The organism is Methanobrevibacter sp. UBA412 (assembly GCA_002495685.1).
GTDB classification, from domain to species: domain Archaea; phylum Methanobacteriota; class Methanobacteria; order Methanobacteriales; family Methanobacteriaceae; genus Methanobrevibacter_A; species Methanobrevibacter_A acididurans.
In genome coordinates, this window is sequence record DAGJ01000008.1 from 1 (window position 1) to 87106 (window position 87106).

Consider the following 87106-nt stretch of genomic DNA (forward strand, 5'->3'; position numbering starts at 1 on the left):
ATAAAGGGTTTCTACAAAACCAATATTATTAAAAAATAGTAATTAGAATCATAAATTCAAATGAGAAAAATCAGTTTAAAAAAAGTTTAAACGGACCCGCCGGGATTTGAACCCGGGACCTTCGGATTAGAAGTCCGACGCCCTATCCAACTAGGCTACGAGCCCTCATTAACAAGATGTATTAACATCTGTTTTTTATACTATATATATGTATCTATTAAATTAATTCTAAAAAAAAAATTGCAGAAAAATAAATTTTATTGACTAATCAATAGATTAATCAATAATATAAATATTAAATTTAACCTTCTCCTATAACATTACCATTACCATCAATGATAATACAATCTACAGTATTTCCATCTTTATCATGTACATAACAGTACCAATCATTATCTTTCCATACTGCAGCAGAAACAGAACATCCTTCTTCTTCTACATGTTCATTAGCTATTTCTATTGCTTTAGTAGAATTTATATGGCTTGTAGTACCTGATCCAGAATCTGATCCAGAACCAGAACCTGAACCTGAACTTCCACTTCCGGAATTAGTTCCTGATCCGGAGTTTCCATTAGTGGAAGTACTATGTCCACCATTGCTTGATCCACTAGAACTTCCTCCGTTGCTAGATCCACTAGAACTTGTTCCTGAGCTTCCACCATTGGAACCAGATCCAGAATTTGCAACATTAGAACCAGAATTGGAACTAGGTTGGCCATTTGAAGAACTACCAGCACTATTTGAATCAGTAGCTTGGGTGGTATTGTTTCCTAATCCATTACCTGCACTGGCAAGGGAATCTGCTGAAGGTGTAAATCCTGCAAGATCTGAAAATGCATTATCAGGGTTTGTTAATCCGTATGCTGTAACTCCTGCAGCAATACATAAGACAACAATTACGGATATAATTATATTTGCATGATCCATTCGATTCACCTCGGTTTACTATTATAAATAACTTAATCTTTTTAGATTTAAGACTTTTTTTAATTAATAAAATTTTTTTTAAAAAATGTAACCTTTAAAAGAATTTTTTAAAGGATTTTTTATTACATTAAATTTAAAAAATGATAAAATTTAGTGGCTAAAAATTTTATTAATATATTATTATAAGTATCTTTACTATTATAAAGATGTTGGTTAATTAAATAAATATATAACAATTGAATATTATTAATTTTTTAATTTTTATTACTTAGTTTTTTATTTTTCATTTCAAACATTAATTATATGAATTCTATTCCAATAAACAAAAGATCAAATTTATTAAAAATTTTTTTTAAAAATTATTAACCTTTAATTTTAGTTTTAATTTATAAATTTCTAATATTTTTCTTATTAATTTTATTCTAAGTTTCTTATAATTGGAATTTAATCAAATAATTTTGATTATCATATATAAACCTTTCTTTTTAGTTCAAAGCATAAGTTTATTAATACTATTTATTTTAAAATAATAATTGTTAGTTTCTAAAATTTTTTAAAAAATAAGAGGTGACACATTTGAGCGAAAAAATAGTTATATCTCCTACATCACGTCAGGAAGGACATGCCGAACTTGTCATGGAAGTCGATGATGAAGGGATAGTTACCAAAGGTAGATACTTAAGTATCACTCCTGTTAGAGGCTTAGAAAAGATGGTTGCTGGAAAACCACCAGAATCTGCGATAGTATTATGTCAAAGAATCTGTGGTGTTTGTCCAATTCCTCATACTCTAGCTTCAGCAGAAGCAATGGATGATTCATTAGATATACAAATTCCAAAGGCTGCAGCACAATTAAGAGAATTAACAATTTCTTCTTCTAATATAAACAGTCATGCAATACACCATTTCTTAGTTGCACCGGATATAGTTCCTGAAAATCTTTTTAAAGATGCAGTAAATTCTGTAGGTACAATCCGTAAAAATGTACAATATGTAGTAGATATGGTAGCTGGTGAAGGAATTCACCCTTCCGATGTAAGAGTCGGTGGTATGGCAAGAAATATTACAGAATTAGCACGTAAAAAATTATATGCTAGATTAAAAGCATTAGTCCCTGTTGTGGATGATCATGTTGATTTAATCGTAGGATTAGTTGAAGATGCTGATTTCCCAGAAGGTTTAGGTGCAATTGACCAACCTATATTTGCAAGTAGTAATGGTTACGGAGACAGAGACTTCTTTGATCTTGAAAGATACAGAGAACTTACTCCAGAAGCATGGTATGATGACCCTGAATTAGGTAAAAAAGCATGTACATCCGTACCTTTATACGATGGTGTAAATGTAGAAACAGGTCCAAGAGCAAGAGCTGCTAAATTTGGCGGATATACCGGTAAAGGTGTCAAAGCTCAACATATAACCAGAGCTTACGAAATGAAAAACTATTTATCTAAAGCACTTAATCTTTTAGATGAATTAGATACTTCTGCAAACACCATGGCTGATTTTGACCCTAGAGGAACAGGAAAACTAGGTGTAGGTGTAATTGAAGCACCTAGAGGTACTGATATCCATATGGGTGTAGTTAAAGATGGCAGAATCCAATATTATAATGCTTTAGTTCCAACAACTTGGAATATTCCAACAATGGGGCCAGCAACTGAAGGATTCCACTATCAATACGGAGCTCATGTTATTAGAGCATACGATCCTTGTTTATCATGTGCTACCCACGTAATGGTAGTTGATGATGAAGATAAGAGCGTTATCAAAAATGACATGGTGAAAATTTAAACAACTAATTGAGGGAAATTATGCCTTATGAAGCAGAAAATCTGGTAGTTGGTTGCGGAAACGTATTATTTAAAGATGATGGTTTCGGACCTTATGTTATAAAAGCCTTAGAAGAACGTTTTAAGGATAAAGATATGCCAGAAGAAACTATGTTTATTGATGCTGGAACTAGTGCAACACATTATATATTTTCATTACCTGATGAAAGATGGAAGAAAATTATAGTAATTGATGTTGTAGAGTTTGGGGCTGAACCAGGAACACTTAAATATTTTAGTCCTTTTGATATGCCTAAAGGAAAATATGAAAGTGCTCACAGTTGGCCAGTAGAAGAACCCCTTCAAGACTTAGCCGAAAAAATGGATGTTATAATTGTGGGCTGTCAACCAGGTGAAATTACTGCACCTGATGTTGTGATGGGCTTATCTGACCCTGTTGAAAAGGCTATTCCTGAAGCAGTTGAGATGATTTTAAAGAAATTATAAGAGGTATGAGGGTTTAGCAATGTCTTTTATAGAAAGAATTAAAAGGTTTTTAGGCATTGGCTCTAAACCGGATGAATCTAAAGATGAAGAAGCTAAAAAAGAAGCTATTAAAGAAGAATCTAAAGAAGAAGCTAAAAAAGAAGCTGTAGTAACAGCTAAAAAAGAGGCTATAAAATCTGAGGAAGCTTCTAATAAAGCTAAATCATCTGAGCCAAAGAAAGAGAAATCTTCAAAACAGGAGGATGGAAAAGTGGCTGATAAACCAAAAATAGGATATATTCACTTAAGTGGGTGTACTGGAGATGGAATGTCATTAACTGAAAATTATGATATTCTTGCAGACTTACTCACTGACATGGTGGACATCGTTTACGGACAAACTTTAGTTGATGTATGGGATATGCCAGAAATGGATTTAGCATTAGTTGAAGGTTCAGTCTGTTTACAAGATGAACACAGTTTAAAAGAAATTAAAGAAATAAGAGAAAAAGCAAACTTAGTATGTGCTTTTGGATCTTGTGCATTAACCGGATGTTTCACACGATACTCTCGTGGTGGACAACAAGGTAATCCAAAACATGAATCATTTGTACCAGTTGGAGATGTAGTAAAAGTAGATGTTGCATTACCAGGATGTCCTGCATCACCAGAAATTATAGCTAAAACTGTAGTAGCTTTAATTAATGGAGATATGGATTATTTACAACCTATGTTAGACATGGCAGCATGTAACCTTGCATGTGGTTGTGATTTACAAACTAATGTTGTAAATAAAGCTTTATGTACTGGTTGTGGAACTTGTGTAATGGCTTGTCCTACAAGAGCTCTCACAATGGTTGAAGGAAGACCAGCTCATGATAAAGATAGATGTGTAAAATGTGGTTCATGTTATACACACTGTCCAAGATCTTGGTTCCCTGAAGAGCAAATTAAAAAGGATTTAGGACTATAGGAGGATTTAAATATGGTATTAGGTACTTACAAAGATATAGTCACTGCTAGAGCTACAGATAAACAAATCCAAAATGTCTCACAAGATGGTGGAATAGTTACAGCATTATTTACCTATGCATTAAATGAAGGTATTATTGAAGGTGCAGTTGTTGCAGGTAATACAGATACTCCATGGCAACCTGAACCAACAATAGCTATGAGTGCAGATGAAATTATTGCTGCTGCTGGAACTAAATACACATTTTCTCCAAATAATGCTGTTTTAAAAGAAGCAGTAAGACAATGTGGTATTGAAAAATTAGGAACAGTTGCTACACCATGTGAAATAATGGGTCTTAGAAAAATGCAATCTTACCCATTTTCCACAAGATTCTTAGCAGATAAAATTAAACTTTTAATAGGTATTTTCTGTATGGAAAACTTTTCCTATGCATCTCTTCAAACTTTCGTTGAATCCAAATTAAATGGATCCATGGAATTAACAGATAAGATGGATATTGGTAAAGGTAAACTATGGATTGAAGATCCAAAAGGTAATACTGGATTAAAATTAAAAGAAACACACGGATATGAACAAGCTGGATGTAACATCTGTAAAGATTATGTTGCAGAATTAGCTGATGTATCTACTGGTTCTGTAGGATCTCCTGATGGATGGTCTACAGTATTAACTAGAACTGATGCAGGTAAAACTATATTTGATGCTGCTGTCGAAGCTGGAGTTATTGAAACTAAAGCTGTTGATGAAGGTAAATTTGGTAAACAAATGCTTGAAAAATTAGCAGGTCAAAAGAAAGATAAAGCTGCAAAAGAATCAAAAAGTAGAATGGAATTAGGATTACCTGTACCTTGGTAATTTGACTTCTTAAAGGTAATTCATTTTTAATTAAATGAATTTACCTATTTTATTTTTTTTATACTTATTTTAAAATCTTTTTTTATAATTTATATTTTTAGAAAATTTTAATATTCCTAATTTTTAGTTTCATAAAAAAATTATTGTAATCATAATTTTTTGGTGATAAAAAATTTGGTGGATATTTTTATAAAAATTAAAAATAGTAATTATTATTTAATTATCATTTTTTTTATAATGTAGTTACTTTACAACCATCTGGTTCTACTATAACAGTATGTTCTTTTTGAGAAACCCATGCACCTGATCTTTCTTTAAGTGCAGCATAAGGATAGATAGACATTGTTTGTGATAATTTTCTAAGTGATGCATGTGCTCTGTTTGGATTAAATTTTTCTGTTATCCATCTACCTGAAAATGGTAAGTCATGGTAATTATTTTCTATATAATCTATTACTTTTTGATCGTGTTTTATTCTATAAGGTTTATTTTTTAGGAATGAATAGATATAAGAATTTGGAGTATCATTTACTAAACCAATTCCATCTGTAGCAAAAGGTTCTATTGCGATAGCTTGTCCTTCTTTTAATTTGGTTGTGTCGTGGTTATTTATATTTGGTATTGATAATCCTGCATGTAAATTCCATTTTTCTAAGCTATGTCCAGTTAAATTACTTACAGGGTTTAATTTATATTCATGTATTGCATCTTCAATAGCTTGACCTATTTTACCTATTTCCACTCCTTCTCTAACTGTACTTATTGCTGCTTCTAATCCTGCGGCTGATGCTTCGATTATGTTTTGATTTTTATTTAATGTTTCTTCGTCAAATAAATCTTCTAAATTATCCCCAGGAACCATTATTGTTACAGCAGAATCTGCTACATATCCATTTATTTCGGTACCCATATCTAATTTAACTAAGTCTCCTGTAACCATTTTGTTTGTATCATTTATTGGGGATGTGTAATGTGCGGTGATTTCATTTATTGATACATTACATGGGAATGATATTCCTGCACCTGCTTTTAATGTTTCATTTTCTACATAGCTTACTAAGTCTAATATAGGTAAATCATTTTTAATGAGTTTTACAGCATTGTTTCTTATTTTTGATAATATTTTTCCTGCTTTTTCGTAGGATTCTATTTCATCAGATTCCATTTTTTCTCCTTCATATTTTTTATTAATTTTTTTTTATTAGTATATCTACTTTTTTTGGTTTTACCTTTTTCAAAATTTTTATATACTATTTATTTTATATTTATAATTAGTATTTATTAATTAATAATTATTTTACTTAATTAATAATTTGGAGGAAAAAATTTTATGATGGCTTCAAATTTTGCAATTCCTAATCAACTATTTATTTTGATTTTAGCGGTTATTTTAGTAATTGTTATTGTGTTAGTTGTTGTTCAGTGGAGAAAAGTTGCTGAATCTAAAAATACAATTAATTTAATGGAAAAAGAGATTGAACTTAAAAAAATTGCTATGGTTGAAAAAGATTTGGAAAACAAACGATTAATGGAAAATCCTGTTCAGTTACCTAAAGATCAACAAGAACATCTTACTCAAATAAGAACTTCTACTGATGATGTTCGAGGTAATGTTGGTTATTTACATAGTGAAATCAATGAAAGATTAGCTAGATTAGAGGCTCAAACTGAGCAAAAGAAATTAGAAGGAATGCTTAAAGATATTGAACAAAAAGAAAAGAAGCTTTATAAAAAGTAAAACTTTATTAGGAGAGTATGTGGATGGATATTGTGGAAATTGTAGCTATTATTATTCTTATTCTTGCTATTGTAATTTTGCTTTATTATATTATTAGTGCTAAATCTAATGTTTTAGATAAAGTTAAGGATTATGTTCCTGCTTCTATGGATACTGGTGAACCTGAAACTATGCCTTCAGGTGCTTATGGAAATGAAGAGGATAAGGTTTCTATGGGAGATAAGATTAAATATACTTTTAAAGATGTTCCTAGTTCTTTAAATAATTCTACTGATCTTTTTTCTAAAAAGTTAGATTCTTTTTTAGATGAAAAAAGTGAGGAGTTAATTGAAGATTGGTCTTTAGTTACTAAAGATGATTTAAGTGATCTTGAAGAAAGATGTGATACTGCTTGTGAAAGTATTGATGATTTAGAAAAAAGATTCAATGATTATCAAACCAACACTGATGATAATATTGCTGATTTAGATACTAGATTAAAGGCTTTAGAAGATTTAGATAAAGAATAATTTTTTTTATCTTTTTTTTTTAATTTATTATGCAAAACCTTTATATAGTATGTTAACATAATTATATATATCCAATTCTTATGGATTATAATATTTTTTTATAAGAATTTTTAATTTGTATAGCAGGGTGGGGTAGTCTGGTGATCCCGCGGGGCTCATAACCCCGAGAGCCCTAGTTCAAATCTAGGCCCTGCTACTTTTTTTATAAACAATTTTTTTTATACAATACTATTTTTTAATTAGATTATTTTTCGAAAAGTTTTTTATATTAAAATCTGTTTATATTATATTATATGGTGCAAGCTGAAGACAGCTGCTGGTTTATATTTTTTTATAAACTAAGGAAACTCCGCCCATCATTACAGAACTACAATGTTGAAAAACATATGCTGAGAAGTATGACTCTGGAGCAGAAACGAAACGTCTTTTAATGAATGACTATGATGTTTAACTGATTGACATTAAAAGGAACGGTGAAACGGCCAATCTGTAGGATGCAAGGGCAAAAAATGCTGATGACAACTGTATGAGGCAAGGTAGTCCGCTAAGATGAATGCTGATAAAACAGAAGGTGGGTTATTCTCGGCAGGCACCATATTATTTTTATTCTATTTTTATTTAATTCTTTGTAATGAATTATTTATTTTTAATGATAATTTATGATCAGTTTTTTAAAATTATTTTAATGTTTGTTATATCTAATAAAGGATATTTTATTTTATTACTTAGTATAATTTAAACAATTTAATTTTACTTTAAATTAATTAAACTAGCTATATGAATGGAATTTTGAGTTTATATTAATCACCATATATATTTAATGTTTAATTTACTAATTTTTAAATTTTTTAGGGGATTTTTATTGAAATTTAAAAAATATTCTTTTTAAAATTTAATTATTAATAAAAATTATTTAAAAAGTATTATTCATGTTTTAAAAAAATAAGAAAGTTGTAAAAAATGTTATTTATTAATAGCATCTTTTACTTTATCAAAAATTCCTTTTTTATAAGTTTTGATTTCTTCTCCACTTATATCAGCGAATTCTTTAAGTAAGTCTTTTTGAGCTTCATTAAGTTTTTGAGGAACAACAACTATTGCTGTAACATAAAGGTTTCCTTTCATATCACGGTTCATTATTGGCATACCTTGTTCGTGGACTCTGAATACAGTTCCACTTTGTGTTCCTTCAGGTATTTTTAAATCTATTGCTCCTTTAATTGTTGGAACTTCTACTGTTGCACCTAAACTTGCTTCAACAAAACTTATTTCTTTTTCGTAGTAAAGATTAGATCCATCTCTTTCAAATTTTTTGTTTGGTTTTACTCGGATTTGAACATATAAATCTCCAGATCCTCCACCAACTTCCCCTGCATTACCTTCACCAGATACTCTTAATCTGTTTCCAGTTTCAACTCCTGCAGGTACTTTGATATTAATGGTTTTACTTTCTTTAACAGTTCCTTTTCCATGACATTTGTGGCAAGGTTCTTCTATTATTTTACCAGTTCCATTACAATCTCTACATGGTCTTATATTTACCATTTGTCCTAAGATTGTTCTGTTGACTTGTTTTACTTGTCCAGTTCCGCCACAAGTTTGACAAGTTTTTGTATTAGTGCCTGGTTCAGCTTTTTCTCCTTTACAACTTGGACAGGTAACATCATGTCTTATTGTTATATCTTTACTTAAACCACTTGCAGCTTCTTCTAGACTAATAGTTATATCAGTATAAATATCAGATCCTCTTTGAGGGCCTTGTCTATTTGATCTTGGTCTTCCTCCACCGAAACCGAACATGTCGAAGATATCTTCTACGTTAAATCCGCCTGATCCTCCGAAACCTTGGAATATATCATCAAAGTTTGCATTTCTGAATATATCTTCTTGTGAAAATCCATCCATTCCTGCATGACCGAACTTATCATATCTTTGTCGTTTATCTTCGTCTGATAAAACAGCATAAGCTTCACTTATCTCTTTGAATTTTTCTGTTGCATCTGGATCGTCACTGACATCTGGATGGTATTTCATTGCTAATTTTCGATAAGCTTTTTTAATTTCTTTGTCGGTAGAACCTTTGTCTACTCCAAGAATTTCATAGTAATCTCGCTTTTCTGCCATTTGTTCACCTTTTTCATGTATAAATACTGAACTATGATCTTAATTTTTAAAAAATGGAATAATAGTTCAAAATTAGAATTAATATTTTATTAAAATAAATTTTTGTTATTATAATATTATTGTTTATTATATAAATATTTAAAATTATTTTTTTGTGGTGGTTTATTTTTTCTAATTTTGTTTAAAAAAAAATAATTTAAGTTAAAAATTAATTTAACTTAATTTTTTTTTATTCTTTTTTATCATCATCTTTTACTTCATAGTCTGCATCGATAGTATCATCATTAGCGTTGTTTTGGTCAGCTCCTGCATCTGCACCTTGTGCTCCTTCTGCACCTTGTGCTTCTTGTTGTGCTTGTTGAGCTGCTGCAGCTTCTTGATAAATTTTTGCACCTACATCTTGAACTTTTTTAGTTAATTCTTCAGTTTTATCTTTGATTGCTGCTATGTCGTCACCGCTAATTAATTCTCTTAATTCGGATGTTAATTTTTCGATGTCAGATTTTTCTTCATCAGAGATTTTATCTTTTAAATCTTCTACTGTTTTTTCTGAAGTGTAAATCATGGAATCTGCATTGTTTCTGACTTCAATTTCTTCTTGTTTCTTTTTATCTTCGTCAGCATGCATTTCTGCTTCTTTAACCTTTTTATCAATATCATCTTTAGATAATTTGTTTGGTGCAGATATTGTGATTGCTTGTTCTTTTCCAGTTCCCATATCTTTTGCAGTTACATTTAATATTCCATTTGCATCAATATCGAAGGTAACTTCAATTTGTGGCATTCCTCTTGGTGCTGCTGGTATTCCTATTAATTGGAATCTACCGAGAGTTGTGTTATCTGCAGCCATTGGTCTTTCACCTTGTAATACATGGATGTCTACACTTGTTTGGTTATCTGCTGCAGTTGAGAATATTTGACTCTTTTTGGTTGGGATGGTTGTGTTTCTGTCAATAAGTTTTGTACTTACGGATCCTAATGTTTCAATACCTAAGGATAATGGGGTTACATCTAAAAGAACGAGGTCTTTTATTTCTCCAGCTAATACTCCTCCTTGGATTGCTGCTCCCATTGCTACACATTCCATTGGGTCAATTCCTCTTTCTACTGGTTGACCTATGAATTTTTCTACATATTTTTGAACTACAGGCATTCTAGTTGGTCCTCCTACGAGGATGATCTTGTTGATGTCTTTTTTGTTCATTTTTGCATCATCTAATGCTTGTTTCATAGGGTTTCCACATTTGTTAACGATTCCGTTTACTAATTCTTCGAGTTTTGCTCTGGATAATGTGTTGATTAAGTTTTGTGGTTTTCCACTACCATCTACGCAGATGAATGGTAAGTTTATATCAGTTGTTAATGTTGTGGATAATTCGATTTTTGCTTTTTCAGCTGCTTCTCTTAATCTTTGTACTGCTTGGTCATCGTCCATTAAGTCGATTCCGCTTGATTTTTTGAATTCATCAGCTAAGTATTTCATAATTGCATTATCCATATCGGTACCACCGAGTTGGGTGTCTCCGCTTGTGGATTTTACTTCAAATACTCCTCCACCAAATTCCATAATGGTTACATCGAGGGTTCCTCCTCCTAAATCGAATACCATAATGTTTATATCATCATCGGATTGTTTATCGATTCCGTATGCTAAACTTGCTGCTGTTGGTTCGTTTACGAGTCTTACTACATCTAATCCTGCAATTGTACCTGCATCTTTTGTTGCGGTTCTTTGGTTATCATCAAAGTATGCTGGAACTGTGATTACTGCTTTTTCGATTGGTTCTCCTAAGAAACTTTCTGCATCTTTTTTGATTTTTTGTAAGATCATTGCGGAAATTTCTTGTGGGGTGTATTCTTTTCCGTTTGCTTTTACTTTTTTATTAGTACCCATACTTCTTTTAATTGCACTTATTGTGTTTTCAGGGTTTGTAATTGCTTGTCTTCTAGCTGGTTCTCCAACTAATGTTTGTCCGTCTTCGGTGAATGCAACGTAGCTTGGGAAAGCTTTTCCGTATTGTGTTGCTCCTTCTGCTGATGGGATGATTGTTGGTTTTCCACCTACAAGTACGGATGCTGCTGAGTTACTGGTACCTAAATCAATACCGATTATTTTTTCTTTTTTGTTTTCTTCAGACATAGTTTGTCACCTTATTTTTTGTTATTTTTATGAGTTTTTTTATAATAATATTATAAATATTAATTTTTTATTTTTGCTAAAATTTTTCAGATCTATTTTTTACATACATTAACTTTGGAATATTTGATTACTTTATCTTTTAAGGTGTATCCTTTCATTAGTTCATCAATTATTTCATTGTTTTCGTATTCGTCACTATCTGTTACTAGTAGTGCTTCATGTTTGTATGGATCAAATTTTTCTCCTTTTGCAAGGATTACTTTTAATCCTTCTTTTTCTAAAACTTTAGTCATTTTTTTATAAATTAATTTTGTTGCTTCAATTGCATCTTCTTCTGTTTGTGAGTTTTCTGTTACTCGTTCTAAGTCTTCATAGCAATCTAGAAGGTTTGTTATTAATTCTTCGTTAGCATATTTTATTAATTCGGACTTTTGTTTTTCTGAAAATTTTTTGTAATTTTCGAAATCAGCTTGTTGTCTTAATGTTAATGATTTGCAATCAGCTAATTCCTCTTCTTTCTTTTCAAGGTCTTCTTTAATTTTAGCTAATTCGTCTTTTTTAGATTTTTTGTTAAGTTTTTTAGATTTTTTTTCATCTTTTTCTAGATTCTTTTTTTCTGATTTTTCAGTTGTTTTTTTAGAATCTTTTTCTTCTTTTTCATTAGCCATTTGTTCACCTTTATGAATAATTAAAGAGGGAGAAAGTGGATTTGTACTCTGTCTTTTTTTTCTCTTTGTTGTTTGATAATAAGTTCCATTTTTTTTGAGATATTAAAATATTTTTTTGGGATAATATATTTTTTTTTAGGAGGTTGACTTATTTAATAATATTTTTTGAGAAAAATATTAAAGTAACAAAAAGTTATCTTTCTCTATTACTATTATAATAACAAAAAGTTATATAAAGGTTTCGGTTTTTTTCATCTTTTAATAACAAAAAGTTATATAAAGGATAATTTACTTAATATATAATTACTATGACAAACAATCCACAAAATTCACAAAACCAAAATAGCCATATAGACCTTGAAGATGTGAGTATGGAAGACATCTTAGATGTAATAGGATGTAAAACTAGAAGAGACATAATCAATTTACTAAGAGATGAACCAAAATTTGTTAGTGAAATTTCACAAGAACTAAATATCGGACAAAAAGCTATAATAGAACACTTACGCGCAATGGAAGATATTGGGATCTTAAACTCTTCATTTAAAAAAGTAGTCAGAGGAAGACCACGAAAATACTATGACATGCCAAATGATGTCACCGTAAACATACAAATCACACCAATAACAATACATGTCAACAACCCTGATGATATGTTAAATAAAAAACAATTACCATCAGGAGACGAATGGTCAAAACTCTTAGAATTAGAGAAAAAAATCGATCAAGGTCAATGGGAAGCTGTTGAAGAACTTAAAAGTTTAATAAGATTATATGATAATCTAAAAAGTCGAGCAGAATACATCCTAGAAAGAACTGCAGACGAACAAGATAATAGAAAAGATATCATAAAACCACACAAAACATATTTCTTCACAGAACAATATTAAAAAAAAATTTAATTTTTTATTTTTTTTACTTTTTTTTATAAGCTGCAACAATAGCTTGACCTAAAGAAACAGAACCATCACCAGCACAAGAATTTTTGTGTTGAATAAATTCAAAACCATTGTTTTCAATATAATTTTTAGTAGTTAAACTAATTAACTCATTATAAAATGTACCACCAGTAGCACCAATACATTTAACATCTTTTTTTCTTGCAGCATCAACAGCAATCTTACTTAAACCTTCACTAACAGCAACTTGTCCAGCATAAGCAATTTCACTTTTTTCCACACCATCATTAATTAAATCTATAACACTTTTTAAAATATTACCAGTATCCAGAACAGTGCGATTCTTTACTTTTTTAAAACTAAGAGGAATACTATATTCACCTTTAGCAGGTATTGCCACAGATTCTAATTTCATAGCAGCTTCACCCTCAAAATTCCGTTCACCACAAATATTTAATGCAGTTGAAATAGAATCCAATACTCTACCAGTACTACTAGTAATCCCAACATTCAAATTAGAATCTAATTGTTTAAAAAGATTTTCAATCTCCATATCTCCATGAGGGAAATAATCAACATAATCTTCTTTTAATAATTTAATTACTTCATCTCTAGTGAAACTTTCACAAGAATCCAATATACTAGCTAACATACGAGCAGGATATTTAGCACATAAATCTCCACCAGGCATCTTTTGAGGCATTAAAGATCCTAATCTTTCAAAACTTTCAATATCAGTATAAAGTATTTCCCCACCCCATGCAGTTCCATCACTACCATAACCTACACCATCAGATGCAATAACAATCATTTCATCAATATCATTATCATTTGCTAAAGCAACTCCATGAGCATGATGATGTTGAACTTGCACTAATTCTGCATTATATTTTTCACTTAATTCTTTAGCTAATTTAGTTGTGAAAAATTGAGGATGCATATCACAAGCAATTATATCAAAATCATTAGTCTTTGTAATATTCATCATATTTTTTATAGCATCTTGTAAAAACAAGTAAGTTTTATATTTATTAGTATTACCAATATGTTGGGAAACATATGCTAAATTATTTTTAACTATTGTGAAAGTCACATCTAATTCAGGACCAAGAGCTAAAACATTTTTATTTAAAACTTTACCTTTCAAATCATAAGGTTCAGGTGTGTAACCTCTAGAACGTCTAATAAAAGATAACATATCATTACGATATCGTACAACAGAGTCATCACAACGATTAACAATTCTTCTGTTATGAATTAAACTATAATCACTAATACCTTTTAAGTTTCCAAGAATCTCCTCATTACTTATCATCATAGGTTCACCTGGAACATTAGCTGATGTCATAATATATGCAGGCTCCTCACTAAAATCAAACAAAAGATTATGTAAAGGAGAATAAGGTAACATCACCCCAATTGTATGTAAATTTGGAGCTACTGAATCTGCAAAATAATAATCCTTACTTTTTTTAACCACTACAATAGGTCTTTCCTTAGATTTTAAAGTTATTTTCTCTTTTTGACTTATCTCAGTAAAAGTTAAGCATTTTTCGATATCAGGACTCATAACTGCAAAAGGTTGACTTTTTCTCCCAAGACGTTTTCTTAAACGATTAACAACATCTTCATCTGTAACTTTACAAACTAAATGTGTTCCTCCAATACCTTTAATACTTAATATATTACCTTCATCTAATAATTTCACAGTATCATGTAAAGGATGTTTTGAATTTAAATCATTATCCTCTTTATCAAATAAACTTAATTTCGGACCACAATCAGGACAACACATTGCTTCTGCATGATATCTTCGATTTAAAGGATCTGTATATTCCTTTTCACATTTATCACATAATGGAAAATCATCCATAGTTGTTTTATCTCTATCATAAGGAACATTTTCTATAACTGTAAAACGTGGACCACAATCAGTACAAGCATTAAAAGGATGATGATATCTTCTATTATTTGGATCTCTTATTTCTTTCAAACAATTATCACAAATAGCTAAATCCGGAGGTATAACAGAAGTTCCAGAAAAATTATCCAAACTTTCATAAATTTTAAATTCATCATACTCTTCATTGTTTTCAAAGTTTTTGGTTTTAATAGAATTTATTTTTGAAATAGGGGGTTTTTTATTTTTTAAATCATATAAAAATTGTTCAATATTCTTATTTTCTCCTTGAAGTACTATTTCAACTACATTTCCTAAATTTCTAACATAACCTTTTAATTTTAATTCAGTTGCAACTCTGTAAACAAAAGGTCTAAATCCTACTCCTTGAACAATGCCCTGAACTAAAATCTTTGTACTTTTCATAATAATTGTTTCCTATTAAAAAATTAGTAAAAATAATTTTTTTTATAAATATTAATAATAACTAATATATTATAAATAGTTAATAAAAATATAAGTCTTTATAAAATTAAAAAAACATTGGTGGATGAATTGAAAGAAACACTAAAGAATCTTTTAGATGGTAAAATAACCATTGAAGAATGTGAAAACATTTTAAAAGCTGATAATATAATTGATATGGAAGGATTAATTAAATTCGATAGGGATAGGGAGGATCGTACAGGTTTTCCTGAAGCTGTTTATTCTAGTGGTAAAGATTATGAAGATTTAATTATTATAGCAAATAATTATTTTAAATCAGTTAAACCTAATGAAAAATCTTCATTACTTTTCACTCGTTTATCTAAATCCAGATTTGAATCTTTAAATAAAGATTTAAGTGATTTAAAACAAAAAGGTTTTAATTTAGATTATAATTCTAAAGCTAAAATTTTAAGGATTAATAATTATCCACTAAAAAATAAGATTAATCCAGATTATGGGAAAATAGGTATACTTACTGCAGGAACTTCTGATATTCCAGTTGCAGAAGAAGCAAAAATTGTAATTCAAGAAGGTGGTTGTGAAGTAATAAGTTCCTATGATGTTGGTGTTGCAGGTATTCATAGACTTTTACCTCAAATTAGTAAAATGATAAAAGATAAAGTTAATTGCATTATAGCATGTGCAGGAATGGAAGGTGCATTACCTTCAGTTGTTGCTGGTTTAGTGGATGTGCCTGTTATTGCGGTTCCTACTAGTATAGGTTATGGTGTAAGTGATAATGGTAAAACAGCCTTATTTGCTATGCTTCAATCTTGTGCTCCTGGAATAGCTGTTGTAAATATTGATAATGGTTTTGGTGCAGGAGTTTTAGCTTTAACAATTGTTAAAAATCGTTAAATTTAATAATTTTTTTTGTTGTGTTAAAAAATGATTTTTGAAAAATTCAATCCTGAAATTCATGATTATCATAAACTAGCTAGTTTAACCTATGATGTGGATTTTAGAACATATGAAAAAGTCTTTAAAAATAAAGATATTGCTCTTTTTGCATTAGAAGATGAAATGTTATTAAACTTTAAAAAAGCTAGTAATGAAAATTATTCTTTTTATGTTATTTTAGATGATTATCGTAAGATAATGGGTATGGTTAAAATTAGTAAAGGTGAAACTCATAATCTTATTCAAGATAGCTTATTTTTATTTAAAAATTTAAGATTTTCTGAAGCTTCTAAATTATCTTATATCTCATTTTTAGATAGATTAGTTCTATCAAAAGTTAATAATAATGATTTATACATTGGTGAAATTGCTATTAACCCTGAAAATAGAGGTCAAGGTTTAGGAAAATTAGTTATTAATAAAATAATTAAATATGCGAAAAATGAGGGTTATAAAAGAGTAGTGCTTGATGCAGATTTTAGAAATTTAGGTGCTTTAAAACTTTATGAATCCTTAGGGTTTTCAGTATTTAATCAAAAGTCATCAAAAATTTTAGATCCAGAAAGAGGAATGTATAATTTAGAATATATTTTATGAAAAAAAGAGTAATGAAGAATAAATTTTTTTTTTAATTGAAATTTAATGATTTATTTTCTTCTTCTTTCAAATTCATCAAATACTTCATTTAAGTTTACTCCTTTATATGCTAGGAGTAATAAATTATGGAATATTAAATCAACAGATTCATAAACAAGGTTTTCATCATTTTTTGCAGCTAAAATAACTTCTGCTGCTTCTTCACCTACTTTTTCACAAATCTTATCAACAGCTTTTTTATCACTATCTTTCATAATATTAGATGTGTAAGAATCAATAGGATTGTCTCTTCTATCTTCTAGTACTTTATATACTTCATTGATGATTGTTTCATCTGCCATATTAAATCCTCCAAAATTTTTTATTTAATCTCTTTTTGTTTTTATTGTTTCAGTTAATGCAATTAATGGGTGTTGAGCATCATCAATTATGTTTATATCATCAAATTTATAAATTCCTTGTGAATCTGCTGTTTTTTCCATTCCTAATCTTAAATCTTGACCTAAGTCAATAACATATGAATCTATTTTATCGAATCCTAATTTTATTGATGCCACTGCTCTATGATGTCCATCTACAAGAATCCAACGATTACCAGTTTTTACAACTATTGCAGGTTCTGCTAATCCTCTTTCTAATTCATATATTCTTCCTTGTAATTCATCAGCATAGATTCTATCTTGGGTTGGTCTTAAATCATTAACTGGAACTTCTTTTCGTTTTAGTTTTGTTTTTATTCCATATAATTGTTCTAATGTTTCTTTAAAGTATTCTACTTTAGTTGGTGTGGAACGTTCTATATGTGATCTTACCATATCTGTATTGGTTATGATTCCTTTAACTTGTTTTTCATCGTTAACAACAGGTAATCTGGAAATACCATGTCTAAACATTACTCTAGAAGCATCATTAATAGACATATCATCTAATGCAACTACAACTTCATTAGACATTACTCCTTTAACTAATTCAGCCCAATCTTTAAGAAGTAAGTCGTAAGCAGTAACTATACCTTGTATTGCCCCATTATCATCAACAACTGGGAATCCATCGTGTCCAGTTTTTTTCATTATTTTAATTACATCAGCACTTGGAGTGTTAGGAGTTACAGTAATTACATTTTTAGTCATATAATCTTTAACTGTTGATTTTATTTTAGTTTCATTACTTGTCATAAAATTTCATCCTCCTATTAAATTCTATTTTCTTATTTTAATAAGTCGTTTAATATTTTAACAGTTTCTCCAGGATCTGCTTTACCTCGAGTTAATCTCATTACTTGACCCATTAAGAAATTAATTGAATTTTTTTGTCCATTGTTATAATCTTCAACTGCTTTTGGATTTTCATCGATTGCTTGTTTAGCAGCTTTAACTATTCCATCTTCTTCAACTACACCTATTAATCCTAATTCTTCAGCTAAAACTTTTGGAGTTTTTTCTTCATTTGGCATTTTTTCAATAATTCTTTGCCCTGCTTTAGTTGTGATTTTTTTATTTTCAAGTAAGTTGAATAATTCGATTAAGTCTTGGGAGGTGATTTCACTTTCAACTAAATCAATTTTATTATAAGTTAATACTCTTTTAAGTTCATCTTTCATCCATAATGCAGCAAATTCTGGATTTATTTCTTTTACAACATTTTCATAAGTATCTGCTAAATCTATTTCAGAGGTTAATACTTTTGCAGATTCTTTATCTATACCATATTGTTTTTCAAATCTTTTTGCCTTGTTATATGGTGTTTCAGGCATTATTTCAATTATGTCGTTTATTTGTTTGTCTGATATTTGCATTGGAGGTAAATCTGGGTCAGGAATAAATCTGTAATCATCTGCATTTTCTTTGTCTCTCATTGATACAGTAATCATTTGAGTTTCTAAGTATGCTCTGGTTTCTTGTTTTATTTCTATTCCTCTTTTTGTAAGGTTTTTTTGTCTTACAACTTCAAATTTTAGTGCTTTGAAAGCTCCTTTAATGGAGTTGATGTTTTTCATTTCTACTCTGTTTCCTCCGTTTATGGAAACATTTACATCAGCTCTCATAGTACCTTCTCCACGTGCTCCTTTACTGTATTGTAATACTCGTATTAATTCTTTTAAGAAGTTTCTTGCTTCTTCTGGAGATTTGATATCAGGTTCTGTTACAATTTCTATTAATGGAATTCCGGATCTGTTGAAGTCAACTGTTCCTCTGTCAGGTTTATATTGTCCTGGATCTTCTTCCATATGTATTTCTCTTATTCTAATACCATTTAATTCTCCTTCATATCCTATTGGGATACTTGTTCTTTGGTATCCACTGGATAAATCAGGATAATCATAATGTTTTCTCATAAAATAAGCTTGATTTTGTTCTATTTTACAGTTAAGCATTAAAGATATCATTAAAGCATTTTTTATAGCTTTTTCATTTGTTGGGTAAGGTTTTGCTCCTGGTTGGTTTAAACATATTGGGCAAATATTTGAATTAGCCGGAGCTTCTTTATAATTAGTTTTACATTCACAAAAAAGTTTGGATTCAGTTTCTAATTGTACGTGAATTTCTAATCCACACATCATGTTTACATCAGATATAGTAATTCCTCCCATTGAATAATTTTTTTTATATTAATGGAAAATTTTTTTTATAAAAAATAGTAGTAAAAAATATTTTTATAATAATTCTTTATTTTTTTTACTCTATAATATATATTGGTTAAGATTCTGTTTGAAATTATTAATAAATATTATCTATATTTTAAGGTTTTTTTTATTAATAGAAAAATAGAATTTTATTTTTTTTATTTGTATTTGTTTTTTAATGAATCTTTAATGTATCTTTTTATGTAAGGATTGAAATCTTGATTGTATTGGCTTTTTTCTGATCCTAATTTTTCTTCATTGGTGAAAGTTCCTTTTAATTTTCTCCCAGTCCATTGTACTTCTTCTTCTACTCTTTTACCATATTTTGTTCCGAACATTTTAAATAAGGGGAATTTAGTTATTCCGTTTGCTCCGCTTAATATTAATATTCCAATATTTGCTAAGTTATCTACCCAAGTTCCACATATTATTTCTATCTTTGGGAAGTTTAGTCTAATTGTTGAGACTACTTTAGCATAATATAAGGATGCTGGTTGTGAACTGTTAACATATATTGTTTCAGGGTGTGGATTTAGTGAATAAAATATAACTCTGTCTATGTCATGTTCTTTTAAGTATTGGATTAAATAGTTAATGTCTTCAAATGTTTCCCCTAATCCTAAAATTATAGTTATGGCTTTTTTAAATCCTAAATCTCCAGCTTTATCTAACATTTTACTTATATCGTTTAATGGTTTGCTTGGACAGATTTCTTTTTGGAGTATGGGGTTTGCAGTTTCTACTGCTCCAGTTATCCCTTTAACTTCTTTCCCATATTCTTCTAATTGGTCTGTTATTCCAGTGTTTAACCATACACCTTCTCCAGTTATATTGTATATATTTGAAGCTATTGATTTAATTTCAGATGTTGTGAATGATTTGTATCCTCCTGATAAAAATTCAATATTCCATCCTAATCGTTTACACATTTCTGCTTCTGCTAAAATGTTATTAACTCTTCTTCGAGCTTTTTTAGGATCACTTATTTTATTTTTTTGTGTACTCATATAACAGAATTTACAATCTCCTTTGTCACACCACCATGATAGGAATATTGCTCGTTCTAAGCTAATTGTGTTTGAAAAATTTTTTAGTGTTAGTTTATTAGCTTTATTTATTGTTTCTAATATTTCTGTACTGTTTATTGTATTTTGTTCCATTTTATCCTTTGTTTATTTTTTTATTTTGAATTTTTTGTGTTTGTTTTTATTATGGGTTTTGTCTTTTAAATATCTAATTTTTCCATAAAGTTTATATATCATTAAAACATAGTTGTAGTATTGATATTTATTTGGTCATAGTATTTTTTTGTTTTAAAATAGTTAAAACAAAACCTTTATATACAATAATTGTCCAAGTTAAATTGTATGTTCAAAATCTAATTTTTTTTATTTTGAGCAGAAAATTTTTATTGCATTCTGATTAAAGCATGGGTGTCATATGCCATCGTAGCTCAGTAGGTAGAGCGTTCGGCTGTTAACCGATTGGTCACAGGTTCGAGCCCTGTCGATGGCGCTTTTTGGGCCCATAGCTTAGCCAGGTAGAGCGCCCGGCTCATAACCGGGCGGCCATGGGTTCGAACCCCATTGGGCCCATACCTAATCAAATGCATTTATATCTGCTTCGGTAGTGTAGTCCGGCCAATCATTTTGCCCTTTCGAGGCGAAGACTCGGGTTCGAATCCCGGCCGAAGCATTTAATTTAATATGATTTTATCAAGGGGAATGCCCTCTCCTTTCCGAAGCGGGGGTGCCCGAGCGGCCAAAGGGGACAGGCTTAGGACCTGTTGACGCAGGTCTACCAGGGTTCGAATCCCTGCTCCCGCATTAATCTATTAATTTACAATGAATAATTACTTTTACATATTTTATAATATGTTCAAATGCCGGGGTAGGGTAGGCGGTTATCCTACGGGACTGTGGATCCTGCGACTCGGGTTCGAATCTCGGCCCCGGCCCCATTTTTATAACTAATTTTACTAATCTTTTCCTCATTCCTGTATATTTAATCTAATTTTTTATTCAATAATAATTATTTTTATTATTAATTTTCAAATGCTTGGAAAAGTTCTTTTAATAGTCCAAATAAATTTATTATATATATTATTTTTAAAATAATTTCTAATTTATAGGATGTTGATTTTTAATGGTTAAAAAAGGTTCTGCAGAAGAAAGAGATTTAGTTCATCGATTATGGAGTTTAGATTTTGCAGCAATGAGAGCACCAGCATCTGGAGGTGCTACAAAAAAACCATTACCTGATGTATTAGCAGGTAATTCAAAAATATATTTAGCTATTGAAGTTAAAACAACAACTAAAGATAAAATTTACATAGATTATCCTCAAATAGATGCTTTATGTGAATTTTCTAAAATTTTTGGAGCAACTCCATATATTGGGGTTAAATTTAAGTATACTAAATGGTTATTTTTAGATCCAAAAACAACTGAAAGAACTAAAAGTAATAATTATAAAATTGAGAAAGATTTTGCTTTAGAAAAAGGTTTAGAACTTGATGAAATTACAGGTAAAGATAAGCAAATTAAATTTTAAACTTTTTATAAATTATGTTTAAACATAAAGTTTAAATAATATTAATAACTAATTTTTATATACTGTAAGAATGTTATTTCTTATGAATTTATATTTGGGGTTATAGTGTAACCTGGCATCATCTGGGACTCCAGTTGTCTTTGAAGAAAACGCGCAGTCTGATCAGTATGTGATTGATATGATGATCAATTGGAGTACTGAGACAAGAGAAATCCTAGGATCGGGGTTCAAATCCCTGTGACCCCACTTTTATATAATATATTAATGCTTTTTTTTAAAATTTTTAATTAATTAAATTTATAAACACTACTTTTAGGAGACTATTTTTTATGGAAAAAATTGGAAACATTATTTGTATTCCTGGAAAGGATTTAGATTCTAATATTTATATTGTAGATGATATTATATTTGATACTGGTACTGGAGAACATAAAGATTATTTATTTTCCCAATTAAAAGAAGCAGGTGTTAATCCTGATGATATTAAATTAATAGTTAATACTCATTGTCATTTTGATCATGTTGGAGGGAATAATTTTTTCCCTAATGCTAAAGTCGCAATACATGAAGATGATGCAGATTCACTTGAAAATTATAATAAAGAATTAACAGTTTGTAATCTTTTTGGTAGAACTATAACTAGACATGATGTAGATATAAGATTAAAACAAGGAGATCATGTTGGAGATTTTGAAGTAATTCATACACCTGGTCATAGTCATGGTGGAATATGTTTATGGGATGGTGAAAATCTTATTTGTGGAGATACAGTCTTTGCAAATGGTGGTTATGGAAGACCGGATATTGGTGGAAATATTGATGAATTAAGAGACTCATTACGAAAATTAAATAAATTAAATGTTAAATATTTATTCCCTGGTCATGGTCCATGGGTTAATAATGGTAAAAAACATATAGAATTATCTAATCAAGGAATTTGATTAGATTTTATATATTATTTACTATTTTTTTATAAACTTAAAGCACTCTTTTTATTATCCATGAATTTTTTTTCAGCTTTTTTGAAGCAACCTCTTTTAACTAATATGGAAATTTTTTCTCCTCTAGCTAATACTCTTTCAGGTTGAGGTATTTCTAATCCATCTTTAGTATAAATAGCAATTATTATACAATCTTTAGTTGGGGAGACTTCTTCTACTTTTTTACCAACTACTTTATCATTTAAAATGTTCATGTCTAAGATTTCTGCACTACCTTCTCCAAATGATACTAAATCTGCTACATTAGGTCTAGTGATTAGTTTTTCTACAAATCCTGCTGCTGTTCTTTCTGGACTTATTACTTCATCTATTCCTACTTTTTTAAATGCTTCTTCGTGGTCAGGGTTACTTACACGTGCTATGATTTTCTTTTCATCATATTCTTTTGCTAATATACAGGATAATAAGTTAGCTTCATCGTTTCCTGTGGTTGCAACAAATATATCTGCTTCATCTATGTTTGCTTCTTCTAATGTTTTTGTATCAGTACCGCTTCCACAAATTATCATAGCATCTAGTTCCATTGCAGCATTGTTACATAATTTTTCATTGTTTTCAATAATTGTTATATCATAACCATCATTGATTAAAAGATTTGCAAGTGAAAGTCCTACACGTCCTCCACCTAAAATTATCACATACATATTTTGTCATCCCATTAATTTTTTTTTAGAATAAGTTTAATTAATTTATTAAATTTTTATCATCCATTTTATTTTTTTAGATTCATACTTTAATTTAATTAATGTCTCAATTTTAATTTTTTTTATTAAAATATAACTTATAGTTTATTATAATTTATTAATCTTACTTCCTATTATATAAACTTATTTAAAATTATATTTAATTTATTTATTTGAGCTTTTTTTAGATAAGGACGTGTTTTTATTATCCTTTTTTTAAAAATAGATTTTATAAGGTGTTTAAATTTTCTGTTTTAACCCTTTGTGTATTTGTTTATTTGCTCTTTTAAAAGATTCATAAATAGCTTTTAGAAGAACTAATACAGGTATTATTTCTAATCTACCAATCCACATATTTCCAACTAGTAAATATTTTAATTCGCTTGGTATTAAGTAACATGGGGATCCTAACCATACTCCATTGTTACCTTGTGCAGATACAACATTAAACAATGATTGTAATGGTGGATATCCATAAGCTAATAAGATTAACCAACTAATTGCAACAAATAACATGAACAATGTGATATATGAACTGGATTCTTTAATTTCTTTATCTCCAATTGTTTTCCCACCAATTTTAGCATTAATAACTCTACCTTTTGGGGATAATAAATTCAATGTTGTTAAATTTATTCCTTTTAAAAAAGTTATAACACGTATTACCTTAATTGAACCAACAGTTGATCCAGATGATCCCCCTACAAGCATTAATATTATAATTACTAATAATGTGAATCCTGGCCATAAAGTCATTACAGATGAACTAGGTACATTTGCACCTGTTGTACTTATTGCGGATACTACCTGGAATACAATAATCATTGGATCCATATGGCTTGTTAAATAAATTCCTATTGAAGAAATTATTATTAATACCATTATTGCTTGGAATTGCACATCTTGAATTATTGATTTTCCTTTACTTTTTATTGCTTTATAATGGACTGAGAAGTTAATTGATCCTATTATCATTATAATTATTGTTACTAAATATATGGCATTGCTATTATATGCTCCAATATTTGCATTTTTAATAGACATTCCTCCAGTAGAGATTGTTGTGAATGTTGCATTTATTGAATCAAAAAGGGGCATACCTACTAATACATACATTATTATTCCAGCAATTGTGTAAATAGAATACATTTCTAATGTTTTATATAAGGTGTTCACTACACTTGGTTTGATTCGATCGTCTCTTGCTTCGGATTCATAAAGTCTAGATGCAGCAGTACCATTTCGTATTAAAATTCCAATAAATATGATTACTACTCCTAATCCACCTAACCATTGTTCATAACTTCTTAAAAAAAGGATTGATTTAGGTAAAATTTCTACATCAGGAAAAATAGTTAATCCACTACCTGTCCAAGCAGACATATTCTCAAAAAAAGCATTTGTAAATGAAATGTCTAAACACATCATCATTATCAAGGCACCGATAATTCCGGCCCATATCCAAGCTAAGGAAGATATTATCATTCCTTGTCGTAATCTAATTTTATCATAACAGGTAAACTTTCTATGTAAAATACTACCTATTAAAATAGAGATTAATGGAGGTATAATTAAATTTATATAAATATTTTCATGATAAATAAGAGCTATTATGACTGGTGCTAATAAAACAAGACCTAATCCTTGCATTATTATTCCAAGATAATGTGCACTTATTAAAATATCAGTTTTATTTATATATTTCATTAATACTTTTTTATTTCTTCAATTATTTAAATTTTTATTGAATAATGTATTTTTATTGAAATATTTGTAAAAAAAAGTCGAATTTTTTATATGTTTATAATATTGTTTTGTTTAAAAAATAAGTATTTAATTTGATTCAGTTTTGTATTTAAAAAAATTTGTAAAAAAAAATAAAAAAAGTGTTTTTTCATAAAAAAACTTTTTCATAATTAAAACTTTAAAAAAAGTTAAAATCATAAATAGTTCATGTTTTATGAAAAAAGGAGGTAGTTAAAAATTTATTCAACTACTTCTCCGAAAGCGAATTTTCGGCGGGTTGCATTAACTTTTATTTTTACTTCTTGACCAACTTCGGTTTCAGGAACAAATATGACAAATCCGTCAACTCTAGCAATTCCGTCTCCACTTTTACCTTGGTCTTCTATTTTAACATCGTACTCTGTTCCTACTTCAACAGGACAGGAGTATTCTTCTTGTTTATTGTAACTATCTTCAAACATTTATATTCACATCCGTTAATAAGTCAACATTAAAATGTTGCTTTTTAACATATATAATGCAATAATGAGTAAAATAACATAAAAATTAATCTAATTTGCAACCAATCAAAATTTATTCACTAATATAAAATAATCTTAAAAAAATAATTCCTTCAAAAATTAAAATATAATTCATTAATAATTAAAATTAATTAATTTAGAAAAAGCTTATGATATATCCTCTACTTATGCATTAGTTATATTGTATTTTTTAAAGTATATAAACATTTGTTTTTTCAGGGTCATGAACTTAATTTTTATAAAATATTAAATATATTAAAAGTTAATAATTTATTAATAATTTTTTTATTTAATATTTATTTAATAAATTTTAGGTTAGACAATGAAGTATAAATCTTATATATTCTTAGGTATTGGCTTATTAATCATGGTTGTGATGTTGTGGTTTATAGGTATTGATCAAGTTTTAAATGCTTTAAAAATTGCTAATATATATTATGTTATACTTGCAATTCTTATACAGTTTTTCACTTACTTCCTTTATACTTTTAGATGGGAAATAATTAATAAAGTAGCTGATAAGGATTTAGGTTTTAAAAAATTACTTCCTATGGTTTTAGTTAGTTTATCTGTTAATAATATTACTCCTAGTGGTAGAGGTGGAGGAGAACCTGTAAGAGCTTATCTTCTTACTAAAGAAGGTGGAGGACCATTTTCTGAAACTTTCGCTACAGTTATTGCAGATAGGGCTTTAGATACTTTTCCTTTTATTATACTAGCTATTATTACAATTATTGCTTTAATTACTCATCTTACTTTAAATCCTATAATTGTTGTAGTTATGATAGCAGCTGTTATTGCGATTATTATCGTTGTTTTTTTAATAGTTTATATGTCTATTAATGAAAATTTTGGAAATAAAGTTATTAAATGGATTTCTAAATTAGCAATTAAAATTTTTAAGAAAAAAGATCCAGATCATATTAAAAAACAAGTTTCTGTTGCTATAAATGGTTTTCAGGATACAATGCGTGGCATGGTTAAGAATAAAAACATTTTATATTATGCTCTTCCTCTTTCATTTTTCATATGGTGTGTAGAAATTTTAAGAGTGTATATTGTATTTTTAGCATTTGGTTGTACAGTAACACCAGTTCTTATAGGTGAAGTCTTCATTGTTGCTTCTTTAATTGGAATGATTCCTGCATTACCTGGAGGTTTAGGTGCAGTTGATGGGGTTATGATTTTATTATATTCTAGTTCAGGTATTTCTCCATCTATTAGTGCGGCAGCTACTGTTGTTGAAAGATTAATTTCATTTTGGATGACAACAATTATTGGATTTTTAGTTTTACCATTTTATGGTGAGGAAGCTTTAGATAAAATTTCTTCGGTAATGTCAAGTGATGAGGAAGAAATAACTGAAGAATTTGATGAAGAAAATAGTTTAGATGAAAAATATGAATCTAATTCTAATAATTCTAAAAATTCCGATAATACTGAATCATCTAGTCCTAATTTGAAGGATGAAAATTAATTCATCATATATTCCAACTTTTTTTTAACACTTTTTTCATATTTTTATTTTTTCTATTAAAATTAAATAGAAAGCTTTATTTTATTTATAAATTATAAACTTTAATGATTGAATTATATCTTTACTAAAATTCATTAAAGAAGTTTAAATTTTTAAACTTTAATTACATTATTTTTTTTTAGTAAATTATAATTTAAAATCTATCAATTTTAAAAAATCAATGGTGAAAAAATGGAAATAAATGGTGTAGATATTAAAGATACTTATGCAGAAGGTTTCGGAATTAAAGTTACAAGAATGTTAGTAACTGCAGCTACTAAAAAATTAGCTAAAATTGCTGTAACTGAAGCAACTGGATATGGAACTTCTGTTATTGGATGTCCTGCAGAAGCAGGAATTGATGGTTATGTACCTCCTGAAGAAACTCCTGATGGAAGACCTGGTTACACAATAATGATTTGTCAAGGTGGAAAGAAAGCTTTAGATCATGAATTAATGGAAAGAATCGGTATGGGAATTTTAACAGCACCTACTACTGCAGTATTTAATTGTCTTGAATCTGAAGATGTTTTAAAAACTGGTAATAAATTAAAATTCTTCGGTGATGGATTTGAAGAAGTAATAGATATTGATGGAAGAAAAATCCACTCTATTCCTATCATGTCTGGAGATTTCTTAGTTGAATCTGCTTTTGGATATAAAGAAGGTGTTGCTGGAGGAAACTTTTTCGTTTTAGCAAATAGTAAAATGAGTGCACTTGTAGCAACTGAAGCTGCTATTGATGCTATCCATAATGTTGAAGGAGTAATAACTCCATTCCCTGGTGGTATGGTTGCATCTGGTTCTAAAGTTGGATGTAATAATTATGAATTTTTAAATGCATCTACCAATGAAAAAATGTGTGTTACCTTAAAAGATAAAGTTGATAGTGATATTCCTGATGATGTTTATGGTGTAATGGAAGTCGTTATTGATGGTGTTGATGAAGATTCTGTTAGAGAAGCAATGAAACAAGGTATTAAAGCTGCTTGTAATGTTGATGGAGTTCTTCAAATCAGTGCAGGTAACTTTGGTGGAAATTTAGGTGCTTATAAAATAAATTTACAAGATTTATTCTAAATAAATCTTATAAATTCTCTTTTTTAAATTTTTTTTATATAATTATAATTTACAATTTTCTTCTTGTTCTTTGAATATTCCTTGAGCTTGATTTTTAGTTAATTTAAGGATTTCTTCATCACTTAAATCAATTCCTATAATAATATTCTCATCAGATAATTTTTTCATTGCATTATCTATATCTTTAAATGTTTTCCCAGTCATATGGTGAGAGTGAATTCCACCTACAGATTTGTAAAGATTTTTAATAGATTTTTTAGCAATTTCATTCTTTTCTAATATATTGTTGAATCTATCATACTCTCCATTTTTAATTGAACCAATTTTCCGGATTAAAGGTTCTTTTATTCCTGGAAAATGATATTCGATATCTTCAAGATTACAATTATTGCTCATAACTATTTTCATTTCTTTTGAAATTGTTTCTACTGAATGTTTACATGTGATTTTAATTGATTTTGGAGACATAGCTGCATAGTAAATATCGCTTCCTCCACTAGATTCAGGGGATACTACTTTGTTTGATCCTGCATTTTTTAGTCTTTTAATATTTTCAGAGTAACTTGCTCTAGAAACTATCCATAATTCTGGGGCTATTTCTCGGGTAGTTAAAACTATGAATAAATTATTCACATCACTTCCAGTACATACTAACATTCCATTTGATTTATTTAAACCAATTCTTTTCAATAAATTTGTGTCAGTTGCATCATCACACATGGTGATTATGTTATCATCTTCATTTTCTTCGTTTAATCTATCAATTATTTCCTTATTTTTTTCAATAATTAATACTTGTTGATTTCTTTTTTTAAGCTCATCTAATACTACTTTACCTACTCTTCCGTATCCACATAAAATATAATGATCTTTAAGATGACTTATCATTTTTTTCATTTTCACACCGCTTCTAGCTTTTCCCATACCCTCAGTAATGACAGAGAATATTACACCAAATATATAAGCAATAATTGCAATTCCTGCAAAAGCTAAGGTTATTGCAAATATTCTTTGTAAAATTGTAGTAGGAATAATATCTCCATAACCTACGGTTGTTAAGGTTATACCTGTGAAGTAAAGTGCTTCAAATGGATTTAATTTCATTATGTATATTGAACCAATTTCTCCATATACTAAAATTGCAATGAATATACCTATACCGTACTTAATTTTATTGGTGTCTATAAATTTTAATAGAGTTTTTATTAAACCATACTTTTCCATAAAATTTTCCCATTAACTTTTTTATAACTTTAATTATTATTATATAAAAGATTAAATTAAATACTTTTCTTAATAAATATTATAATTAATTTATAAGAAAATAATTTCAGGTGGAATAAAATTTATGGATCCAATAGATATGCAGGTAACTGATCATAACTGTGAATATTTAGGTCTTTCTAGACTTTGTTTAATGGAGAATGCAGGTAAATCTTTATCTGATGAGGTTGCAACTTTATCTACTTTCACATTTTCCAAACCAGTTAAAATAGTTATTTTTACTGGTTCAGGGGGAAATGGTGGTGATGGTTTTGTTGCGGCTCGTCATTTACTAAATCGTGGTTTTAGTGTTGATTTATGTCTTTTAAAAAATGATGATGAAATTAAATCTCAGGATGCTCTTACTAATTTGAAAGTATTACGTAATTTGAATCCTAGGGTTTCTCGTTTGAATATTAATTATTTGAAAGATTCTAGTGAAATAGATAAATTAGATATTGCTTTTAATAATAATTTTTCTGAATCTATTATTATAGATGGAATTTTAGGCACTGGAATAAAAGGTAAGATACGTCCTAAAGAAAGACGAGCTATTGAAGTTATTAATAAATCTAATGCTTTAAAAGTTGCAATTGATGTTCCTTCTGGAATGAATCCATTAACTGGGGAAGTTTTGGATATTTGTGTTAAAGCAGATTATACTGTAGGTTTTCATAAAGTTAAAACTGGTCTAAGGATTGCTTCTGAAGATATTGTAGGTGGATTAATCACTTGTGATATTGGAATACCTCTTGAAGCAGAACTATTTGTTGGTGATGGGGATTTATTAAAACTTAAAAATAGGTCTAATAATTCTCATAAAGGAAATAATGGTAGTTTACTTATTATTGGGGGGAGTAAAGAATATTCTGGTGCTCCTGGATTAGCTGGAATTAGTGCTATAAGTAGTGGTGTTGATTTAGTTCATGTTGCAACTCCTGAATCTGCTGCTATTCCTATTAAATCTTATTCTCCTGATTTAATTGTTCATAGTTTAAAAGGGGATTATTTAAATTTAAATAATCAAGAGGAAATTTTAAATTTAGTTGAAGATGTTGATGCAGTTTTAATTGGACCTGGGGCTAGTCAAAATGATGAAACTAAAAAATTATTTAATATTTTAGTTCATAAAATTAAAAAACCAATAGTTTTAGATGCAGATGCATTAAAATTAGTTAATAGGAAACTAATCTCAAAAAGAAAGGATATTATATTAACACCTCATAATAATGAGTTTAAACAATTTTATCAAGATATTATTTATGAGGAAGGATTAACTTTTGATGATGTTAGTATGAAATTTGATAATTTAAATTATAAAATTGTTAATGATAAATTAACTTTTTTCCAATCTGTTACAAATTCAATTGAGGGAGTTACTGTAGTTAAAGGTGAATCTGATTTTATTTTCCAAGGATCTAAAATTAAAATTAACACTTCAGGTAATCCTGGAATGACTGTTGGGGGTACTGGTGACTGTTTAGCTGGTTTAACTAGTGGTTTATTAGCTCAAGGTTTAAATGTTTTTGATTCAGCATCTCTTGCAACATTTTTAAATGGTAAAGCAGGGGATTTGGCAATGGATAAATATGGTTATGGTTTTGCTGCTTCTGATTTATCTGAATTTATTGGTAAGTTAATGGATGGAATTTAATTGAATAATTATGTTGAAGGTGTATTTAAAAATAGACCTAATCGTTTTATTGCTGAAGTTGAAATTAATAATGAATTAGTTAAAGCTCATGTTCCTAATACTGGTAGATGTAAAGAGCTTTTAGTGCCTGATGCTAAAGTTTTTCTTTTACCTAGTAATAATCCTAAAAGGAAAACTAAATTTTCTCTTCATTTTGTTTTAAATAAAGGTGTGCTTGTTAGTTTATTTTCTCAGCAAGCTAATGAAATTGTTTTTGATTCAATAAAACAGGGTATTGTTAGGGAACTTCAAGGTTATAATGTATTGGAAAGAGAAAAAACTATTGATAATTCTCGAATTGATATTTATTTAGGTAAATCTAAGGATGGGAATATTTTAGAGGATTGTTATGTTGAAGTTAAAGGTGTTACTTTAATTAAGGATGGTTTGGCTCAATTTCCTGATGCTCCAACTGAAAGAGGTAGGAAGCATTTGAATGAGTTGATTGAACTTAAAAAAAGAGGGCATCGTGCTGTTGTTTTCTTTTTAATTCAACATCCTAAAGGGGATAAATTCAGACCTAATTGGGAAAATGATCCTGATTTTGCTAAAATTTTAAATGAGGCTTATTCTTCTGGAGTTGAAATTTTAGTTTATAAGTGTAAAAATAGTTTAGATGGTATAACTATGGTTAAAAAGTCTTTAGATTTTGATTTAAGTCTTTAATATTATTTTTATTTTCTATTTTTTAAAATTAGGATTTTTATTCTATTGATTTAGCTAAAAAAAAGTAGGAATGTTTTTTTTAGAGTATAATAAATTATTAGTATTATATTCTAAAAAAATTTTTTTAAATTTTTATTGGTTTAATTTTTGGAAGTTTGCAGCTTGAATTCCGTGGTATTTAATCATACCTTCAACTTCTCTTTGGTCTGTTTCTTTATCTTCAAATGTGATTTGTTCTACACTGTGTAAACTGAAGTCAGATTCTCTTGTTAATGGGTGTATGGATCCTTTGAATAATTTCATTACTACTTTTCCACATACTCTTCTTTGCATGTTGTCAAATGCTTGATCTAAATCTTCTTTTAAAGGTTCTTGCCAGAGAGCTCCGTATACTAAATCTGCATATAATGTGCTCATATATTCTGCAAATCTTAATTCGCTTGTAGTTAAAACTAATTCTTCTAATGCTTTGTGTGCATTGATTAATAATTTTGCTCCAGGAACTTCGTATATTTCTCTGCTTTTTAATCCAATCATTCTGTTTTCTATGGTGTCAACTCTTCCAACACCATTTTCTCCAGCTATTTTGTTAGCTTCTCTTATAATGTCGATTAGTGGCATCATTTTTCCATTTATAGCTATAGGTACTCCTTCTTCGAATTCTATTGAAATCTTTTCTGGAGTGTCTTTTGCATCTTCAGATGAAGCTGTCCATGCATAAATGTTTTCAGGTGCTTCGTTTTTAGGGTCTTCAAGAATGTCTCCTTCTATTGATCTTCCCCAAATGTTTTCATCTACACTATATCTTTTATCTGAGGATAATGGGAGGTTGTGTTCTTTTGCATATTTTACTTCTTCAGTTCTGGTTAAGTTTAATTCTCTTATTGGTGCGATTATTTTATAATCTGACATTGCATTTATGATTGATTCGAATCTGAATTGATCATTTCCTTTTCCAGTGCATCCGTGAGCTATTGCTACTGCACCTTCTTTATCTGCTACTTCGATTATTTTTAATGCTATGAGGGGTCTTGCTAATGCTGTACTTAATGGGTATCCTTCGTATTCTGCATTTGCTTTTATTCCTTTAGAGATGTAATCGTTTGCAAATTCTTCTTTTGCATCGATTATGTAATGTTTACCTGTGTTTATGTTGTCTGCGGAGTTTTGAGATTTTTCTAATTCGTCTTCAGGTTGTCCTACATCTACACATACGGTTATTACTTCGTAATTGTATTTTTCTTCTAATAATTTTACACATACAGTTGTGTCTAATCCACCACTGAATGCTAATACTACTTTATCCATTTTATAATCACTTCTTAATTAATTTTTTATAAATTTTTGTAACAATTATATTATTATGGTTTTTATTTTGTAATTTATATTATTTATAAGGTTTATATTGGATTTATTAAAGTTATTGATTTTTGAAAAATTTTTAAAATTAGTAAGTTTTGTGTGCATTTTTTTTGCAGAAGAAAAAGATTCTCTTAATTGATACCTTTTATTTTGGAGGTAATTTATTTTATTTTTTTTATTTAAAAGAATGGTATGTTTATATGGGTCCTTTTAATTTTTTAGTTTTTATTTGAGCGAAGATATTTTTTTTATCAATTAAGAGAATTTTTTCGTGAGATATAAAAACGTGAAAATTTTTATTCTCATATTTATTAAATTGTATTTCTTACTATATAAAGTTTAGGTATACCTAAATTATTAATTAAAAAAATAATAAAATTAAAGAACTTTAAAAGAATCATTACCTTTACAATAATCAATTAAATCTTTATAAACATTATCAAACTTCAAAGTACTACTATCTCCAATAATAATTAATTTACGTTTAGCACGAGTAATAGAAACATTCAAACGTCTAATATCATCTAAAAAACCAATATTATTATTCTTATTACTTCGCACTGTAGAAATTAAAACAATTTCTTTTTCACGACCCTGAAAACCATCAACAGTTTTAACTTCAACAGGAATCATATTCCTTAAAAATTCAACCTGATCCATATATGGACTAATAACACCAATATCATCAGAACAATAACCTAAATCCAAATAATTACTAACAATAATATTAATAATATTTGCTTCAACCTTATTAAGAACAGATTTAGAATCATTCAAATGTATCTCCATATTTCTTTCAATTAAAGAAGTATCTAAAAATAAAAATGGATAATTCTCATCTTCAAAAAACTTATTAATATTATTAAGTCTAACACTTAATTTCTTATTAAAATTTTTAGAAATATTATTAGAACCTAAAGTCTTCTTATCTAAATCATTTAAAGAAATTGATTTAACAGAATCATCACTAAACAATTTATTATCATAAAATTCACTATTTGGAAAACTCATCAATTTTTCATTCATACGGTATTGACAATTAAGAAGAGAAGACTTATAATCATAAGAAATAATTAATTTTTCAAACAAAGTTTCTTGAAGCTTTCTAGATTTATTACTAATAATAGTAGGAGGTAATTGTTTATGATCTCCTGCTAACACAAAACGTTTTGCTTTATTTATAGGGATTAAAACACTAGGAGTGCTAGCTTGTGAAGCTTCATCAATAATAGCTACATCAAAAATAATATCCTCAATATATTCTAAAGCTGCACTAGAATTAGTAGATAAAATCACATCACTATTTTTAATAATATCTTTAATAATTTCATCTTCTAAACATTCACTCTTCTTATAATATTCTTCAACTTCTTGGTTAATTAAAATCCAATTAGCTAAAGATTTCATGGTTTTAGCATTAATACCTCTTGAAGATTTATTATTTTCAGCATTTTTAATAATCTCTTCATCACTAAAACCTCTTCTATAACGTGGGCTTGGTTTAGTGAAAGTGTCCCGTATCTTAGATTTTTCATTAATAATTTTTTCAATTTTATCTTTTTCACTATTTAATGGGTGGGTCTCGACCTTATAAGCTAAGGAATATTTAATATTCTCTTTTGAAATTCTTTGTGGGTGGCCTAATCTTGTTAAATTTAGAGTATCTTGATTTTCTTTACCTAATTTTTCTGTTAAACCTTCAAGTAAATTATCAACACTTGTATTACTTTCTCCGGTAGCTAATATTTTATGGTCTTCTTTCCATTCTTGGTAAATTAATTCATTTAAGGTTCTTGTTTTCCCAGTTCCGAAAGGACCATGTATTAAAAAGAAATCTGCTGAATTGATTGCATTAGTTATTGCTTCTTTTTGTGAAGAATTCAATTTTTTATCTTTAAAATTTTCTATTTTAATTTTTTTACTCTTTTTACTAGGGCTTTGTTTTTTTAATAAAAAATTTAATGCTTTTTTTCCATATGGACTTAAATTTTTTAAATTTTCTTCCATTCTTCTAAAATTCACATCACTAGCATATAAATTTATATCCACATGTTTTTTTATAGCCCATTGTGGGAGATTGTTTAATGCTACTTTAATGAATCTTCCACCTTTTTCAGTTACTGTACCAGTTAAGTCACTTTTTAAGGGGTTTCCTTTACTTATTAATACTAAGTCCCCTACATTGATTTCAGTATCTATAAGTTCTTTTCTACCATATTGAATTATATTATATCCTAGTTCTTTTCCTAGATTTTTTCCTTTTAAATGATTTATGGCTATTCCTTTTTTTTCTCTTTGATGAGGTTTTAATCTTTTGATCATATTTCTCATTGCACTTATTTCGGCTTTTCTTTCATTATTTATAAGTTCTATGAGATTTGAAATATATTTTTTCAACAGATTCTACCTTCTATAAATTTTATTCATTATATCTATTATTCTATATTATTTTTCTTATTAAAATTATTATTTTAGATTATCTTATATACTATTTTTAATAAATTTTCATTTAATAATTTTACTTATATTTATTATCTTAGTAAATGAAAGAATTTAAATTTTATATAATAATTCTAAAAAGAAGGTTTTAAAGAAAATGGAACAAACATTAGCTTCACATAATTTAGGGAATGATTCAGATTCTATTAAAAAATCATTATTTACTAATAATGATTATTTTTCCATCACTACATTATATTCTAAATCTCAAGGTTATGTTTCAGGTAATAAAAATCTTTTTGCAAACATGGATTATACTCCCTTAACTAAATTTATTCTTAATGAAAGTCTTAAAGGTACTCCTTTAATTAAATTAGGTCATGGAGATTTAAAAGTAATGATTCTTGCAGGAGTTCATGGTAATGAATTGCCTCCTCAAAATGCTGCTTTAATGTTGGTTAATAAATTGCGGAATCTTAATTTAAATGGAACAGTTTATATTATTCCATTCGCAGCACCTGAAGCAACAATGTATAATATTAGAAATTATAATGGTCAAGATATTAACCGGACTAGTATGATTAAAGGATCTTTAGGTAATTTAATAATTGATAAGATTAAAGATTTAGGAATTAGTTATGTTGCAGATTTCCATTCTACTGCTCCTAATGCTAATCCTGGTAAAGAGGGTGTTTTTTGCACAATTAAACCTTCTCCTAAAAGTTTTGATATAGCTTCATTTATTAGTGAAGATACTAATTCTTCTATAATTAATTATAATAATGCAGGGGCTATGTTTAAAGGTGCTATTGAAGATGAATGTAATTTAATAGGTATTCCGGCTGTTACTTGTGAAGTAATATCTACTATAGGTTATCTTAGTTTAGGTTCTACAAAGAGATCTTTAAATCAGATGATTAGTTTTTTAAAATATTGTAATATTCTTTAAAAGTAATTCTATTTTTAATTATTTTTCAAATGCTTACATAATTGTTATTTATATAATAATAGTAAAATTCACTTATAAAAAGGTGATAAATTATTTCTTCATATAAAGCTCATACATTATTTGGATTAGTACTTTCTTTATTATATTTTCAAAACCCATTAGCTATAGCTTTAGTAATTTTAGGTGCTAACTTTTCAGATTTTGATCATGATTTTAAAAGAAAAAATGTCTTTTATTTAATGTTAATTGGTTTAATATTAACTATTGTAATGTATGCTTTTGATTTTCCTTATTATATTGGGTTAATTTTAATTTTATTAAGTTTAATATTTCTTTTATCAAGTCATAGAGGATTTACACATTCTATTTTTGGAATATTAGTTTTATCTATACTTATATCTTCTATTGTTATTTGTGGGATGAATTTTATTATTTATTTCAGTATGTTTTCAAATTATATTACTTTTAAATTAGCTTTAGTTTTAATGATTATTTTATTAAGTGTTTTTGTTTTAAATAAAAGGGTTTTACCATTTTTTTTAGCTTTATTGATTTTAGGTTTATTATTTATTCCATGTACTAAGATTAGTAATGTTTTGATTTTTATTTCTTTAATTTTAGGATTTTTAAGTCATTTAATATTAGATTCCTTTTCTGCTTCTGGAATAAGATTATTTAGGCCTTTTAGTAATCGTAAAGTTTATAAAAAATTTGGTATTACTTTAAGTATTCTGTTAATTATTTTATCTATTCCTCATTTGATTAATTTAAGCCATTTATTATTCTAAAAAAACTGTTTAATATAATTCGTTTATATAATCTTTTTTCTTGTTTTAACTTATTTTTTATCATTTTTTAAGTTTTTTGATTTATAAGTTTTTATTATTAATGTTTTTAAACTTTTTTTATTAGTATTTTAATGATTTTAAGTGTTTTAATTCTTTTTTTTTGGAGCTTATTATCGAAACATTTATAATAAATAATCATGATAAATAGTATTAATATATTAGGAAAATTTTTATAATACTAATTTTTCTAAAAAAATATTATTATTTAATAAAAATGTTTAAAAAAAATAGAGGATAATGGAGCTTTAATTCAATGTTTTTAACTAGAATTTATTATGCAATAGCTTACTTTTTTGTTTTAATATGGGAAATAATAAAAGCGGTTTTTGATGTAACTCTTCGTACATTAAAAGATGGAGAATATGATCCAATAATAGTTAATATTGAAACAGTACTTAAAAGACCTGTAGCTCAAACAATATTAGCTAATAGTATAACTTTAACTCCTGGAACTTTAACTGTAGATTTAGATTCAGAAGCACAAGTTTTAAAAGTAGCTATTATTAGTCCAAGAGAAAAAGAGGATATTATTCCATTTGAACCATATATTAAAGGAATGTTAGAATAAAGAAGAATTTTATATGGAAAAATCCTCTTTTTTCAAATTTATATAAAATAAAAATTTTTATTTAAATCATTATTAAAACTAAGTAAAAAAAAATGTGATAGTGATGGATATATTACTAATTTCAAAGATTTTCTTATTAATTGCCTTTTGTATTTTCACATTGGCAGCTTTAAGATTGGCTACTCATAAATCAACAACTATGGGTATAGTTGGAGTGGATGCTATAACAGTTTCTGTTTCAGTTATTCTTGTAGGTTTAGGTGGAATTTATGGGATTGGATTTTTTAGAGATATAGCTTTAGCTTTAGTTCTTTTAGGAATAGTTGGTACTATAGCTTTTGCAACTGTCAATAGAGGGGATTAAAAATGATTACACCATCTATTCTAAACTTGATACAATCTATATTGCTCATTATTGTAGCTATCATTACTATTATTGTTAGTATTGGTATTTTAAGATTGGATAAAGACATGGATAATGTAGTTTATGCAAGAATCCATATATTGGGTGTAATTGATATTGCAGCAGTAATTGCTTTTATATGTTTAGGAGATCCTTTATTAGGAGTATTATATTTCATTTTAGCTCCATTTGCAGCACATGCTATGGCTAATGGATATTTCCATGGTGAAGATGAAAAAAATAATAAAAACTTAGTTGAAGGTAATGAAAAGAAAGATGATAAAAAAGATTTTACTGAAGAGATAGAATCAACAGGTTTCTATAAAAATGCGAATGAATTCAAAGAATTTGATGATTCTGAAGATAAAATTTTAATTTCTACTCTAAAGATTACTGAGGATGAATAATTATGATTGAGTACGTAATAATGGTTATCATAGTATTAGGTGCTATAATTACCTTAATGCAAAAAGATTTACTCAAAGCAGCTGTTGTTAGTGGAATAACTGGATTATGTGTAGCTTTCTTATATGAAATTTTATTAGCTCCAGATGTTGCTTTAACCCAAGCTATTGTAGGAGCAGCTATTGTACCTGCATTTATAGCATTAGCAGTGAAAAAAACTAAAAGGACTGATGACTAATGATTATGGATGTTCAATTAGCATCATTATTTACTTCAGGTGCTTTAATCGTTATAGGTCTTTATGCAGCAATATTCTTAGATAATATAATTAAAAAGATTATAGGTTTAAGTTTTATAGAAGAGGGAGTCAACCTATTCCTAGTTGCTTTAGGTTATAAATTAGGTGGAATAGTTCCAATTTTCTTACCTGGAATGACTAAAAGTTCATTCTATGCAAATTCTGCTTATCCTTTACCTCAAGCTTTAGTTTTAACAAGTATTGTTATTGGGGCAAGTACATTAGCTGTAATGCTTGCATTAGTTATGGTATTATATAAAAAGCATCACACTTTAAGTACAAAAGCTATGTTAGGTGAAGATCATGAATGAATTAATTCCTTTAATAGTAATAATACCATTAATTTGTGCTTTATTATTAAATTTACTTCATGGAAAAAATAGAATATCCCGAATAATGGCTTTAATAGTTGCAATTATAATTCCAATAATAGCTTTAGTTGCTTCAAATGGTTTACATTTCTTTGGAGGTCATGCACCATTAACATTTAATCCCTCATTGTTAGAATCTTTACCTGCAAGTTTACTTAGTTCACGGGTCATTCTTTTCCATCCAGCTATTACATATAGTTTAGCAGGTTTAGAAAAAATATTCATTTTCATTCTTGGAATTGTAATCTTCTTAGCTTTATTCACATATTTCAATAAATATAAAAAAGTATCTGGACCTTACTTATTCCTAATATTTATGGGGACAGCTGCAGTAAGTGCAATGTTATTAAGTGATGATATTTTTAATATGTACATATTTTTTGAAATAGCAGCATTAACACAAACAGGTATTATACTATCCTCAAACACTGAAGGCAGTACGGAAACTGCATTAAAATATATGATTTTAGGATCAATTGGAGGACCTATACTACTTTTAGGTATAGGATTTGTTTTAGGTGTAATTGGTAGTGTAAACATAACAGATATTGTTTATGCAATTCACACTGGTTATGTAAATCCTTACTCTCCAGCATTAATAATTGGTTTTGCTATGATCTTTTTCGGTTGGTTATATGCATCTGGATTACCTCCATTCAACACAATAAAATCATTAATATACAGTAAAGGTACTCCAGAATCATCAGCAATACTTACAACTTTTTCAGTATTAACAATGGTTGCATTCGGATTAGTAATGTTTAGAATATTTGGATATTTATCTGTATATAAAATAACTATAATGTTATTCTCTCTACTTGCTATGGTGCTAGGTGTATCCATGGCAGTTGTTCAAACAGATTATAGAAAAATGTTAGGGTTTTTAGCAGTAGGTGAATTAGGTTTTATTGCTATTGGATTTGGTATAGGAACTAAATTATCTATGACTGCAGGGCTTTTCCAAGCTTTTAATGATATAGTGATTACTTCCTTATTATTTATTGGATTTGGTATAGTTTATTACTTAACTGGTACATCTGATACTCGTAAATTAGGAGGATTAATTTCATTAAACCCTAAAGTTAGTATAATGATATTACTTGGAGGTTTAGCATTAGCTGGTGTTCCTCCATTTAACGGATTCCAATCTAAATTAATGTTAGTTCAATCTGCATTAAATGCAGGATTCCCAGAAATAGCTATTATAATTGTTTTAGTTAGTATAGTGGTCTTTATGACATTTGTTAAAGCATTCCATTCAATTTATTTAAAACCTAAACCTAAAGATTTAAGTTTTGTTCATAAAGAAGTTCCAAGTTTAGCAATAGTGTCTATAGCTATATTATTAATAATATGTCTTGTAATAGGTCTTGATCCTAATTTAATAACATATAGCTTTGGACAATATTTAGGGGGCTTGATATAAGATGGCATTTTATGATTTATTATTAGATTCTCTTAAGGAAGTTAAAGGAAAAATTAAGAAAGATCCTTTAACTAGTGATAATGTTTCAGGAGCTACTGCAGGAGAATTAACTGTTATATCAGTAACTTTACTTGCAGCATTATTACTTACTCGTGTAAATTTACTTATTTCAATGGTTATTGTTTTAATTTTAGCTGTTGCATTAGTTACTAATTTACCTTTAATCCCTAAAGTTATTAAGGAAGAAAATAATTCATTGGATACAATGCTGTTTTATGTTATTTTAACATTAGGAATTGTGGTTTGTCTTATTTATTGGGGTGTAGGCTATGTATGATAATATTAAAGAATTAATATTAGCAATTGTTACTGCTTTATTTGGTGTAACTTTATTTGATGCTTTATTTAATTTAAAAAGTATCATTGCTCCAGGAATCAGTTTAATTTACAATGCTTTAGGTCCTAATATCGCTCCAAACATGGTTACTAATATAGTATTTGATTGGAGAGGTTATGATACTTTAGGTGAAGCATTAATTCTTGTTTCAGCTGTTTTAATTGTCTTATTAATATTTGGAAGAGGAAAATTAAAAGGTGATGAACAATGAGTGAAGGAAGTACAGTATTAAAATTACTAGCTTTTCCAATTTCAATCTTCACAATATGTTTAGGAGTAAACACTATTTTAGGTGGACATATTACACCGGGTGGTGGTTTCCAAGGTGGAGCTATGATTGCTGGGGGAGTTATTTTAAGTCTCTTTGTTTATGGTTATGATAGAATCCCTATAGATTTCTCTCATAATTTTGTTTCAGCAGTTGAAAGTTTTGGAGCTTTAGCATATATTGGTTTAGGATTAGTAGGTTTAATATTTGCAGGTTCATTCTTGTATAATATTGGTTTTGATGCTTATAATCTTGTTCCAAATCTCGTACAAACTATTTTCCATTATCCTGATGTGACTAATGCTGGAATCATCCCATACTTAAATATTGTTGTTGGTTTAAAAGTTATGGTTGGTTTATCTGCTATTGCAATTGCATTTTATCAATTTAAAAGTTTTGAAGAAGAAGGGGATGAAGAATGATAGTTATAGGACCAATTTTATTTGGATTAATAATCGGTTTAGTAATAGGTTCTAGAATTAGAACTGATGCTAAAGTTAATATTGGATTAACTGGAGGATCTATTCTCTTATTATTCATTGTTGCTATATTAATGGCATGGCAATTAGGAAATTTCCCATATTATTCTGATTTTCCTGTTGCAACTGGATTCGTATCAGCATTTATAGGTCTTATATTAGGTAAATTCCTATTTGGGAGATCTAAAGAAAATAGTTAAAAAAAAAGTTGATTATTTTTATATTATCAAGAAAAGGATTTTTGATTTTATAAAAAAAATAATTTCAAATATTATAATAATAAAATTTATAAAAAGAAAAGTTTTAAAAAAAATAAAATTAGATTGGAAGTAAAAATCATGTATGTAACAACTAATAAATGTGAAAGTCGAGCAGAGTGTATTAAAAAGTGCCCGACAGAAGCTATTAGGTTAATTAAAGGAAATGCTTTTAGCTGTATTACATGTGGGACATGTCATGATGTCTGCCCTAATAATGCTATTTTCAAAAATAGTTATGGGGGTTATGTTGTAGATAGGGCTAAATGTAATGGTTGCGGAATATGTGAATATTCTTGTCCTGTTGAAAGTATACATATTGAAGATGGTGTTGTTAAAGGTATTTGTTCAATGTGCGGTTTATGTGGGGATGTTTGTGAATCAAGAATTGATGCATCTAATTTAATTGATGAAAACCGTTTAAGTTTTTTAAATTCTTTAAAATTAGCAATGCCTAATGTTTCTGATGTTAATGTACCTATTCAATCTAATAAAAGTGATAAAGAATTTGCTTCTAGAATTTGTATGGATACTGATTATGATAAATGTACTTTATGTGGTAGATGTGAATATTACTGTCCAACAAATGCTATAAATGTTACAGTACAACAACAAGGTATATGTACAGAATGTAAGGTTTGTGAAGATGTTTGTCCTACAGGGGCTATTAAAAATGGTATTGTTGATTCATCTATCTGTACTTTGTGTTTAAATTGTTTAAATAATTGTCCAAGTAATTCAATTAGTATAGATGATTTTAAAGTTAATATTATTAAATTGAATCAAAAAATTAATGGTTCTATTATTTCATGTTTAAATTGTGGTTTATGTGCTGATAATAATGAAAATGGTTCCTTGAAAAAGGTTGATGGAAATTTAAGATATGATCCATCATTAGATGTTTTATCTGATTCATCAGTTGAAAATCATCAGTTAATGATAGCTGATTGTCCAGTTTCATCTTTACATGAGACAAGTGATTATAAACTAGAAGGATATTGTGTGTCTTGTGGAAAGTGTGTTGAAGTTTGTCAAAATGATGCACGTAAAGCTTCAGTTATAGAATGGGATGGTAAGGTTTCAGAAGATTGTATTTCTTGTGGAATATGTGTTGAAGTATGTCCAAAAGATGCGATTACCTTAAAAAGAGGAACTATTGAAGTTGATTTAGATAAATGTATAATGTGTGAAACTTGTGGAATTCATTGTCCAAAAGATGCTATTCCTAAGCGAACAACAGTTAAAAAAGAAATAGCTGATGGATTCAATATGATTGATCAACAATTATGTATTAATTGTGGTTTGTGTCAAGATATTTGTCCTGAAGATGCTATTATAGAAAAAGATGGTCATTTAGTTGTTAAAGATGATGATTGTATTTATTGTGGGGCATGTATGCATGTTTGCCCATCAAATGCTTTCCTCTTTGAAAGAAAATTCAAGGATGCTAAATAGTCCAGTACTAGGTGGAGTTTAAATGAAAGATTTACTTAAAGTATTCTTAGAAGGAGCTTACGGAAATATAAAGAAAATACTTTTTGCTTCAGATAGAGTAACTGATATGGATATGAGAAATGCTATCCTAAATGGTGAAGTAAAACCTACAGAAAAAGTATCTAAAGCTTGTATTGGATGTGGTGGTTGTGCAAATGTTTGTCCAACTGATGCTATAACTATGAAACCATTAAAAGAACCTGTTAAGTTAGCTGAAGGATGGATTGTTACTGAAGTTCCAGAATTAAATCAAGAAAAATGTGTTGTTTGTTATTGGTGTCATGATTTTTGTCCAGTATATGCCTTATATGGGGAAGCTGGTGCTATACACCCTAATAATGTTGGTGAAAATGTTATTGATGTTGAAAATCTTATTAAAGAACCTTTTAAAATTCCAGCAGATAAACTTGCATTTATAGCACAATACATGTCTGATAAGTCTGTATTAGATAATCTTAAAAATAATAATTCTAAAAAAGAGGATAAAGAGGAGATAGAATGAGTCTTAAATCTTTTTCACGATCAAAATCTATTCATTTGATGTTATGTTATACTGGTGGATGTAATGGTTGTGATATTGAAATTGTGAATTGTGTTTTATCACCAAGATTTGATTTAGAACAGTATAATGTATTTTTAACTTGGAATCCTCGTGAAGCTGATATATTAGTAGTTACAGGTCCTGTTACACATCATAATAGGAAACCTTTAGAAGAAATTTATGCTGCAGTTCCTGAACCTAAACTTGTTGTAGCTGCAGGTAGTTGTGCATTGATGGGTGGAGTTTATAAAAATATTCATGGTGATATTCCTTCTGAAGAAATTGATGGTCCAGTTGAAAATATAATTCCTGTAGATGCTAAAGTTCCAGGTTGTGCCTGCAGACCTCAAGATGTTATTGCAGGAGTGGTGTCAGTTCTACCTCAATTGTTAGATGCTGATTAAAAAAAAATAAGATTAATGTTTATAAAAATTTTAATAATTCAAAAATTTAAGATGATTTAAAAATAAGGTGTGAGATAATGGAAGAGAAAAGAGCTAAAAAGGAGGAAGTAATAGAAACTGAAATCCAAATGGGTACAGTTCATCCTGCTGCTTTAGAACCTTATAGAGTTAGATTTTTTGTGGAAGATGAAATTATTAAAGATGCTGAAATAACTGTTGGTGTTAATCATCGTGGTGTTGAACGTATTATGGAAGGTCTTCCTGTAGAAAAAGCTAATGCTCTTACTGAAAAAATTTGTGGAATTTGTTCTAATTCACATGTCTGGAATTCTGTTAGAACTGCTGAGAAGGGATTAGAAGTTGATGTTCCAGATAGGGCAGTTTATATTAGAGTTATTATGGGGGAATTAGAAAGATTACATAGTCACTTCCTTTATCTTGCTCATGGTTGTGAAGTTTTAGGTCATGAAACCTTTTCTATGAGAGTTTTCTATATGAGAGAAACTATTATGGAACTTTTAAGCATGATTGGTGGAAATCGTGTTCAGTATGGTTGTGCTATTATAGGTGGTGTGAGACCTAGATGTGAACTTGATGATAATCGTATACAAAGATTGATTGATGGGATGAATAAAACAGAAGAAGCTCTCACAAATTTTGCTGATAGATTCCTTCATGATACTATGGTTATGTCAAGAATCACTGGTGTTGGTGTTCTTCCTCAAGAGCAAGCTATTAAACTTGCAGTTTCTGGACCAACTCTTAGGGCTACTGGTGTTAAATCTGATTTAAGAACTGGTATGTATGAGTATGAGAATTTTGATTATGATCTTATAACTCAACCTGATGGTGATGTTAAATCTAATCTTTTAATGAGAGTTTTAGAGTCTTTTGAATCTATTAAAATTATTCGTCAAGCTGTTAAAAATCTTCCTTCTGGTCCTATTTCTAATAGGTCTTGGGAAATGTTTGATTGTGATATTATTGAATCTCATATTGAAGTTCCACGTGGAGATTTATATGATTCTTTTGCAATTGAAGATGGGAGAATTAGAAGTTGTTTAATTAGAACTCCTAGTTTAGCTAATATTGGTGCTATGCAATATGCATGTATTGGTGATTCTATTACTGATGGTCAATTATGTATAGTTCAATGTGATCCATGTTTCACTTGTACTGATCGTGCTGTAGAAATTATTCAACTTGATAAAAATGATAAAAAAATGATGAGGAAATAGGAAAATGTCATTCATTCCAATTATATATTCAATTTTAGCAGTGTTAGGTACTTTGGTTGTTGCTGTGTTTGTAGGGACTCTTCTTCCTGGTTTTGAAAGAAAGTATGTTCAAGCTAGAATTCAGCAAAGAATTGGGCCAAATTTTGCTAGTCCAGGTTTATTTTCAACTATTAAATTCTTTTTTAAGAAAAATTTGAAAATTAATTCACCGGTTCCTAGTTTATATAAGGCTTTACCAATTGTTTGTTTCATTGCAGTGTTTTTATTGTTTTTAACTTTAACTCCACAAAATTATCAATTTTTAGCTTTTGCTAGTTTGATTGCTATTGTTGGATTTTTAAAGATTGATGAAATTTGTTATGTTTTAATGGGTTCTTTGTCTAAGTCTGTTATGTCTGGTAATATGCCTTTCCCAGATCATGCTAAAGGTGGAGCTAGAACTGATACTAATGTAAGTTTTTTAGAAGATATAAGTTCTAATAGATCTTTAAGAATGATTGCTTTTGGTTCTTTTCCATTGTATTTATCCTTATTTGTTCCAGTAGTTTTATCTGGTAGTATTTATCTTAATGATATAGTGACTATGCAACAAATTTCTGGCCCATTCTTATTTACTGTTCCAGGTTTTATTGGTGCTATAGTCTTCTTGATTGGTTATATTATCTTATTAAATGAGTATCCTTTTAATATTGTTCATGCTGAAGCTGATGTTATTCAAGGACCGTATATGGAATTTGCTGCTGATTCAAGAGCTTTTATTTATTTAACTAAAGGATTTTTAATGTTTGCTCTAGCTAGTATTTTTTGTGTATTATTTTTAGGTATTACACCTAATATTTTATCTTGGGGTATTCTTGTTAATATTGTGGTTGCTTTTATTTTCCCTGTTATTGTTGGGATTTTAAGTGCATTCTCTCCAGTATTTACTTTTAGACAATTTTATCCAGTTGTTATTGCTAGCTCTTTACTTGGAGTTTTAGCTATTGTTGTAGGAATGTTTTAATATTTATTATTTTATTTAGGTGACTTTGAATGAAAATTGTTATGAGACCTTATCATATGTTAAGTCTTGGGGGATATATTGTTGAAACACATTTCCCTTATAGGAATCTTATAATTGTTAATAAAACTGCTGAACCTATTAAAATTGAGGTCCCTGTTTTAGAGGAAAGTTGGATTGATGAACATAGGGCTTTAGGTTTAGAAGTTATTCCTGTTAGGGATGAAGATAATTATTTGGCTATGTTTAAAAAGGCACATGCTGATTTAGACAAGTTTATGGAAAAAGTGGATATTGACGTTGAGTTAATTTAAATAATTTTTTTCCTTTCTTTTTTATTTTATATTTTTTTATATAATGAATTACATATTATTTTTTATATTATTTTTATATGCTAGTGATTTAAAATGACAGATTTAGCTTTAAGTATTCAAACTTTAGAAAAAAAAGGTGTTCTTGACGATATTACTGAAATTTTTTCTTCACATAATCTGAATATTTCATATGCTCATATTTATATTGAGAAAAATGATTATGGTTCTATTAATGTGGAATTGGAAAATGTTGAGGATGTTGATGAATTACTTGATGATTTAAATAATTCTCCTTTAGTTAAAAAGGTTGAAGTAAGAGGATCCTTGATGGATGTTTATGGTAAACGTATTTTAATTTTTGGTGGGGGTGCTCAAGTTTCTCAAGTTGCTTTAGGTGCTATTACTGAAGCGGATCGTCATAATATTCGTGGTGAAAGAATTAGTGTGGATACTATTCCTTTAGTTGGTGAAGATAATATTTCTGAAGCGGTAGATGCTTTATCTATTACTCCTAGGGTTAATGCTTTAGTTTTAGCTGGTTCTTTGATGGGTGGTGAAATAACTAAGGCCGTTCGTAGGGTTAAGAAAGAGTTTGGTTTGTTAGTTATTAGCCTTAATATGCCAGGGAGTGCTGCTAAAGAAGCTGATTTAATTGTAACTGACCCTATACAAGCGGGGGTTATGGCTGTTATGGCTGTTGCTAATACTGCCGTGTTTGATGTTGATAAATTAGATAATAAAAAGTTCTAATTTTTTTTTAAATTTTTCATTTTTGTACTGTTTTTGATTTTGATAAATTAATTAGTAGTAAGTTCTAATTTTTTTTAAATTTTTCATTTCAAACGAGTTTTTCATTCAATTTTTCTTTTCATTAAAAACAATAAACCATAAATTAAAATACTCACAATATAATTAACTACTATTTTTATTAAACTTATCTTTAAAATTCTATAAGCACTAAACTATAATTCTTAATAAATATCAGCGTACCCTACATCAAGCATAAAAATAACTTATAAAAATTTTTTCACAGAATCTTTTTCTGTAATTTCTCGATAAAATTTACAAGGATTACCAAACGCCACACAATTTGGAGGAATATCTTTAATTACAACACTTCCAGCACCAATAACAGCACCCTCTCCAATAGTAACATCACCTACAACAGTAGTATTCCCACCAATCCATACATTATCTCCAATATTAATTTTAGTACCATACTCTAAATTAACAATTTTTCCATCTTTTTCAAACATTCTCTCAGAAGATAGAAGGGGATGACTACCAGCAAGTAAACTAACATTAGGAGCTATCATTACTTATCTCCAATATTTACTTCCCCATCATCTAAGATTGTTAAATTAAAATTAGCATAGAAATTATCTCCAATAAATATGTTTTTCCCATAATTGAATTGGATAGGTCCCTGCATATAAAAATCTTCTCCAACAGAACCTAAAATTTCTTCTAAAATTTCATATCTTCTATCATCCTGATCATCTAAGGAATTGTATTCTTGACATAAGCTATGAGTTCTATGTCTAATTTCCCCTAAGTCCGGAGTTCTAGGATAATATAATTTTCCTGCTAGTGTTTCTTTATCTTTCATAAAAATCACAAAAATTTCCTTTCAAAAACATCTTAATACTTTTATATAATTAGCTAAAAAAAATAGGTTTGTATTGTTAAAAAAATATAAAAAAAATAGTAAAATAAAAAATTTTTATTCAACAGGACTCTTTTCTAACTTAATAAATTCATCTAAAGCTTCTCTAGTTGTACCTACAACAATACGATACCAAGAGTTCTCACCCTCAGTTGAAACCTTTTCAACTTTTCCACGAGCAATAACCTTTTCACCTTCTAAAACTTCACCAGCATAAGTATGGGTGAAACTAGCTAAACCAATAATATTAACATCAACACCATCAATAAGTTCAACATTATCAATATCATAAACTGCAGGATTATCAAAAGATTCTAAAGCATTAGTAATAGTACAAGTAATAGTAGATTTTCCTAATGGTTCAAAAACCGTATCTCCATAATAACCACTAATTTCATCATAATTACGAGTAGCTAAAATATCGAATAAAGTACCATCAATAACTCCACGATTACTTTTACGATTCTCATACCAACAAAATTCATCTTTACTTAAACTATCATCTTTAATACGTTTCTTAAAAACCCGTTGGAAGAAATCATTCCCAATACTATTTAAAGTAACCTTCTTACCTAAATCAGGAATTTCAACTTCTTGATCCTTATTTTTCTTATAAGCTTCAACAGCTTTTCTATGATTTCCAAGACCATACACAACAAAATCTAAATCAGAAGTACCTTTTTTTTGTAAATTAGGACAAATTGAACCAGAAATTCCTAAATTATCATAACTTATTCCAGCTTCATAATGGAAAAAATCAGATAAATCAATTAATTTATAATATAATTTCTCTTCATCACTTAAAGAATCAATGTCTTTATCTTTAAATTTAGGAACATATTCTTCTCTAATTTCTCTTAACCTTTCTTCAGGTTTTATAATTTCAGCAACTTTATCTAATGGCACTCCCATCATATCTTCAACTTTAGTCACATCATCATAAAAAAGATATTCTGGAAAATTTTCTTTTAAAAAACTATATGCTCCTTTAGAATCTACTTTAGAATAATGTTTACCATTTTTTTCACGATCACCATTAGGGTCGGGAATGTATCTTAAAAAACTAATAAAACGGTTAGTAGGATGCACATAATTTGTTGAAGCAAAAAATAGGTCATCTGTAGTATGTATAAAATCTCTTGTTCTAACTTTCATATCCATTTTTATTTAAGCCCCAAAAATTTTTTTATTATTAATTAAATATTATATTTAATTTATAATTCTTGTAAGTTAAAAATTTTTACTAATTAATATAAATATAATATAATTATTATATTTAAAAAAAATTTTTTAAAATAATATAGGATACTATAAACTATGTCTATATAAAAAAAATTGAAAAAAAGATTTAAAAAAAAAATGGTTTGAAAAAAATTTTAATTGGTGGTTTAAAAAAAATTTTTAAGTTTTTTTTAATAAATTAAATAATATTATGTAATAGATATATACTTTTTTTTAAGCTAAAATTGGTGCTGTAACTGTAGTTAAATATGCTCTTGGATTGTAAGATTTATCTCTTCCAGTAACACCATCATAATCTGCATCACAATTAGAACATGTGAGTTCGCTTTCGTATACTCCTTTAGGGTTAATTGTTAATGTGTTATAATGATGACATAAAGGACAATAATTAACGAAAGTTGTTATGAACCATTTATATGCATATCCACTATGACCAACTGAAGGTTTAGCTTTAATTGTTATTGTTGGAAGTTCTTCTTCACTGGAATTTCCAGTAGAACTTTCATTATCAGTACTTGTTTCACTATTATTTGTTTCTTCTATATTTATAATATTAGAATTTATTGCACTACCATAATGATCAGAATTAAAACTATAGGTAACATTATAATTTCCAGCTGCTAAGTTAATTGCTAATTTAGCAATACCGTTAATATCAGTAATAACTTGATATGTTTTACTTAATGAACCTTTACTTAAAGTAATGTTAACTATCTGATTTACTAATGCATTTCCATACATATCTGTTAAATTAACAGTGTAACTTGAACCACTTCCAGTAGTTGTGGCTAAATCATTTCCAGATAAAGTAATTGGTATTTTTACTTTAATAGGACTAGTTCCATTAATTTCAGAGAAACTATAAGTTGAACTATAATTTCCAGGGTAAAGATTTATTTGAAGTCTTGCAACTCCTTCAATATCAGTTGTTGCCCAGTAAATTTTACTTGCACCATCTGAGAATCTTGTTAAATTAATTGCAACATGTTGTCCAATAATTGGGGTACCATCATCATGGGTTAAGGTTATAGTTAAATTTTCACCTTTTCCATAAGTTGTAGTTAATCCGTTTGAAGAAATGGTCATGTTTAATTTTTTAACAGTGTCATTTACAGTGTTTGATAATTTACTTTCATTATCTGCTGTTTGACTTAGAACATTACTGTTTGTTTTGCTTTCTATAGTTTGATTACTAATTACTTGATTTTTCACATTTTCAGAAGATACTTGTGAAATGTTTGAATTCTCACTATTTATATCTCCGGAATCAGTATTTGATAAAATTGTATTTGTATTATTTATATCACTTACATTAGTGGCTGCACATGCACTTAAACTTATAAAGAATAGGCATAGGCTTGCTATGATTAATGCTTTTTTTTGTAACGAAATTTTTTCACCTCAATTTTGTCACTAAATATTGAATCAAATGTTCTAAAATAAAAAATGATTAAGGATCTCATTTCTTTATTAAATGAAATAGGAAAAAAGTTTTCTTATTTTTTATTTTTTTTTCCAAGAATCTTTTTTTTATTATAATGAAATATTTTAATTTTGTATTCACAGATATTTTTTTAAATTTTCCAAGTTTGGTGTGAATGAAAATATTTATGAGAACATAATTCGCATAGTGCGCTTAACTAATCCATTAATATTTTTTACTTATAAACCTTTGTTTTTAAAAATTAAGTATTAATTGGTGTTATTTTACTTAAAACATTTATAATTGGTGAAAACTTAATTAAATTAACTTTTTTAACTATATTTTACTTAAAATTTTTTTTGATTTACTAAATTTTATTGAAAATTTATTAGATGCTTTGTGACTCTATTATAGTAAATATCAATTATTTATAAGGTAATGGTTTAAATCTTATTAATTTATCCTTTTTTAATTATATTATAATGATTTCTCATGTTTTTATAATGAAATATACTAATCTTATCCTTTTTTAATTTGGATTCATTGGTGGGCATTCTATCAAATTAAATTCTTTTATACTTTTGTAAGTCATTTTAATTTGTTTTTCAATATTAAATTTTTTAATATATTCTAAAGATTATTGTTGGATTGGGGTCTAAAAGAGTGGAAAATTGTTTTTTTTATTAGTTATTAAGATTTTTAAGCTAAGCAAAATTGTACATGAATAATCATGTTAAATACATTTTTTTAATTATTCCAATTTAAGCTAAATTATTAAATTTAATTAATCTTTGTAAAATCTTAATTTTTAATAGTTAGCTCTTTTAAATTAAAATTTAATTAATATTGGTTTTCAATATATCTTAAATGATCTTGTACTATTTTCAAATTGTTCCTATCCTTTTTTTAATGATTTTTTATTTCGGATAAAAATTGGAAATAACTTATGTATTGTTCTAAAAAAGTACATTTTCTTAAAGTATAAATTATTATACTTTATAGAACAGAATTTATTATTATAAATAAAATAATTTTTAGATGTTGAGGTTATAATGGAAATTACAAATAAACATATTGAAAAAAAGTTTGCATATGATGGAAGTCAAATTAATCCTTCATGGGCTTTTAAAACATTTGGTGTTAAAGGCTCTTCTATTATTACTTGGAGAGGTGCAATGAATATTACACCTAATAATATGAAAGATTTTGCTGATGTTGGATTAGAAATTAAAGGAAATGAAATGGTTCATTTTATGAGTGAATTTTTTGATATTCAACCAGCTAATATTAGAATGGCTTATATGCGCCAACGATTATTAGTTCTTATATTTAAAGAAGAATTAGCTAAAATGGGTGTTAAATCTACTCGTGATGGTGATGATATTTTTGTTGATGATGCTAAATTAACTGTTTCTATTGCTAGTGTATCTATTAGTTCAATGAAAATACATTTTGCTTTTAATATTAAGGATGAGGGAACACCAGATGTTCTTGAAACAATTGGAATTTTTGAACTTAAAAATGAAAATGGTGAATTAGTTTTTAATGAAGATAATTTACTTACTTTTGTAAATAATGTAGTTAATAGTTTTATTAAAGAGTTACAAACTATTGAATTAGATATTAGTAAAACTGATGTTTTATAAAAATTTTAATTTATTTTATGGAGATGATTTTATGAAGATTTTAATTAATGGGATTAATGCGAATTTAAGATTCTCATCTGCACATTTAATTCCATGTCATGAAACTTGTGGTTTTATTCATGGACATTCTTATTTTGTGGATGTTGAAATTGAAGGGGAAAGAGCTGGTGAATTTCAATTTGTTGTAGATTTTAAAGATGTTAAAAATTCTTTAAGAAGTATTTGTGATAGTTTAGATCATAGATTATTAGTTCCAGTTTTTAATAAGCATATTAGTTTTAAAGATATACCTGATAATGAGAAGAGTGTTGAAAAACTTCAAAAAGAGAAGAATTTACAGTTTAAGATAGGTGATAAGGGATATACTATTCCTACTGTGGATTGTGTTTTATTACCTTTACCTACTAGTTCTGCTGAAGATTTAGCTAAATTTTTTGCAGATAAGTTAAGTGAAGATCTTAAAGATAAAGGTTATGATAATTTATCTTCTCTTTCTGCATGTGTAAATGAAGGTATTGGTCAAGGAGCTTTATATCAAAAAGAATTTTAATTAAATTTATATTTTTATTATAATAACCTTTATTAATTTTAAAAATCTAAGGTTTAATGGTAGTTTAATTTTTATAAAAAAATTAATACTTAATTATTATATATTAATACAATTTATGTGATTTAAATGGATGCACCAATTATCGAGATATTTTCAAGCATACAAGGAGAAGGACTCTTAATTGGGGAACGACAAATATTTGTACGTTTCGCAGGTTGTAACTTAGACTGCACTTATTGTGACACTAAAAACAGTCAATCTGCTAATGTTGGAACTATAATGTCAGTTAATCAAGTTTTAGAAAAAATTGAAGAATTAAGTACTCCAGATTTAGGTTCTATATCTTATACTGGAGGAGAACCAATGTTACATGCAGATTTTATATCTGAAATCATTAAAAAAACAAAAACAAAATCTTTACTTGAAACAAACGGCACACTACCTAACGAATTAACTAAACTTGAAGATTTAGATTGGGCATCAATGGATATTAAATTACCTGAACATTTTGATAACACATGGTCTGATAATATTTTAGAAAATGAAATTTCATTTATAAAATTATTAATAGAACAAGATACAAAATTATATTGTAAGTTAGTTGTACTACCTTCCACAAAAATAAGTACTGTTGAAAAGGTTTTAAAACATATATCAAGTGAAATACCTGAACATATGGAAATACCTTTAATAATACAACCTGCAAGCCCCTTAGAATTATGGGAAGGTAACACAGATAAACTATTCCAGTTTTCTGAGGTTGCAGGGAAATATATGAAGGTGTACACTATCCCGCAAATCCATAAATTTCTAAATATAGAATAGTTTGAATAAAGAAAAAAGAAAAGAATATTATTTAATTCAATTTTTTTTATTTAAACAAGAACCCAAAATTATTAACCCTTGAGGTGTGAAATGATGAAAGATAACAAATCAACTATAAAAAATCCAATGAGTCGTGGAGATTCATTTGAACATAAAAAAGGTGCTGTAAAAGAAAAAAATAGTAAAGATGGAGATATTATGGCTCTAGCTAAAAAAGATGTAATATCAATCCCTCCAACTATGTCTATTCAAAAAGCATCTGAATTAATGATTGCTCATGGATTTAGACGATTACCAATAACTGACCCAGGTTCTGGAAAAATTTTAGGAATAGTTACAGCAATGGATATTTTAGATTTCCTCGGTGGAGGAAGTAAATTTAATATTATTGAAAAGAAACACAATGATAACTTTTTAGCAGCAATTAATGATCCTATAAGATCAATTATGACATCTGATGTTGTTACAATGAGTCATAAAGATTCTGTAACTGAAGCTGTTAAAGTAATGTTAGATCATAAAATAGGTTCCATACCTGTTCTTGATGATGAAGAAAAAATTGTCGGAATCATTACTGAAAGAGATTTCGCATTATCTATGGCAGGTCTTTTAACTGATGAAATAGTTCAAGATGTTATGATAACCGATGTGTTAACAACAACACCTGGAACTCCAATTGAAAGTTCTACTAAAATAATGGTTAGAAACAATTTAAGAAGAATCCCTGTAGTATCAGGTGATAAATTAGTAGGAATTATCACTTCCACAGATATTCTAAAATTCTTAGGTGATAAAGAAATGTTTTCAAACATGACTTCTAACAGTGGTTTAGATGTATTAAACATGAAAATCAGTGAAATCATGCAACCAAACATATCAATTATTGAACCTTTAACTCGCTTAGGTGATTTATGCGATTTATTCAAAGAAAAGAATATTGGTGGTGCTCCTGTAGTAAAAGATGATAAATTAGTAGGAATTATCACTGAAAGAGATATTTTAAACACTATATTAAAAGATTAAATATAAATATAATTTATAAAAAATTTTTAAATTATAATATAAACCTTAAATTTTTATTTAGAAGGAGTAATCTATAATGCAAATTAAAAATTTAATGTCTGAAAATCCAATAACAATTGATAAAAATAAGAATATATGTGATTGTTTAAGAATCATGTATAAAGATGATTTATCAAGAATTCCTGTAATAAAATCTGTAGAAGGAAATAAAAAAGAACTTGTTGGAATAATTTCAGAAAAAGATATAGCTAATAAATTAGGTTCATCCAAATATGCGGATGTAGCTATTTCTCATTTTCATGTATCCACAGTAATGGTTAAAGATGTTATTACTGTAGATGAAAATGCAGATTCAAATGAAGTTGCAAATATTTTACATGAAAATAATATTGGGGCATTACCTGTAATGTCTGATGATGAATTAGTAGGTATTGTAACTAAATCTGATTTCATTAATCTTTGTAAAGGTAAACCATTTGAAAAAATTTCAGTTAAAGATGCAATGACTCAGGATATAATATCCGTTGCAATTAATGATCGTTTAGTTCATGCAAGAAGAGTTATAATGGACTCTGGAATTGGTCGTTTACTTGTTAGTGAAGAACATGAACTTGCAGGTATAATTACTAGTAAGGATATTGCTAAGGCTTATGTTTCATTCAAAAAACATACACCAGAAAAACATCATCAAGCACAACTTAAAAACTTAGTTGTTGAAGATGTAATGAGTACTAATATCCAAAAAGTTTATGAAAACGATTCTATTTCTGAAGTAGCAGAAAAAATGTTAGAAACTGGATTTAATGGTTACCCTGTTTCTAATGAGGATAATGATGTTGTGGGTATTATAACCCAATCTGATTTATTAAAGATACTTATAGACTTAGAATCTCAATAGATAAAACACATAAAAATCTATTATAAAAAAATTTTTTCATATAAAAAGGGGAATTTTTCCCCTTAAAAAAATTTTTTTATAAATAAATACAATTTTAAAATACTTTTTTTTAAATACTTTTCTAAGAAAATCTTTTTTCATATTTTTATACTTAAAAAATCATAAAATTAAGTAAAATAATATAATTCTTAATTTATATAATAATAATTATTATTCACTATATTTTTTCATAAAAAACAATTATATAATTAATTTATAAAAAAGGGATTGAAATTTTTTGCAAAATAAAGTATCATTTTTAGGACCAAATGGAACTTTTACTCATGAAGCAGCATCATCAATTAGTGAAAATTTAATCAGTTACTGCAGTATACAATCAGTAATGGAATCAGTTGTTAATGGTGAATGTGATAAGGGAGTAGTTCCAATAGAAAATTCAATTGAAGGATCAGTTACACTAACCTTAGACTTATTAGTTCATAAATTCAATTTAATGATTGAAAATGAAATCATAATACCAATCAATCATAATCTCTTAGTAAATCCGGGTACTCAAATTGAAGATATAAGTGATGTTTACTCTCATTCACAAGCATTAGCACAATGTCAACCATTTCTTGAAAAATTAAATGTGAAAAAACATTTCACATTATCAACAGCAGCTGCAGCTAAAAAGGTTGAAGGACATAAAAATTATGCAGCTATAGGAACTTTAACCTCAGGAAAATTATATAATTTAAAACCTTTAGTTTCTAATGTTCAAGATAATGATACAAATCAAACTAGATTCATAATCTTATCAAAAAAAGATCATATTCCAACAGGGCATGATAAAACTTCAATAGTTTTCTCATTATATGATGATGCAAGTTCAGGGGCTTTGTATAAAGTTTTAAAAATATTTTCTAATAAAAATATTAATTTATCAAAAATCGAATCTCGCCCTTCAAAAGAAGGATTAGGAAGTTATATTTTCTTCATTGATTTAGAAGGGCATAGAAAAGATAAAAATATTTTTGACATTTTAAATGAAGTAAAAGAAAAAACTTCATTCTTTAAAATTTTAGGATCTTATCCTATTTATTAAAAATCTGTTTTTCACTCTTTTTAGAAAATTTTCTTTAGTTAATTTTATTAAATATAAAGTACAAATTTATTTAGTATAATGGAAAATTATTTAAAGAAATTTTGTTATGAAAAATAATAAAATTTTATAGTATAAAGATAAATTTTTAAAGCTTATTATTAAAAAAAATGGGGAGGGAAAAAGGGCATGAATCAAGATAAAGAAAAATTATTAATGATTTTAAATAATCTTGAACAAGATTATCGTTCTGGTAATATTTCTCAAGAAAAATATGATTATTTATCTGAACAGTATAATCGTAAACTTGAAGCTATTAATGTTTCAGAAAGAATAAGAACTATGCAAGGTCGACCAAATGATGATTCCTCAACCAACTCATTACAAGAATCTATTGATAAAGATAATGAAGAAGATCAAGAATTAATTGAAAAGTTCATTGTTAAAACTAATAAACCTAAGAAAAAGAGTAAGCCCTTAGGTAATGGTGCTATAATTGCTATTGCTACTTTATGTTTAATTGTGGCTTTTGGAACTGGTATTGGTTTTGGAGTTTTCAATTTTGATTTTAATGGTAATGCAGTGTCTATGTTTGGACAAGCTTCTATTTCTGATTCTGCTTTCCCTGTGGTGGTTGCAAACACTACCCCGAATACTACTAATATAACTAGTACTTCTGATAATTATAATCAAAGTAGTTATATAAGTTCAGATACTAGTGATTCTGATAGTAGTTCATCATCTTCTGATACTACAGATTCTGGAAGTACTGATGGTTCTAGTGATTCTGGTAGTTCTGGTTCTGGTGGATCTGATAGTGGAGGTTCTGGTTCTGGTGGATCTGATAGTGGAGGTTCTGGTTCTGGTGGATCTAATTCTAATGATGGTGGTTAACCGAAAATAAATTAAATTCTAAAAATTTTTTTTTAGGATAAAATTTTTTAGGAAAAATCATGGATATGTGTAATTTAGAAAACGAGGGATTATTTTTTTTTTAATGATTTAAGAAGATTAATGGTGACAATTATATGAAAAAATATTATTATTTTATAGGGATTTTAGTAGTGTTACTTGTTATATCTGTATCTGGTTGTATAGGGGATAATTCAAACAATACTAATTCAACTAGGGTTCAATCTTTAACAGAGAATGGTGTAACATTAGAATTCCCATCTACTTGGATTAAAGCAGATGCTCAGGATAATGCTTCTGTTCTTGCTGTTGCAGATCCAAATTCTAAAGATCAACAAGGGTTCAGTGATACTAATGTTAATGTTGAAAAGAAAGCTGTTTCTTCTTCATTAGAAACTGATTTTAATTCAACTTACACTCAATTATCAAAAAATTCAGATTACCAAATTTTATCTCAAGGTAATGTTACTGCAGGATCATATAAAGGTTTAGAATCAATTTACACTTCTAATGTTAATGGTACTACAAAGATGCACAAGGCTGTTTGGATTGAAAATGGGGATAATGTTTATGTAATTTTATGCAGTGCTCCTCAAAATAAATTTGATTCTCAAGCTCGTATCTTTGATTTTATTATAAGTAATTTTAAGTTTAGCTAAAAATAGTGTTAACTTTTAAAATTTTACTTTTTTTTAAATTTTTTTTAATAATGAATTAATGGTGGTTATTTTTTTATGGATATTGTGTTATGTGTAACTGGTAGTGTTGCAGCTACTGAATCTATTAAGTTAGCTAGGGAATTTAAACGTCAAGGACATAATGTTAAGTGTTTCATGACTCAGGAAGCTACTAAAATTATTCATCCTAATGCGATGGAGTTTGCAAGTCGTGAAGGTGTTGTTTTAGATTTAACTGGTGATATTGAGCATGTTAAGTATGCTCAAGCTGATTTGATTCTTGTTGCTCCTGCTACTGCTAATACTATTAGTAAATTTGCTTGTAAGATTGCGGATAATGCTGTTAGTACTTTACTTATCACAGCTTTTGGACATAATACTCCTATTGTATTTGTTCCTTCTATGCATGATTCTATGTATGATGCTGTTTATCCGAATATTCTTAAATTAAAATCTGAAGGAATTAAATTTGTTAATCCTCGTATGGATGAGGGTAAAGCTAAATTCCCTTCTGTTGAGGATATTGTTTTAGAATCTCTTAGAACTATTAATTTAGATAAATTCAATAAAGGTGAAGATTCTAATAATATTGCAGGTAAAAAGGTTTTAATCAGTCTTGGTGGTACTTATGAAGCTATTGATCCTATTCGAGGTATAACTAATCGTTCTTCTGGTAAGATGGGTTTGGAATTAGCTAAACAAGCTTATATTCGTGGTGCTGATTTAAGTCTTTTAATGGCTCATGTTACAGTAAACATTCCTAAAGTTTTTAATGTTATTTACACTGAAAGCACTGAACTTATGAATAACACTACTATGAAACTTGTACCAGATTTTGATATTTTCATAGCTACTGCTGCAGTTTCAGATTTTGCACCTATTAAAGAGGAAAACTTTAAAATCTCTTCTGATTTTGATTTAACTCTTGATTTTAAACCTTTAAATAAGATTATTAAACATATTAAAGAAGTTAATCCTAATATCTTTTTAGTTGGTTTTAAAGCTGAGTATAATGTTTCTGAGGAGAAAATGATTGAATGTGCTCATAATCAAATTGATTTTGCAGGTACTGATTTAGTTGTTGCAAATGATGTTGGTCGTGAAGGTTGTGAATTTGGTTCTGATAATAATGAAGTTATCCTTGTTAATGATAATATTTTAAAATTTGCATTTTCATCTAAAAAAGAGTTAAGTATTCTTATCTTCAATGAGATTAATCGTTTAATTTAAAAAATTTTTTTTTATATACTTTCTATTTTTTTAATTATATTGTAGATTCTTATTTTTATTAGGGTTTCTAAATTTTTTAAATGATTTTTTTAAGTTTTGATTTCTTATTTTTTTGGATATCTATTTTTTATTATCCTAATGTTTTTATATTATTTTTAAACCCTAAAAAGTAATACTTTTTTACTTATAATCCCTTATTTTTTAATACTTAGAAATCTTAAGTAAAAATAGTGAATATCTGAAAAAATCATGTAATTAAATTATTTAAAATTAGTATTTTTAAAAAAGAAGCTTAATCCCTCGGAACTTACCAATGTGGAGTGTTTTTTTTGAGTGAACTTTTCCAGAGAGATTAATCTGAACTTTTTAAATATTGCATTAGCATTTATAATTTTATTATTTCATAGTATATAAAGGTGATATTAGTAATACTTTTTTAAGGTTTTTATCGTAATAACTAACTCCCATACTAAGGCTTTAAAACACTTTAAAATAATAGAAAAACCATGAAAAAATACAAACAATTTCACACCTTATGGAATAAAAAATCTATAAGATATTATATATTAAGATCTAATATAATTTTTAAAAAAAAATTTATACATAATATACAAAAGTCAGGAATAATTTTTCATGAAACCTTAAGATGTCCACATATTAAGATAAAAAATATTAAAAAATGAAAGATTAAAAAACAAAACAAGAAATTTAAAAACTTTTCTCAATTAAAAAACCGGCATGATCCTTCTCATAAGGCTCTAATTTAACCTTTTGAAGTATACTAAAACCATTACTTTTTAATTTACGTTCTTCTTCCTTAAAAATTTTTTTAGGCTTTTGCACAACATCAATACTACGAGCCTTAATCATAAGTAAACCTTGACCACCATCCTTTAAAAAGAGGTTCATATTCTTCATAAATAATTCACTTTGATTTGGTTGAGCAACATCACAATATACTAAATCAACCTTTTCAACTAAATCAATATAATTTTTAGGTTTAGTTGCATCATTAAGTAAAGGTGCAATATTCGGACGAATTTTACATAAATTATTTAATTTACGCATACTAACTGGTGAAAACTCAACAGCATAAATAATACCATCACTAACAACATCTGAAATATGAGACACAGTAGTTCCAGTAGAAGCCCCTAAATATAAAACCTTAAAATCCTTCTCCAATTTAAAATTCTCTAAACCATTTAACAATGCTGCAGCTAATTTAGATCTATGAGGATTCCATAACCTATACTCATCCTCTTCTTCATTAATTAATTTTTCACCATAAACACGTAAACCAGGAGTAATATTCTTTGTTGCAAGCATATCATCCTTTTGATAAATCTCCATATAAATCAAACTTCCTAAAAAAAAATTTTTATTCAAAATACTAACTTTTAACTTCCAAAAATCTATTTATTTTCTCTTTTTATGTTTACGATCACGTTTATTCTTCTTTTTACCCTGATACTTATTATGTTTATTTTTAGAAGAATCTTTTTCATAATTTCTTTCTTCTTCCCGTTTACGTTTTGTTTTTTTAGGGAAAGGATTTTCTTTTTCTATTCTTTCAACTTCACTTTCAAAATCTAATTTTATTTCTGGATTGAATTTTTTAACAAAAACATCTCTTCTAACTGCAAGAGAAATCTTTAAAGCTAAAGTTCTAGCAATTTTTCCACGATTCCACCAATTACAACTTCTAACATTAGGATGTTGATATATTAAACCATGTTTTGGTGGGCGTTCACCAGTTTTCAAATGTCTGAATAAAGCTTTTTCAGCACCCATAATTTGAACAGTACTTGAAGGATACATTGCTAATTTTTTAATACCTCCACTATGTGAAATTAATTTAGCACCTAAGGAAGCACCTACTAAATCTTTTAAATTAGGAGCAATACTTTCCATTTTATTTTCAATATATTCTATTATTTCCCTTCTAGATTCTTGCAGGGAATATAATGATTTTGTGAAATTGTTTAAAACTTTCAAATCTTCACTTTCAATATCTGCCCCTGCACTTTCCTCATAATCTATTTTAAACAAATCAGGATTGTTTTTAATAATTTCTTCCCTATTATTGTTTTCAGCAATAATTTTTATGTAAGCTTCATTATTATTTATTGCATCCATTTCTGGGAAGTAAATTATATACCATTCTCTCATACGTTCAATTAACTTACTTATAGATTCATCAATTTCATCAATTGAATTAATGGCTTGAATTAAAAGTTTATCATCTTCAGATGCACTTTCCTTCATTTTAATAGTTGCAATTTCATTATAAATTCCAATTATTTTTCCAGGATAAGATTCATTATTAAAAAAGTTTAATTTAGTTAATATTTCTTCTAAATTTTTTCTTAAGTACTCTCCACCTTCATTTGTAGTGTTTATACTTATTTTTTCAAATCCATTAACTGTTTTGTATTGTGATAATCTGTTTTCACTTTCAAGGTTAATCTCATCATATTCCTCTTCTAATTCTTCAATTAGACTTTTTTCAATATTTAAAACTTCTTTATCTTCAATTTTAAGTAAATTATCCACTATTTCATTTTCAGGGAATAGTTTATAAGTTATTAGTTTTAAATCTTGATTGAAAGCTAAAAATCCAGCTACGCATTTTGTAATATATAATTCCATATTATTTTATTAGACTTTACTTTATTATTAAAATTTTTTATATGGATTCTAATTTTTTTTTATAGTAAAATTATAAATCTTATATAAATCATAAATCTATAATAGTATAGAATTAAAATTATTATAAAAGATTTGTTTTAAAGGAGTAAAGAACTAATATGTTAGAAACAAATGTTTGTGGATTAAATTTTAAAAACCCATTGTTACTTGCTGCAGGAGTAATGGGTAGTCATGCATCCTCTCTAAACTGGATATTAAATTCTGGTGCTGCTGGGGTTGTAACTAAATCATTTTCCATAGAACCTAATCCTGGTTATCATAATCCAACAACTGTACCTGTTGAAGGTGGTATAATTAATGCTATAGGATTATCTAGTCCTGGTGTTGAGAATTTTAAAGAAGAATTAGAACAAATAGATTCTAAAGGTGTTCGTGTTGCATCTATTTATGGTGCTAGTCCTGAAGAATTTTCTTATCTAGCTAGTGAAATTGAAGATTTAGTAGATGTAATAGAATTAAATGTTTCATGTCCTCATGCAATGTGTGGTTATGGTTCTAGTATAGGTCAGGATCCTGCACTTACTGAAAAAATTGTTAAAGCAACTAAGGAAAGTTGTAATATTCCAGTTTGGACTAAATTAACACCTAATGTTACAAGTGTGAGTGAAATAGCTATAGCTGCAGAAAAAGGTGGTTCAGATGCAATTACTCTTATTAATTCTTTAGGTCCAGGTATGAAGATTGATATTAAAACAGGAAACCCTATTCTCTCTAATAAATTTGGTGGAATGAGTGGTCCTGCAATTAAACCTATAGCTTTAAGATGTGTATGGGATGTTTATGATAGTGTGGAAATTCCAGTTATAGGTGTAGGTGGAATAAGTAATTATAAAGATGTTGTAGAATTCTTATATGCTGGTGCTAGTCTTGTGCAGATTGGTACTTCTATAATGGATTATGGTCCTGAAATTTTCAAAACAATTAACACTGATTTAAAAGAATTTATAGAAAACAGTGATTTTACTTCCATAAATGATATGGTTGGTTTTGCACATAAAAAAATATAAAGAAAATATTAATAATGGGGAGAAATTTATAATGAAAAGTCCAGAAGTTTTAGAAATAAAGGAAATCATAGAAGAAACTCCTACAATTAAAACTTTCATATTCGATTGGGAAATGGAAGGAGAAAACATTCCTTACCCTGGTCAATTTTTAATGGTGTGGAATTTTAAAGATGAAAAACCAATGAGTATTTCCCATATGAATTTTAAGAATAATGAAATAGGATTTACTGTTAAGGCTATAGGTCCATTTACTAATAATATTCACACATTAAAAGAGGGGGATAATTTAGGTATCCGAGGACCTTTCGGTAATGGTTTTAATTGTGATTTTAAAGATAAACACATTCTTGCAGTTGGTGGAGGAGCTGGAATGGGTCCATTCATACCATTTTCTGAGGAATGTATTAATAATGGTGGAGAAGTTGATGTAATATCTGCTGCAACAACTAAAGATGAATTATTATTTGTTGAAGAATTAGAAGATTTAGGTGTAAATGTATATACCTGTACTGATGATGGTAGCTGTGGATTTAAAGGCTTTGCAACAGATCGTGTTAATGATTTATTAAAAACTAATCATTATGATTCTGCAGCTGTATGTGGTCCAGAAGTAATGATGAAACCAATATTTGATTTATTAGAAGAAAATAATATACCTGCACAATATGATATTGGTAGATATATGAAATGTGCAATAGGAATTTGTGGTCAATGTTGTGTGGATAATACAGGTTGGAGAGTTTGTAAAGACGGACCAGTTTTCAGTGAAAAACAATTAAGACAAATAACTGAATTTGGAAAGTATCAACGTGAACCATCTGGAATTAAACAATATTATTAAAAAATAAGAATTAATTTTTTTCATATTCTAATCTAAAAAAAAGTGAATAGTTGGTTTTAAAAAATGGATATAAATTTCTCAAAAAAATTAACATTACCTATAATTGTCATAATTATACTTTTAGCATTATCTTTTTCAGTTTTAATGCCAGTATTAAATATGATACTTTTAGGTGCGATATTTGCTTATGGTTTAAGACCTATTGCTAATCGTTTACAATCTAAAATTAAATTTAGTTCTATTAGTACTATTATAGCAGTATTACTGGTTTTAATACCTTTAATATTATTATTAGTTTATATAGTGTTTATTATTAGTGGTTTTGCAATTAATTTTTTCAATTCAAATCATGCTACATTTACTAATTTTAGTTCAAGCCAATTATCTCCAATAGTTGCACAAGTTTTACCTGCACAGTATCATGCTAACATAGGATCTATTACAAATAGTTTATACTCATCAATAACAAATGGACTTCATTATGTTATTAATTATTTCATAGGATTAGTTAAGAAAATACCTTATATTTCATTAGAATTATGTGTATTATTCTTTTCAATGTATTATTTTACAAAAGATGGGGATAAATTCTGGGCATATGTACAAGCATTCATCCCAACTGAAAGATCAGAATTCTTTAATAATATGTTCTTTCAAATAGAAAATGTTTTAAAAAGCATATTCTTTGGACATTTCTTAACAGCTATTATAATTGGTATTATTGCAGGAATTGGATTTTATATATTAGGATTTCCTTATGCATTATTCTTAGGAATATTAACTGGAGTATGTCAATTAATCCCAATCTTTGGTCCATGGATTATTTATATCGTACTTGTAATTTGGGATTTAATTACAGGTAATTATCCTAGAGCTATCATAACCTTATTATTCGGAATCTTTTTAAGTTTATCTGATATGTATATAAGACCAGCATTATCCAGTAAATATGCTGATATTCATCCTTTAATACTATTTATAGGATTCTTATCTGGACCATTAGTATTTGGTATTGTTGGATTTATTTTAGGTCCATTATTCTTAGGAATAACTTATGCGGTTTTAAAATCCTTTAAATTAGAAATAGAAAAACAAGATAAGGAAAAACAATTATTAGAAGAATCTGGAGAACCAGGAGGGGGATAAATATGGAAAAACGGAAAATGATTGTAACTGATATAGATTACATAACACATGAAGACAAACCTGTAATTCGCCTTTTTGGGAAAATCAAAGGAGATAAGGAAGGTCAAAATATAATAGCATTAGATGGAACATTTGAACCTTACTTATATGTGATTCCTGAAGGGAATATTGAGGAATGTATTCTTCAAATAGAAGATGAAATAGAACCAATTAGAATTGAAAAACTTATTAAAAAAGATTTTCAAGTAGAGAAAGATTTTTTAAAAGTATTCTTTAAACATCCTCAAGACGTTCCTAAAAAGAGAGACATGTTAAGAGATTTAAATCTAGTTAATGATTTACGAGAACATGATATACCATTTTACAGAAGATATTTAATTGATAATGATTTATATCCTATGGGAGTAGTTGAAGTTGAAGGTGAATTAGTAGATTCTTTCCCTACAATTGATTCTAATAATAAATCCCTTGAAATCATGAAATTAGATCATTCTCCAGTTATGTCTGATAATGCTTATCAAAATTTCACTATATTGAGTTTTGATTTAGAAGTTTATAATCCAAAGGGCATGCCTAATGCAGATAAAGATGAAATAATAATGATAGGTGCTGCAAGTAACACTGGTATTAATAAAGTTATTAGTACTAAAGGGGAAAATATTGATTTTGTTGAAACAGTATCTAGTGAAAAAGAAATGATTGAATCATTTGTAAAACTTATTAAGGATAATAATTTTGATATTATAGTTGGTTATAATTCTGATAATTTTGATTTCCCCTACCTACGGGATAGGGCTAAAATTTTAGGTGTTGATTTAGATTTAGGTATGGATGGTTCTTCACTTAAATTTTTAAGAAGAGGATATACTAATGCTGCTACAATTAAAGGTTTAATTCATGTTGATTTGTATTTAGTAATGAGAAGATACATGAATCTTGATCGTTATACTCTTGAGAGAGTTTATCAGGAATTGTTTGGTGAAGAGAAAATTGATGTTCCCGGGGATAAGATTTTCATGTACTGGGATAGTGATGGTGAAGAATTAGATCGGTTATTTGATTATTCTCTTGATGATACTGTTTCTACTTTAAAAATTGCTGAGCAAACATTACCTATTAATCTTGAATTGACTCGTGTTGTTGGTCAACCTTTCTTTGATATTACTCGTATGGCTACAGGTCAACAAGCTGAATGGTATTTGGTTCGTAAAGCTTTTGAAATTAATGAGGTTGTTCCTAATAAACCTACAGGTAAGGATTTTATTAATCGTAAACATGAGAGTAATGTTGGAGGTTATGTTAAACAGCCTGAGGTTGGTTTGCATGAGAATCTTGTTCAATTCGATTTCCGTAGTCTGTATCCTAGTCTTATAATTAGTAAAAATATTTCTCCAGATGTTTTATATCATGAGGATGATTCATTTGATTCTTTAGTTGATGATGAAATTGATAAGGAGGATTATTTTATTTCTCCAGAACATCATTATATGTTTAAAAAGTCTCCTAAAGGTTTCATTCCTTCTGTTATTGGTAATGTTTTAGATGAACGTACTCGTATTAAAACTGCTATGAAGAAAAGTACTGATTATACTGAGAAAATGATGCTTGATGTTCAGCAACAAGCTTTGAAAAGATTAGCTAATACTATGTATGGTGTTTATGGTTATTCTCGTTTCAGATGGTATTCTTTTGAGTGTGCTCAAGCTATTACTGCTTGGGGTCGTGAGAATATTAAGGATGCTATGAAGTTTGCTGAGGATTATGGTTTTTATGCTATTTATGCTGATACTGATGGTTTCTATTGTAAGTATTGTCCTGATAAAGATTAGGGGGATTATTATTTAAAATTTAATATACTTTTTCTCTTTTTTTAATACTTTTTTTTGTTTAAAAATTTTTTTCTTAATTAATTTCATAAAACCTATTTTTCGAAGTCTTTGTAAGTTGTTTTATTTCAATCTGATGATTGATTATTATGAATGTTTAAATAAAAATGCCATTTTTTATTTATCACATCTTTGTTTTACTCACTTGGTACTTTTAAATTAAAATATTTTAAAAGCTTTACATATATTCAATACATATATTTTTAAAATTACCAGAAAAGTAGTGAAATTAAATTAAAAAAAAGGGATTGCTTAAAAAAAGTAGAAATAAAAAAAATAATAATTAATTGAAGAAAAATTATGCAGCGTAATCTTCAATATCTATATCAATATTTTTACAAATATCATTTAAAGTATCAAATAAAACAGGGTCTAATTCCCAACCATTAGCTAAATTACCTTTAACTCTATCAACTTCAAGAGATCCAGGAATAATACCATTATCTGCTCTAATTTCATCTAAAAATTTATCTGTTTCATCGTTAAATTGTTCTTTACCAACAAATTTTTCAGGATCTATAGCTAAGAATAAATCTCCTTTAGTACAATCTTCACTACAAGTAGCGGTTCCTTTAACTCCAGTTCCAATACCTGCATTTACAAGTGCTCCTGTTAAAATTTCAATTAAGAATGCTAACCCGTATCCTTTGAATCCTCCAAATGGTAAGATTGAACCTTCAATTCCTTTTGCTGGGTCGGTGGTTGGGTTTCCATCTTTATCTAAAGCTGTTCCTTCAGGTATGGATTCACCTTTTCTTCTTGCTTCTAAAAGTTTTCCTCTTGCTGCAACACTTGTTGCCATATCGAGAGCAATATATGTGTCTTCATTTGGAATACCGATTGCTATTGGGTTAGTTCCTATTAAAGGTTTTTTACCTCCGAATGGTGCGATTGCAGGTTCGGTGTTTGTTATAACTACTCCTATACATCCTTTTTGTGAAGCTAAATCTGAATAATAACCTGTTACACCGAAATGATTACCATTGTGTGTTCCTACGATTCCTATTCCTACATTTTTAGCTTTTTCAATTGCTAAATCCATAGCTCTTCTTGCTACGTATTGTCCAAAAAGACTATTACCATTGATTAATGCCATAGCTTCTGTTTCTCTTTCAATATCTATGTCACCTTCAAGGTTAATGGTTTTAGCTTTAAATCCTTTAATGTATTGTGAAAATCTTCCTATTCCGTGGGAAGTGAATCCTTTTAAATCTGCATCTACTGTAGCTTGTGCAACTATATCTGCTTGGTTTTCTTGGGTTCCTAATTTAATTAGGATGTCAGTAACTAATTTTTTTTCATTTTTGGCATTAAGCTTCATTTATTATTTCTCCAATTTTATTATTTTTTTTTAGTATTCTATGTTTGTATTTTCGAAGGTTTTTATTTTTATTTTGTCTTCAGATATTACTTTTCCAATTTTGTAGGCTTCTACATCTTTGGATACTTCTTCGATTATTTTATCTGCTTCTTCTTTTTTTGCAATGATTACAAAACCGATTCCCATGTTGAATACTTTGTACATTTCTTTTAATGGTACGTTTTGTTCATATATTAATTTGAATATTTCTTGTGGTTCTGGAAGGTTGTTGATTTCGAATCCTATTCCTTTTTTAAGTCTTTGTAGGTTTGTGAATCCTCCACCTGTAATGTGGGCTAATCCGTGGATGTTGAAATCTTTTTTGAATAAATTTACTATTGGTTTTACATATAATTTTGTAGGTGTTAAGAGTTCTTCTCCAACTGTTTTGTTGGTGTTTGGTATTTTATCATCTACTTTTAGCTCTGCATCTTCAAATATTGCTTTTCTTGCTAGGCTTAATCCATTACTGTGTATTCCACTACTTTTTAATCCTATTAATGTATCTCCGATTTCAATATCTTTTCCACTTATTATTTTATCAGTATCTACGAATCCTATTCCTGTTCCTGCTAAATCGAAGTCTTTTATTATTTTTGGTAAGGATGCTGTTTCTCCACCTATTATGGATATGTTGGATTCTTCTGCACCTTTAACTAATCCGTCTGCTATTTCTGATGCGGTTTCGGGGTCTGGGTTTTCTACAGCTAAGTAATCTACTAGTGCTATTGGTTCTGCACCAACACAAAGAATATCGTTAACTACCATAGCAATACAATCTATTCCTACAGTATCGTATTTATTCATCATTTTAGCGACTAATATTTTACTTCCAACACCATCAGTACTCATTGCAATTGCTTTATCACCTAATCTTACTAAAGCTGCAAAGTGTCCACTATCAGTTATTATGTCTCTTAATTCTAATGTTGGTTTTAGTTTTGAAGCTAATGCTTTAACGGTTTCAGCTTCTAAATCTATATTAACACCAGATTCTGAATATGTAACCATTTATTCACCTTTTTAATTATTTTTTTTTAATTATTTATAATTTTTATAACATTTTTTATTTTTGTATTAATTATTATTTATATTTATAAAAAAAAGTTTTAATAATTTAAATAATTTTAGTTTATTCTGTATTTGTTTTTTAAAAAAAGTTTTAAAAAAAATTAGGAAAAAAATTTTTTTTTTAATCCTAATTCTTTTATTTTTTTATTGTAATCTTGTTGCTTCAAGATTTAATGGAGTTTTTGTTTCTATTTTATAAGATCTATGAACACTACTTGCAAGGTCCACAGTTTTATATGGGTCTCCGTGACACATTATTATTTTATCTGGTCTTGGATGTATTCTTTTTGCAAATTCCATTAATTGTCTTCTGTTAGAGTGTCCACTGAATCCTTCTACAGTTTTTACTTGCATTCTAACATTGTATACTTGAGTTCTACCTTCATCGTTTTCAAGTGGTATTTCTTTCATTCCTTTTTGGATTCTTCTACCAAGTGATCCTTCAGATTGGTATCCTACAAATACTATAGCGTTTCTTTCATCTTCACTTAACCATTTGAAGTATTGTACACTGTTTCCTCCAGTTAACATACCACTAGTGGATAATATGATACATGGGTCTCCTTCAACAATATCTTTTCTTTCATTAATGTTTTGTACTTTGACAAAGTAATCTGAAACAAATGGGTTTCTACCCATATGGAATATTTGATCTCTTAAGTCTTTACTTAAGTATTCTGGTCTTGCTGTGTGGATTGCTGTTGCTTCCCATATCATTCCATCAATGTAGATTGGTACTTCATCTATCATTCCTTGACGCATGTATTCTTCAAGAACTATCATTAATTCTTGTGCTCTTCCTACTGCAAATACTGGTACTAATACTTTTCCTCCACGATTTAATGTTTGGTAGATGGTTTTCATTAGTTCTTTTTCTGCTTTGTTACGTGATGGTTGAACATCTTCATGTCCACCATAAGTACTTTCCATTACAAGTGATTCACTTCTTGGGAATCTGGTTGTTGCTGGTTCAAGGAGTCTGCTTCTTTCGTATTTGAAATCTCCTGTGTATACCATGTTATGTGCACCGTCTCCTATGTGTAAGTGACTCATTGCTGAACCTAGGATGTGTCCTGCATTATGGAATGTTAATTTTATATCTGTGGTGATATCTGTTACTTCACCATAATCTAAGGTTATACTGTGTTTTAATTCTTTTTGAACATGTTTAACATTGAATGGTAATGGATTATCTTCTCTATGTGCAATATCTATATGATCTAATTGTAGTAAGGTCATTAAGTCTCTTGTTGGTGTTGTGCAGTATACTGGTCCTTCGTATCCATAATGGTAAAGGTATGGTAAGAATCCACAATGATCTAAGTGTGCGTGTGATATAATTACAGCATCTAAATCTTGTATTGAGAATTCTGGAACATTTAAGAATGGGAAAGCTGTTTTTTCATCAGGTCCTGCTACATTCACTCCACAGTCTAAAAGCACTCTACTGTTTGGTGTTTGTAATAACATACAGGATCTTCCAACTTCTTTGAATCCTCCCATACTTGTTAATCTTGCCCAATCATTATCATATTTTACGCTTTGATGAATTCTTGAACCTAATTCTGTTAAGTTTTTCTTTCTTTCTTTACTACTGCTTAATATTGTGTTTCGAACTCTTCCAATTATTTCTGATTTGATTGGTGGTGTTCTTAATATTTTTGGAGCCCATCCTGTTTTACGTACAATATCTCTTGATGTTACCCCATATTTTCCAATTACAAGTCCTGGTTTTTGTGCTTCTATTATTACTTCATTGGTTACATCGTCAAATGAAACATTTGTAATATGTGCATCTTCAGGAACTATTTGGTTTATTGTTTCAATTGTTTTTTCTGGTTCCATTAGTACGCTTTTATCGGAACGTATAATCATCCGTTTTCTTAAGTCTTTGGCTAAGTTTCGAACAAGATCACCATTGTCAGTTATTATTTCCGGATTTTTTGTGTAAATAACAACTTGTGGACCTTCAAATTCGATTTTAGCAACTTGTACCTTTTCTGGTAATCTTTCGTTTATTGTTTTTTTAATATCTTCTAATGATTCTGAAGCCATATAATCACTTCATAAAATAAGTTTTATAGTGTAGATAAGGTATAGAGTATAAATTTTACCCCTATTTTTACTTTAATTAAATTTTAATCTTGTATCATTTTTTTGTATAGAAAAATTTTAAGGTTTTTTCTAAAAAAAATTAATTTAATAATTATAATTTATTTAATTAATTCTTATTCTTTTTAATGTAAAAAGGGTGATTTTTATTTTAATTTAATAAAAAAGAGTGGATAAAAAAGATAAAACAATAATATAATCTTTTGGTATTGTTAATCGTGTTATTTTATCACTTTTATTATACTTCTATTTCACACCGTTATATGTAAAAAATAGTTTTTTTAATATAAAAATTTATAAAAATAATCTGTATTTCGAATTATTTTTTATTTTAACTGATTTTTTTTACTTTCTTTTCAACTTCCTTACTATCTAACATTTTATAACCATCTTTAGTGACGGTTGCTACTAAAAATCCATTTCCACTGTAAACATCTCTTTCAGTAGCTGCTTTAATAGCTCTAAGAGCTAATTCTATACCTTGGTTTGTGGTTAATTTTGGAGTGTAACGGTCTTCAAGAACACCGTAAGCAAATGTTGAACCTGAACCAGTTGATATGAAAGTATCTTTAATCATACCACCAGCTGCATCTAATGAGTAAATAGATGCTCCATCTTCATCTACTCCACCAAGTAATATTTGCACATAAGCTGGGGTGGAATGTAAAATGTTTGATGTTACTGCTGCAGCAGCTTCTATATTCATATCTTCTCCGTTTCGTAATTTGTATAATGAAACTTCTGCACTTATAACTTTCATTAAATTTTGAGCATCAGCTACTGATCCTGCAATAGTTGTAGCTATATTATCATCTATTTTAAATATCTTTTCAGCTACTTTGTGAGCTACTAAATTTCCCATACTAGCTCTTCTTTCACTTGCAAAAACAACTCCGTCTTTACAGGTGATTCCGACAGTAGTTGTACCTTTTAAGATTTTTTCATCACTCATTTAAAATACACCTCTGAGTAAAAATTGTTTATTAAATATTTTTTTTATATAAAATTGATTTATTATTTTCTAAAAATTTTATTCTAACTAAAAATTAGTACTTTCATGCTTTTTATAGTTATTGTCTTTAATAAAAATGATGAATTAATTAAAATAAAATTAGAATTAATGTATAAAATATATTTTGAGTTAACTTTAGTTTTATTAAAATCTTAAACATTAACTTAAGATTAGTTTGTAAAATCTAATATATAATAGTTTCTAATTACTTTCTAGATTTAATAATTTATTTATATAAATTTTCATTATAAATAAATATATAAGTCATAAAATTTTTATAGGGAGGGTAATGTTTCTTGAAGTATAAAAAAATTGGTAAAATATTAATTTTAGATAAGAATTCACCTACAAGAAAAGAGGACAAGGAGTACTTAGAATCATTACTTGGAAAGTATAATGTTGAATCTATTGTTAAAGTCGAATCTATTTCTGGTCAAATGAGAGAACCTAACCTAGAAGTTTTAATAGGAAATACAACTGAAACAATTCATAAAGAAAATGGGTGTTATTTTAAACTTGATTTAAGTAAAGTTATGTGGGCTAAAGGGAATAATAATGAACGTTTAAGAATTGCAAAATTTGTTGGTGAGGGTGAAGTTGTTTGTGATATGTTTGCAGGTATAGGTTATTTCACAATACCAATAGCTGTTTTAAGTAAAGCTCAAGAAATTATTGCTATTGAAATTAATCCTAATAGTTACAAGTACTTATTGGAAAATATTAAATTAAATAAAATAAATAGTAAAGCCGGTTACATGAGAGTTAATCCAATTTTAGGGGATTGTGCAAATGAAATTCAAAACTTTAAGGCTGATCGGATTATTATGGGTTATGTTAAAACAACACATCATTATTTAAAACCAGCTATAAATAGTTTGAAAAAAGGAGGAATACTTCATTATCATGAAACAGTTCCTGAAAAATTAATTAACACTCGACCTGTAGAACGTATAAAGGAAATTGCTGGATGTAGGGAAGTTACAGTTTTAAATATTGTTAAAATTAAAAAATATTCTCCAGGTGTTTGGCATATTGTTGTTGATGCAAAAATAGATTAAAAAAAAAGAAAAGTATAAATCCATATAAATTCTATTTTTCCATACTTTTTAAAAGATTATTAGCCTTAGCTAAAAGATTATCATTTAAATATTCAGGGTTAATATATTTTTTATAAATTGCTAATCTTTCCTGTAACTGGTAACCTGCATCAAAGGTTAATCTTTCTAATTGATTAAAAGTGGGCCAAGGACTAGTAGGATTTACATAATCATCAGTTAAAGGTGAAACACCACCCCAATCATCAGTTCCGCAAAGTAAAAATATTTGATTAGTTTCAAGATTAAGATTAGGTGGAACTTGTATACTAAGTTCATCCTTAAAAATTATTTTACTTACACAAACTGTTCTAATCATATCTAATAGGGAAGGTTCACTATAATCACACATTTCAATACCTGGACTAGTTGTGAAATTTTGAATAATAATCTCTTGAATATGACCATATTTGTCTTGTAAATCTTTTAATGTAAGTAAAGATTCTGCAATTTCCTCTTTAGTTTCACCAATTCCAATAAGTAATCCAGTAGTGTAAGGAATTTTAAGTTTACCTGCATTTTCTATAGTTTCTAATCTAATTTTAGGATCTTTTCCTGGACTTTTTTCATGTGCAATTGTTTCCATTAAACGAGGGGATGAATTCTCAAGCATCATACCCATTGAAACATTCACTTCTTTTAATTTTTGTAATGTTTCATATGAAAAATTACCAGCATTAGTATGTGGAAGTAAACTTGTTTTATCTAAAGTCATTTTACAGATACTATAAATATAATCTCCCATGTTAGAATAACCTAATTCTTTTAATTTATCCTGCACTGCTTTTTCATTATCTGCATCTTCACCCATTGTAAATAATGCTTCTTTACAATTAAATTTCTCAGCTTCTTTAAGTAATTTTAAAACTTCATCAGGTGTTTTAAGTATTATAGTATCTGGATTTAATGGATCCTTTTTAAATGCACAGTATCCACAATTATTCTTACAAACTTCAGTTAAGGGGATGAAAACATTTTTACTAAAACTAATCTTATTAGTGCTTCTAGTATTTGCAAGCTTCATTAACTCAAGAATATCATTTTCTTTAGTGTTTAAGAGACTTACTATGTCTTTTTTGCTTAAAGTTTTATTTAAAATATTAGGATTTATCATTATAATATAACCCATTCAAAAATTTTTTCATTTAATTTTTAAACAATTTCTGTGTCATCTATTTTTGATAGTACTGTTTCAACATACATTGGACCCATATCATTTTTATCTTTCCAAGTGGTTACTAGTATATCTACTCCAGGGATTGTGAATAATTTCATTTCAACATCAGCACCTAATGCTTCATAATCCTTTTTCATACGATTTAATCCATTAGTATCGGTTCCAGTTGAAATTTCTACTTCAGATCTGATATGTTGATCTGCAGTTACTATGAATTCATTTGCTTTTGCTGAGTTTAATTCAATTTCTTCACCATCGAAGAATTTCATTATTCCATCTAATTTTTCTGGCATTGTTTTATATGAATCTCTTAGTGTGGATTTTCCTCTAACTATTAATAATTCATCACTAACGAATGCTGCTCGTGATCCTTGAAATGCTTTATAATAACCCATTACATCTCCAGCAAGTACTTTTAAATCTATCATATTTTTTCACTTCTAAATTATTTTATTATATTTATATAGTTTTTATAGTATTATAAAGAAAAAGGTTTTATTATATATTTCTTATTTAAAATTTTTAAAAAAAGTTTAAAAAAAATGGAGTACATTTCTTTTTATTAATTATTTGCACTCCATTTATTTTAATATTTATAATTTTTTTTTAGAAGTTTATCTCTTCTTTTAATTCACCCATAGTTGCAATTCTTTCTGCAAAAGCATTGTGTCTATGGATACTTTCTTGATTTACTTGTCTTGCAGTTATTAATGTATCATCATCTAAATATGAGAATTTTTGTAAGATTTTTTCAATCATGTTTCTTACTACATCTTCAACAAAGACAGGTTTTTCATGTGCATTCATTACAACTGCATTTTCATCAGGACGTTTTAAGAGTTCACAGACTGGGGAGCTCATTGATTCTTCAATGAGGTTTATGATTTCTTCCCCTTTAACCATTTGGTTTTCTGGAACTTCTATTAGTACGGTTCCCACTCCTCTTTGGTTGTGTGATGCAAATGTTACGGTATCTAAAACTTTTTGTGTGGTTTCTTCATCTAAGAATTCTAATAGTTTTATTTTATCTGCTTCCATTACAGATTCCTGTGCACAAGGACAAACGGTCATTCCAACTACTTCAGCACCTATACTTTTTCGTATTGTGATTTTACCGTCTTTTGATCGTGTTCCTACAGCTTTTGCTATAAGTTTTGTCATTTCTTGTGTTGGTTTTTCTGTTACTGGAGATTTACGCATCATCATGTAATCGCTTATCATTCTTACTTCTGCTCTTGTAGAGTAAGTATGTTTTTCAAGCATTTTACTAACGATTTCTGCACAAATTGATTCTACTTCGAAATTACTTGTTTCAATGACTTCTTCCATAACTTCACTAATAGCTTCAGGATTTCTTGACATATGAATTCCTTTTTGATCATTTGGAAGATCAACGAAAGCATCAAATGTTGGTAATAATATTATTGGTCTTTTTTTACCTCTATTTAATTTTAAAAGTTTTTTTACACCTGTAACTCCTACTCGACTTAATTCGATAGGAATTCTAGGTGTGTCATCTTGAGTGTCTGGGAAACAAACTACCAAATTCTACACCTCTAATTTTATGTAAAATAATCTTTTCTAAGTGATATTGTATCATATAGATTTTTTTTTAAAGATTATTTTAATTCTTTTTTTTATTTACTTAATTGGTATTCTTTTATATTTATCTATATTTTTTTTATGGTTTGTTTAAATTCTAATTAAATAAATATAAATAATAACTAAAAGTTTTTTAAATTTCTAATTATTATTTATATCGGTTTAAAAAAAAATCATTTTTATAATTCAATGATAAGAATTATATTTAATAAAATATTTTCTAAGGGTGCATTGAATTATTTTTTTCTGATTCTTTTTATAATATATTAGCTGAACCCATATCTTCTTTTACAACATTTAACACTGTTTGTGTGTATGTTCTTTCAATTCCTGGTTCTTTTAACATTTCTTTAATGAAATGATCTAATTCGGAGGTGTCTCGGAATTTTGCAATTAAAAATGCATCATATTCTCCGGTAACATCGTATATAGCAACTACGTTTTTATTGAATGCTGTTTTGTTTTCCCAGTTTTCTAATTTTCCACCTTTAACTTTAACTCCCACAATACTGGTTAAGGTGAAACCAAGTTTATCATGTCTTAAGATTGGTGCAAATTTACTTATAACACCTGTTTTAACCATTTTATCAATACGGTTATGTACGGTACCTACAGATATTCCTAAATCACGGGATATTTGTCTGTATGATATTCTTACATCATCGTTTATTATTTTTAATATTCTTACATCAGTGTCATCTAATTTAACAATTTCATCGTTAACATCAGTTACCATTTTTTACAACCTCTCTTTTTTTATGTAATAATTTATTTAAAATTTAATGTTTTATAAATTTTGTTCAAGAAAAATTTAAAACATTTGTTTAATTTTATTATTTTATAATTAGTATTAATGTTTTATAAAACTTTTTATTTTGAGTTTTTTTTAAGTTTTTTTTATTAAGTTTTTTGGGGTTTATTAAGTTTTTTGATTGTTTTTATTTAATATTTTTATATTTTGAATATTATTTTTTTGTTTATTTTTACTTATAATTTATTGGTGTGGTTTTGGTGGGGATTTAACTTGTTTGGATTCTTTTTGTATTTTTTTTAATTTATTTTGAAAAAATAGGTTGTTTTTATGTTTTTTTCATTGAATTTAATAGTTTATTATAATTTTATAAGTTTTTATTATTAATCTATTAAATTTTTTTTAGATTGTTCTTTAATATAAAAACTTTTATTTTGCTTTAAAAGAATTTTTTAACTCTTAAATCATAATATTGAATAAAATATATTAAATTTGCTTAAAAATTGGAAAAATAACGATTTTTGAATAATTTTTTTCGGATTGAATTAATTTAATTATTTTATATTTATCTTATTAACTAATATCAAAAAAGAAGAATAAATTATATAATTAATAATTAAAAAAAATTTTTTTTTTATTCTTTTAAAAGTTCTAAAATAATATTTTTAATATCCTCAATACTTGCATCAGTTCTAATTCCTAAAGGTGAAAAATGTGTTCTAACTGCAATATAACCATTATTTTTAAGAGTGTCTAATATTTTATCTAATTTCGGAGCACTAACCTTAAGGTTTCTGCAGATTACATGTATATCATAAAATCCAACAGGAGTTTCAGCCTCATTATAACAAGTATTTAAAAGTTTTAAAACTTCTTCTTTAGTATTTAACTCTTTATCATCACTAATACTTATCATATCTTGAATAAATTCCTTATTTTGTATTTCACCTAACCACATTGGTCCTGCAATAGTTAATTTCCCTCCACAAATAGGACAATTTCCTGGAATATTACTAGCTAGACCATAAATTGGTTCATGATGTAAGCAATTTTTACAATGAGCCATATACCCAATATTTTTTAAGGATTCATCAGTAGCACGTGATCCCTTTTTAATATATAAATACATTCTCATATAATGTTCACTACTATGTGACATTAAAACAGTAATATACTTTTTATACTTAGCTAAAGTAAGAGCAGCAAAACCTGCAAGAATACGTATACCATTCTCATGACAATATTCACTTTTAAATGGTTTAGCATTATACTTACGTATACAAGGTTCTTTATAAGTACCACAAAGTGCACTAGTATCAGTTGCAGTTAAACATAGTAAACTGTTACGTTTAATACTGTATCCTGCAGAATCAACAAAATAAGAAGGTGTACCAAAAGGATCAATATCAATAATATCAAATTCTCCTCTATGATTACGTAACATTACACTAGCTTCTTTTTGATAAATATTAATATCCACATTATTCATATCAGCATTGATTTTAGTGAATTCATTAGCTAAACTACTAATATCATTAACACTGACCTTTCCAATATTATCTATCTCTTTTTTGTAACGAACACCACGTATTCCACTTCCACCGAACACATCACAAATATCAACTTCATGATTTAAGATTTTCTGGAAAGCTTGAATAGCTAAAATTGAAGTATCTCGATTAAACTCCATACGAGGATTATAGAATACAGGAGCATCTGATGATACTTTATCGAATTCTGGAAATTCAATTTTAACTAAACCTTCATTTATAATTTTTAAATCATCTTCACTATATTCCATTTCTTTTTCTTCTAAATTTTCAACCATCATTATCACATATTAATTATATTTAATTTAAATTTTTAATTCCAGAAAATATTTTTATAAAATAAAAACAAATATTAACTTAATATAATTTATTTAAGTACAAATAATTTATAACTTTTTATATAAAAAATCATAATTCTAAAAAAATAAAATTTAAGAAAAACATGGAGAATAAATATTATGGCAAATAATCAAATTTCTATAGCTAAACCTATAATAGGTGATGAAGAAATAAATGCAGTAATAGATGTGATGAAATCTGGAATGATAGCCCAAGGACCTAAAGTGAAAGAATTTGAAGAAAAATTCGCAGAATATGTAGGTGCAAAATATGGGGTAGCAACAAATTCAGGAACTGCTGCTTTACATGTAGCAATGTTATCTGCAGGTTTAAAACCAGGTGATGAAGTTATCACAACACCATTCACATTTGTAGCTACTGGAAATTCTGTATTATACACTGGAGCAAAACCAGTATTTGTTGACATAGATCCTAAAACTTACACCTTAGACCCTTCTAAAATTGAAGAAGCAATAACAGAAAACACTAAAGCCATTTTACCAGTTCAATTATTCGGTCAATCAGCAGATATGAAACCAATATGTGACATTGCAAAAGATAATGATTTAATTGTAATTGAAGATGCAGCACAAGCTCATGGTGCAAAATATAATGGGGATGAAAAAGTTGGAAGTATTGGAGATATGGGATGTTTCAGTTTTTATCCAACTAAAAACATGACTACTAGTGAAGGTGGAATGATCACTACTGATAATGAAGAATTTGCTAAAAAAGCTAGAATTTATCGTGCTCATGGTAGTAGTGTTAAATATAAACATGATGTAATTGGATACAATTTCCGTATGACTGATATTGGTGCAGCAATTGGTCTTGAACAGTTAAAGAAAATCGATTCATTTAATGAGAAAAGAATTAATAATGCAAAATATTTAACTGAAGGATTAAAAGATTTAAAAGGCATTACAACTCCATTTGTACGTGAAGGTTCAAAACATGTATTCCATCAATACACAATAAGAGTAAGTGCTCAAAAACGTGATGAATGGGTTGAATTCTTTAATGAAAATGGAATTGGAAATGGAATACATTATCCTATACCATTATATGAACAACCTTTATATGAAAAATTAGGTTATAAACAAGATTTACCTGTAACTAAAGAAATTGCAAGTACTGTAATTTCAATACCTGTTCACCCAAGCTTAACAACTGAGGATTTAGATACAATAATTAAAGTTGTACGTGAAGGTTCAGAAAAATTTGAATAAAAAAAAGATTAAAGTAATTCTTGGAGAAGATTTTATAAAAAAGTAAATTTTAAAATCTTTTTCTCCAACTTTTAATTATACTATTTAAAAAAAATTAAATAATTCTTATTCTAACATATTATTTACAGTATTAACCTTATCATTTAATCCTCTTTTGGATAAATCTCTTCTGTCATCAATTTTAATAACAGTGTAGACACGATTAATATCTTGTTTAAAAACGGCTTCTTGAGCTTTACTTATAGCTTTATATAATTCATCATAAGATTCTGCTTCTATTAAAGTACCCATACCGGTTAACTGATAATTTAAACCAGAATCTTTAATAGATTGTACAGCAGCTGTTACAAATTCTTTACATTCAGTTCCATCATTCCCAACGGGAAGTATGCAAAAATCACAAGTTATCATAGACTATAGATATATAATTAAAAAGATATAAAGTTTTAACAATATTATCTTTTATAAAAAAAAGGGAATTATTAATAATGGCAGAAACACTTCAAAAAGATGAATTTAATAAAAAAATTTATAATAGGATAAATAATCTCATCACTGATTATAAATTAATTGAAGAAGGGGATAAAATAGCTATAGCATTATCTGGAGGGAAAGATAGTGTATTAACTCTTTATGCATTAAATGATTTTCAAAATAAGCTTGATTTTGATTTAGTTGCAATTAGTGTTGATGAGGGTATTAAAGGTTATCGTCAAGATGGTATAACCTCAGCAATAGATAATGCTCTAAAATTAGGGGTGCCACTTATTCAGAAGTCTTTTAAACAAGAAGAAAATTTTGATTTAGATGATATTTATGCTAATTTTAAAAGTGCATGTATACCTTGTGGAGTTTTTCGTAGAAATATTTTAAATAAAACAGCATATGATTGGGGTGCAGATAAGATTGCTACTGGTCATAATTTAGATGATGAAATTCAATCATTTTTAATGAGTTTTTCACGTGGGGATAATGTGAAATTTTCTAAATTCGGTCCAAAATTAAATCGTATTCATCCTAAACTTGTTCCACGTATTAAACCTTTATGGAATACACCTGAAAAGGAAGTTGGGATGTGGGGTGTTCTTAATGGGATTGAAATTCATTTTGCTGAGTGTCCTTATAGTAATCTTTCTTTAAGGGCTAAAATTAAAGAATTTCTTAATCTTGCTGAAGATGAAAATCCTGGTGTTAAAGAAAAAGTTATGGAGTCTTTTAAAAAAGATTTAGATTTTGATTCACCGGTTCCTATTGTTTTAAATGAATGTGAACTTTGTGGTGAACCAACATCTGGTAAAATTTGTAAAGCTTGTGAAATTATTGATTTATTAAAATAAACAATAAATTCTCCTTTTTTTTTTTTAGTTTCTTATTATTATAAATGCCATATATATAAGGAACATTACAATAAATATTATTCCTTCTTTTCTATCTAGTTCTCGGTCACCTGCAGAGAATATGTATAATGCAAATGTTGCAATTAACATTACAATAAGATCTATTAACATACTTGGACCAACGTTTATTGGGTGGATGAGTCCACTTAAACCTAATATGAATAGTATGTTGAATATGTTACTTCCTACAATGTTTCCTATTGCAATATTGTTTTCACCTTTCTTTATTGCAGTTAGGCTGGTTATTAGTTCTGGTAGGCTGGTTCCTATTGATACTATTGTTAATCCTATAAGGGTTTCACTTAAACCTATACTTAATGCAATATATCTTGAACTATCTACAACTAATTGTGCACCTATTATTATTGCTATTAAACTTATTATGGATATTATAATACTTTTAGGTAAGGAATATTTTGCTTTTTCAACTTTTGTTGATTCTTTTGATTTTCTCGCATCTCTTACTAAATATAATACATATAATATTATGAGTATTAAGAATATTAATCCTGTTATTCTACTTATTTGCCAGGTAAAGTATAATATTCCAGTTAATAGTAAGCTTGTGAATATTAAAAAGACCATGTCTTTTTTAATTAATTTTAAATCAACTTTCATTGTTGCAACAAGAGCACATATACCTAATATGAATAGTATGTTGAATATGTTACTTCCTACAATATTACTTATTGCTATTGCATTACTTCCATCTATTGCAGCTGCAACACTTACTGCTGCTTCAGGGGCACTTGTACCGAATGCTACTACTGTTAATCCAATAATTAGTGTTGGTACTTTCAGTACATTTGCAATACTACTTGCACCGTCTACGAAGTAATCTGCACCTTTTATTAAAAATAAGAATCCTACAATTAGTATTATTAATTGTATGATGATTTCTATCATTTGATAAACTCCATTTTTGGAATATAAAAAAAATTCATATAATTAGTATAAATTTTTTTAGAAAAATACGTTTGTTCTATATTTTTCCTGTACATTTATTAAATTTTTATAGTATATAATTTTTATCAAAAAAAAGTTAAGTGGGGGGTTAAAAAAAAGTAAAAAAATAAGGGATGGTGGAGGTTTTTTAATTTTAAAATTTTCAGTTTCTCATTATTATAAATGCCATATAAATTATAAAGAATATGATGAAAATTATTCCTTCTTTTTTGTCTAATTTTTCATCTAAATATGAGAAAACATATAAAAGTACTGTAGCAAGTATCATTACACATAAATCAATAATCATACCATGACCAACAACTATTGGATGGATAAATCCACTTAAACCTAATATGAAAAGTATGTTAAATAAACAACTTCCTACAATGTTTCCGATTGCAATATTGTTTTCACCTTTTTTCACTGCAGTTAGACTGGTTATTAATTCTGGTAGGCTGGTTCCTATTGAGATAATTGTTAATCCTATAAGGGTTTCACTCATACCTAAACTTAATGCAATGAATTTAGCACTATTTACAACTAATTGCGCACCTAAAACAATAGCTACTAAACTAACTATAACAATTACAATACTTAAAATTAGGGAGTATTTAGGTTTTTCAACAAATTTAGATTCTTCTGATTTTCTAGCATTATAAACTAAGTATGCAACATAGGCTACGATTAATATTAAAAATATTAATGCAACTATTCTACTGATTTGCCAAGTTAAAAACACAGCACCAGTTAAAAGAATACTTGTTAATAAAAGGAAAGGTAAGTCTTGTTTTACTAATTTAGGATCCACTTTCATTGTTGCAACAAGTGAACATAGACCAATTATTAATAGTATGTTGAATATGTTACTTCCTACTACATTACTTATTGCTATTGCATTACTCCCACTTAATGCTGCTGCAACACTTACTGCTGCTTCAGGGGCACTTGTACCGAATGCTACGACTGTTAATCCAATAATTAGTGTTGGTATTTTCAGTACGTTTGCAATACTACTGGCACCGTCTACGAAGTAATCTGCACCTTTTATTAAAAATAGGAATCCTACAATTAGTAAGATTATTTGTATTATCATTTCTATCATTATTGATAAACTCCATTAAGGGTTATGTTTAAAAGAGATAAAAGAATTAAGATTTTTTTTAATCTTCTTCTTCCTCTTCATTTTCATTATTATTTTTTTTATTTTTATCTCTCATTACAAGTACTTTGTCTATGTGGTGTCCATCAATAGCTAATATTTTAAATGTGAAATCTTCCCAATGGAAAATGTCTCCAGGTTCTGGAATTTTTCCTGTGAAACTTAATATGAAACCTGCAAGTGTTGTGTAATAATCATCTTCTTCTGATGGGAAATCATCATCTTCTAAATCATATATTTCAGCAAAAGTATCTATTGGGTATCTACCATCTATTAAGTAAGATCCATCTTTTCTTTTAGTTGCTTTTGGATCATTATTTTCATCAATACCTGGAATGTCTCCTACAATTCCTTCAAGTAAATCGTTTAATGTGATTAATCCTTCTAATGTTCCGAATTCATCAACGACAAGTGACATGTGCACGTATTCTTTGTTTTGTTTAAATTGTTTTAATAATTCCATTGATGGTAATTGATCTGGTATGACTAATGGTTCTTTTATGTTTCTTCTAAGTTCCATTTTGTCTTTTTTGAATATACTACTTAGTACATCTTTAGCTTGTATTACTCCAAGGAAATCATCTAGTTCTCCTTCTGCAATTGGGAATATTGATCTTTTACTGTCAATGATTCTTTCTTGGATTTCGTCTAAATCATCTTCTAAGTCTATCCATATGATTTCATTTCTTGGTGTCATTATCATATCGACTTTTTGCGCATCTAAACGGAATACTCTTTTAATTATACTTTCTTCTTCTTTTTCAATGGTTCCGTCTTCTATACCTTCTGCGATTAATAGTTTAACTTCATCTTGTGTTACTACATCATCTTCGGTTGGTTTGGAACCTATTAATCTTAATAAGAAATTGGTTGATCCACTTATAGCTTTTACTAATGGTTTGCAAATGGTTGTCATGTAGTGCATTGTTTTTGCACTTTTCATTGCTGATTTTTCTGGATCATTTAATGCAATACGTTTTGGGACAATTTCACCAATAAGTAAACTGAAATAGGTTGTAATTACTACAACTATTACAAATGATAATTGGGTTGCATATGGAATGTAAGGATTTAAGAATGCTGCTAATGGTTCTGCAAGTGTTGCTCCACCAAGAGCCCCTGTTAATATTCCAATTAATGTGATTCCGATTTGTATTGCTGATAAAAATTCGTTTGGATCTTCTAAAAAATCTAAAATGATTTTCGCGGTTTTATTTCCATCTTGTTCATATTTTTGTAATGTAATTTTTTTAGACGACACAATGGCAATCTCTGCCATAGATAAATAACCATTTAATAAGATTAAAATGGCTATGAATAATATTTCTAAGTATATAAAATAACTCATTTCTCTTCTGACCTTTTATAATATTTAATTTTTATGTTAGTGTTTTAAATCACTAGCTTTTTGAAAACCAGTACCGCCATATATGTCTTCTTGCATTTGACGAACGGTTTCTGCTGCATCTGCTTGTGTTTCAACTTTTTTAAAGATTCTTCTTTCTTTAACTTTTATAGTTTTTCCACAAGTGCATTTTCTTGTCTTTACACCTTCTTTTGCATATAAGACTCTGCCGCATCCGCAGCGAAAGATAAGATACATTTTATTTAGTCTTCTCCTTCAAATAATTTTTATATTTTTTTTATATTATTATGATATTTAGTTTTGTTGTAGAAGTTAATTAAAGTATTGATTTATATGGCTCTGTCAAAAACTTGTGTGCTAAATTTGGTTTTTATTTTTTATGTT

General features: G+C 28.0%; 86 protein-coding genes, 8 tRNA genes and 1 other RNA gene. 58 read left to right on the forward strand and 37 right to left on the reverse strand.

Going from position 1 to position 87106, the window contains the following annotated elements; all coding sequences use genetic code 11:
• Positions 1-91 precede the first annotated feature (91 nt).
• A tRNA-Arg gene (locus tag BP997_RS02365) sits at positions 92-165 on the reverse strand.
• A 136-nt stretch (positions 166-301) separates the two neighbouring features.
• The gene (locus tag BP997_RS02370; RefSeq protein ID WP_413824326.1) at positions 302-928 is read right to left on the reverse strand and encodes an endoglucanase; all 627 of its coding nucleotides are present in this window, start codon (positions 926-928) and stop codon (positions 302-304) included.
• Between the two features lie 576 nt (positions 929-1504).
• On the opposite strand from BP997_RS02370, the gene frhA reads away from it, so the two are divergent.
• The 4 genes from frhA to frhB are packed head-to-tail and all read left to right on the forward strand — an operon-like array spanning position 1505 to position 5017.
• Entirely contained in the window at positions 1505-2722 is a 1218-nt protein-coding gene (frhA, locus tag BP997_RS02375; RefSeq protein WP_413824324.1) for a coenzyme F420 hydrogenase subunit alpha, read from the forward strand.
• A gap of 20 nt (positions 2723-2742) precedes the next feature.
• Positions 2743-3207, forward strand: a complete 465-nt coding sequence (gene frhD / locus BP997_RS02380; protein WP_413824322.1) for a coenzyme F420-reducing hydrogenase, FrhD protein — start codon at positions 2743-2745, stop codon at positions 3205-3207.
• A gap of 19 nt (positions 3208-3226) precedes the next feature.
• The gene (frhG, locus tag BP997_RS02385; RefSeq protein ID WP_413824320.1) at positions 3227-4159 is read left to right on the forward strand and encodes a coenzyme F420 hydrogenase subunit gamma; all 933 of its coding nucleotides are present in this window, start codon (positions 3227-3229) and stop codon (positions 4157-4159) included.
• Positions 4160-4171: 12 nt separating this feature from the next.
• Positions 4172-5017: a coenzyme F420 hydrogenase subunit beta gene (gene frhB / locus BP997_RS02390; protein ID WP_413824317.1), complete on the forward strand. Its 846-nt coding sequence runs from the start codon at positions 4172-4174 to the stop codon at positions 5015-5017.
• 232 nt (positions 5018-5249) lie between these two features.
• Here frhB and map read toward each other — a convergent pair whose 3' ends face one another.
• Positions 5250-6182: a type II methionyl aminopeptidase gene (map, locus tag BP997_RS02395; RefSeq protein WP_413824314.1), complete on the reverse strand. Its 933-nt coding sequence runs from the start codon at positions 6180-6182 to the stop codon at positions 5250-5252.
• A 168-nt stretch (positions 6183-6350) separates the two neighbouring features.
• Here map and BP997_RS02400 point away from each other — a divergent pair, with 168 nt between their 5' ends.
• The 4 genes from BP997_RS02400 (at position 6351) to rnpB (ending at position 7855) form a co-directional block, all read left to right on the forward strand.
• Complete coding sequence (locus BP997_RS02400) at positions 6351-6755, forward strand: hypothetical protein (RefSeq protein ID WP_413824334.1); 405 nt, start codon at positions 6351-6353, stop codon at positions 6753-6755.
• Between the two features lie 23 nt (positions 6756-6778).
• The gene (locus BP997_RS02405; protein ID WP_413824311.1) at positions 6779-7264 is read left to right on the forward strand and encodes a hypothetical protein; all 486 of its coding nucleotides are present in this window, start codon (positions 6779-6781) and stop codon (positions 7262-7264) included.
• Positions 7265-7385: 121 nt separating this feature from the next.
• Positions 7386-7460 (forward strand) — tRNA-Met (locus BP997_RS02410).
• 102 nt (positions 7461-7562) lie between these two features.
• Positions 7563-7855, forward strand: an RNA gene (rnpB, locus tag BP997_RS02415) — RNase P RNA component.
• Between the two features lie 372 nt (positions 7856-8227).
• Here rnpB and dnaJ read toward each other — a convergent pair.
• From dnaJ to BP997_RS02430, 3 genes are all read right to left on the reverse strand, one after another.
• Positions 8228-9388, reverse strand: coding sequence for a molecular chaperone DnaJ (gene dnaJ, locus BP997_RS02420; RefSeq protein WP_413828756.1), 1161 nt, complete (start codon positions 9386-9388; stop codon positions 8228-8230).
• A gap of 229 nt (positions 9389-9617) precedes the next feature.
• Positions 9618-11528: a molecular chaperone DnaK gene (gene dnaK, locus BP997_RS02425; protein ID WP_413824697.1), complete on the reverse strand. Its 1911-nt coding sequence runs from the start codon at positions 11526-11528 to the stop codon at positions 9618-9620.
• 92 nt (positions 11529-11620) lie between these two features.
• Entirely contained in the window at positions 11621-12196 is a 576-nt protein-coding gene (locus BP997_RS02430) for a nucleotide exchange factor GrpE (RefSeq protein WP_413828757.1), read from the reverse strand.
• 308 nt (positions 12197-12504) lie between these two features.
• Between BP997_RS02430 and BP997_RS02435 the strand changes: the two genes are divergently transcribed.
• Positions 12505-13086 carry an ArsR/SmtB family transcription factor gene (locus tag BP997_RS02435; protein ID WP_413828759.1) on the forward strand — a complete coding sequence of 194 codons (582 nt, stop codon included), beginning with the start codon at positions 12505-12507 and terminating at the stop codon, positions 13084-13086.
• A 25-nt stretch (positions 13087-13111) separates the two neighbouring features.
• Here the strand turns inward: BP997_RS02435 and hypF are convergent, their stop codons facing one another.
• Positions 13112-15421, reverse strand: a complete 2310-nt coding sequence (gene hypF / locus BP997_RS02440; RefSeq protein ID WP_413828761.1) for a carbamoyltransferase HypF — start codon at positions 15419-15421, stop codon at positions 13112-13114.
• A gap of 129 nt (positions 15422-15550) precedes the next feature.
• On the opposite strand from hypF, the gene larB reads away from it, so the two are divergent.
• Entirely contained in the window at positions 15551-16342 is a 792-nt protein-coding gene (gene larB / locus BP997_RS02445; protein ID WP_413828763.1) for a nickel pincer cofactor biosynthesis protein LarB, read from the forward strand.
• Between the two features lie 30 nt (positions 16343-16372).
• Complete coding sequence (locus BP997_RS02450; protein ID WP_413828229.1) at positions 16373-16981, forward strand: GNAT family N-acetyltransferase; 609 nt, start codon at positions 16373-16375, stop codon at positions 16979-16981.
• A 50-nt stretch (positions 16982-17031) separates the two neighbouring features.
• On the opposite strand, the gene hisE is transcribed toward BP997_RS02450, so the two are convergent.
• From hisE to BP997_RS02470, 4 genes are all read right to left on the reverse strand, one after another.
• The gene (gene hisE, locus BP997_RS02455) at positions 17032-17322 is read right to left on the reverse strand and encodes a phosphoribosyl-ATP diphosphatase (RefSeq protein ID WP_409198375.1); all 291 of its coding nucleotides are present in this window, start codon (positions 17320-17322) and stop codon (positions 17032-17034) included.
• Positions 17323-17346: 24 nt separating this feature from the next.
• Positions 17347-18156, reverse strand: coding sequence for a CBS domain-containing ParB/RepB/Spo0J family partition protein (locus tag BP997_RS02460; protein ID WP_413827087.1), 810 nt, complete (start codon positions 18154-18156; stop codon positions 17347-17349).
• Positions 18157-18188: 32 nt separating this feature from the next.
• On the reverse strand, positions 18189-19541 hold the full coding sequence (gatB, locus tag BP997_RS02465) for an Asp-tRNA(Asn)/Glu-tRNA(Gln) amidotransferase subunit GatB (protein ID WP_413824860.1): 1353 nt from the start codon (positions 19539-19541) through the stop codon (positions 18189-18191).
• A gap of 221 nt (positions 19542-19762) precedes the next feature.
• Positions 19763-20764 carry a radical SAM protein gene (locus tag BP997_RS02470; RefSeq protein WP_413827089.1) on the reverse strand — a complete coding sequence of 334 codons (1002 nt, stop codon included), beginning with the start codon at positions 20762-20764 and terminating at the stop codon, positions 19763-19765.
• A 282-nt stretch (positions 20765-21046) separates the two neighbouring features.
• On the opposite strand from BP997_RS02470, the gene BP997_RS02475 reads away from it, so the two are divergent.
• The 8 genes from BP997_RS02475 (at position 21047) to BP997_RS02510 (ending at position 23098) form a co-directional block, all read left to right on the forward strand.
• Positions 21047-21119, forward strand: a tRNA-Asn gene (locus tag BP997_RS02475).
• A 6-nt stretch (positions 21120-21125) separates the two neighbouring features.
• Positions 21126-21199: transfer RNA gene (locus tag BP997_RS02480), tRNA-Ile, on the forward strand.
• A 25-nt stretch (positions 21200-21224) separates the two neighbouring features.
• Positions 21225-21299: transfer RNA gene (locus tag BP997_RS02485), tRNA-Glu, on the forward strand.
• Between the two features lie 48 nt (positions 21300-21347).
• A tRNA-Leu gene (locus BP997_RS02490) sits at positions 21348-21430 on the forward strand.
• Positions 21431-21488: 58 nt separating this feature from the next.
• Positions 21489-21564: transfer RNA gene (locus BP997_RS02495), tRNA-His, on the forward strand.
• Between the two features lie 185 nt (positions 21565-21749).
• Positions 21750-22157, forward strand: coding sequence for a Holliday junction resolvase Hjc (gene hjc, locus BP997_RS02500; protein ID WP_413824715.1), 408 nt, complete (start codon positions 21750-21752; stop codon positions 22155-22157).
• Between the two features lie 96 nt (positions 22158-22253).
• Positions 22254-22403: transfer RNA gene (locus tag BP997_RS02505), tRNA-Trp, on the forward strand.
• An 83-nt stretch (positions 22404-22486) separates the two neighbouring features.
• Positions 22487-23098: an MBL fold metallo-hydrolase gene (locus BP997_RS02510; RefSeq protein ID WP_413827091.1), complete on the forward strand. Its 612-nt coding sequence runs from the start codon at positions 22487-22489 to the stop codon at positions 23096-23098.
• 29 nt (positions 23099-23127) lie between these two features.
• On the opposite strand, the gene BP997_RS02515 is transcribed toward BP997_RS02510, so the two are convergent.
• The 3 genes from BP997_RS02515 to BP997_RS02525 all read right to left on the reverse strand — a co-directional run bounded on the left by BP997_RS02515 (position 23128) and on the right by BP997_RS02525 (position 26048).
• Positions 23128-23802 carry a potassium channel family protein gene (locus tag BP997_RS02515; protein ID WP_413824722.1) on the reverse strand — a complete coding sequence of 225 codons (675 nt, stop codon included), beginning with the start codon at positions 23800-23802 and terminating at the stop codon, positions 23128-23130.
• A 279-nt stretch (positions 23803-24081) separates the two neighbouring features.
• Positions 24082-25548 carry a TrkH family potassium uptake protein gene (locus BP997_RS02520; protein WP_413828766.1) on the reverse strand — a complete coding sequence of 489 codons (1467 nt, stop codon included), beginning with the start codon at positions 25546-25548 and terminating at the stop codon, positions 24082-24084.
• Between the two features lie 278 nt (positions 25549-25826).
• The gene (locus BP997_RS02525) at positions 25827-26048 is read right to left on the reverse strand and encodes a TRAM domain-containing protein (protein WP_409198382.1); all 222 of its coding nucleotides are present in this window, start codon (positions 26046-26048) and stop codon (positions 25827-25829) included.
• Between the two features lie 382 nt (positions 26049-26430).
• On the opposite strand from BP997_RS02525, the gene BP997_RS02530 reads away from it, so the two are divergent.
• Together BP997_RS02530 and fhcD are read left to right on the forward strand one after the other, a co-directional pair.
• On the forward strand, positions 26431-27585 hold the full coding sequence (locus BP997_RS02530) for a UPF0104 family protein (protein WP_413824726.1): 1155 nt from the start codon (positions 26431-26433) through the stop codon (positions 27583-27585).
• A gap of 231 nt (positions 27586-27816) precedes the next feature.
• The gene (fhcD, locus tag BP997_RS02535) at positions 27817-28704 is read left to right on the forward strand and encodes a formylmethanofuran--tetrahydromethanopterin N-formyltransferase (protein ID WP_409198384.1); all 888 of its coding nucleotides are present in this window, start codon (positions 27817-27819) and stop codon (positions 28702-28704) included.
• A gap of 42 nt (positions 28705-28746) precedes the next feature.
• Here the strand turns inward: fhcD and BP997_RS02540 are convergent, their stop codons facing one another.
• Complete coding sequence (locus BP997_RS02540) at positions 28747-29928, reverse strand: NAD-binding protein (RefSeq protein WP_413828768.1); 1182 nt, start codon at positions 29926-29928, stop codon at positions 28747-28749.
• 124 nt (positions 29929-30052) lie between these two features.
• Between BP997_RS02540 and BP997_RS02545 the strand changes: the two genes are divergently transcribed.
• Both BP997_RS02545 and sfsA read left to right on the forward strand, forming a co-directional pair.
• Positions 30053-31621, forward strand: a complete 1569-nt coding sequence (locus BP997_RS02545) for an NAD(P)H-hydrate dehydratase (RefSeq protein ID WP_413824731.1) — start codon at positions 30053-30055, stop codon at positions 31619-31621.
• Complete coding sequence (gene sfsA, locus BP997_RS02550; protein WP_413824734.1) at positions 31622-32326, forward strand: DNA/RNA nuclease SfsA; 705 nt, start codon at positions 31622-31624, stop codon at positions 32324-32326.
• A 132-nt stretch (positions 32327-32458) separates the two neighbouring features.
• Here sfsA and BP997_RS02555 read toward each other — a convergent pair whose 3' ends face one another.
• Positions 32459-33634, reverse strand: coding sequence for an argininosuccinate synthase (locus BP997_RS02555; protein WP_413824737.1), 1176 nt, complete (start codon positions 33632-33634; stop codon positions 32459-32461).
• 432 nt (positions 33635-34066) lie between these two features.
• Positions 34067-36085, reverse strand: coding sequence for an IGHMBP2 family helicase (locus tag BP997_RS02560; RefSeq protein WP_413824739.1), 2019 nt, complete (start codon positions 36083-36085; stop codon positions 34067-34069).
• 199 nt (positions 36086-36284) lie between these two features.
• Between BP997_RS02560 and BP997_RS02565 the strand changes: the two genes are divergently transcribed.
• The 19 genes from BP997_RS02565 (at position 36285) to BP997_RS02655 (ending at position 48537) form a co-directional block, all read left to right on the forward strand.
• The gene (locus BP997_RS02565) at positions 36285-37076 is read left to right on the forward strand and encodes a succinylglutamate desuccinylase/aspartoacylase domain-containing protein (RefSeq protein ID WP_413824741.1); all 792 of its coding nucleotides are present in this window, start codon (positions 36285-36287) and stop codon (positions 37074-37076) included.
• 239 nt (positions 37077-37315) lie between these two features.
• Complete coding sequence (locus tag BP997_RS02570) at positions 37316-37864, forward strand: metal-dependent hydrolase (RefSeq protein ID WP_413824744.1); 549 nt, start codon at positions 37316-37318, stop codon at positions 37862-37864.
• 313 nt (positions 37865-38177) lie between these two features.
• Positions 38178-38492 (forward strand): monovalent cation/H+ antiporter subunit E, encoded by a 315-nt coding sequence (locus BP997_RS02575; RefSeq protein ID WP_409198392.1) that lies wholly within the window; start codon positions 38178-38180, stop codon positions 38490-38492.
• 103 nt (positions 38493-38595) lie between these two features.
• Positions 38596-38856 carry a monovalent cation/H+ antiporter complex subunit F gene (locus BP997_RS02580; protein WP_413824747.1) on the forward strand — a complete coding sequence of 87 codons (261 nt, stop codon included), beginning with the start codon at positions 38596-38598 and terminating at the stop codon, positions 38854-38856.
• 2 nt (positions 38857-38858) lie between these two features.
• On the forward strand, positions 38859-39302 hold the full coding sequence (locus BP997_RS02585; protein WP_413828770.1) for a cation:proton antiporter: 444 nt from the start codon (positions 38859-38861) through the stop codon (positions 39300-39302).
• A gap of 2 nt (positions 39303-39304) precedes the next feature.
• A complete protein-coding gene (locus tag BP997_RS02590) occupies positions 39305-39538 on the forward strand; it encodes a DUF4040 domain-containing protein (RefSeq protein ID WP_409198395.1) in 234 nt (77 codons plus the stop codon).
• A gap of 2 nt (positions 39539-39540) precedes the next feature.
• Positions 39541-39909, forward strand: a complete 369-nt coding sequence (locus tag BP997_RS02595; RefSeq protein WP_409199056.1) for a cation:proton antiporter subunit C — start codon at positions 39541-39543, stop codon at positions 39907-39909.
• Positions 39902-41395 carry an energy conserving hydrogenase EhbF gene (ehbF, locus tag BP997_RS02600; RefSeq protein WP_413828772.1) on the forward strand — a complete coding sequence of 498 codons (1494 nt, stop codon included), beginning with the start codon at positions 39902-39904 and terminating at the stop codon, positions 41393-41395. The genes BP997_RS02595 and ehbF overlap by 8 nt, the downstream gene beginning before the upstream one ends.
• Before the next feature lies 1 nt (position 41396).
• A complete protein-coding gene (locus BP997_RS02605) occupies positions 41397-41732 on the forward strand; it encodes an energy-converting hydrogenase B subunit G EhbG (protein WP_413824756.1) in 336 nt (111 codons plus the stop codon).
• Positions 41725-42003 carry an EhbH gene (locus tag BP997_RS02610; RefSeq protein ID WP_409198398.1) on the forward strand — a complete coding sequence of 93 codons (279 nt, stop codon included), beginning with the start codon at positions 41725-41727 and terminating at the stop codon, positions 42001-42003. Before BP997_RS02605 ends, BP997_RS02610 begins: the two co-directional genes overlap by 8 nt.
• Positions 42000-42482 (forward strand): MnhB domain-containing protein, encoded by a 483-nt coding sequence (locus BP997_RS02615; RefSeq protein ID WP_413827102.1) that lies wholly within the window; start codon positions 42000-42002, stop codon positions 42480-42482. The genes BP997_RS02610 and BP997_RS02615 overlap by 4 nt, the downstream gene beginning before the upstream one ends.
• Positions 42479-42739: an energy-converting hydrogenase B subunit J gene (locus BP997_RS02620; RefSeq protein WP_413824760.1), complete on the forward strand. Its 261-nt coding sequence runs from the start codon at positions 42479-42481 to the stop codon at positions 42737-42739. The genes BP997_RS02615 and BP997_RS02620 overlap by 4 nt, the downstream gene beginning before the upstream one ends.
• Before the next feature lie 138 nt (positions 42740-42877).
• Positions 42878-44251: a 4Fe-4S binding protein gene (locus BP997_RS02625; RefSeq protein ID WP_413827104.1), complete on the forward strand. Its 1374-nt coding sequence runs from the start codon at positions 42878-42880 to the stop codon at positions 44249-44251.
• Between the two features lie 22 nt (positions 44252-44273).
• Positions 44274-44792, forward strand: coding sequence for a 4Fe-4S binding protein (locus tag BP997_RS02630; RefSeq protein WP_413824765.1), 519 nt, complete (start codon positions 44274-44276; stop codon positions 44790-44792).
• On the forward strand, positions 44789-45235 hold the full coding sequence (locus BP997_RS02635) for an NADH-quinone oxidoreductase subunit B family protein (protein ID WP_413824768.1): 447 nt from the start codon (positions 44789-44791) through the stop codon (positions 45233-45235). The genes BP997_RS02630 and BP997_RS02635 overlap by 4 nt, the downstream gene beginning before the upstream one ends.
• A 77-nt stretch (positions 45236-45312) precedes the next feature.
• Positions 45313-46473, forward strand: coding sequence for a nickel-dependent hydrogenase large subunit (locus BP997_RS02640; protein WP_413824770.1), 1161 nt, complete (start codon positions 45313-45315; stop codon positions 46471-46473).
• Between the two features lie 4 nt (positions 46474-46477).
• Complete coding sequence (locus tag BP997_RS02645) at positions 46478-47476, forward strand: respiratory chain complex I subunit 1 family protein (RefSeq protein WP_413827110.1); 999 nt, start codon at positions 46478-46480, stop codon at positions 47474-47476.
• Positions 47477-47505: 29 nt separating this feature from the next.
• The gene (locus BP997_RS02650) at positions 47506-47787 is read left to right on the forward strand and encodes an energy-converting hydrogenase B subunit P (protein WP_413824775.1); all 282 of its coding nucleotides are present in this window, start codon (positions 47506-47508) and stop codon (positions 47785-47787) included.
• A gap of 93 nt (positions 47788-47880) precedes the next feature.
• On the forward strand, positions 47881-48537 hold the full coding sequence (locus tag BP997_RS02655) for a DUF5612 domain-containing protein (RefSeq protein ID WP_413828774.1): 657 nt from the start codon (positions 47881-47883) through the stop codon (positions 48535-48537).
• 263 nt (positions 48538-48800) lie between these two features.
• Here the strand turns inward: BP997_RS02655 and BP997_RS02660 are convergent, their stop codons facing one another.
• The 4 genes from BP997_RS02660 to BP997_RS02675 form a co-directional block, all read right to left on the reverse strand.
• The gene (locus tag BP997_RS02660) at positions 48801-49103 is read right to left on the reverse strand and encodes a hypothetical protein (protein ID WP_413828776.1); all 303 of its coding nucleotides are present in this window, start codon (positions 49101-49103) and stop codon (positions 48801-48803) included.
• Entirely contained in the window at positions 49103-49396 is a 294-nt protein-coding gene (locus tag BP997_RS02665) for a maltose acetyltransferase domain-containing protein (RefSeq protein ID WP_413827117.1), read from the reverse strand. The genes BP997_RS02660 and BP997_RS02665 overlap by 1 nt, the downstream gene beginning before the upstream one ends.
• Before the next feature lie 114 nt (positions 49397-49510).
• A complete protein-coding gene (locus BP997_RS02670; protein WP_413827141.1) occupies positions 49511-50608 on the reverse strand; it encodes a DNA polymerase subunit beta in 1098 nt (365 codons plus the stop codon).
• A 300-nt stretch (positions 50609-50908) separates the two neighbouring features.
• Positions 50909-51907: a hypothetical protein gene (locus BP997_RS02675; protein ID WP_413824782.1), complete on the reverse strand. Its 999-nt coding sequence runs from the start codon at positions 51905-51907 to the stop codon at positions 50909-50911.
• 1263 nt (positions 51908-53170) lie between these two features.
• Between BP997_RS02675 and BP997_RS02680 the strand changes: the two genes are divergently transcribed.
• The 9 genes from BP997_RS02680 (at position 53171) to coaBC (ending at position 60963) form a co-directional block, all read left to right on the forward strand.
• Entirely contained in the window at positions 53171-53764 is a 594-nt protein-coding gene (locus BP997_RS02680; RefSeq protein ID WP_413824785.1) for a DUF366 family protein, read from the forward strand.
• Between the two features lie 31 nt (positions 53765-53795).
• Positions 53796-54314 carry a 6-carboxytetrahydropterin synthase gene (locus BP997_RS02685; protein WP_413824788.1) on the forward strand — a complete coding sequence of 173 codons (519 nt, stop codon included), beginning with the start codon at positions 53796-53798 and terminating at the stop codon, positions 54312-54314.
• 126 nt (positions 54315-54440) lie between these two features.
• Positions 54441-55139, forward strand: a complete 699-nt coding sequence (locus BP997_RS02690) for a 7-carboxy-7-deazaguanine synthase QueE (protein ID WP_413824790.1) — start codon at positions 54441-54443, stop codon at positions 55137-55139.
• 90 nt (positions 55140-55229) lie between these two features.
• Positions 55230-56162, forward strand: a complete 933-nt coding sequence (locus BP997_RS02695) for a CBS domain-containing protein (protein ID WP_413824792.1) — start codon at positions 55230-55232, stop codon at positions 56160-56162.
• A gap of 76 nt (positions 56163-56238) precedes the next feature.
• On the forward strand, positions 56239-57060 hold the full coding sequence (locus BP997_RS02700; protein ID WP_413824794.1) for a CBS domain-containing protein: 822 nt from the start codon (positions 56239-56241) through the stop codon (positions 57058-57060).
• Between the two features lie 277 nt (positions 57061-57337).
• The gene (gene pheA / locus BP997_RS02705) at positions 57338-58147 is read left to right on the forward strand and encodes a prephenate dehydratase (RefSeq protein ID WP_413824796.1); all 810 of its coding nucleotides are present in this window, start codon (positions 57338-57340) and stop codon (positions 58145-58147) included.
• A 186-nt stretch (positions 58148-58333) separates the two neighbouring features.
• Positions 58334-59038 carry an endoglucanase gene (locus tag BP997_RS02710; RefSeq protein ID WP_413824798.1) on the forward strand — a complete coding sequence of 235 codons (705 nt, stop codon included), beginning with the start codon at positions 58334-58336 and terminating at the stop codon, positions 59036-59038.
• A gap of 134 nt (positions 59039-59172) precedes the next feature.
• Positions 59173-59715, forward strand: coding sequence for a hypothetical protein (locus BP997_RS02715; RefSeq protein ID WP_413824801.1), 543 nt, complete (start codon positions 59173-59175; stop codon positions 59713-59715).
• 75 nt (positions 59716-59790) lie between these two features.
• Positions 59791-60963, forward strand: a complete 1173-nt coding sequence (gene coaBC, locus BP997_RS02720) for a bifunctional phosphopantothenoylcysteine decarboxylase/phosphopantothenate--cysteine ligase CoaBC (protein ID WP_413824804.1) — start codon at positions 59791-59793, stop codon at positions 60961-60963.
• 708 nt (positions 60964-61671) lie between these two features.
• Here coaBC and BP997_RS02725 read toward each other — a convergent pair.
• Both BP997_RS02725 and BP997_RS02730 read right to left on the reverse strand, forming a co-directional pair.
• Positions 61672-62316 carry a fibrillarin-like rRNA/tRNA 2'-O-methyltransferase gene (locus tag BP997_RS02725; RefSeq protein WP_413824806.1) on the reverse strand — a complete coding sequence of 215 codons (645 nt, stop codon included), beginning with the start codon at positions 62314-62316 and terminating at the stop codon, positions 61672-61674.
• 66 nt (positions 62317-62382) lie between these two features.
• Positions 62383-63615 (reverse strand): NOP5/NOP56 family protein, encoded by a 1233-nt coding sequence (locus tag BP997_RS02730; RefSeq protein ID WP_413824808.1) that lies wholly within the window; start codon positions 63613-63615, stop codon positions 62383-62385.
• Between the two features lie 158 nt (positions 63616-63773).
• Between BP997_RS02730 and BP997_RS02735 the strand changes: the two genes are divergently transcribed.
• From BP997_RS02735 to BP997_RS02750, 4 genes are all read left to right on the forward strand, one after another.
• Complete coding sequence (locus BP997_RS02735) at positions 63774-64682, forward strand: dihydroorotate dehydrogenase (protein ID WP_413824811.1); 909 nt, start codon at positions 63774-63776, stop codon at positions 64680-64682.
• Positions 64683-64713: 31 nt separating this feature from the next.
• Positions 64714-65523: a dihydroorotate dehydrogenase electron transfer subunit gene (locus BP997_RS02740; RefSeq protein WP_413828778.1), complete on the forward strand. Its 810-nt coding sequence runs from the start codon at positions 64714-64716 to the stop codon at positions 65521-65523.
• Positions 65524-65586: 63 nt separating this feature from the next.
• Positions 65587-66669 (forward strand): AI-2E family transporter, encoded by a 1083-nt coding sequence (locus tag BP997_RS02745; protein WP_413824816.1) that lies wholly within the window; start codon positions 65587-65589, stop codon positions 66667-66669.
• Between the two features lie 2 nt (positions 66670-66671).
• The gene (locus BP997_RS02750) at positions 66672-68498 is read left to right on the forward strand and encodes a 3'-5' exonuclease (RefSeq protein ID WP_413824819.1); all 1827 of its coding nucleotides are present in this window, start codon (positions 66672-66674) and stop codon (positions 68496-68498) included.
• A gap of 355 nt (positions 68499-68853) precedes the next feature.
• On the opposite strand, the gene comC is transcribed toward BP997_RS02750, so the two are convergent.
• From comC to psmB, 4 genes are all read right to left on the reverse strand, one after another.
• Entirely contained in the window at positions 68854-69876 is a 1023-nt protein-coding gene (gene comC, locus BP997_RS02755; protein ID WP_413828780.1) for an L-sulfolactate dehydrogenase, read from the reverse strand.
• Positions 69877-69906: 30 nt separating this feature from the next.
• Positions 69907-70926 carry a phosphoribosylformylglycinamidine cyclo-ligase gene (purM, locus tag BP997_RS02760; RefSeq protein ID WP_413824824.1) on the reverse strand — a complete coding sequence of 340 codons (1020 nt, stop codon included), beginning with the start codon at positions 70924-70926 and terminating at the stop codon, positions 69907-69909.
• A gap of 204 nt (positions 70927-71130) precedes the next feature.
• The gene (locus BP997_RS02765) at positions 71131-73041 is read right to left on the reverse strand and encodes a beta-CASP ribonuclease aCPSF1 (protein WP_409198427.1); all 1911 of its coding nucleotides are present in this window, start codon (positions 73039-73041) and stop codon (positions 71131-71133) included.
• A 388-nt stretch (positions 73042-73429) separates the two neighbouring features.
• On the reverse strand, positions 73430-74050 hold the full coding sequence (gene psmB / locus BP997_RS02770; protein WP_413824826.1) for an archaeal proteasome endopeptidase complex subunit beta: 621 nt from the start codon (positions 74048-74050) through the stop codon (positions 73430-73432).
• 356 nt (positions 74051-74406) lie between these two features.
• On the opposite strand from psmB, the gene BP997_RS02775 reads away from it, so the two are divergent.
• Entirely contained in the window at positions 74407-75168 is a 762-nt protein-coding gene (locus tag BP997_RS02775; RefSeq protein ID WP_413828782.1) for a class I SAM-dependent methyltransferase, read from the forward strand.
• Positions 75169-75199: 31 nt separating this feature from the next.
• On the opposite strand, the gene cofG is transcribed toward BP997_RS02775, so the two are convergent.
• The 5 genes from cofG to BP997_RS02800 all read right to left on the reverse strand — a co-directional run bounded on the left by cofG (position 75200) and on the right by BP997_RS02800 (position 80562).
• Complete coding sequence (cofG, locus tag BP997_RS02780) at positions 75200-76228, reverse strand: 7,8-didemethyl-8-hydroxy-5-deazariboflavin synthase subunit CofG (RefSeq protein WP_413824866.1); 1029 nt, start codon at positions 76226-76228, stop codon at positions 75200-75202.
• A 128-nt stretch (positions 76229-76356) separates the two neighbouring features.
• Positions 76357-76809, reverse strand: coding sequence for a DUF2120 family protein (locus BP997_RS02785; RefSeq protein WP_413824832.1), 453 nt, complete (start codon positions 76807-76809; stop codon positions 76357-76359).
• A gap of 178 nt (positions 76810-76987) precedes the next feature.
• Positions 76988-77926 (reverse strand): GTP cyclohydrolase MptA, encoded by a 939-nt coding sequence (gene mptA / locus BP997_RS02790; RefSeq protein WP_413824834.1) that lies wholly within the window; start codon positions 77924-77926, stop codon positions 76988-76990.
• Positions 77927-78239: 313 nt separating this feature from the next.
• Positions 78240-78719 (reverse strand): Lrp/AsnC family transcriptional regulator, encoded by a 480-nt coding sequence (locus tag BP997_RS02795; RefSeq protein WP_413824837.1) that lies wholly within the window; start codon positions 78717-78719, stop codon positions 78240-78242.
• 649 nt (positions 78720-79368) lie between these two features.
• A complete protein-coding gene (locus BP997_RS02800; protein WP_413828784.1) occupies positions 79369-80562 on the reverse strand; it encodes a tRNA (guanine(10)-N(2))-dimethyltransferase in 1194 nt (397 codons plus the stop codon).
• A 180-nt stretch (positions 80563-80742) separates the two neighbouring features.
• On the opposite strand from BP997_RS02800, the gene BP997_RS02805 reads away from it, so the two are divergent.
• Positions 80743-81852 carry a DegT/DnrJ/EryC1/StrS family aminotransferase gene (locus BP997_RS02805; protein ID WP_413824843.1) on the forward strand — a complete coding sequence of 370 codons (1110 nt, stop codon included), beginning with the start codon at positions 80743-80745 and terminating at the stop codon, positions 81850-81852.
• A gap of 105 nt (positions 81853-81957) precedes the next feature.
• Here the strand turns inward: BP997_RS02805 and BP997_RS02810 are convergent, their stop codons facing one another.
• Entirely contained in the window at positions 81958-82263 is a 306-nt protein-coding gene (locus BP997_RS02810; RefSeq protein ID WP_413824846.1) for an MTH1187 family thiamine-binding protein, read from the reverse strand.
• A 77-nt stretch (positions 82264-82340) separates the two neighbouring features.
• On the opposite strand from BP997_RS02810, the gene BP997_RS02815 reads away from it, so the two are divergent.
• Positions 82341-83189: a TIGR00269 family protein gene (locus BP997_RS02815; RefSeq protein WP_413824849.1), complete on the forward strand. Its 849-nt coding sequence runs from the start codon at positions 82341-82343 to the stop codon at positions 83187-83189.
• Positions 83190-83213: 24 nt separating this feature from the next.
• Here BP997_RS02815 and BP997_RS02820 read toward each other — a convergent pair whose 3' ends face one another.
• From BP997_RS02820 to BP997_RS02835, 4 genes are all read right to left on the reverse strand, one after another.
• Positions 83214-84155, reverse strand: a complete 942-nt coding sequence (locus BP997_RS02820) for a calcium/sodium antiporter (protein WP_413824852.1) — start codon at positions 84153-84155, stop codon at positions 83214-83216.
• 202 nt (positions 84156-84357) lie between these two features.
• Positions 84358-85299, reverse strand: a complete 942-nt coding sequence (locus tag BP997_RS02825; RefSeq protein WP_413824854.1) for a calcium/sodium antiporter — start codon at positions 85297-85299, stop codon at positions 84358-84360.
• Between the two features lie 58 nt (positions 85300-85357).
• Positions 85358-86704 (reverse strand): hemolysin family protein, encoded by a 1347-nt coding sequence (locus BP997_RS02830; protein WP_413824857.1) that lies wholly within the window; start codon positions 86702-86704, stop codon positions 85358-85360.
• 36 nt (positions 86705-86740) lie between these two features.
• A complete protein-coding gene (locus BP997_RS02835; RefSeq protein WP_409198440.1) occupies positions 86741-86959 on the reverse strand; it encodes a DUF1922 domain-containing protein in 219 nt (72 codons plus the stop codon).
• Between the last annotated feature and the right edge of the window lie 147 nt (positions 86960-87106).

Bases quoted from the DNA above. Each gene is read 5' to 3' on its own strand.
- BP997_RS02450 (WP_413828229.1), top strand. From the start codon at position 16,373: ATGATTTTTGAAAAATTCAATCCTGAAATTCATGATTATCATAAACTA.
- BP997_RS02525 (WP_409198382.1), bottom strand. From the start codon at position 26,048: ATGTTTGAAGATAGTTACAATAAACAAGAAGAATACTCCTGTCCTGTT.
- BP997_RS02545 (WP_413824731.1), top strand. From the start codon at position 30,053: ATGGATCCAATAGATATGCAGGTAACTGATCATAACTGTGAATATTTA.
- psmB (WP_413824826.1), bottom strand. From the start codon at position 74,050: ATGAGTGATGAAAAAATCTTAAAAGGTACAACTACTGTCGGAATCACC.
- BP997_RS02555 (WP_413824737.1), bottom strand. From the start codon at position 33,634: ATGGATAAAGTAGTATTAGCATTCAGTGGTGGATTAGACACAACTGTA.
- BP997_RS02540 (WP_413828768.1), bottom strand. From the start codon at position 29,928: ATGGAAAAGTATGGTTTAATAAAAACTCTATTAAAATTTATAGACACC.
- frhD (WP_413824322.1), top strand. From the start codon at position 2,743: ATGCCTTATGAAGCAGAAAATCTGGTAGTTGGTTGCGGAAACGTATTA.
- BP997_RS02740 (WP_413828778.1), top strand. From the start codon at position 64,714: ATGAAAAGTCCAGAAGTTTTAGAAATAAAGGAAATCATAGAAGAAACT.
- BP997_RS02765 (WP_409198427.1), bottom strand. From the start codon at position 73,041: ATGGCTTCAGAATCATTAGAAGATATTAAAAAAACAATAAACGAAAGA.
- BP997_RS02635 (WP_413824768.1), top strand. From the start codon at position 44,789: ATGAGTCTTAAATCTTTTTCACGATCAAAATCTATTCATTTGATGTTA.
- BP997_RS02685 (WP_413824788.1), top strand. From the start codon at position 53,796: ATGAAGATTTTAATTAATGGGATTAATGCGAATTTAAGATTCTCATCT.
- dnaJ (WP_413828756.1), bottom strand. From the start codon at position 9,388: ATGGCAGAAAAGCGAGATTACTATGAAATTCTTGGAGTAGACAAAGGT.
- BP997_RS02520 (WP_413828766.1), bottom strand. From the start codon at position 25,548: ATGAAATATATAAATAAAACTGATATTTTAATAAGTGCACATTATCTT.
- BP997_RS02400 (WP_413824334.1), top strand. From the start codon at position 6,351: ATGGCTTCAAATTTTGCAATTCCTAATCAACTATTTATTTTGATTTTA.
- BP997_RS02605 (WP_413824756.1), top strand. From the start codon at position 41,397: ATGGCATTTTATGATTTATTATTAGATTCTCTTAAGGAAGTTAAAGGA.
- BP997_RS02660 (WP_413828776.1), bottom strand. From the start codon at position 49,103: ATGATAGCTCCTAATGTTAGTTTACTTGCTGGTAGTCATCCCCTTCTA.
- dnaK (WP_413824697.1), bottom strand. From the start codon at position 11,528: ATGTCTGAAGAAAACAAAAAAGAAAAAATAATCGGTATTGATTTAGGT.
- comC (WP_413828780.1), bottom strand. From the start codon at position 69,876: ATGAAGCTTAATGCCAAAAATGAAAAAAAATTAGTTACTGACATCCTA.
- BP997_RS02640 (WP_413824770.1), top strand. From the start codon at position 45,313: ATGGAAGAGAAAAGAGCTAAAAAGGAGGAAGTAATAGAAACTGAAATC.
- BP997_RS02695 (WP_413824792.1), top strand. From the start codon at position 55,230: ATGATGAAAGATAACAAATCAACTATAAAAAATCCAATGAGTCGTGGA.
- BP997_RS02830 (WP_413824857.1), bottom strand. From the start codon at position 86,704: ATGAGTTATTTTATATACTTAGAAATATTATTCATAGCCATTTTAATC.
- BP997_RS02615 (WP_413827102.1), top strand. From the start codon at position 42,000: ATGAGTGAAGGAAGTACAGTATTAAAATTACTAGCTTTTCCAATTTCA.
- BP997_RS02610 (WP_409198398.1), top strand. From the start codon at position 41,725: ATGTATGATAATATTAAAGAATTAATATTAGCAATTGTTACTGCTTTA.
- BP997_RS02430 (WP_413828757.1), bottom strand. From the start codon at position 12,196: ATGGCTAATGAAAAAGAAGAAAAAGATTCTAAAAAAACAACTGAAAAA.
- BP997_RS02700 (WP_413824794.1), top strand. From the start codon at position 56,239: ATGCAAATTAAAAATTTAATGTCTGAAAATCCAATAACAATTGATAAA.
- BP997_RS02585 (WP_413828770.1), top strand. From the start codon at position 38,859: ATGATTACACCATCTATTCTAAACTTGATACAATCTATATTGCTCATT.
- BP997_RS02370 (WP_413824326.1), bottom strand. From the start codon at position 928: ATGGATCATGCAAATATAATTATATCCGTAATTGTTGTCTTATGTATT.
- BP997_RS02800 (WP_413828784.1), bottom strand. From the start codon at position 80,562: ATGGTTGAAAATTTAGAAGAAAAAGAAATGGAATATAGTGAAGATGAT.
- BP997_RS02680 (WP_413824785.1), top strand. From the start codon at position 53,171: ATGGAAATTACAAATAAACATATTGAAAAAAAGTTTGCATATGATGGA.
- BP997_RS02460 (WP_413827087.1), bottom strand. From the start codon at position 18,156: ATGACAAGTAATGAAACTAAAATAAAATCAACAGTTAAAGATTATATG.
- BP997_RS02670 (WP_413827141.1), bottom strand. From the start codon at position 50,608: ATGAAAGTTAGAACAAGAGATTTTATACATACTACAGATGACCTATTT.
- hisE (WP_409198375.1), bottom strand. From the start codon at position 17,322: ATGGCAGATGAAACAATCATCAATGAAGTATATAAAGTACTAGAAGAT.
- BP997_RS02565 (WP_413824741.1), top strand. From the start codon at position 36,285: ATGGAACAAACATTAGCTTCACATAATTTAGGGAATGATTCAGATTCT.
- BP997_RS02750 (WP_413824819.1), top strand. From the start codon at position 66,672: ATGGAAAAACGGAAAATGATTGTAACTGATATAGATTACATAACACAT.
- BP997_RS02510 (WP_413827091.1), top strand. From the start codon at position 22,487: ATGGAAAAAATTGGAAACATTATTTGTATTCCTGGAAAGGATTTAGAT.
- BP997_RS02580 (WP_413824747.1), top strand. From the start codon at position 38,596: ATGGATATATTACTAATTTCAAAGATTTTCTTATTAATTGCCTTTTGT.
- BP997_RS02710 (WP_413824798.1), top strand. From the start codon at position 58,334: ATGAATCAAGATAAAGAAAAATTATTAATGATTTTAAATAATCTTGAA.
- BP997_RS02795 (WP_413824837.1), bottom strand. From the start codon at position 78,719: ATGGTAACTGATGTTAACGATGAAATTGTTAAATTAGATGACACTGAT.
- BP997_RS02785 (WP_413824832.1), bottom strand. From the start codon at position 76,809: ATGATAGATTTAAAAGTACTTGCTGGAGATGTAATGGGTTATTATAAA.
- BP997_RS02405 (WP_413824311.1), top strand. From the start codon at position 6,779: ATGGATATTGTGGAAATTGTAGCTATTATTATTCTTATTCTTGCTATT.
- ehbF (WP_413828772.1), top strand. From the start codon at position 39,902: ATGAATGAATTAATTCCTTTAATAGTAATAATACCATTAATTTGTGCT.
- BP997_RS02620 (WP_413824760.1), top strand. From the start codon at position 42,479: ATGATAGTTATAGGACCAATTTTATTTGGATTAATAATCGGTTTAGTA.
- BP997_RS02820 (WP_413824852.1), bottom strand. From the start codon at position 84,155: ATGATAGAAATCATCATACAATTAATAATACTAATTGTAGGATTCTTA.
- hypF (WP_413828761.1), bottom strand. From the start codon at position 15,421: ATGAAAAGTACAAAGATTTTAGTTCAGGGCATTGTTCAAGGAGTAGGA.
- frhG (WP_413824320.1), top strand. From the start codon at position 3,227: ATGTCTTTTATAGAAAGAATTAAAAGGTTTTTAGGCATTGGCTCTAAA.
- BP997_RS02815 (WP_413824849.1), top strand. From the start codon at position 82,341: ATGGCAGAAACACTTCAAAAAGATGAATTTAATAAAAAAATTTATAAT.
- BP997_RS02655 (WP_413828774.1), top strand. From the start codon at position 47,881: ATGACAGATTTAGCTTTAAGTATTCAAACTTTAGAAAAAAAAGGTGTT.
- BP997_RS02650 (WP_413824775.1), top strand. From the start codon at position 47,506: ATGAAAATTGTTATGAGACCTTATCATATGTTAAGTCTTGGGGGATAT.
- hjc (WP_413824715.1), top strand. From the start codon at position 21,750: ATGGTTAAAAAAGGTTCTGCAGAAGAAAGAGATTTAGTTCATCGATTA.
- map (WP_413824314.1), bottom strand. From the start codon at position 6,182: ATGGAATCTGATGAAATAGAATCCTACGAAAAAGCAGGAAAAATATTA.
- BP997_RS02570 (WP_413824744.1), top strand. From the start codon at position 37,316: ATGTTAATTGGTTTAATATTAACTATTGTAATGTATGCTTTTGATTTT.
- cofG (WP_413824866.1), bottom strand. From the start codon at position 76,228: ATGAAGCTTGCAAATACTAGAAGCACTAATAAGATTAGTTTTAGTAAA.
- BP997_RS02590 (WP_409198395.1), top strand. From the start codon at position 39,305: ATGATTGAGTACGTAATAATGGTTATCATAGTATTAGGTGCTATAATT.
- BP997_RS02530 (WP_413824726.1), top strand. From the start codon at position 26,431: ATGAAGTATAAATCTTATATATTCTTAGGTATTGGCTTATTAATCATG.
- BP997_RS02645 (WP_413827110.1), top strand. From the start codon at position 46,478: ATGTCATTCATTCCAATTATATATTCAATTTTAGCAGTGTTAGGTACT.
- purM (WP_413824824.1), bottom strand. From the start codon at position 70,926: ATGGTTACATATTCAGAATCTGGTGTTAATATAGATTTAGAAGCTGAA.
- BP997_RS02665 (WP_413827117.1), bottom strand. From the start codon at position 49,396: ATGAAAGATAAAGAAACACTAGCAGGAAAATTATATTATCCTAGAACT.
- fhcD (WP_409198384.1), top strand. From the start codon at position 27,817: ATGGAAATAAATGGTGTAGATATTAAAGATACTTATGCAGAAGGTTTC.
- BP997_RS02725 (WP_413824806.1), bottom strand. From the start codon at position 62,316: ATGGAGATTTATCAAAAGGATGATATGCTTGCAACAAAGAATATTACT.
- BP997_RS02715 (WP_413824801.1), top strand. From the start codon at position 59,173: ATGAAAAAATATTATTATTTTATAGGGATTTTAGTAGTGTTACTTGTT.
- BP997_RS02810 (WP_413824846.1), bottom strand. From the start codon at position 82,263: ATGATAACTTGTGATTTTTGCATACTTCCCGTTGGGAATGATGGAACT.
- frhB (WP_413824317.1), top strand. From the start codon at position 4,172: ATGGTATTAGGTACTTACAAAGATATAGTCACTGCTAGAGCTACAGAT.
- BP997_RS02690 (WP_413824790.1), top strand. From the start codon at position 54,441: ATGGATGCACCAATTATCGAGATATTTTCAAGCATACAAGGAGAAGGA.
- BP997_RS02625 (WP_413827104.1), top strand. From the start codon at position 42,878: ATGTATGTAACAACTAATAAATGTGAAAGTCGAGCAGAGTGTATTAAA.
- BP997_RS02835 (WP_409198440.1), bottom strand. From the start codon at position 86,959: ATGTATCTTATCTTTCGCTGCGGATGCGGCAGAGTCTTATATGCAAAA.
- BP997_RS02435 (WP_413828759.1), top strand. From the start codon at position 12,505: ATGACAAACAATCCACAAAATTCACAAAACCAAAATAGCCATATAGAC.
- BP997_RS02730 (WP_413824808.1), bottom strand. From the start codon at position 63,615: ATGGAATTATATATTACAAAATGCGTAGCTGGATTTTTAGCTTTCAAT.
- BP997_RS02575 (WP_409198392.1), top strand. From the start codon at position 38,178: ATGTTTTTAACTAGAATTTATTATGCAATAGCTTACTTTTTTGTTTTA.
- BP997_RS02805 (WP_413824843.1), top strand. From the start codon at position 80,743: ATGGCAAATAATCAAATTTCTATAGCTAAACCTATAATAGGTGATGAA.
- BP997_RS02825 (WP_413824854.1), bottom strand. From the start codon at position 85,299: ATGATAGAAATGATAATACAAATAATCTTACTAATTGTAGGATTCCTA.
- BP997_RS02470 (WP_413827089.1), bottom strand. From the start codon at position 20,764: ATGGAACAAAATACAATAAACAGTACAGAAATATTAGAAACAATAAAT.
- coaBC (WP_413824804.1), top strand. From the start codon at position 59,791: ATGGATATTGTGTTATGTGTAACTGGTAGTGTTGCAGCTACTGAATCT.
- BP997_RS02735 (WP_413824811.1), top strand. From the start codon at position 63,774: ATGTTAGAAACAAATGTTTGTGGATTAAATTTTAAAAACCCATTGTTA.
- BP997_RS02515 (WP_413824722.1), bottom strand. From the start codon at position 23,802: ATGTATGTGATAATTTTAGGTGGAGGACGTGTAGGACTTTCACTTGCA.
- BP997_RS02745 (WP_413824816.1), top strand. From the start codon at position 65,587: ATGGATATAAATTTCTCAAAAAAATTAACATTACCTATAATTGTCATA.
- BP997_RS02630 (WP_413824765.1), top strand. From the start codon at position 44,274: ATGAAAGATTTACTTAAAGTATTCTTAGAAGGAGCTTACGGAAATATA.
- gatB (WP_413824860.1), bottom strand. From the start codon at position 19,541: ATGATGTGTGGATTAGAAATTCACGTACAATTAGAAACTGAATCCAAA.